This window comes from Flavobacterium alkalisoli, from assembly GCF_008000935.1.
Lineage (GTDB): Bacteria > Bacteroidota > Bacteroidia > Flavobacteriales > Flavobacteriaceae > Flavobacterium > Flavobacterium alkalisoli.
Genome location: NZ_CP042831.1, coordinates 2706622 through 2821964, shown reverse-complemented (window position 1 = coordinate 2821964; position 115343 = coordinate 2706622). Strand labels below are relative to the sequence as shown.

At 37.9% G+C, this 115343-nt stretch carries 113 protein-coding genes, 3 tRNA genes and 1 riboswitch (2 of these 117 only partly in view); of the genes, 77 read left to right on the top strand and 39 right to left on the bottom strand.

The window, feature by feature from the left end:
* The 5 genes in view from FUA48_RS12915 to FUA48_RS12895 are tightly spaced (at most 18 nt apart) and all read left to right on the top strand, a layout consistent with a single transcriptional unit that may run on beyond the window.
* Positions 1–656, top strand: the 3' portion of a protein-coding gene (locus FUA48_RS12915; RefSeq protein ID WP_147583910.1) for an FAD:protein FMN transferase. 331 nt of this gene lie to the left of the window's left edge; 656 of the gene's 987 nt are visible here — the last part of the coding sequence; its start codon lies off the left edge, out of view; it ends in the stop codon at positions 654–656.
* On the top strand, positions 653–862 hold the full coding sequence (locus FUA48_RS12910; RefSeq protein WP_147583909.1) for a DUF4266 domain-containing protein: 210 nt from the start codon (positions 653–655) through the stop codon (positions 860–862). Before FUA48_RS12915 ends, FUA48_RS12910 begins: the two co-directional genes overlap by 4 nt.
* A 3-nt stretch (positions 863–865) precedes the next feature.
* Positions 866–2182: a DUF3570 domain-containing protein gene (locus FUA48_RS12905; protein ID WP_147583908.1), complete on the top strand. Its 1317-nt coding sequence runs from the start codon at positions 866–868 to the stop codon at positions 2180–2182.
* Between the two features lie 3 nt (positions 2183–2185).
* Positions 2186–2848 carry a response regulator transcription factor gene (locus FUA48_RS12900; RefSeq protein ID WP_147583907.1) on the top strand — a complete coding sequence of 221 codons (663 nt, stop codon included), beginning with the start codon at positions 2186–2188 and terminating at the stop codon, positions 2846–2848.
* 18 nt (positions 2849–2866) lie between these two features.
* Positions 2867–4249: a sensor histidine kinase gene (locus FUA48_RS12895; protein WP_147583906.1), complete on the top strand. Its 1383-nt coding sequence runs from the start codon at positions 2867–2869 to the stop codon at positions 4247–4249.
* Between the two features lies 1 nt (position 4250).
* Here the strand turns inward: FUA48_RS12895 and FUA48_RS12890 are convergent, their stop codons facing one another.
* Positions 4251–5474, bottom strand: coding sequence for a hypothetical protein (locus FUA48_RS12890; RefSeq protein WP_147583905.1), 1224 nt, complete (start codon positions 5472–5474; stop codon positions 4251–4253).
* Positions 5475–5701: 227 nt separating this feature from the next.
* Here FUA48_RS12890 and FUA48_RS12885 point away from each other — a divergent pair, with 227 nt between their 5' ends.
* The 4 genes from FUA48_RS12885 (at position 5702) to FUA48_RS12870 (ending at position 8034) form a co-directional block, all read left to right on the top strand.
* Positions 5702–6253 (top strand): hypothetical protein, encoded by a 552-nt coding sequence (locus FUA48_RS12885; protein ID WP_147583904.1) that lies wholly within the window; start codon positions 5702–5704, stop codon positions 6251–6253.
* Positions 6254–6315: 62 nt separating this feature from the next.
* Positions 6316–7098, top strand: a complete 783-nt coding sequence (locus FUA48_RS12880; RefSeq protein ID WP_147583903.1) for a HipA family kinase — start codon at positions 6316–6318, stop codon at positions 7096–7098.
* Positions 7088–7471, top strand: a complete 384-nt coding sequence (locus FUA48_RS12875) for a DUF3037 domain-containing protein (protein WP_147583902.1) — start codon at positions 7088–7090, stop codon at positions 7469–7471. Before FUA48_RS12880 ends, FUA48_RS12875 begins: the two co-directional genes overlap by 11 nt.
* A 149-nt stretch (positions 7472–7620) precedes the next feature.
* The gene (locus tag FUA48_RS12870; protein WP_147583901.1) at positions 7621–8034 is read left to right on the top strand and encodes a VOC family protein; all 414 of its coding nucleotides are present in this window, start codon (positions 7621–7623) and stop codon (positions 8032–8034) included.
* A gap of 58 nt (positions 8035–8092) precedes the next feature.
* Here FUA48_RS12870 and FUA48_RS12865 read toward each other — a convergent pair whose 3' ends face one another.
* Positions 8093–8827 (bottom strand): hypothetical protein, encoded by a 735-nt coding sequence (locus FUA48_RS12865; RefSeq protein ID WP_240732456.1) that lies wholly within the window; start codon positions 8825–8827, stop codon positions 8093–8095.
* A gap of 176 nt (positions 8828–9003) precedes the next feature.
* Here FUA48_RS12865 and FUA48_RS12860 point away from each other — a divergent pair, with 176 nt between their 5' ends.
* From FUA48_RS12860 to FUA48_RS12840, 5 genes are all read left to right on the top strand, one after another.
* Complete coding sequence (locus tag FUA48_RS12860; protein ID WP_147583900.1) at positions 9004–9558, top strand: helix-turn-helix domain-containing protein; 555 nt, start codon at positions 9004–9006, stop codon at positions 9556–9558.
* A gap of 15 nt (positions 9559–9573) precedes the next feature.
* Complete coding sequence (locus FUA48_RS12855) at positions 9574–10020, top strand: response regulator (RefSeq protein ID WP_147583899.1); 447 nt, start codon at positions 9574–9576, stop codon at positions 10018–10020.
* A 149-nt stretch (positions 10021–10169) separates the two neighbouring features.
* Positions 10170–10601: a response regulator gene (locus FUA48_RS12850; protein ID WP_147583898.1), complete on the top strand. Its 432-nt coding sequence runs from the start codon at positions 10170–10172 to the stop codon at positions 10599–10601.
* Positions 10602–10616: 15 nt separating this feature from the next.
* A complete protein-coding gene (locus tag FUA48_RS12845; protein ID WP_147583897.1) occupies positions 10617–11204 on the top strand; it encodes a biliverdin-producing heme oxygenase in 588 nt (195 codons plus the stop codon).
* 22 nt (positions 11205–11226) lie between these two features.
* Positions 11227–13497, top strand: a complete 2271-nt coding sequence (locus FUA48_RS12840; RefSeq protein ID WP_147583896.1) for an ATP-binding protein — start codon at positions 11227–11229, stop codon at positions 13495–13497.
* Here FUA48_RS12840 and FUA48_RS12835 read toward each other — a convergent pair.
* Together FUA48_RS12835 and FUA48_RS18395 are read right to left on the bottom strand one after the other, a co-directional pair.
* Positions 13467–14807: a voltage-gated chloride channel family protein gene (locus FUA48_RS12835; RefSeq protein ID WP_205729409.1), complete on the bottom strand. Its 1341-nt coding sequence runs from the start codon at positions 14805–14807 to the stop codon at positions 13467–13469. The genes FUA48_RS12840 and FUA48_RS12835 overlap by 31 nt on opposite strands.
* Positions 14808–14848: 41 nt before the next feature.
* Positions 14849–14913: riboswitch (Fluoride riboswitch) on the bottom strand.
* 26 nt (positions 14914–14939) lie between these two features.
* Positions 14940–15098, bottom strand: coding sequence for a hypothetical protein (locus tag FUA48_RS18395; protein ID WP_168196984.1), 159 nt, complete (start codon positions 15096–15098; stop codon positions 14940–14942).
* A gap of 223 nt (positions 15099–15321) precedes the next feature.
* On the opposite strand from FUA48_RS18395, the gene fumC reads away from it, so the two are divergent.
* The 3 genes from fumC (at position 15322) to FUA48_RS12820 (ending at position 18359) form a co-directional block, all read left to right on the top strand.
* The gene (gene fumC, locus FUA48_RS12830; protein WP_147583895.1) at positions 15322–16719 is read left to right on the top strand and encodes a class II fumarate hydratase; all 1398 of its coding nucleotides are present in this window, start codon (positions 15322–15324) and stop codon (positions 16717–16719) included.
* A gap of 174 nt (positions 16720–16893) precedes the next feature.
* Positions 16894–17400, top strand: a complete 507-nt coding sequence (locus FUA48_RS12825) for a GNAT family N-acetyltransferase (protein WP_147583894.1) — start codon at positions 16894–16896, stop codon at positions 17398–17400.
* Entirely contained in the window at positions 17397–18359 is a 963-nt protein-coding gene (locus FUA48_RS12820) for an SRPBCC family protein (protein ID WP_147583893.1), read from the top strand. Before FUA48_RS12825 ends, FUA48_RS12820 begins: the two co-directional genes overlap by 4 nt.
* Here FUA48_RS12820 and FUA48_RS12815 read toward each other — a convergent pair whose 3' ends face one another.
* Complete coding sequence (locus FUA48_RS12815) at positions 18360–19055, bottom strand: DUF1003 domain-containing protein (protein WP_147583892.1); 696 nt, start codon at positions 19053–19055, stop codon at positions 18360–18362.
* A 1-nt stretch (position 19056) separates the two neighbouring features.
* Entirely contained in the window at positions 19057–20142 is a 1086-nt protein-coding gene (gene corA / locus FUA48_RS12810) for a magnesium/cobalt transporter CorA (protein WP_147583891.1), read from the bottom strand.
* A gap of 67 nt (positions 20143–20209) precedes the next feature.
* On the opposite strand from corA, the gene hutI reads away from it, so the two are divergent.
* Complete coding sequence (gene hutI / locus FUA48_RS12805; protein ID WP_147583890.1) at positions 20210–21445, top strand: imidazolonepropionase; 1236 nt, start codon at positions 20210–20212, stop codon at positions 21443–21445.
* A 64-nt stretch (positions 21446–21509) separates the two neighbouring features.
* On the opposite strand, the gene FUA48_RS12800 is transcribed toward hutI, so the two are convergent.
* Positions 21510–22385, bottom strand: coding sequence for a hypothetical protein (locus FUA48_RS12800; protein ID WP_147583889.1), 876 nt, complete (start codon positions 22383–22385; stop codon positions 21510–21512).
* A 106-nt stretch (positions 22386–22491) separates the two neighbouring features.
* On the opposite strand from FUA48_RS12800, the gene FUA48_RS12795 reads away from it, so the two are divergent.
* The 9 genes from FUA48_RS12795 to FUA48_RS12755 all read left to right on the top strand — a co-directional run bounded on the left by FUA48_RS12795 (position 22492) and on the right by FUA48_RS12755 (position 28808).
* Positions 22492–23526 carry a formimidoylglutamase gene (locus tag FUA48_RS12795; protein WP_147583888.1) on the top strand — a complete coding sequence of 345 codons (1035 nt, stop codon included), beginning with the start codon at positions 22492–22494 and terminating at the stop codon, positions 23524–23526.
* A 67-nt stretch (positions 23527–23593) separates the two neighbouring features.
* Complete coding sequence (locus FUA48_RS12790) at positions 23594–24880, top strand: DEAD/DEAH box helicase (RefSeq protein ID WP_147584999.1); 1287 nt, start codon at positions 23594–23596, stop codon at positions 24878–24880.
* Positions 24881–24926: 46 nt separating this feature from the next.
* Complete coding sequence (locus tag FUA48_RS12785) at positions 24927–25358, top strand: GNAT family N-acetyltransferase (RefSeq protein WP_147583887.1); 432 nt, start codon at positions 24927–24929, stop codon at positions 25356–25358.
* Positions 25359–25438: 80 nt separating this feature from the next.
* Positions 25439–25753 (top strand): hypothetical protein, encoded by a 315-nt coding sequence (locus FUA48_RS12780; RefSeq protein WP_147583886.1) that lies wholly within the window; start codon positions 25439–25441, stop codon positions 25751–25753.
* A gap of 3 nt (positions 25754–25756) precedes the next feature.
* On the top strand, positions 25757–26026 hold the full coding sequence (locus FUA48_RS12775; RefSeq protein ID WP_147583885.1) for a hypothetical protein: 270 nt from the start codon (positions 25757–25759) through the stop codon (positions 26024–26026).
* The gene (locus FUA48_RS12770) at positions 26023–26697 is read left to right on the top strand and encodes an ATP-binding cassette domain-containing protein (RefSeq protein WP_240732455.1); all 675 of its coding nucleotides are present in this window, start codon (positions 26023–26025) and stop codon (positions 26695–26697) included. Before FUA48_RS12775 ends, FUA48_RS12770 begins: the two co-directional genes overlap by 4 nt.
* A gap of 2 nt (positions 26698–26699) precedes the next feature.
* Positions 26700–27530: an endonuclease/exonuclease/phosphatase family protein gene (locus FUA48_RS12765; protein WP_147583884.1), complete on the top strand. Its 831-nt coding sequence runs from the start codon at positions 26700–26702 to the stop codon at positions 27528–27530.
* Between the two features lie 30 nt (positions 27531–27560).
* Positions 27561–28154, top strand: coding sequence for a hypothetical protein (locus tag FUA48_RS12760; RefSeq protein WP_147583883.1), 594 nt, complete (start codon positions 27561–27563; stop codon positions 28152–28154).
* A gap of 3 nt (positions 28155–28157) precedes the next feature.
* Complete coding sequence (locus FUA48_RS12755) at positions 28158–28808, top strand: hypothetical protein (protein WP_147583882.1); 651 nt, start codon at positions 28158–28160, stop codon at positions 28806–28808.
* Between the two features lie 29 nt (positions 28809–28837).
* On the opposite strand, the gene FUA48_RS12750 is transcribed toward FUA48_RS12755, so the two are convergent.
* The 10 genes from FUA48_RS12750 to FUA48_RS12705 form a co-directional block, all read right to left on the bottom strand.
* Positions 28838–29281: a protease complex subunit PrcB family protein gene (locus tag FUA48_RS12750; RefSeq protein WP_147583881.1), complete on the bottom strand. Its 444-nt coding sequence runs from the start codon at positions 29279–29281 to the stop codon at positions 28838–28840.
* A 4-nt stretch (positions 29282–29285) separates the two neighbouring features.
* Positions 29286–30416, bottom strand: a complete 1131-nt coding sequence (gene bshA, locus FUA48_RS12745) for an N-acetyl-alpha-D-glucosaminyl L-malate synthase BshA (protein ID WP_147583880.1) — start codon at positions 30414–30416, stop codon at positions 29286–29288.
* 92 nt (positions 30417–30508) lie between these two features.
* Complete coding sequence (locus FUA48_RS12740; protein WP_147583879.1) at positions 30509–30967, bottom strand: DUF1801 domain-containing protein; 459 nt, start codon at positions 30965–30967, stop codon at positions 30509–30511.
* 23 nt (positions 30968–30990) lie between these two features.
* Positions 30991–33894, bottom strand: coding sequence for a glycoside hydrolase family 3 N-terminal domain-containing protein (locus tag FUA48_RS12735; RefSeq protein ID WP_147583878.1), 2904 nt, complete (start codon positions 33892–33894; stop codon positions 30991–30993).
* A gap of 84 nt (positions 33895–33978) precedes the next feature.
* Positions 33979–34461 (bottom strand): ABC transporter ATPase, encoded by a 483-nt coding sequence (locus tag FUA48_RS12730; RefSeq protein WP_147583877.1) that lies wholly within the window; start codon positions 34459–34461, stop codon positions 33979–33981.
* 9 nt (positions 34462–34470) lie between these two features.
* Positions 34471–35265 (bottom strand): (Fe-S)-binding protein, encoded by a 795-nt coding sequence (locus FUA48_RS12725; RefSeq protein ID WP_147583876.1) that lies wholly within the window; start codon positions 35263–35265, stop codon positions 34471–34473.
* Positions 35266–35272: 7 nt separating this feature from the next.
* Positions 35273–35719 (bottom strand): LNS2 domain-containing protein, encoded by a 447-nt coding sequence (locus tag FUA48_RS12720; protein WP_147583875.1) that lies wholly within the window; start codon positions 35717–35719, stop codon positions 35273–35275.
* Positions 35719–37047, bottom strand: coding sequence for a (Fe-S)-binding protein (locus tag FUA48_RS12715; RefSeq protein ID WP_147583874.1), 1329 nt, complete (start codon positions 37045–37047; stop codon positions 35719–35721). The genes FUA48_RS12720 and FUA48_RS12715 overlap by 1 nt, the downstream gene beginning before the upstream one ends.
* 42 nt (positions 37048–37089) lie before the next feature.
* Positions 37090–38034 carry an MlaD family protein gene (locus tag FUA48_RS12710; protein WP_147583873.1) on the bottom strand — a complete coding sequence of 315 codons (945 nt, stop codon included), beginning with the start codon at positions 38032–38034 and terminating at the stop codon, positions 37090–37092.
* Positions 38035–38104: 70 nt separating this feature from the next.
* Positions 38105–39238, bottom strand: a complete 1134-nt coding sequence (locus FUA48_RS12705; RefSeq protein ID WP_147583872.1) for an N-acetylmuramoyl-L-alanine amidase family protein — start codon at positions 39236–39238, stop codon at positions 38105–38107.
* A 124-nt stretch (positions 39239–39362) separates the two neighbouring features.
* On the opposite strand from FUA48_RS12705, the gene FUA48_RS12700 reads away from it, so the two are divergent.
* The 4 genes from FUA48_RS12700 to FUA48_RS12685 all read left to right on the top strand — a co-directional run bounded on the left by FUA48_RS12700 (position 39363) and on the right by FUA48_RS12685 (position 44280).
* The gene (locus tag FUA48_RS12700) at positions 39363–42053 is read left to right on the top strand and encodes a putative LPS assembly protein LptD (protein WP_147584997.1); all 2691 of its coding nucleotides are present in this window, start codon (positions 39363–39365) and stop codon (positions 42051–42053) included.
* 5 nt (positions 42054–42058) lie between these two features.
* A complete protein-coding gene (locus tag FUA48_RS12695) occupies positions 42059–42967 on the top strand; it encodes a hypothetical protein (RefSeq protein ID WP_147583871.1) in 909 nt (302 codons plus the stop codon).
* Positions 42968–43277: 310 nt separating this feature from the next.
* Positions 43278–43889, top strand: a complete 612-nt coding sequence (locus tag FUA48_RS12690; RefSeq protein ID WP_147583870.1) for a hypothetical protein — start codon at positions 43278–43280, stop codon at positions 43887–43889.
* A gap of 10 nt (positions 43890–43899) precedes the next feature.
* A complete protein-coding gene (locus FUA48_RS12685) occupies positions 43900–44280 on the top strand; it encodes a RidA family protein (protein WP_129751402.1) in 381 nt (126 codons plus the stop codon).
* Here FUA48_RS12685 and FUA48_RS12680 read toward each other — a convergent pair.
* The 6 genes from FUA48_RS12680 to FUA48_RS18600 form a co-directional block, all read right to left on the bottom strand.
* Entirely contained in the window at positions 44261–44635 is a 375-nt protein-coding gene (locus FUA48_RS12680) for a methylglyoxal synthase (RefSeq protein ID WP_147583869.1), read from the bottom strand. The two genes, FUA48_RS12685 and FUA48_RS12680, sit on opposite strands and share 20 nt — an antisense overlap.
* A gap of 10 nt (positions 44636–44645) precedes the next feature.
* Entirely contained in the window at positions 44646–45497 is an 852-nt protein-coding gene (locus FUA48_RS12675) for an N-acetylglucosamine kinase (RefSeq protein ID WP_147583868.1), read from the bottom strand.
* A 147-nt stretch (positions 45498–45644) separates the two neighbouring features.
* Positions 45645–46646 carry a type I glyceraldehyde-3-phosphate dehydrogenase gene (gene gap, locus FUA48_RS12670; RefSeq protein WP_147583867.1) on the bottom strand — a complete coding sequence of 334 codons (1002 nt, stop codon included), beginning with the start codon at positions 46644–46646 and terminating at the stop codon, positions 45645–45647.
* Positions 46647–46693: 47 nt separating this feature from the next.
* The gene (pfkA, locus tag FUA48_RS12665) at positions 46694–47680 is read right to left on the bottom strand and encodes a 6-phosphofructokinase (RefSeq protein ID WP_147583866.1); all 987 of its coding nucleotides are present in this window, start codon (positions 47678–47680) and stop codon (positions 46694–46696) included.
* Between the two features lie 184 nt (positions 47681–47864).
* Positions 47865–48548, bottom strand: a complete 684-nt coding sequence (locus FUA48_RS18605; protein ID WP_147583865.1) for a translocation/assembly module TamB domain-containing protein — start codon at positions 48546–48548, stop codon at positions 47865–47867.
* Positions 48520–52281, bottom strand: coding sequence for a translocation/assembly module TamB domain-containing protein (locus tag FUA48_RS18600; protein WP_147583864.1), 3762 nt, complete (start codon positions 52279–52281; stop codon positions 48520–48522). Before FUA48_RS18600 ends, FUA48_RS18605 begins: the two co-directional genes overlap by 29 nt.
* A gap of 214 nt (positions 52282–52495) precedes the next feature.
* Between FUA48_RS18600 and tsaD the strand changes: the two genes are divergently transcribed.
* From tsaD to FUA48_RS12620, 7 genes are all read left to right on the top strand, one after another.
* The gene (gene tsaD / locus FUA48_RS12650; protein WP_147583863.1) at positions 52496–53518 is read left to right on the top strand and encodes a tRNA (adenosine(37)-N6)-threonylcarbamoyltransferase complex transferase subunit TsaD; all 1023 of its coding nucleotides are present in this window, start codon (positions 52496–52498) and stop codon (positions 53516–53518) included.
* Entirely contained in the window at positions 53518–54225 is a 708-nt protein-coding gene (locus FUA48_RS12645; RefSeq protein ID WP_147583862.1) for a 16S rRNA (uracil(1498)-N(3))-methyltransferase, read from the top strand. Before tsaD ends, FUA48_RS12645 begins: the two co-directional genes overlap by 1 nt.
* Positions 54226–54282: 57 nt before the next feature.
* A complete protein-coding gene (locus tag FUA48_RS12640) occupies positions 54283–54639 on the top strand; it encodes a DUF2200 domain-containing protein (protein WP_147583861.1) in 357 nt (118 codons plus the stop codon).
* Positions 54640–54798: 159 nt separating this feature from the next.
* A complete protein-coding gene (locus FUA48_RS12635; RefSeq protein ID WP_147583860.1) occupies positions 54799–55437 on the top strand; it encodes a DUF4159 domain-containing protein in 639 nt (212 codons plus the stop codon).
* Complete coding sequence (locus tag FUA48_RS12630) at positions 55437–55946, top strand: TrmH family RNA methyltransferase (protein ID WP_147583859.1); 510 nt, start codon at positions 55437–55439, stop codon at positions 55944–55946. Before FUA48_RS12635 ends, FUA48_RS12630 begins: the two co-directional genes overlap by 1 nt.
* A gap of 59 nt (positions 55947–56005) precedes the next feature.
* Entirely contained in the window at positions 56006–57097 is a 1092-nt protein-coding gene (locus FUA48_RS12625) for an AI-2E family transporter (protein WP_147583858.1), read from the top strand.
* Between the two features lies 1 nt (position 57098).
* Complete coding sequence (locus tag FUA48_RS12620) at positions 57099–58277, top strand: class I SAM-dependent methyltransferase (RefSeq protein WP_147583857.1); 1179 nt, start codon at positions 57099–57101, stop codon at positions 58275–58277.
* Here the strand turns inward: FUA48_RS12620 and FUA48_RS12615 are convergent, their stop codons facing one another.
* Complete coding sequence (locus tag FUA48_RS12615; RefSeq protein ID WP_240732454.1) at positions 58278–59726, bottom strand: PQQ-dependent sugar dehydrogenase; 1449 nt, start codon at positions 59724–59726, stop codon at positions 58278–58280.
* A 161-nt stretch (positions 59727–59887) separates the two neighbouring features.
* On the opposite strand from FUA48_RS12615, the gene FUA48_RS12610 reads away from it, so the two are divergent.
* The 4 genes from FUA48_RS12610 (at position 59888) to FUA48_RS12595 (ending at position 60882) form a co-directional block, all read left to right on the top strand.
* Positions 59888–60457, top strand: a complete 570-nt coding sequence (locus tag FUA48_RS12610; RefSeq protein ID WP_147583856.1) for a hypothetical protein — start codon at positions 59888–59890, stop codon at positions 60455–60457.
* Positions 60458–60614: 157 nt separating this feature from the next.
* Positions 60615–60698: transfer RNA gene (locus FUA48_RS12605), tRNA-Ser, on the top strand.
* A gap of 8 nt (positions 60699–60706) precedes the next feature.
* Positions 60707–60781: transfer RNA gene (locus FUA48_RS12600), tRNA-Pro, on the top strand.
* A 27-nt stretch (positions 60782–60808) separates the two neighbouring features.
* Positions 60809–60882, top strand: a tRNA-Arg gene (locus FUA48_RS12595).
* 54 nt (positions 60883–60936) lie between these two features.
* Here FUA48_RS12595 and FUA48_RS12590 read toward each other — a convergent pair.
* Together FUA48_RS12590 and FUA48_RS12585 are read right to left on the bottom strand one after the other, a co-directional pair.
* Positions 60937–61710 (bottom strand): phosphatase PAP2 family protein, encoded by a 774-nt coding sequence (locus FUA48_RS12590; protein ID WP_147583855.1) that lies wholly within the window; start codon positions 61708–61710, stop codon positions 60937–60939.
* Between the two features lie 81 nt (positions 61711–61791).
* Positions 61792–62565 carry a phosphatase PAP2 family protein gene (locus FUA48_RS12585; RefSeq protein WP_317130691.1) on the bottom strand — a complete coding sequence of 258 codons (774 nt, stop codon included), beginning with the start codon at positions 62563–62565 and terminating at the stop codon, positions 61792–61794.
* A 220-nt stretch (positions 62566–62785) separates the two neighbouring features.
* Here FUA48_RS12585 and FUA48_RS12580 point away from each other — a divergent pair, with 220 nt between their 5' ends.
* Positions 62786–63097, top strand: a complete 312-nt coding sequence (locus FUA48_RS12580) for a hypothetical protein (RefSeq protein ID WP_147583854.1) — start codon at positions 62786–62788, stop codon at positions 63095–63097.
* A gap of 104 nt (positions 63098–63201) precedes the next feature.
* Positions 63202–63675 (top strand): GNAT family N-acetyltransferase, encoded by a 474-nt coding sequence (locus tag FUA48_RS12575; RefSeq protein ID WP_147583853.1) that lies wholly within the window; start codon positions 63202–63204, stop codon positions 63673–63675.
* On the opposite strand, the gene FUA48_RS12570 is transcribed toward FUA48_RS12575, so the two are convergent.
* Positions 63670–64641 (bottom strand): hydrogen peroxide-inducible genes activator, encoded by a 972-nt coding sequence (locus tag FUA48_RS12570; protein WP_147583852.1) that lies wholly within the window; start codon positions 64639–64641, stop codon positions 63670–63672. The two genes, FUA48_RS12575 and FUA48_RS12570, sit on opposite strands and share 6 nt — an antisense overlap.
* Before the next feature lie 112 nt (positions 64642–64753).
* Here FUA48_RS12570 and FUA48_RS12565 point away from each other — a divergent pair, with 112 nt between their 5' ends.
* From FUA48_RS12565 to FUA48_RS12550, 4 genes are all read left to right on the top strand, one after another.
* Positions 64754–65779: an alpha/beta hydrolase gene (locus FUA48_RS12565; protein WP_147583851.1), complete on the top strand. Its 1026-nt coding sequence runs from the start codon at positions 64754–64756 to the stop codon at positions 65777–65779.
* Between the two features lie 38 nt (positions 65780–65817).
* The gene (locus tag FUA48_RS12560; protein WP_147583850.1) at positions 65818–66234 is read left to right on the top strand and encodes an OsmC family protein; all 417 of its coding nucleotides are present in this window, start codon (positions 65818–65820) and stop codon (positions 66232–66234) included.
* Between the two features lie 566 nt (positions 66235–66800).
* Positions 66801–67979: an acetyl-CoA C-acyltransferase gene (locus FUA48_RS12555; RefSeq protein WP_147583849.1), complete on the top strand. Its 1179-nt coding sequence runs from the start codon at positions 66801–66803 to the stop codon at positions 67977–67979.
* A gap of 164 nt (positions 67980–68143) precedes the next feature.
* Entirely contained in the window at positions 68144–68905 is a 762-nt protein-coding gene (locus FUA48_RS12550; RefSeq protein WP_147583848.1) for a C40 family peptidase, read from the top strand.
* A gap of 7 nt (positions 68906–68912) precedes the next feature.
* On the opposite strand, the gene FUA48_RS12545 is transcribed toward FUA48_RS12550, so the two are convergent.
* A complete protein-coding gene (locus FUA48_RS12545) occupies positions 68913–69134 on the bottom strand; it encodes a hypothetical protein (RefSeq protein ID WP_147583847.1) in 222 nt (73 codons plus the stop codon).
* 401 nt (positions 69135–69535) lie between these two features.
* Here FUA48_RS12545 and FUA48_RS12540 point away from each other — a divergent pair, with 401 nt between their 5' ends.
* From FUA48_RS12540 to FUA48_RS12530, 3 genes are read left to right on the top strand one after another with little or no spacing between them, the layout of a single operon-like run.
* Positions 69536–70168 carry a carboxypeptidase-like regulatory domain-containing protein gene (locus FUA48_RS12540; RefSeq protein WP_147583846.1) on the top strand — a complete coding sequence of 211 codons (633 nt, stop codon included), beginning with the start codon at positions 69536–69538 and terminating at the stop codon, positions 70166–70168.
* 6 nt (positions 70169–70174) lie between these two features.
* Positions 70175–70822: a hypothetical protein gene (locus FUA48_RS12535; RefSeq protein ID WP_147583845.1), complete on the top strand. Its 648-nt coding sequence runs from the start codon at positions 70175–70177 to the stop codon at positions 70820–70822.
* A gap of 56 nt (positions 70823–70878) precedes the next feature.
* A complete protein-coding gene (locus FUA48_RS12530) occupies positions 70879–72117 on the top strand; it encodes a glycoside hydrolase family 5 protein (protein WP_147583844.1) in 1239 nt (412 codons plus the stop codon).
* Positions 72118–72387: 270 nt separating this feature from the next.
* Here FUA48_RS12530 and dnaK read toward each other — a convergent pair whose 3' ends face one another.
* The gene (gene dnaK, locus FUA48_RS12525; RefSeq protein WP_129751372.1) at positions 72388–74292 is read right to left on the bottom strand and encodes a molecular chaperone DnaK; all 1905 of its coding nucleotides are present in this window, start codon (positions 74290–74292) and stop codon (positions 72388–72390) included.
* Positions 74293–74960: 668 nt separating this feature from the next.
* On the opposite strand from dnaK, the gene FUA48_RS12520 reads away from it, so the two are divergent.
* Both FUA48_RS12520 and FUA48_RS12515 read left to right on the top strand, forming a co-directional pair.
* Positions 74961–76793 carry a sensor histidine kinase gene (locus FUA48_RS12520; RefSeq protein WP_168196983.1) on the top strand — a complete coding sequence of 611 codons (1833 nt, stop codon included), beginning with the start codon at positions 74961–74963 and terminating at the stop codon, positions 76791–76793.
* A complete protein-coding gene (locus tag FUA48_RS12515) occupies positions 76786–77208 on the top strand; it encodes a response regulator (RefSeq protein ID WP_240732453.1) in 423 nt (140 codons plus the stop codon). The genes FUA48_RS12520 and FUA48_RS12515 overlap by 8 nt, the downstream gene beginning before the upstream one ends.
* Positions 77209–77281: 73 nt before the next feature.
* Here the strand turns inward: FUA48_RS12515 and FUA48_RS12510 are convergent, their stop codons facing one another.
* The 3 genes from FUA48_RS12510 to FUA48_RS12500 are packed head-to-tail and all read right to left on the bottom strand — an operon-like array spanning position 77282 to position 81288.
* Positions 77282–78283: an endo alpha-1,4 polygalactosaminidase gene (locus FUA48_RS12510; RefSeq protein WP_147583842.1), complete on the bottom strand. Its 1002-nt coding sequence runs from the start codon at positions 78281–78283 to the stop codon at positions 77282–77284.
* Positions 78284–78314: 31 nt separating this feature from the next.
* Positions 78315–78773 (bottom strand): hypothetical protein, encoded by a 459-nt coding sequence (locus tag FUA48_RS12505; protein ID WP_147583841.1) that lies wholly within the window; start codon positions 78771–78773, stop codon positions 78315–78317.
* A 10-nt stretch (positions 78774–78783) separates the two neighbouring features.
* The gene (locus FUA48_RS12500) at positions 78784–81288 is read right to left on the bottom strand and encodes a M14 family zinc carboxypeptidase (protein WP_147583840.1); all 2505 of its coding nucleotides are present in this window, start codon (positions 81286–81288) and stop codon (positions 78784–78786) included.
* 153 nt (positions 81289–81441) lie between these two features.
* Between FUA48_RS12500 and FUA48_RS12495 the strand changes: the two genes are divergently transcribed.
* From FUA48_RS12495 to pheT, 5 genes are all read left to right on the top strand, one after another.
* Positions 81442–81858 carry a hypothetical protein gene (locus FUA48_RS12495; protein WP_147583839.1) on the top strand — a complete coding sequence of 139 codons (417 nt, stop codon included), beginning with the start codon at positions 81442–81444 and terminating at the stop codon, positions 81856–81858.
* A gap of 57 nt (positions 81859–81915) precedes the next feature.
* Positions 81916–82296, top strand: coding sequence for a hypothetical protein (locus FUA48_RS12490; RefSeq protein WP_147583838.1), 381 nt, complete (start codon positions 81916–81918; stop codon positions 82294–82296).
* A gap of 46 nt (positions 82297–82342) precedes the next feature.
* Entirely contained in the window at positions 82343–83956 is a 1614-nt protein-coding gene (locus FUA48_RS12485; RefSeq protein ID WP_147583837.1) for a S8 family serine peptidase, read from the top strand.
* Positions 83957–84117: 161 nt separating this feature from the next.
* A complete protein-coding gene (locus FUA48_RS12480) occupies positions 84118–84309 on the top strand; it encodes a hypothetical protein (protein WP_147583836.1) in 192 nt (63 codons plus the stop codon).
* A gap of 206 nt (positions 84310–84515) precedes the next feature.
* On the top strand, positions 84516–86942 hold the full coding sequence (pheT, locus tag FUA48_RS12475) for a phenylalanine--tRNA ligase subunit beta (protein ID WP_147583835.1): 2427 nt from the start codon (positions 84516–84518) through the stop codon (positions 86940–86942).
* A 120-nt stretch (positions 86943–87062) separates the two neighbouring features.
* On the opposite strand, the gene FUA48_RS12470 is transcribed toward pheT, so the two are convergent.
* Positions 87063–88343 (bottom strand): tetratricopeptide repeat protein, encoded by a 1281-nt coding sequence (locus tag FUA48_RS12470; protein ID WP_147583834.1) that lies wholly within the window; start codon positions 88341–88343, stop codon positions 87063–87065.
* A gap of 19 nt (positions 88344–88362) precedes the next feature.
* Positions 88363–90888 (bottom strand): DNA gyrase subunit A, encoded by a 2526-nt coding sequence (gene gyrA, locus FUA48_RS12465; RefSeq protein ID WP_147583833.1) that lies wholly within the window; start codon positions 90886–90888, stop codon positions 88363–88365.
* A gap of 256 nt (positions 90889–91144) precedes the next feature.
* On the opposite strand from gyrA, the gene FUA48_RS12460 reads away from it, so the two are divergent.
* Positions 91145–93697, top strand: a complete 2553-nt coding sequence (locus FUA48_RS12460) for an ATP-dependent Clp protease ATP-binding subunit (protein ID WP_147583832.1) — start codon at positions 91145–91147, stop codon at positions 93695–93697.
* A 195-nt stretch (positions 93698–93892) separates the two neighbouring features.
* Here FUA48_RS12460 and FUA48_RS12455 read toward each other — a convergent pair whose 3' ends face one another.
* A complete protein-coding gene (locus FUA48_RS12455) occupies positions 93893–94300 on the bottom strand; it encodes a hypothetical protein (RefSeq protein ID WP_147583831.1) in 408 nt (135 codons plus the stop codon).
* Between the two features lie 274 nt (positions 94301–94574).
* Here FUA48_RS12455 and rimK point away from each other — a divergent pair, with 274 nt between their 5' ends.
* From rimK to FUA48_RS12415, 8 genes are all read left to right on the top strand, one after another.
* Complete coding sequence (gene rimK / locus FUA48_RS12450) at positions 94575–95939, top strand: 30S ribosomal protein S6--L-glutamate ligase (RefSeq protein ID WP_147583830.1); 1365 nt, start codon at positions 94575–94577, stop codon at positions 95937–95939.
* 11 nt (positions 95940–95950) lie between these two features.
* The gene (locus tag FUA48_RS12445; RefSeq protein WP_147583829.1) at positions 95951–96316 is read left to right on the top strand and encodes a DUF1304 domain-containing protein; all 366 of its coding nucleotides are present in this window, start codon (positions 95951–95953) and stop codon (positions 96314–96316) included.
* A gap of 2 nt (positions 96317–96318) precedes the next feature.
* Complete coding sequence (locus tag FUA48_RS12440) at positions 96319–96516, top strand: GldL-related protein (RefSeq protein WP_147583828.1); 198 nt, start codon at positions 96319–96321, stop codon at positions 96514–96516.
* A 2-nt stretch (positions 96517–96518) separates the two neighbouring features.
* Positions 96519–96938, top strand: a complete 420-nt coding sequence (locus FUA48_RS12435; RefSeq protein WP_147583827.1) for a hypothetical protein — start codon at positions 96519–96521, stop codon at positions 96936–96938.
* A 192-nt stretch (positions 96939–97130) separates the two neighbouring features.
* Positions 97131–97667, top strand: a complete 537-nt coding sequence (locus FUA48_RS12430) for a GNAT family N-acetyltransferase (RefSeq protein WP_147583826.1) — start codon at positions 97131–97133, stop codon at positions 97665–97667.
* 4 nt (positions 97668–97671) lie between these two features.
* Positions 97672–98079, top strand: a complete 408-nt coding sequence (locus FUA48_RS12425) for a DUF1801 domain-containing protein (protein ID WP_147583825.1) — start codon at positions 97672–97674, stop codon at positions 98077–98079.
* A gap of 7 nt (positions 98080–98086) precedes the next feature.
* The gene (locus FUA48_RS12420) at positions 98087–98482 is read left to right on the top strand and encodes a hypothetical protein (RefSeq protein WP_147583824.1); all 396 of its coding nucleotides are present in this window, start codon (positions 98087–98089) and stop codon (positions 98480–98482) included.
* Positions 98482–98835 (top strand): MmcQ/YjbR family DNA-binding protein, encoded by a 354-nt coding sequence (locus tag FUA48_RS12415; protein WP_147583823.1) that lies wholly within the window; start codon positions 98482–98484, stop codon positions 98833–98835. Before FUA48_RS12420 ends, FUA48_RS12415 begins: the two co-directional genes overlap by 1 nt.
* A gap of 79 nt (positions 98836–98914) precedes the next feature.
* On the opposite strand, the gene FUA48_RS12410 is transcribed toward FUA48_RS12415, so the two are convergent.
* Entirely contained in the window at positions 98915–104188 is a 5274-nt protein-coding gene (locus FUA48_RS12410; RefSeq protein ID WP_147583822.1) for a T9SS type A sorting domain-containing protein, read from the bottom strand.
* A 411-nt stretch (positions 104189–104599) separates the two neighbouring features.
* Between FUA48_RS12410 and FUA48_RS12405 the strand changes: the two genes are divergently transcribed.
* Complete coding sequence (locus tag FUA48_RS12405) at positions 104600–105463, top strand: carboxypeptidase-like regulatory domain-containing protein (RefSeq protein WP_147583821.1); 864 nt, start codon at positions 104600–104602, stop codon at positions 105461–105463.
* 37 nt (positions 105464–105500) lie between these two features.
* Here FUA48_RS12405 and hutH read toward each other — a convergent pair whose 3' ends face one another.
* The gene (gene hutH / locus FUA48_RS12400) at positions 105501–107009 is read right to left on the bottom strand and encodes a histidine ammonia-lyase (RefSeq protein WP_147583820.1); all 1509 of its coding nucleotides are present in this window, start codon (positions 107007–107009) and stop codon (positions 105501–105503) included.
* A 74-nt stretch (positions 107010–107083) separates the two neighbouring features.
* Positions 107084–108577, bottom strand: a complete 1494-nt coding sequence (locus tag FUA48_RS12395) for an NAD(P)H-hydrate dehydratase (RefSeq protein WP_147583819.1) — start codon at positions 108575–108577, stop codon at positions 107084–107086.
* 226 nt (positions 108578–108803) lie between these two features.
* Here FUA48_RS12395 and gcvT point away from each other — a divergent pair, with 226 nt between their 5' ends.
* From gcvT to FUA48_RS12355, 8 genes are all read left to right on the top strand, one after another.
* Entirely contained in the window at positions 108804–109886 is a 1083-nt protein-coding gene (gene gcvT, locus FUA48_RS12390) for a glycine cleavage system aminomethyltransferase GcvT (RefSeq protein ID WP_147583818.1), read from the top strand.
* 6 nt (positions 109887–109892) lie between these two features.
* Positions 109893–111935, top strand: coding sequence for a S41 family peptidase (locus FUA48_RS12385; RefSeq protein ID WP_147583817.1), 2043 nt, complete (start codon positions 109893–109895; stop codon positions 111933–111935).
* A gap of 91 nt (positions 111936–112026) precedes the next feature.
* Complete coding sequence (locus tag FUA48_RS12380; RefSeq protein WP_129751343.1) at positions 112027–112737, top strand: YebC/PmpR family DNA-binding transcriptional regulator; 711 nt, start codon at positions 112027–112029, stop codon at positions 112735–112737.
* Between the two features lie 80 nt (positions 112738–112817).
* Positions 112818–113246, top strand: coding sequence for a hypothetical protein (locus FUA48_RS12375; RefSeq protein WP_147583816.1), 429 nt, complete (start codon positions 112818–112820; stop codon positions 113244–113246).
* Between the two features lie 37 nt (positions 113247–113283).
* Positions 113284–113565, top strand: a complete 282-nt coding sequence (locus FUA48_RS12370) for a hypothetical protein (protein WP_147583815.1) — start codon at positions 113284–113286, stop codon at positions 113563–113565.
* Positions 113566–113592: 27 nt separating this feature from the next.
* Positions 113593–113958, top strand: a complete 366-nt coding sequence (locus FUA48_RS12365) for a hypothetical protein (protein WP_147583814.1) — start codon at positions 113593–113595, stop codon at positions 113956–113958.
* A 16-nt stretch (positions 113959–113974) separates the two neighbouring features.
* Entirely contained in the window at positions 113975–114184 is a 210-nt protein-coding gene (locus tag FUA48_RS12360) for a hypothetical protein (protein WP_147583813.1), read from the top strand.
* Positions 114150–114410: a hypothetical protein gene (locus tag FUA48_RS12355; RefSeq protein ID WP_147583812.1), complete on the top strand. Its 261-nt coding sequence runs from the start codon at positions 114150–114152 to the stop codon at positions 114408–114410. Before FUA48_RS12360 ends, FUA48_RS12355 begins: the two co-directional genes overlap by 35 nt.
* Positions 114411–114465: 55 nt before the next feature.
* Here the strand turns inward: FUA48_RS12355 and FUA48_RS12350 are convergent, their stop codons facing one another.
* A complete protein-coding gene (locus tag FUA48_RS12350) occupies positions 114466–114885 on the bottom strand; it encodes a hypothetical protein (RefSeq protein ID WP_147583811.1) in 420 nt (139 codons plus the stop codon).
* 338 nt (positions 114886–115223) lie between these two features.
* Here FUA48_RS12350 and FUA48_RS12345 point away from each other — a divergent pair, with 338 nt between their 5' ends.
* On the top strand, positions 115224–115343 hold the 5' portion of the coding sequence (locus tag FUA48_RS12345) for a Panacea domain-containing protein (RefSeq protein ID WP_147583810.1). It continues 351 nt past the right edge of the window; 120 of the gene's 471 nt are visible here — the first part of the coding sequence; the start codon lies at positions 115224–115226; the stop codon falls past the right edge of the window.

Here is a 115343-nt window from a genome sequence, read left to right as displayed (position 1 = left end):
CTTATGCATCTATGGACAAAATATGGAAGTTTGACGGAAGCATGAAAGAAATGCCTTCTCCCGAAGCGATCAAAAAGTCGGTAGAAAGAATTGGGTATCAAAAAATTATTTTGGATAAAGAGAATAACACTATTTATCTGAAGGAAAAAGGAATGAAGCTTGGGCTTGGCGGTATTGGCCAGGGATATATAGCCGATAAGATAAAGGAACTGCTTTATGCTAACGGATGTACCTCGGGCCTTGTAAATGTATCGGGCGATATAAACGCCTGGGGCAGGCAGCCAGACGGAAACAAATGGACAGTAGGTATTGTAAACCCAATGAACAAAAGCAAGGTATTTGCCATGTTTCCGCTGGAAGACAGTGCCATAGAAACATCGGGCAGTTATGAAAAATATGTCGTGTTTAACGGTAAGCGTTATTCACATATAATAGATCCGCGCACGGGTTATCCTGCAACGGGAATTGTAAGTGTTTCGGTATTTGCCAAAACAACTGAGATTGCCGATGCTCTTGCCACATCGGTTTTTGTTATGGGTGTAGACACAGGCCTTAACCTTATAAACCAGCTTAAGGGTATAGAATGTATTATAGTAGACGATCAGGGAAATATACATGCCTCTGATAATATAGATATAGAGAAATACAAACCATGAAAAAGATATTATTATTTGGATTTGCAATAGTTGCTTTGCAGTCCTGTAATTCGGTAAAGGAATACCAAAAGCAGTACATCAACGATCCGGAGATGAAACTTACTGCGCGCTCTACCGAACGTTTTGAAACAAACTATCAAGTATACAGAGAAGCAGCTGCCGGCGCTAACGGAGGTAAAACAGGAGGAGGCTGTGGCTGTAATTAATCTATGAAGACACTATACCTTACAGTACTTTTAATTTTTTTTTCACTGCTGGCAGTAGCTCAGGAGCAGGATAGTACCGCTACGTACAAAAAGCGCGTACTTGAAAGCACGGAAGTTGACTTCCTTATGAGCTACTACAAGCAGGATGGTATTCACTCTGCCGTTGCGGGTGGTAACGGAATGGAGGAACTTACCGATATTACCCCTACCATAGTAGTAGCAATGCCTTTAAACGATGATGATGTATTAACCATAGACGCAGGGCTTTCGGCCTATTCATCGGCATCTTCAGGAAACATTAACCCTTTCGACAGTAATACCCCAAGCCCGTGGCAGGCAAGTTCGGGAGCATCCGCTTCAGATATGCTAACTACGCTGGTAATGGGCTATTCTCATAGTTCTGACGACAGAAACAGCATTTGGAATGCCCACGTATCAGGTTCAACCGAGTATGACTATTCATCCATTGGTTTTGGAGGTGGCTACACTAAGCTGTTTAACAATAAAAATACCGAGGTTACCGTATCGGGTAATGCCTACCTTGATAAATGGAGGCCTATTTACCCTAAAGAGCTTCAGGATTATTACGATAACGGTTACGACCTTAACGGCGGTATATTTAACCGCTTTGGCATAACAGGAAATCAGGATTATAGTCCGGACAGGTTTGTTCCTCACAGCAAAAAGAACAGGAACTCCTATTCCCTATCCTTTAGCTTCTCTCAGGTAGCAACAAAAAAAATGCAGTTCTCCCTATTTGCCGATATCCTTTATCAGCAGGGATTACTGTCAACTCCTTACCAAAGGGTTTATTTTGCTGATGTTGCCGACTCCTTTATTAATGAGTTTCATTTGGCAGATGATATAGAAAGGCTACCGGATAATCGATTTAAGATACCTGTTGGTGCCCGACTAAACTATTATATAAACCAGTGGCTGGTGGTTCGCACCTACTATCGATATTATACAGATGACTGGGGATTATCATCCCACACGGCTAACATAGAGCTTCCGGTTAAACTTAACGACAGGTTTACCGTATACCCTATGTACAGATACTATACACAACAGGGGTCTAAGTATTTTGCCCCTTACAATACACATTTATCAACGGAAGTATACTATACCAGCGATTATGACCTTTCTACATTCAACGCACAACAATACGGTTTTGGCGTAAGCTATACCGATATATTTGCCGCAGCAAGAATATGGGGCTTTGGTATTAAAAACATCGACCTTCGCTATAACCATTACACGCGCAGCGACGGTTTAGACGCAAATATTGTATCTTTCGGTATCAAATTCGTACAGCAGTAAAACATGAAGATTCTTATAGCAGAAGATGAAAAGGGAATTACCGGATTCCTTAAGCAGGGACTTGAGGAAGAAGGCTATGATATAATAACAGCTGCAAACGGTAAGGAAGCCTATGATATGGCTTCTAAACAAAAACCCGACCTTATATTGCTAGACTGGATGATGCCCGGCTATACAGGTATAGAAGTATGCCGTGCCATAAGGGCCACCGATACCAGAACCCCTATTATATTCCTAACGGCAAAAGATACCGTACAGGAAACCATTGAAGGGCTAAAGGCAGGCGCTAACGATTATATTAAAAAACCCTTCAGTTTTCAGGAACTGGTAGAACGCATTAAAATACATTTCCGTTACAACGAAGGCAATAACGAACTAAGCATACGCAATACCCGTATTATACAAAACAAACATCAGGTTTGGCATAACAACGAAGAGGTTGCCCTAACCCAAAGGGAATACGACCTATTGGCCTATCTTATTAAGAACAAAGGCAATGTATGCAGCCGTCAGGATATTATTCAGGATGTGTGGGACATTCATTTTGAATATGATACCGGTGTAATAGATGTTTTTATAAATGCTATTCGTAAAAAGCTGAATCTTAAAAAAGAGGACGACTTTATAAAAACGGTACGCGGAATAGGCTATATTGCAGAAGATTAACCGCTAAATAACGGTAGGGTGAAAAACATTTCGTTTTCTTTTCGTAACAGGATTGCCATTTACTATATAGTAAGTACGGCACTGCTTGTTTTTGCCGTATTTGTGGTTATTTACTTTACCGTTCGCAAAAGCGTTTATAACGATGTGGAAAGGGATCTTAGCATTGAGGTTGCCGACCTGATGACCGAGATTGATATTTCTGCCGACGGTTTTGCCATACACGATGTACACGAGTGGAAGGAAAAGGAACACAACACACTCGACATCAATCCTATTTTTATTGAGTTTGTAGATCCAGAAGGTAACTCTACCGATAAATCGCCCAACCTAAAGGAATCCCACCTTGAAGCAAAGCACCTTTGTAAAAAGACTATTCATTATGATACCTGGCTGGAACACAAATCGGTAAGGCAGTTTGAGGTACCTATTACCTATCAAAACGAAATTGTAGGATACCTGTTGGTTGCTGCTCCGCTGGAAGATGCTGCCATGGTACTTAACAACCTTAGCAGGATACTTTGGTCTGCCTATCCCCTGGTGCTTATCGTATTGTTTTTAATAGCACGTTTTATTGCGGGACGCAGCATTAAGCCTGTAGCCTCTATAATGAGTACGTCAAACGATATTACAAAAGATAACCTTACCTCACGTATTCCGTTACCACCAAATAAGGACGAACTCTATGAACTTTCACAAACCATAAACGACCTGCTGGACCGCATACAAAGTGCCATAGAAAGGGAGAAACAGTTTACGGGCGATGCCTCGCACGAACTGCGCACTCCCCTGGCTGTTATTAAAGGTACACTGGAAGTGCTTATACGTAAGCCTCGTGATCGTGAGGAATATGAAGAAAAAATAAACTTTTGCATAAGCGAGGTAAACCGACTTAATCACCTGGTAGACCAGTTACTTTTACTGGCGCGTTTTGAAAACCAAAAACAATCTGTTAAGGTTGAGAACGTGTACCTAAACCCGGTACTGCTGGATACGCTTACCCGCTATTCGCTAACCATTAAGGACAAGAACATACAGGTAGTTACCCAGTTTGATAAGGACTATTATTATGAAACCGACGAATACCTGCTGTCTATAGTGGTAAACAACCTTATCTCTAACGCCATAAAGTATTCCCCCGATAACGGCAGGATAACTGTATCCCTTAGTGAAAACGACGGAACGGTTATTACCATTACCGATACCGGTATGGGTATACCGGCACAGGACCTGCAAAAGATCTTTAACCAGTTTTACCGTTCTAAAGCTACCGAACACAGTAACATAAAGGGTACAGGGCTGGGGCTTTCTATAGTAAAACGCCTTTGCCTGCTGTTAGGTATTGCCATAGATATTTACAGCAAAGAGGAAAAAGGTACTACGGTTAGGTTGTTTTTGAGGTAGTTTATTTTCTATAAACCAATGCCTCATATATAATATATCTTAAATACTCTTTTGAATCTATATCTTCCGTTAACAATTCAATCTTATTTAATAACTCTAATAATTCAGTTATTGTTTTTACCTGAGTAGTTAACTCACTTAAAATATTATTTTTACTACTCTTTAATTCTCCTGCCCTTGCTCTATTTATCTTATCACGAATTATATGTTTTATTTGGTCAGGTTTTTTTATTTCTCCAATCTTTTTTAAATCTTCAAAAAGTTCATTTTGTACTTCTTTATAATTTACTAACATCGCTAAATTTTCAAAAGCTGTCTGAGGAAGTTCATTATGTTTAATAGATAAAATTGTAGACTTTGTTCTCTGTGGTTTAATAAATAAACTAATATTCTTGTCTTCTTTTGAAACATAAGACAAAGAAATTACCGTAGAAAACCTCATAGCCTCTCTTTTTACTTCATCATTTGAAACCTCAATAATATTATTGATATAACCAACATTAGGCAATTCTTTTTCCTCTAAACTTTCAAAGTAAGTTCTCACATAAGACTCATTATATTCACATCTTTGAACGATAAATTTATTTTTTGATGATAGCATTTCTTTGTGCAGTGTTATTAAACCTATAAATACTGCTATATTATTATTATAATCATAATATCTTTTAGAAGTAATAGCTCTTAAAAAATAATTCCCTTCATTATCTAATAAAACTCTATATTTTTTTGCTTTATTATCACTACTTTCATAAATAGATTTTACTCTATTTAAGTTATATTGTACTAAATCATTGTGCCCATTATCCATAAGTTTATTTGCATATTTTTCCATACTAAATAAACCTGATAAAAAATCTGCTTGAGCAGAATAGATGGGTACAGCAGTAAATTCATCACTACTTGTTAATTGATTGATTTCTTCGTTTTCAATATTTTTAAAAGTAATTTTGAAACCATCTGTAGTATCAAACTCTAAATTATTATAAGTTGATTCTAAATCAAATTTTTCAAATTTAGCATTAACAATCCTCATTGTTTCTACTAATTTTTTAGCACCAGGAATTGATATAAAATCATCTTTTATTGTATCAATTTCTAGTAACTTGTAAAATTCGTCATATGATTTATGATTTAAAACCAGTTCCAATACCTCGGAAACTTTAACTCCTACATCCTGATCTGAAACATCGTCAAAAGTGAATGATTTTTTTCTAAATTTTTCCATCTATCTTTATTTTTGGGGTTATTAATCGGATAAACGTAGTAATCATTATTTTAAGAAAAAAGAGTATAATTACCTGTTTTTTAAAAACAGGTAATTATGCCTATATCAATCAGTTAAATAAAAATACAAGTACATATTTCTTCCCAATCTATAATAAACACCTTTCTTACAAGTAGTCCGAAAACCAAAACATTCTTTATATTTACGCCAAACCACGCTATATATAAATGAAATTTGAAATCCCTTTTAACCCTACACTTTACAAGGAAAAAACAATAAACGTATTTAACCACATTTGGTATACCAGAATAAGAAACACCCACCTGTTAATGGTACAGGCTATATTAATTACTATTATAGGGATATGGTTTCTGGCTTCGGGGCTTACGGTAGCTATGTCAGGATATCTTTTTATAGCAGTGGGCATACACTTGTTTATTAACTGCTCTAGTCATTACATAAACATAAGCCGAAACAGGAAAAAACAATATCGCTATATTGAGTCGGCAATCCAAAAAAACAAAAACACTATTGCCATAGTGGAGTTCAATAAAGAAGCCTTTCATTATGAGTCTGCCGGAATTTCCGTAATCCTTAATTGGGACAACTGTACAGGATTTAAGGTTATCAAAAAAAACTATGTACTTCTTTACTTTAATACGTCGTTTACTCCTGCTTACCTAATCTCAAAAGAAGAAGTAACACCACAGGGTTTTAATGATATAATTTCTTTCCTTGAAAACAAAAACTGGTATCCGGCGGCCATACCTACGCTGTAACCTGTAAAATTTCCCTATTTTTACGGCATAAAACTGCTGTGTAAAAGCTGTAATTAGTAACCATGAGCAAAACACCACATTTGCGTACTGTAAACGTAATGCGTTATGTAACCCCATTGCGTGAGGGCGGTTCGCTTCCTGCCATTGCAGAAGCCGACGACGATTTTAAATATGTACTTAAATTTCGCGGTGCCGGACACGGTACCAAAGCCCTTATTGCCGAACTTATAGGCGGTGAAATGGCACGCTTACTGGGCTTACCAGTACCCGAACTGGTTTTTGCCAACCTGGATGAAGCCTTTGGCCGTACCGAAGCCGACGAGGAAATTCAGGACCTGTTACAATTCAGTCAGGGGCTTAACCTTGCGCTGCATTTTCTTTCGGGAGCTATAAATTTCGATCCTGTTGTTACTACGGTAGACGAAAAAATGGCTTCGCAAATTGTGTGGCTGGATGCTTATATTACTAATGTAGACCGTACTTTCCGCAATACAAACATGCTTATATGGCATAAAGAGCTGTGGCTTATAGACCACGGTGCATCATTATATTTCCACCATTCGTTTAACGATCCCCAGGCTGCGGCGGTTACTCCGTTTGCACTTATTAAAGACCATGTGTTGCTGCCACAGGCTACAAAACTGGACGAAGTGAATGCCGAGTACAAAGCCCTGCTTAACGAAGAGAAAATACGCTCTATTACAGCACTTATCCCAGCCGAGTGGATGGACTGGCAGGATAACGACCTTGAGCCGGAACAGGTGCGCGAAGTGTATACGCAGTTTCTTTTAACGAGATTAGAAAACAGTGATATTTTTGTAAATCAGGCCAAAAATGCAAGATAAATACCTATATGAATATGCCGTAATTCGCGTAGTTCCCAGAGTGGAACGCGAAGAGTTCATCAATGCAGGGGTGATAGTGTTTTGCAAAAGGCAAAAATTTGTAAAAATGCTATTCACTGTAGCCGAACAAAAAATACTTATGCTTTCTCCTGAAGCAGATATAGAACAGATTAAACAAAACCTTGAATCGTTTGAAAAGATAGCCCGCGGCGCTAAAGACGGTGGCCCTATTGCCCTAATGGAACCCGATGAGCGTTTCAGGTGGTTAACGGCTGTGCGCAGTTCGGTTATACAAACATCAAGGCCACATCCCGGCTTTTGTTTAGATATGGAAAAACTAACCCAGCGCCTTTTTGAGGATTTGGTTCTTTAATTCCAGTAGCAAGTAGACTGATTACTGTATACTGAACACTTAATAATAAACATCGTCCTGATTTACCCCTTAGGTTGTCGTGTTTACACACCTTTGGTTTAACAATTCGTTTATAAATTTGTGATATACAAATCAAAAAACGAATAGTTATGACTAAAGTGAACCAAATTTTCGTGAATCTTCCGGTAAAGGACCTAAACAAATCCATTGAATTCTTTACCAAAATCGGCTTTACCTTTAACGCTCAGTTTACGAACGAAAATGCAACCTGTATGATAATTGGCGAAAATATTTTTGCTATGCTGCTTACAGAAAAGTATTTTAGTACCTTTATAACCAAAGAGATAGCCGACACCAAAAAAACAACGGAGCTTATTACATCACTTTTGGTAAACAGCCGTGAAGAGGTAGACGCCCTGTTACAAAAAGCTTTTGCTGCAGGCGGAAGGCAATACAAAGAACCTATTGATTACGATTGGATGTATAACCGTAACTTTGAAGATTTAGACGGGCATCAATGGGAAATATTCTATATGGATATGAGCGCTATGCCAACCGAATAACACATCTTATCTTTATTTACCAAGCCCGTTTTAGCCCCTTAAAACGGGTTTTGAATTTTTATACAACAACCCGTTGACTGTTATTGATAAGGTATATGTACTGAAACATGCAGTAGGCAGCCACCGCACCAAATAAGTGCCATAAAAAGTGAGTACCAAAACTCACCCAGCCCCAGCCGTCGGCAATACGAAAAGTAAGTGCAAGAATAAAAGCCATAAGTGCCAACCCTACCCATAGTCCGTTTTCAAACCTTGTCCTTATAAGATATCCCAGTACCGGGAAAAGCACCAGCGATGCCATTACCGCATAGTTTATGTTTATAAACAGATGGACATCACTTTGCGTCATTATACTCCTTAAATAAAACTGAAAAGCAACATACACTACTATCATACCTACGGCATAATACCATTTTGTAAGCCGGGCCAAAAAATAAACGCCCGCCGCTATACAAAGCAGCATAATAGGCAGCCAGTCCATCATAATAAAAAAGCTCCACTGGCGCAGACCATGATAAACCGTCCCTCCTATTCCGCCAATATAAAGCAGTATAACAGCCGTAAACAAAAAAGTATGCTGCTTTGCCCTTCCCCATAATTTAAATGTCCAAAAAAGGGCTAATAATAAGAATAGCAATGAGGTCGCTGCGTTTAGCGGCTCGGGAAACAAATTTTGCATGTTTGTTTCGGTATAAATAATTCCTCCGTCAGGTGGTATAGATTTAAAATAAAACATATTTTTATTATATTGCAATAAGGTGATTATGGTATGCCAATTTACACTTACAGCCATTTGTTAAGTTTTCTGTTACATTAAATTTAAACAAAAACTTTTAATTTGTTGATTTTTAATTTTTTATCAAACCTATATTAATTTGAATAGTCTATAGGGCAAGTATGAATATAAGAAAGCTTAAACGGATGTTAAGAAAATTTACTACTTTTACTTCGCTAAATAAGGGATAATTAATGGAGCTTTACATAAAATATAACATAGACCAGATGTGTAAAGTTCTGCTACAGGAGCAGTTAGATAAATTTGACATTGACTGCACAGTGACTGAGCCTGGATATGTCAAGTTTAAGGAAAACATACCTATGGAGAAATACAATCAGCTGATTGATTCTCTAAAACAATATGGTATAGAAATAGTAGACAATCAAAAAAGCATACTGGTACAAAAAATTAAGAATGCAATTATAGAAATGCTGTATTCTGATAAAGGTATGCAATCATTAAAAATATCATCTTACCTTTCTGAAAAACTGGATGAAAGTTATCGTACCTTATCTCAGGTATTTTCAGAAGTCACATTTATTTCAATAGAGAACTTTATTATCCTTCATAAAATAGAAAGGGTAAAACAGTTACTCATGACCGAAAGTCTTTCCCTTACCGAAATATCTTTTATGATGAATTACAGCAGTGTTGCTTATTTATCACAGCAGTTTAAAAACATTACAGGAGTGACCCCCACCACATTCCAGAAAATAATGAGACAAAAAAGAATATCTGAAAAATAATTTTTTAAGCCCTATATGCACCTTAGCCATTTACATATAATGCTGGCAGACGATGACGAAGATGATCGCCTGTTTTTTACAGAAGCCTTTGAGGAGGTTAAAATAAAATATTCTATAACGACCTTTAAGGATGGTGTAGAACTGATGAATCATCTTGTAAAAAAGGAAAATCCGCTTCCGGATATTATTTTCCTTGACCTTAACATGCCTCGTAAATCGGGGCTGGAATGTTTAAAGGAAATACGTGACAACGAAAGGCTTAAAAATATATCGGTTGCAATTTATTCTACTTCTTCGTCAGAGCAGGATGTGGAGCAGACATTTGTTCTTGGTGCTAACGTATACATTAAAAAACCTACCGACTTTACCGACCTTAAAAAGATACTTACTGATGTGGTTCATATCAACTGGCAGTATATTACAGATGGGTTAAATAAGGACAGTTTTATAATGAATTTGTAGCTTTTTAGCTGTTATAAAATTATACATACTTTGTTATAACATTTTTCCAAATCCCAGTGTTCAGCTAATATTAACAGCTTGTAAACACTTATTAGGAAACAAATTGGCTATATTTGTTATTCAACCCAATATTAAAACTATCAAGACCCATGAATAACGAATTAACAGTGTTTTACACCGATGATGACCAGGAAGATATAGACTTCTTCAGGGAGATTATCGATATAATAGACAGTAACGTTAAGGTGGTAACGCAGCGTAACGGCGAAGAATTGCTAAACGCGCTTAATAACCCGCCACCAACCCCTTACCTTGTATTTTTAGATATAAACATGCCGGGTATGAACGGATTGGAAACCCTTAAGAGAGTACGCGAGTCAGATCAGCATAAAAACCTTCCCGTGGTTATGTTCTCTACTTCCAGCGATGATATTACCATTCAGCAAAGTAAGGAACTTGGTGCTTCATTTTATGTGCCTAAATCGGGAGCGTTTGATAAGCTTAAAAAATCTATCGAACATACGCTTAAAATGAACTGGGAGAACAACTCCGATAGTAATGAATTTGTTTACTACTGCTAAGTACTGTTTTTAAATATGAGTAATGAGCTTACGGCAACCGAAACTTTTTTAGAAAGGCTAAGAGCCAAAACATCGGTAGCCCATACTAATCTGGAACAACTTCCTGTTTCAGTTTCGATTGTAAATCCTAATGTAACTAACAAGGAATATGTGCATTACCTAAACCTGATGCACGATGTAGTCAAGCAGGCCGAAGAAGAAATTTTTCCGGCCCTTACTGCTTTTGTTCCCGATGTAAATGAAAGAAACAAAACATCACTTTTAGAAAACGATCTTAAAGCATTAGGTTTTTACAAAACACAATTACATAAGCCTTTTGAAAATACTGCTTCAATGAGCCCCGCATTTGCCATGGGAGTATTGTATGTAATAGAGGGCTCTTCCCTGGGCGGAAGGGTAATCCTTAAAAACATACATACCTCACTAGGCCATACCGAAGAGCAGGGAGCTTCTTATTTTGCCGGATATGGTAACCAAACCGGCAGCAAGTGGAAGTCTTTCCTTAATGCCCTTACGGCTTATGAAGCACAAACTAATAATGAAAAAGAAATAATTGCAGGAGCAGAATATGCCTTTACCACTATAGGCAGGCATTTCTCATAAAATAACATAACAAAGCCCCGTTATGAACATAAAGGATATCGTAAACCGTGAAATAGTTAATCTTACTAACTGCGAACAGGAACCTATACACATACCCGGAAGTATACAGCCACATGGCTTTTTGCTTGCCGTAAATATTACCGACTTTAACGTTGAGTTTTGCAGCGGCAACAGCTATGAGTATATCGGTATAAAGCATCAGGATATCTTAGGAAAGACCATCGACTCGGTTTTTGGTAATGAAACCATTAACAACCTGAAAGATTATATAAGCAGAGACCTAATGCTTTCTGCCAGTCTTTTAAAACTGGAACTTAATAGTAAGAACTTCCTGTGTACGGTACACAAACGCGATAATCATTATATTATAGAGGCAGAACCTGCAAGCGTTAACGAAAAGGATATTAGTTTTGAATATAACCAGACAGCCCAGCTTTTGGGTTATATGCATGACACCCATACCTTAAAAGAACTTTGCCAGCTCGTTGCAGAAGGCACAAGAGATATAACAGGGTATGACCGCGTAATGATTTATCGTTTTGATAAAGATTATAATGGAGAAGTATATGCCGAAAGCGTAAGGGAAGATTTAGAACCTTTCTTAGGATTACACTACCCGCATACCGATATACCTAAACAGGCACGCGAACTTTATATGCAAAACCTTTTGCGTATAATAACCGATGTAGATTATACTCCGGTACCTATTTATACCATTGATAACGGCACAGAAAACAATCTTGACCTGAGCCTTTCCATTTTAAGGAGTACTTCTCCTATACATGTGCAATACCTGCATAATATGGGTGTTGGTGCAACATTAACCATTTCTTTAATACACCAAAAGAAACTGTGGGGACTTATTGCGTGCCATCATTATTCGCCTAAAAACCTGGCACCCGATTTAAGACTGGCAGCTCAGTTACAGGGACACTTTATCACTTCGCAGATAGATATAAGGCAAAAAAACGAAGAGTACGAGCTCTCGCTTAAAACAGCTTCAGCATTAGATAAGGTAAAGGATATTACCCTTACCAATGCCACATCTTTTAAAGAACTGGTTAACTCAAAACAGCTTTTAGAGCTATGTAATGCTTCGGGGGTATCTGTATTATTCAATAATTCTGTGTACAAAAGCGGTATTACACCTGATGACGAGGAAATAAAAAAGATTTCAAGCTGGTTGTCTACTTATACTCAAAACGGAAGTTTGCACACAGATAAACTTATTGATCTTTTACCAGAATACAAAAACGTATGTGAAAACACATCGGGTATTATATATCATTCCCTTGATATAGAAAACGACAACAGTATTATTTGGTACAGGCCGGAAACAGTAAAGGAAATAAACTGGGCAGGAGATCCTAATAAGTCTATTGAAAAAGATGAAAAAGGGCTTTCACCCAGAAAATCATTCGACCTTTGGAAAGAGGTCGTTAAGTGCCAGAGTTCTCCATGGGAGAAACCTGAAATAGATACTGCTGCCAATTATGCCTACAGGCTGCAACGACAGATAAACCTTCTTGTAATTACCAACGAGGAGCAAAAATACCGAAAGCTAAGCGAATTGCTTAAAGAAACAAATTCTGAGCTTGAAAATATTAACTGGATAAGTACACATGACCTTCAGGAACCTCTACGTAAAATACAGCTTGTATCTTCACGCATATTAAGTACCGAAAAGAACATTCCTGAAAAGGTGGAAGATGCCATAAAACGAATGAACAGTTCTGCAAACAGGATGCAGACACTGCTTGTTGATATTTTAAAATACACCCGCTTAAAGCACGAAGACAGTAATTTTGAGACTGTAGACCTTACAGAACTGATTAAAGAAGTTGTTATTGAACTTCACGAAACTATTGAGGAAAAAGAAGCAACCGTAAACATAGATGTATTACCTCAGGTACAGGGTGTTCCGTTTCTGCTAAAGCAACTGTTCTCTAACCTTATATCCAATTCAATTAAGTATTCCTCTCCCGACAGGAAACCTGTAGTACAGCTCTCTGCAGAAAAGGTTCCTGTTGCGTTTAATAGTACAAACCGAATGCTTTACAAACTGGTTTATGTTGCCGATAACGGAATTGGTTTTGAACAGGAATATGCCGAATCGATATTCAATATATTTACAAGGCTACATTCACCCCTTGACTATAAAGGCTCTGGTGTTGGACTGGCTTTATGTAAAAAGATTGTACAAAACCACAACGGATACATAACCGCATCGGGTAAATTAGGAGAGGGTGCAGTAATCAGTATTTATTTTCCTGCAGATAACGATGAGATATAAGAGTGTCTCTTGTCCTTTCTGGATTGGGTAATGCTTGCCAGGCTTTTTTCCTGTTCCCTGCCAAACAGTAAATGTTTAGAGCTTCCTATAATTTGTGAGGAATAAATACCCGTATGCCCTGAAAACAGGTAGGCTACAACACAGGCAATAGCTATAAACACACCGCTTTCGGCACCAAATAGTTCTATCCCCATAAGCGTACAGGCAATTGGCGTATTTGTAGCTCCCGAAAATACAGCCACAAAGCCCATACCTGCCAACAATGCCAATGGCAACGGTACAAAAAAAGCTAAAGCATTACCTAGCGTTGCCCCTATAAAGAATAGCGGAGTTACCTCTCCCCCTTTAAATCCGGCACCAAGGGTAAAGGATGTAAACAATATTTTAAGCAGGAAATCATAAGAGGTTAAATCCTGATTAAAAGCATCTACAATTACAGGAACACCAAGGCCTATATATTTAGTGGTACCAAGCAAGTAAACCGCTAAGGCGATAACTATACCTCCGGCAAAGGGCCTTAAAGGAGAATAACTGATTTTTGATTTAAAGAATTCACCCCAAAAATGAGTCATCTTGGAGAATAAGGTAGCCGTAAGCCCGAATGCTATACCAACTCCAACAGCAAACAACAGGTTAAGCGGTGTCATTTCCGGCACAAAAGGTATGTGGTATTGCGTATGCCCCACTCCCCATATATAGCAGGTATAATTAGCAACCACAGCAGTAAGGAAGCTTGGCAATATCGCCTCATAACGCATTCTTCCTAAAACCAGTACTTCAAGAGCAAACACCGCACCCGCAAGGGGCGTACCGAATACTGATGCAAAACCTCCGCTAATACCAATTATAATAAGCATTTTGCGGTCTCGCGGGCGCATCTTAAAGATTTTGGTAAACTGATCGGCAATCGCACCTCCCATTTGTACAGCAGTACCCTCACGCCCGGCAGATCCCCCAAAAAAGTGTGTGGCTATAGTGCCAAACAACACCAGGGGTGCCATACGAAAAGGAATAACCTGTTTAGGAGTATGCAGTTCCTCCAGCAGCATATTGTTGCCTTTTACAACACTACTGCCAAAATAATGATATAATAATCCGATTATGAGTCCGCCAAGAGGTAGAAAGGCAATTATCCAAATGTGGCTTTCACGCCAGTTTGTAGCCCACTCAAGCGAGACTAAAAAGAATGCAGAAGCAGAGCCACACAATATTCCGACAATTATCGAAATAAGTAGCCACTTTAGCAGATAAAAAAACTGTGGAATTTGTTCGATTGAAGCAATAAGACCTTTTAAAGACTGTCTGTTCATGTTTACCTTGATTATATAATACATCTACACGGCCATAGCCGATACTTGTAGACGTCATCAGCCCGATTAGAGGCGGTTCAAGGCAGACATCATTGCCTGTATACCAAAAAAGCTACCCTGGGCAGCTTTTATTTAGTTTTTTCTGTTGTTTCTTTTTTCTTTGATTAACTCAACGGTTGCACCGCCTACCCAGTAAAACACAAAGCTTACAAGGAACATCATTAACCAAAAACCTATTGTAATGATACAAAGGAAAAGTAAGAAACCTAAATATTGTTGAAATTCGAACATGATTGCGTGTTATGTTTATTCTAATTCAGGCCAAAGATAATCTTAAAATTTATTTTGAGCAACACATAAAACCAAAAAACACACAAAATAATTTTGTGAAATCGTTTTCAATACCTAGCGATATTGCTTATTTTTGGCTGGATTTTAAAAACACCTGCACAACATCAGCAGGTTACGTTTTTAAACCGTTAAACAATCAGAATACAATAAATAACACATCAAAATGGAATACAGAATAGAAAAAGACACCATGGGTGAAGTGAAAGTTCCTGCTGACAAGTATTGGGGCGCACAAACCGAACGTTCAAGAAACAACTTTAAGATAGGTACTCCGGGCTCTATGCCAAAAGAAGTAGTAGAAGGTTTTGCTTACCTTAAAAAAGCTGCTGCTTATGCTAACCACGATTTAGGAGTTCTTTCTGTTGAAAAACGTGATGCTATTGCTCAGGTTTGCGACGAAATACTTGCAGGTAAGCTGGACGACCAGTTCCCTCTTGTAATATGGCAAACAGGTTCTGGAACACAAAGTAACATGAACGTAAACGAGGTTGTAGCTAACAGGGCTCAGGTTCTTGCGGGAGGTAAAATAGGCGAAGGTGAGCCGGTACTAAAAGCTAACGACGATGTAAACAAATCTCAGTCTTCTAACGATACTTACCCTACAGGTATGCACATTGCTGCTTACAAAGCTGTGGTGGAAGTAACTATTCCGGGTGTGGAGAAACTTCGTGATACACTACAAAAGAAATCACAGGAGTTTATGAATGTTGTAAAAATAGGCCGTACACACTTAATGGATGCTACTCCCCTAACTTTAGGTCAGGAGCTTTCAGGTTATGTGGCACAGCTAAACTATGGTTTAAAAGCAGTTAAAAATACTTTAGCCCACCTTTCAGAGGTTGCCCTTGGCGGTACAGCTGTAGGTACAGGACTTAACACTCCTGAAGGATATGATGTAAAAGTAGCTGAGTACATCGCTAAATTTACAGGTCATCCGTTTGTAACTGCAGAAAACAAATTTGAGGCATTAGCTGCTCACGATGCAATTGTTGAAACTCACGGCGCTTTAAAACAACTTGCTGTTTCATTAAACAAAATAGCTAACGATATCCGTATGCTGGCTTCTGGTCCGCGTTCAGGTATTGGCGAAATATTAATTCCTGAAAATGAGCCGGGATCATCTATCATGCCCGGTAAAGTTAACCCAACACAGTGTGAGGCATTAACAATGGTTTGTGCTCAGGTTATGGGTAACGATGTGGCTATCACTGTAGGTGGTACTCAGGGTCACTACGAACTTAACGTTTTCAAACCTCTTATGGCTGCTAACTTCCTACAGTCGGCAAGATTAATTGGTGATGCGTGTGTATCTTTTGATGAGCACTGTGCACAGGGTATCGAGCCTAACCACAAACGTATTAAAGAACTTGTAGACAACTCTTTAATGCTTGTAACAGCTCTTAATACTAAAATTGGTTACTACAAAGCAGCAGAAATCGCTCAGACAGCACACAAAAACGGTACAACCCTTAAAGAAGAGGCAGTACGTTTAGGTTATGTTTCTCCGGAGGATTTTGATGCCTGGGTTAAACCGGAAGATATGGTAGGTTCTTTAAAATAAGACATACTCAACTTTATATAGTAAGCCCCGCAATAGCGGGGCTTTTTTTGTATACTCTCATTTTGTATGTCATTGCGAGCCTGCGAAGCAATCTTTTATTCTTAATTTATTAGATTGCCACGTCGTTCCTCCTCGCAACGACAAAACTGTAGGGTTAATTATTATATTTGTTATATGGAAACAACACTGCGCCCTGCCGTTATAAACGACCTTGAAGGTATACTGGCAATAGTAAACCACAACATACTATATTCTACCGCATTGTACGATTACAATGTAAAATCTATGGAGTACATGCAACAGTGGTTTACAGAGAAACAGGAAGCGGGTTGGCCTGTTATTGTTGCTGATATAAAAGGTAAGGTTGCAGGCTATGGCACTTACGGAACTTTCCGCACAAAGGACGGTTACAAATACACTGTAGAGCATTCTGTTTATGTAAATGAGGAATACCACGGCAAAGGCATAGGAAAAATGCTTTTGGCCGATTTAATTACACTAGCCACAAAACAGGGAATGCACAGTATGATTGCCGGTATTGATGCCGAAAATAAGGGAAGTATAGAATTCCATAAAAAATTTGGTTTCCGTGAGGCAGGCCTGTTAAAAGAAGTCGGTTTTAAGTTTAACCGCTGGCTGGATGTGGTGTTTATGGAACTTCACTTAAACCAAAACCCATGAAACAATTCTACAGACAAAAAACAATCATGCTTGCCATAGGTATTATACTTGGAATAGTATATGGCCTTACAGCGCGTTTTATATTTGAATCTTCCATCGCTACGGTTTCATTTCTGGTATTGATTCCTGTAGGACTTGGAGTCATCCCTATGCTGTTTTCTTATCAGGACCAGCTAAACAGTTACAAGTGGTTGCTCTTCATCCCATGGTTAAGCATTCTTGCTATATTAGGAGTATTATTACTCCTTCGGGTAGAAGATATCATGTGTGCTGTTATTCTTGCCATTCCTTTCTTTTGTGTGGTCACATTTGTTGCTTTTTTATTTATATTTATTAATGCCACAATAGCTAATAGAAAAAACAAAAGAAACAACCGTAATAAAGCTTTAGGGCTAATACTTCTGCCCTTTCTGTTTTATCCTTTAGAACAATCTATAGAGAGCCCCTCAAACAATTACATTATAGAGAGTGAGGTTATTATTAATGCTCCTGCAAATAAAATCTGGAATAACATAGTAGCTGTAGATACCATACAGGATTATGAATACAATCCCGGAGTTCTTAATCGTTTAGGTATACCAAGACCTATTAATGCTAGGGTAACAAAATATGGTTTAGGCGGAATAAGAACCGGTCATTTTGAAGACGGACTGCTTTTTACAGAAACCATTACAAAATATGACCTTAATAAAGAGATTGCTTTTTCCATAAACGTGAATACAGCTTCATGTGAGAACAAAATCTTTCAGAAGCACGTACTACAGGGAGATTATTTCCGCTTTGAGAATGCTGTATACAGGCTTACACCAATGCCAGATGGAAAAATAAAACTCTCACTGGCATCAGAATATAACCTTACCAGTAATGTAAACTTTTACGGTAAGTTTTGGGCTGACATAATGATAGAAGATTTTCAGGACAGGCTATTACAGGTTATAGCCAACAGATGTGAAGAATAACTATCGCTTTTCCAGCTTAGCCATTATATCGTTCATCATATCCATTTGTATCTTTTGTATCTCTATAAGTGATTGCTCCTGATGCAGAATCAGATGATCCATTTTTTCGTGCAACATGCGTATCTCCAACTCACTTTTAAGATTTACCATATAATCGTTTTTGGCTCGTTCACGATCTTTTTCCTCCTGCCTGTTTTGGCTCATCATAATTACCGGAGCCTGTAAAGCTGCAAGACATGATAAAATAAGGTTAAGTAATATAAACGGATATGGATCAAACCCTTTATTAGTAAGCCAGAATACATTAAGAGCTATCCATCCTAACAGAAATACCATAAAGGAAATGATAAAAGTCCAGCTTCCGCCAAAGGTTGCTACCTTATCAGCAACGCGCTGCCCAAGTGTAGACTGAGAATCTTCGTCATCAGGATTATCAGAAAGCAGGGTTTTATCCTTTAGCGCATTTAATACCTTTTCTTCCATTTCGTTCAGGGTTCCCATTTCTGCCGTAAGATAATTGGCAATATATTTTTCGCGGTAATGATTAAGCTCATCAAGAGAAAGGCTGCAACTATCGTTAAACTCCGGATGTTCTTTTTGTATCAGATCAAAAATAGGCTTTCTTACAGCTTTTGCCAATATTCTTTCACGCTGGGCATATTCCCTGCCCGAAACATCACTTACAAACTTTTGCATATTAAAACCACTTCTTACGTTTAAAATAGATTACCATAACAATCGCTAGTGTTACCATTACCCCTAAAGCATAATAGTAGCCGTTTTGATAATGAAGTTCAGGTATATTATCAAAATTCATCCCATATACACCAACTACAAATGTCATAGGCATAAATATAACAGAGAAAATGGTAAGCGTTTTCATAATCTCGTTCATACGCTGTCCCTGTGCCGAGTAATAGAAATTGGAAGCACTGTCCAGTGAGTTCATATCATACTCAATCTGATCCAGTAGTTCAAGGCTTTTTTGATGCAGGCGCGAAAAGAATGTATAACTTGTTTTATCAATAGTTTCATAGTCCTGCTCTTCCTCATCGTTTTTAATATTAAAAAGCGCCTCCCTTAACGGAGTTATGGAGCGTTTAAGGAAATTAAGGTTTTCCTTTGTCTTTTCAATATCGGCAATAAAATCAGCCCTATGGTCTGTTTTAGCCTGAAGGCTCAAACGTTCAATACGGTCCTCATACTTTTCAATATTGATAAAAAAGTTCTCCATTATGGCATCGAGCATAAGGTACAACAGGTAATCGTTTTTCTTTTTTCTTACTACACCTGTTCCGGTACGGATACGCTCCCTTATATGCGAAAAATAATCGCTTTTCTTCTCCTGAAAAGAGATAATCAGATTATCCTTTAATAAAAAGCTTATCTGCTCAGTACTGATGTTACCTTCCTCCTCTTCCGGTAATGCCGATTTTACGCTAAAGAATAGAACATCATTACCCAGTTCCTCTATACGTGTTCGCCTTGAGGTATTAAGTATATCGCCAATTATAAAGCTTTCTACATGCAGCATCTCCCCTATCTGCTTAATCAAGTCCACATCGTGAAGTCCGTGTATATTAAGCCATCTTATACTCTGGGAATCTGCATGATTATTACATTCTTTATGAATGATATCTAAGGGTACTTTTTGGTATTCCTTATATCCGTTTTCATCATAAACAAAAAGCTGCATTTCAACCGGTTCGTTATTATATACTCCCGTATACTCATAATAATTGGGCTGAACTTTGCGTACTTTTCGGTATTTGATTCTTTTCATATCGATTTGTTTCTATAAATATAGGAGTTTTTTAAAATCCATTCTATTTTTACAAAAAGTTTAATTCATGAAGATACTTATTAAGAATATTAAGGAATTGCTGCAGGTAAGAGAGGATGGAATTGAAAAAGTCTCAGGAAAAGACATGGCCGTGCTGCCTTCTTTAAAAAATGCTTTTCTTTTAATTGAAAACAACGTTATAGCTGATTATGGTTCTATGGAAAACTGCCCGGATGTTATTGGCGCAAATACTATAGATGCTACAGGCAAAACGGTTTTACCTGCCTGGTGCGACAGCCATACCCATATTGTATATGCCGGAAACCGCGAACAGGAATTTGTAGACCGCATTAACGGACTTAGCTATGAAGAAATAGCTTCCCGTGGCGGAGGTATACTTAACTCGGCAAAAAAGCTTAATGAAACTTCAGAAGAAGACCTTTACCTGCAATCCCGCAACCGCCTTGAAGAGGTTATGCAGCAGGGAACAGGAGCAGTAGAAATTAAATCGGGGTACGGTTTAACTGTAGACGGTGAACTTAAAATGCTTAGGGTTATAAAACGACTTAGGGAGGAATATCCTATTGCCATAAAGGCCACTTTTTTAGGCGCACATGCCTTCCCTACAGAATATAAGGAAAACCACAGTGCCTATATAGACCTTATAATAAACGAAATGCTACCTAAAATAGCTGAGGAGAAACTGGCCGATTATATTGATGCTTTTCTTGAAACGGGGTATTTCTCGGTAGAAGAAACCGAACGCATTATGGAAGCCGGTAAAAAATACGGACTTCAGGCTAAAATTCACGTTAACCAGTTTACCTCCATTAAAGGTATTGAAGCCTGTGTTAAATATGATGCACTAAGTGTAGACCATCTTGAAATTGTAACAGATGAGGATATTGAAGCATTAAAAGGCACTAAAACGATGCCTGTTGCTTTACCTACATGCTCATTTTTTATAAGCATTCCGTATACTCCTGCACGCAAAATGATGGAAGCCGGATTGCCCCTTGCCCTTGCTACCGACTTTAACCCTGGCACTACCCCATCAGGAAATATGAACCTTGTAGTGGCAACTGCCTGTATAAAAATGAAAATGACTCCGGAAGAAGCTATAAATGCAGCTACCATAAATGGTGCTTATGCTATGGACCTTTCTAAAACACACGGTAGTATTACAAAAGGAAAAATAGCTAACCTTATAATTACTAAACCACTTACCTCCTATTATCAATTGCCTTATGCTTTTGGCAGTAACCTTATTGATTCAGTTATTATAGAAGGACAAATGATTTAATCATTGTATATAAAAAGAAAAAGGAGCCAATTGGCTCCTTTTTTATTACAGATATTGTTTTCTGTTATTTCAAAGTAAATGTAGCATTAGCCACAAGTTGATCTTTATCAAAAAGATTTACGTGGTAAAGACCTTTTTCAAAGTTATCTCCTGAAAGGATCTCGCTTACTAAGATAGATTTGTTTTCATAGATAGCATTAGTGATAAAGCTGTAAGTAAGCGTATAGTCACCAAATGTTTCAGTTTGTTTTTCACCAAGAACATTGTTTTTACTGTCTATAATCTGTACATAGAACATTCTGTTACCTGTTTGAGCCACTTCGTTAGCTGCAATGGTAAAAGTTATTTTAAGTTTGTCTACACGTCTTGCTTTATCAGTAGCAACAAGTTTACCTGAACTTTTCTCTTTAAACGCCTCAGCTTTAAGGTTAACGATAGAAAGCTTAGAAGCTTTTTCTACAGTTTTGCTAAGTTTTTCGTTTTGAGAAACAAGAGTGTCATTGTATTTTCTTGTATCATCAAGAACTACAATAGTACTGTCACGCTCCATAGTAAGTGACTGGTTTTCTTCTGTCAGCCTTTTGTTCTCAGCAATAAGGTTATCCATTTCACGCTTCAATCTAAAATAATCGTTTTTGTATTTCTGTAAAGAAGCATTATCGCCTTTAGACTTTTTAAGCTGGGCAATTAAATCATCGATGTTTGCTTTCGCTGTCTCAATCTGCGCTTTAATGTCTGAATTCTCAGCCACGACATTTTCATATCTGGCTTTTTCAGCCTCAAGATCAGCAATAAGACCATCTTTTTCCGAAATGTACTGTTTCTCAGTAGCCTCATTATCTGTACTCATTTTGTACATGTACGCAAGGCTGCCTACTAGTAGTATGGATAGTACTACTATAATCGCTTTTAAACTAGAATTACTTTTTTGTTGTTCCATTATTTATTAAATTGTTTTTGCCAAATTTATACATATTTTAATTCTATGGTTGCTTTTTAACGAAATTTTATAGGAAAATAGTATTTTTGAATCGCATAATAATCGTATGGAAAATATAGTAAAGTTCACAGAAACAGACTTATCTAAATATACTTCGCACAGAAGCGGAGAAATAAAATTTGGTGAGAGAATACTTACCATCCCAAAAGAGGAGAAAACTTTTGAATACCTGAAATCGGCAGAGGCAGACTTTGTGCTTTTAGGTGTTCCTGAGGATCTTGGAGTAAGGGCAAATTTTGGAAGGCCCGGTGCAGATACAGCCTGGGAAACTGCCATAAAAGCAATAGTTAACCTTCAGCATAATAAGTTTTGCAAAGGTAACCGTTTGCTTATTTTAGGGCATATTGACGTTTCGGGTATCATGAAAGAAGCCGAAGCACTCGATGTAACCGTTAAGGAAGACAGAAAACAACTTTCGCTACTTGTAGAAAAAGTTGACAAGGAGGTGTCTCATATTGTAGCAAAAATTATTTCTGCAGGAAAAACACCTATTATAATAGGTGGCGGACATAACAATGCTTATGGTAATATTAAAGGTGCTGCACTGGCAAAAGGAAAACCTGTTAATGCCATTAACTTTGATGCCCATACCGATTTCCGTCAGCTTGAAGGACGACACAGCGGAAACGGATTCTCCTATGCAATGGAAGAAGGTTTCCTTAAAAAGTATTTTATTTTCGGGCTACACGAAAACTACGCCTCTAAAGGTGTAATGGAAAATATTAAAAAACTTAGCGAACGTATACGTTATAATACCTACGAGCAAATCGCCATAAGAAAGGAAAGAAGCTTTAGTGATGAAATGGCACATGCTTTAGGATATATAGAAGATGAGTATTTTGGTATAGAAATAGACCTTGACTCCCTGCCTAACGTAGCCAGCAGCGCCATGACACCAAGCGGTTTTAGTATTGAGAAAGTAAGGCAGTTTATTCATTACTTCGGGAAAAATAAAAATACTGCTTACCTGCACCTTTGTGAAGGAGCGCCGGCTCTGGACAACGACAAGAACAGCCATCTTACCGGTAAGCTTATAGCCTATCTTGTAACCGATTTTATTAAAGCAAAAGGCGGAGAATAACGCTAATTTATTTTAACGTACCTTTGCAACCTGCCTGGTTAACTAAACCGGGCATAATGTGTTTATGATGAAATTTGAAGATCTTAATTTACTTAAGAACATACAGCAGGCCCTTGCAGATGAAGGGTATGAAAATCCTACTCCAATACAGGAGCAGGCTATTCCGGTTATTCTGGAAGAGAACGACCTTGTGGGCTGCGCACAAACCGGTACAGGTAAAACTGCAGCATTTGCTATCCCTATGCTTAATATATTACACCGCATAGTAGGCTCGGCAAAAAAGAGAAAACTTATCAGGGCACTTGTTGTGACCCCTACCCGCGAACTTGCATTACAGGTTGGTGAAAGCTTCGATACTTACGGTAAATACACAAACATACGTCAGGTAACTATTTTTGGCGGGGTTAATCAGACTCCGCAAGTAGATCAGCTTAAAAAAGGGGTTGATATACTTATCGCTACTCCTGGAAGGCTTTTAGACCTTCACAAACAAGGATTTGTAGATTTAGACCATCTGCACTTTTTAGTACTTGACGAAGCCGACCAGATGCTGGACATGGGCTTTATTAATGATGTAAAGAAGATTATTAAGCTTACACCCGATAACAGGCAAACATTACTGTTCTCGGCTACTATGCCTTTGCCTATTCGCGAACTGGCAGATACTTTCTTAACGAACCCTAAGTATGTTTCGGTAACACCTATATCATCAACTGCCGAAAAGGTAAAACAGCAGCTGTATCTTGTAGACAAAGCCGATAAACGTAAGCTGTTGTATCATCTTATCCGTAATGAAAACCTTAAGAATGTACTGGTATTTACACGTACCAAACACGGCGCGGATAACGTAGTGAAAGCACTAAAGAAAAACGGTGTTGAAGCAGGCGCCATACATGGTGACAAGTCACAAAGTGCAAGACAGCGCATGCTGGATGCCTTTAAAAACAAAGAGATATCGGTACTGGTGGCTACAGATATTGCTGCAAGGGGTATTGATATAGAAAGTCTTCCTTATGTTGTAAACTTTGACCTGCCTAACATTCCTGAAACCTATGTACACCGTATTGGGCGTACAGGACGTGCGGGTAACTCAGGACTGGCAATATCTTTTTGCGGACGTGATGAGCTTCCTTACCTTAAGGATATAGAAAAGCTTATCCGTATGAAGCTTAAGGTTATGGAAGAACACCCTTATCCGTTTGCTGAACAGGATAAAGAAAACAAACCCGAAGGACAAAAACCTGATTTAAGGAATAAAAATAAGAATGCCCGAAGCGGCAAATCAAAGCCGGGAGGAAAATCTAACTCAAGAAAATCTGAGGCTTCAAAGAAAAAGAAAAAACGCTGGTATTAACCAGCGTTTTTTTTATTTACATTTGAGATACTAATCACCTGAAAATATGACCACAAGATTTGCCACACAAGAAGATGTCAGGGTTGTTTACGGGTTTATAAACGAGCTCGAAAACACAGTATTTGATTATGATACTTTTGAAAAGTATTACTTTGAAAATCTTGAAAACAAAAACAATATCTATCTGGTAGCTACAGATACCGTTAAAAATGTAATTGGCTTTTGCAGCTCTCATGGGCAAATACTGCTACACCATCAATGTATGGTTTTTGAGATTCAGGAATTGTTTATAGCTACCGACTATCGTGATAAAAAAGTAGGTCGTTTTCTTTTACAGGCACTGGAAGATATATTAAAACAACAGGGACACGAACTGCTTGAGGTAACCTCTAATAAAAGAAGAACAGAGGCACATCGTTTTTATATTAACAACGGTTTTGCCGAAAGCCATTTTAAATTTACCAAAAAGCTTGGCTAGTCTGTAATTTTAATTTTTTAACACGGGATAATTGCAGTAATATAGTAAATTTGACTACCAACTATAAAAAAATTACTGTTATGAAACCCACATACCATTATGCTACGGTATTAAAAGCTATTGAAGAATTAAGACAAAAAGGATTTACCGAAGATTTTAACCTGCATGAAAACTGTCTGATTTGCAGTACCGGTAAATTTGAAGCTGAGGATTTTGAAATTTCCCATATTTATTACTACGAAGGTGAGAGTAATCCTGATGATGAGGCTACTGTTTATGGTATAGAATCCAAAAGCGGTACAAAAGGGATTTTGGTAACCGGAGACGAACAGGATATAGACCCTATGTCTCAAAGAATAGTAGATAAACTTTTGGTAAGCCGCAAACGTGACTAACCTATGAGAGCTTACTGGAGTTTTTTTTTCAGGGTAAACCTGTTTAACGTTATTGCCAGTGCTATTGCATCGTTCAATATGTTTATATGGTTTCCTGTGTTGCTGTGCACTTTTGGCCTGGCAGTAGGCTTTTATGCCTTTCACTATTTTTATAAAAACGAACTCTATTTATACCATAACCTGGGGTTTAGCAAACTAAAACTGGGAGTAATGACATTTGCCATAAATGCTGCCATTGCCCTGCCCCTGCTTATTATCATATCATTATTTTGAAACAAAGCCTTTCTGCAACCGGAATAATAAAAACGTTTGGTAATAAAACGGTACTGGATAACGCTTATATGCGTTGTGAAACCGGAGAGATTACAGGTATCTTTGGGCATAATGGCTGTGGCAAGTCAACCCTGCTTAAAGTTATTTTCGGAACTCAAAAAGCCGAAAGTGTTTCTGTAAGTATTGATGGTAAGCACTTCTCCCCTAAAGAAATTATTGCCCAACAAAAAATAGCCTATTTACCTCAGGATTCTTTCCTTCCAAAGAACAAGACAGTTAAGAATGTTATTCCGATGGTTCTTGAAAAAGGAAGTCAACAGGATAAAGTTTTATACCTGCCCGAAATTCATAAACTTGCCGACAGGAAGGTAGGCGAACTTTCTATGGGACAGCTTCGTTATCTTGAGCTTTTATTAATAGCTCATTTGCCACACCCTTTCTTAATGCTAGATGAACCTTTTTCTATGGTGGAGCCTTTGTATAAAGAGAAAATAAAAGAGTTTCTACTAAAACTGAAAAAAGAGAAAGGCATATTAATAACCGATCATTATTATGCTGATGTGCTTGAGGTTAGCGATAAAAACAGGTTACTTAAAAACGGAAAAATAATACCTATTGATAATTCTCAGGAACTGGTAACGCACGGTTACCTGACAAGTGTAAATGTTTAACTATGAAAAAAATTGTTTTAATGGCGTTAGGGCTGTTTGCTTTTAATGCAAAAGCACAGGATGTAAAAGTAATGACCTACAACATCAGACTTGATGTGGCAAGCGATGGTGAAAACCGTTGGGATAACAGAAAAGAATTGCTTGCTAAACAGGTACAGTTTTATGAGCCCGATTTTATGGGGGTTCAGGAAGCGCTACCTAACCAGATGAAATATCTTGGCGAGGCATTAACAGACTATGACTATGTTGGTGTAGGTCGTGATGACGGAAAGGATAAAGGCGAATTTTCGGCAATCTTCTATAACAAGACAAAATACAAAATGTTGGAAAACCATACTTTCTGGCTGTCTGAAACTCCTAATGTACCCTCTAAAGGCTGGGATGCTGCCTATAACCGCGTGTGTACTTACGGACTTTTTGAAAACCATAAGACCAAACAGAAAATTTGGATATTCAACACGCACTTTGACCATGTAGGCAATTTGGCAAGACAAAACAGCGTTAAGCTTATAACCGATAAGATAAAAGAAGTAAATAAGGATGATTTTCCGTTTGTGGTAACAGGTGATTTTAACCTGGAAGAAAATACGGAAAGTATAAAAGCAATGTCGGCAGAACTGAACGACTCTAAAAAGACAGCTCAGTTTGTTTTTGGTCCCGATGGTACTTTTAACGCGTTTGAGTTCCATAAACCCGTAACAACAAGGATAGATTACATATTTACAGCCAAAAAGAAAATGAAAGTTTTAAAATATGCTGTTTTAAGCGACTCTAAAGACTGCAGGTACCCGTCAGACCATTTACCGGTTTATATAGAGCTAAAAGTAAAATAAAACATGAAAAAACTATTATTCATAGGATTTTTGCTTATAATTTCCTGTAAGGAAAGTACTGCTCCTGTGGATAATGATACATATACCATTACCAAAAATCATTGGATGTATGATTCAATTGGAAAATATGATACCATACAACATTCTAGTGAATTATACGGTAGGTGTAATTTTATTATAGACAGTACAAATAGAGCCTATTTCTATACTACTACTCCTATCTATAGCAGCGATTGTTTAGGCTTGGAATTAAATCCAGGAAAGACTCGGTTTATAAACTTGTTCCCGAATGATCTGATAAAGGTTGATGATAAAATAATGGATCATTTCATCGAGCTAAATATAGTTAACGATGATATGGATTATATCACTAAAAAATTCAACACTTTAGCTATAGCTACACCTACAGGCACATTTAATTCACCAATACTAACAAATATACTTACCAAAGTTTCCGTAAGCAAAAACAAACCTGTATGGATTGTTCGCCCGTTAACTCAGGAAGAAAGAATTGTACTCAAACATAAAACTGAAGACCGTACAGGTGCTATATACAATCCTTATTTAGTAGAATGGGACACAACCAAAATTTATTTTGAGAAGCCTTGGCCGATAATACCATAAAACATGAAAAAACTATTATTCATAGGAGTTTTGCTTATAATTTCCTGTAAGGAAAGTAATTCTCCTGTGGATAATGGTACAATGTATTACACTACAGAAGGTTTAAGGATTAAAAGAGAAAATGATTATAAACAGCAACTCAGAGAGTTTCGTGAGAAAGATTCAACCTATACTGAACCTGCATTAGTGCCATATTTTTATGATGACCAATTCTATTCGAATCATAATTTTATAATCGACTCCCTTAACCATATATACTATCATTACTGGCCTGAATCATATATATCCGTTATTTGTGCCACCGGATTGGCTGAAGGGCCTTTTCCTGCACCATATATACAGCTTCAACCTGAGAAAATAATTGATGTAACCGATAATATCGAAGCTTTCTTAAAATCCAGAGTTATGGACTCAATTAAAAATGAAGAGGAAACCTTTATTTTTATCGGTTCACAAAAAGATTCCTTTCAGTCTCCTGCAATAGATAAGCTATTCCTTAATTTCAATCCGGACTATAGAGACCGATTTATTCTTTGCCGCAGGACTACGGAAGAAGAAAATATAGCTTTAGAGTACAAAAAGAGTAATAAACCATATGACCCTGATAAAATTAAATGGGATTCAACCAGAACTGATATTAAATCCATAAAATAAAAAATCCCGATAAAATCGGGATTTTTTATTTATTCAAAAGTAACTTTATCTGTTTTTGTTATTGTTGCTATGCAATAGGGCTGCATAAGGGCCATTGTAACATTTTCACCAGCTTTAGGTTTGGTAGTTTTTACCTTCACAAAAGCGGTCTTGTTTTCAATCTTTACATTATCTATACCTATACTGTATCCTCCACTCGGTTTTTGCCCCATAAATAAGGCTACAACATTATTATTATCAAAATCAACGGTTGGTATACTTTCAATGTTTAGCTCCCTGTATAGTTCATCAAGTCGTTCCTGAGAGGTGATAACCTCATTAAAAGCAGTCTCATGCCCTCCATAACCGCTTTCGGTTAATATTTCGTAATTGTTTGCCATAGCTGATTTTCCAGGTTTACCGTCTTCACCCTTCTTATGAGTTACACAACTCACAAGTAAAAACAGTATTGATAATAATGCTAGTTTTTTCATAGTTCTATTTTTGTTTTAAGGCCTTACGGTATAGTTTCTCATATAAAGGTACAATATTTTGTATATCAAACTCCTGTGCCACTTTAAGAGCGTTGTTTTTAAATTGTAATAACACCTTGTCGTCTTCCAGAATAGAAATTGCTCTTTTAGCCATAGTTTCCACATCCCCTACATTAGCCAGGTAACCTGAGTAACCTTCTCTGTTAACCTCAGGAAGACCTCCTGTATTACTTGATATTACAGGCACACCGTTTGACATGGCTTCCAGTGCGGCTAGACCAAAACTTTCGGTCTCAGATGGTAAAAGGAATAAATCGGTAAAACAAAGTATCTCGTTAATCTCACTACTATTACCAAAGAAGATAACCTTATCGGCAAGGCCCAGTTGGTCACAAAGTTTTTCTGCAGGTTCTTTTTCAGGACCATCCCCTACAAGCATAAGCTTGGCAGGCATAACCTTTTGTATCTCATAAAAAATCTTAATCACATCCGGTATGCGCTTAACCTTACGGAAGTTACTGATGTGTGTAATGATCTTTTGAGTTTCAGTAGCCATCATAGAGCGATGGCATGGCGAGTTCTCCTCTATTTTCTTTTTATCTACTTCTATAAAGTTAGGTATAACTTCTATATCTCGTTTGATATCAAAAAGCTTATAGGTATCATCTTTTAAGGCCTGAGATACCGATGTTACCACATCACTATGGTTAATACTGAAACTTACGGCCGGTTTATAAAAAGGGTGATTACCCACAAGGGTAATATCTGTACCGTGAAGCGTGGTTACCATTGGGATTTTAATTCCCTGCTCCTTAAGCATTTTTTTTGCCATATAACCGGCGTAGGCATGCGGAATGGCATAATGTACATGAAGCAGTTCTATACCGTGCAGTTTAACCATATCTACCAGTTTACTGGAAAGGGCTAACTCATACGGTTGGTAATGAAATAAAGGATATTCCGGAACGTGTACTTCGTGGTAATGTAAATTTGGGTTTAATAAGGCGAGACGCACGGGTTGACTATACGTAATAAAGTGTATTTCGTGACCGCGGCGTGCCAGTTCCAACCCCAGTTCGGTAGCGACAACACCACTACCACCAAAGGTTGGATAACATACTATTGCGATTTTCATAAAAGACTAAATAAGTATAACGAAATTAAATAAAAAAAACGGGCTGCCCCGTTTTTATCCTGAAATTAACGTAATAATTACCTTATAAAAAATTATTTGGCTTTTAGGTTCGATTCATATAAATCAATCCATTGTTGCGGTGTCATTTTCGAAACCAACTCACCAATTAGTTCATACGGAATAGCTTCCGGCTTTTTAAAACGCACACAGCTCTTTCCCATGTCCAGTTTTGTTTTGCTGTGTTTAGGGTATTCGCCTACAAACCAGTCATGAAGCTCCTTATCGGCATAAACACCCATATGATACAGGGCAACAAAATTCTTTTGAGAAGCAATACTTAGAAAAGGCAACGGAGTTTTAGGATCACAATGATAACCCGCAGGATAAGTGCTGTGTGGTATTGACCAACCCAACATACCATATCCTATACCTTCCTGAAAGCCTTTCGGCAGATTACTGTTAATAGTATCACGCAGTTTTTCTATATAGGGCCTTCTCTCTTCCGGTATGGCTTCCATATAGTCTTCGGGAGTATTTACATGGTACTGCATAATTATGTTGATTTAGTAGTTTACTAATTTTGAATAATGGACTCCTGAATAACCTTTTGTATATCCTCCCTTATATTTTCTTTAGAGAGTTTATTTTCGGTAGCTTCAGGATATGTCCTGTTAGACAGGAATACATATACTACGCCCGTTGCAGGGTCTGCCCATGCCATGGTGCCTGTAAAGCCTGTATGTCCAAAACTCGATTTGGAAACACAGTCACAAGTTGGGCCCGGATTTTCAATCTGAGGTTTGTCTAAACCAAGCCCTCTCCTGTTTCCGTCTTCACAACCGTAGCAGGTATTAAAGGTATCAAAAGTTTGCTGAGTAAAAAACCTGTGTCCGCCATATTCTCCTCCGTTAAGGTACATCTGCATAATTTTGGCCACATCCATACTGTTAGAGAAAAGCCCTGCATGACCTGCTACACCATCTTCCATTGCCGCAGCCATATCATGCACATATCCCTGTATTACCTGATAACGGAAATAGTTATCTATCTCTGTAGGCGGAATGATACTCATATCCCATTTGCGTAACGGGTTGTAAGTAGTATGTGCAGCACCAAGCGGTTTGTAAAACTCTTCGTCACTTAAAACATCAAGTGGTTTGCCTTTTACCCTTTCAAGGTATTCCTTAAGAAGGATAAAGGTAAAGTCGCTGTAGCGGTACTGTTTTTTAGGCAACAGCTTGCTGTCTGCAATTCGTTTTACAATCGTATCAGGATAATCCTTTCTCAGATAAAGCATTTCTGCCACCTGAAGCGGAAACTCCGGTTCATAATGGTCTCTGTAATATTTTTCAGAAGGGTGCTGGGTACTGTCAAGCGTTGCTACATAAAACGGCATCCACGGCTGGAAACGCGCCTGATGCAATAGCATATCCTTAAGTATAATATCTTTCTTATCGGTATTTTTGAATTCGCTAAGCATGCTGCCTAACTTCGTATCCATTTTTAGCTTACCATGCTCATACATCTGCATAACATGTGGTAATGTGGATAATACTTTAGTAAGCGAAGCAACATCATAAATATCAGAATTAGTTACAGGCGTTTCCTTCTCATAAGTATGATAACCAAACGACTTTTGGTATACTACTTTACCGTTTCTTGCCACAAGCACCTGCATACCCGGTGTCATTTTACCATCTATGGCTTTTTGTGCCAGAAGGTCTATTTGTGTTAGCTTGGCAGCATCCATACCGGCATTGCCCGGTGTAGTAAATGCCAGCCTTCCTGTAGTTTCGGTTTCAATACCTGTATTTACCGTAAACGAATTGTTTATAGATACAGGCAGTTTTCCTTTAGAGCCTATTGCCCCAAAAATAACCTCTGCCGCAACTGTCGAGGCAATTGCATTGTTTTGGTAGGCCAATACAACACTTTTTATATTGGTAAAGTCCTTAATCTGCATAAGCGCATAAGGTTTAACAAAAGCAGCTAGTATAACAGGTTTTACTTTAGCAATAGCTGATATCCACTCCAGTTCGGCATCTGTAAAATTATGGTTCTTCCAGGCACCATCTGCCTTATGGAAACCGATAATAACCTTGGTAAAATCCTTAAGCTTTTCTTTGTATAACGGAAGTGTTTGTTCCTCCAATACTGTAACATCGGCATAAGACTGTAGCTTCTCTACAAAGTCAGTATTATCAGCATCACCCATTTTTATGTAGGCAATTTTCTCATTAACCAGACTACGGATAGGCAATACTGTATTGTCGTTCTTTATAACCGTAACCGCATTTTCATACAGCTTGTAATTAAGGTCGTCATAGATGTATTCGTTAAGATCTGAATACAGATGGGTAAGATCAATAGATTTGTATTTATTAAGCCCTGCCCTGTATTTATAAGCCAGTATCTTTTTTACCGAGTAAGCCAAACGCTCTTCGGTAAGTACGTTTTGTGCGTAAGCTTCTTTAAATTTTTCGATAGCCACAGGAACATTCTCTGCAAAAAGCAAAACATCGTTTCCTGCCAAAAATGCCTCAAGGTCTATCTCTCCCGGTTGCATATAGTTACTGGCACCTTTCATGTTTAGCGCATCAGTAAAAATAAGTCCGTCATACCCCATTTCTCCCTTAACAATATTGGTCACAACATTATAGGAAAGTGATGTAGGATAATTTTCGGTAGGTTCTATACTGGGCACGTTAAGGTGTGCCACCATTATACTGGCAAGCCCTTCATTAAATAGTCTTTTATACGGATAGAACTCTAAATCTTCCAGTCGTTGTGTAGTAAACGGAAGGTATGGTAATGAGTAATGCGAATCGGTAGCTGTGTCACCATGTCCAGGAAAATGTTTACCTGTAGCATACACACCCTGACTCTGTAGCCCTTTCATTAAAGCAAGTGCCCTTTCGGTTACGTTTACTTTATCTTCTCCAAAGGAGCGGTTACCGATAATAGGGTTTTTAGGGTTTACATTTACATCCAGAACAGGGGCAAAATTAAATTGTATGCCCATTCTTTTAGACTGCATGGCCATCTGCTCGCCCATAGTTTCTATAAGATGTAAATCTTGTATAGCTCCAAGCGTCATGTTCCAAGGGTAACGATAGGTAGAGTCTAAACGCATGCTAAGCCCCCACTCACCATCTATACCAATAAACATAGGCGTTTTTGCCACTGCCTGATAACGGTTTGTTAGCTTAGCCTGTCTTACAGGGCCTCCCTGAAAGAATATCAGCCCCCCTACTTTATAATCCCTTACAAGCTTATCTACTTCCTGTACATGCGCAGCATCTTTATTAGAGTATGCTGCTACCATAAACAGTTGCCCTACCCTTTCCTCAAAGCTTAATGAATTATAAATACTATCGGTCCATTTACGTTCGTCCGGAGTTTTATAATTATTAAAAGATGCCTGTTGTGCAAAGGCACACTGCACTAAAAGAAGAAAGAATATCGCGTATAACCTCATTAAATCTCTTGTTTTTTTAAATAATAAAATCATCACTATACAGGCGTAGAATGATGATCTTACATATTATTATTCAGCCTCTTTTTAAAAGAAGCGGCTATGCCAGCTCTCACCTGCAGGTACTTCCCAATAATCCTGCCATTCTCCTATTGTATTAACAAGATTATTAAAAACTACCGTATTTGCAGAAACGGCTTTTTCTTTTGCCATTTTCCTGAACTCAATAAGCGTTTTGTGTGCAATATGCTCACCATTCTTAAAGGTTACATTCATTTTATCAAGCAGGTCTACATTATATTTCTTTTCCAGCTCCTGAATAAAATGCACCGATGCATCTATAGAGCAGCCTGTAGCCGACTGGGTATCCTGGTTAACGGCCAGTATAATAAACCTGTTGTATTTAATCTGATAAGAAGCCTCAAGGCCTGTGCCGTGAGCTGCCCAGTTTCCAACAAAGTCTTTAAGGGCTTCATCTATTTCGGAAATCTCTTCATCAGAGAATTTCCTGTTTGACTGATAAATCCATACTCTGGATTCTTCAGGCAATGTATCAAAGGGAACGTACATAATTAATTTTTATAAATCCTTAGCGTTGGCAATAAGTTCTGCCACATCCATTACTTTAACGTCCGCTTCCCTGTTCTTAGCTTTAACACCGTCTGTTAGCATGGTATTACAAAACGGACAACCTGCCGCAATAATCTCCGGCTGTGTTTCAAGGGCATCTTCTGTCCTTTCAACGTTTACGTCCTTATTTCCCGCTTCCGGTTCTTTAAACATCTGCGCGCCTCCGGCACCACAGCAAAGTCCGTTTCTGCGGGAACGTTTCATTTCCACTAACTCGGCATCCAGCTTTTCAATCAGATCACGCGGAGCTTCATATACATAATTAGCCCTGCCCAGGTAGCACGGGTCATGAAAAGTAATTTTCTTACCCTTAAACTGGCCTCCCTCAATTGTTAACCTTCCGTCATCTAATAATGACTTAAGGAACTCTGTATGGTGAACCACTTCATATTTACCTCCTAAACCAGGATATTCATTCTTTATGGTATTAAAACAGTGCGGGCATGCAGTAACAATTTTCTTAACCTCATATCCGTTAAGAACCTCAATGTTCATCATTGCCTGCATTTGGAATAAAAACTCGTTACCGGCCCTTTTTGCGGGGTCTCCGGTACAGCTTTCTTCTGTACCTAATACTGCAAACGAAACATTTGCCTGATTAAGTATTTTTACAAATGCTTTTGTGATTTTCTTTGCTCTGTCGTCAAAACTGCCCGAACATCCTACCCAAAATAATACTTCAGGCTGTTTGCCCTGTGCCAGCATTTCGGCCATTGTAGGCACTGTTAAATTTTCCTGACTCATAATATCTTTATTCGTGTTTACCATCGTCAAAAACCTGGATGGTAACTTCTTTATCTATTAAATCTGTAAATTTTCCTCTGTAACGTGTAGCCTTAACAAGGTGGTTGTCTATCCAGTGATAGTTACCCCCTCTTGGTTTGCCCATAAGCATACCATGGTATTTAAAGCCATGCTTTTTAAGCCATTCTTCCGTTACGGCACGGTGCTCTTCTGTACGTGAAGTAAAGAAGAAGATAACATGCCCTTCATCAAACCATCTGTTAAGCGTAGCCAATGCATCAGGGTATACCTCTGCAGTAGCCATCCTTTCTGGTTCTTCGTTAGGGATGTCGTCACAAATAGTACCGTCTATGTCTATAAGGTAGTTTTTTATTCCCGGAGGAAGTACCGGACTCAAATGTTCACCATTTACAGTAAGTGGTAATAAATTTTTATCTATATCCTCTTTTTTCATTATGCTTCGTCTTTCCAGTTTAACCTATCCATCTGACTGTACTGCCACGGAGCACCGTTGTTCTCAACATTAGTCATCATATTGTTAAGCTCAGTAGGTGCGGCACTCTGCTCCATTACAAGATACCTTCTCATATCCATAATGATAGAAAGAGGGTCTATGTTTACAGGGCAGGCTTCCACACAGCCGTTACAGCTAGTACATGCCCATAGCTCTTCGGGAGTGATGTAGTCGTTAAGTAATGATTTACCATCATCTACAAACACACCTTTATTTGCATCTATGTTTTTACCCACTTCTTCAAGTCTGTCGCGGGTATCCATCATAATCTTTCTAGGGGAAAGTTTTTTACCTGTAAGGTTAGCAGGGCATGACGATGTACATCTTCCACATTCTGTACAGGTATAAGCATTCATTAACTGAACCCAGTTAAGATCCTGAACATCACTGGCACCAAACTTAGCAGGTACTTCTGCAGCATCAGCAGCCGGTGCAGCAAACGGATCGGCATTTGGATCCATCATCAGCTTAACCTCGTTTGTAACCGACTCAAGGTTATCAAACTGCCCTTTAGGCTTAAGGTTCGCATAATAAGTATTAGGAAATGCCAATAGTATGTGTAAATGTTTAGAGAAATACAGGTAATTCATAAATATAAGTATACCTATAATATGCATCCACCATGCAGCACGCTCTATAATCATTACCGTGCCTTCGTTCATACCGTTAAACAATGGTTCTATGAACTGAGATACAGGGAAAGATCCTGCTTTTACAAAATGCTCTGCACCTGCCATCTGTAAATGGTAGTCGGCAGCATTCATAGTAAGGAACAGTAACATTAATACTGTTTCAAAATAAAGGATAATATTAGCATCGCTCTTAGGCCATCCTTTAAGGTCGCCATGAGCAAAACGCCATAACCTTATAATATTTCTTCTTATATAGAAAATAGCAACCGAAACTATAACACCAAGCGCTAAAACCTCAAACGAACCTATAAGTACGTTATAGAAGCCTCCCATAAAAGAGAAAAGCCTGTGTGTACCAAAAATACCATCTATAATAATTTCTAAAAGTTCTATGTTGATAACAACAAAACCTACATATACTATAATGTGCAGTATACCAGCAACAGGCCTTCTTACCATTTTAGACTGACCTAAAGCTATCCTGGTCATATTAGCCCAACGTTCTTTAGGATTATCATTGCGGTCTATATCCCTGCCCAGTTTAATATTCCTTATCAGCTTTTTAATATTAAGCGCAAAATATCCAAAACCTGCGGCAAGTATAATTACAAAAAGTATATTGTCTATGTAGCTCATGTTATAGGAGGTGATTAGTTCCTTTTAAATACTATTACTTAGTTACTTTTTTTCTTCTACGTAAGGTGTTCCTTTTTTACCGAAAACCGAGAAATGTACATAACGTTTCGGGTTATTCTTAAAGTCGGCAAGCAGTTCTTTAAGTTCGTTAGAAGCATCTGTAAGGTTGTTATACATCGCTTCATCTTTCATTAGTTTACCAAGAGTTCCTTTGCCCTGTTGTACGTCTCCCAGTATCTGGTCTACGCTGGCAAGTGAGTTTTCAAGCTTTCTTACTGTCTCGGCAAGGTTAACCTTATTAAGTGAATCTGAAATCTGTGCAAAATTTCCTGATGCGGTTTCTAAATTGGTAAGTGTACCGTCTATCTTAGACTTGTTTGAAGCAAGTATACCGTTTAACGAATGAGAAGCCTGGTTAAACTGACTCATTGTTTCTTTCATATCTGCTATGGCCTGTCTCAGGTTTTGCTGAGTTTTCATATCCATAACATTATTAATACTTCTTAAAAGGCTGTCTGCACTTACAACAGTTGATTCCACTTTATTCTTTAATGGCGCCAGTTGTTGTGCAACCATATCTACAGTTCCCGGTTTAGAGCCTGCAGTAAGAACTTCTCCGTTTTCGGCAGCTACAGGATTTTTCATATCCGGTATAATTTCAATTTGTTTACCCCCAAGTAAATCCGGAGAATATAAAGTTGCCAAACTTGTTTTTGAAATAGGAAAATCGGTATCAACCTGCATTTCAACACGTAGCTTTCCGCTCTGCATATCAACAAAGCTTATCTCTGTAACCTGCCCTATTACAAGACCGTTTATAGTTACAGGAGCAGAATGTGAAAGGCCTTCCACATTATCATAAACTACGTAAAATGTTTTGTAAGAATTAAACAAATCCTTACCTCTTAAAAACATATAGCCCCATATAAATACTAAAATAGCACCTATAACCAAAATGGCTGTTTTAACTTCTCTTGTTACTTTCAAAATTGATTATTTTAATAAAAACAAATGTAGGACAAATAAATAATTTTATTGTGAATATTATTTTAAAGGTTTACTTACCCTTTAAAGCTTCATTTACAGAAATTTTCTTACCATTTTTAAATGCTACTACAAACGCATCCCTGTATCCCTTGGCCTTCGCCTCCGATAAAAGGTTTTGTGCCTCGTTATAATCAGACACTTCTCCGTAGTAATATTTAACAACCTTACCGTCTTTTTCTTTACTTATATTATTAAGTCCTTTAAAATTAGAAGGGGTTGTGGCAAGATCACTGCTTCCGGCAGCAATCTGTACTTTAAATACAGCTCCGTTTTTAGCTGTTTGTGCAACAGGAGCCTCTTTTTGAGTTTCCTTAGGAGTTTCAGTTTTTGGAGTGGTAGTTTCCGCAGGTTTTACATAGCCGCTTATAGAACTAAGTGGTGTAAAGTTTTCTTTTTTAAACTCTATAATACCTTTGGCAACTGCTTCGGCAAGTTCGCTTTTACCTTTTTCTGAGTTTAGGTACTCCCCTTCATTCTTATAAGAAAGGAAACCAAGTTCTATAAGTATACCCGGCATGGCTACACCATGTAGTACCCAAAAAGGCGCATCTTTAACACCTCTGTCGTTTCTTTTTAAATCTTTTGCAAGTCCGTGCTGAACTTTTACTGCCGCAGCAAAACTCTCCCCTCTGTATTCTTCCTGCATAAGCTGGAATTTTAGTAAGCTTTCCGGTTTGTTAGGATCAAAACCTGCATAACTGGTCTTATCGTCTTCCAGTTCCCACACGGCATTCTCCATTTTTGCAACCTCAAGGTTAGATGAATTTTTGGTTAAACCCATTATAAAGGTCTCAGCCCCGTGTGCAGTTTTCTTGGTTTCTGCATTACAGTGTATAGACACAAAAAGATTGGCATCTGCCTTGTTGGCAATTTTAGGCCTTTCTTTAAGCTCAATAAAAACGTCTGTCTTTCTTGTATATATTACCTGAATATCACTCTCCTTTTCAAGTATCTTACCTACTCTAAGGGTAACATCCAGCGCTATGTTCTTCTCTATAAAACCATTATACATAGCTCCGTAATCCTTACCGCCGTGCCCGGCATCAAGAACTACTTTGAATTTCCCGTTGTCCTGGCCAAACGATACCGTAAAAACCATTAAGAACAGTAATAACCCCAGCTTTTTTTTCGTATTCCCTTTCATTATCATCTTGTTATTGTTCAGCTTATGTTTATAATAAGATTTAGCAATTATTTTTGGCAAAATTATTGTATGTTTGACACTTCAAAAAATAAGCCATATTTTTACAAAAATAGCATTAAAACCGTTGCGCACAAACTTATTTCATATCGTTTTATCAGCAATTTTCCTAACAACGGGAATTTGTAAAATGTCAGCTCAGGAAACTCCAAAAAGCGGAGAATTCAGAAAGGCTGAAAATAAGGAAATTAGCGAACCGGAAATTCCGGATACTACAAAAATTGTTATTCCTGAACAGCCTAAAGCTTTAAAAAACGATACCAATAAAAAAAGAAGCGGTATTGATGCTCCCGTAAAAAGAACTGCCAAAGGCTATGAAAGCTATGATGTAAGAACCAATAAGGCTACCCTTTATGATGAGGCAGAGGTTTATTATAAGGATATCGAGCTAAAAGCGGGAATTATTGTATTTGACGAGACCAAAAACGAAGTTTTTGCAGGAAGAATTAAAGACTCTTTAGGCAATTACACCCAATACCCCTACTTTAAACAGGGAACTCAGGTCGTAGAAGCCGACTCTATTCACTTTAATTCCAAAACCCAAAAAGCAAGGGTATGGAATTCCAGAAGTAATCAGGGTGAATTTTGGGTTTATGGCGAAGTGAGTAAAAAAGAGAATGACTCGGTAATATTTATAAAGAACGCCAGATTTACCACTTCAAAAGATACAGAACATCCTGAATATTATTTCCAAACCAGAAAGATAAAATTTGTTCCGGGGAAGAAAGTTGTTGTAGGGCCTACCAATATGGTAATATCTGATGTACCAACACCTATCGGACTTCCGTTTGCCTTTTTCCCTATGACAGAAAAAGCAACGTCAGGTTTTATAATGCCTACTTTTGGTGATAATCAAAATCAGGGATATTTTCTTCAAAACGGAGGGTACTACTTTGCCCTTAGTGATTATTATGACCTCGCCGTTACCGGAGACTATTATACCAATGGTAGCTACGGTTTAAGGGCCGAATCGCAATATGCCAAGCGATACAAGTACAGGGGTAATGTAAACTTACGTTTTGAAAATATTATTCAAAGTGAACGTGGTTTTCCCGATTACACCAAATCAAGACAATATAACATTCAGTGGTCGCACAGTCAGGATGCAAAAGCAAGTCCTAACTCAAGGTTTTCTGCCAGTGTTAACTTAGGTAGTAGCCAGTACTTCAGGCAGTCGTTAAATACAATAAACGTAGGTTCGAGCCTTAACAACACCTTAAGTTCGTCTATCAGTTACTCAAAAACATTTCAAACCGTACCGCAGGTAAACTTCTCGCTAACGGCAAGGCACTCACAAAATACGAATACCGAGAGTATTACAATGAGCCTACCTACCCTGCAGGCCAGTGTTGACAGGATTTTCCCGTTTGCTAAAGAGGACGAGCCTAAAAAAGGTTTTATAAAAAACATAAACCTTCAATATAGCGTAAGAGGAGAAAACAGTTTCCAGACAACCGATTCGCTTTTCTTTAAGCCCGAAATGTTTAGGGATGCAAAAACAGGTTTACAACACTCAATACCGCTTAGTACAAACTTTAAGGTGTTTAAATACTTCAGTGTCTCTGCCAGTACAAACTATCAGGAAACATGGGTGTTTAACACTATCGAAAAGAAATACAACACTACTACAGGAGAAGTTGACACACGCGATCTAAAAGGATTTGACTCTTTTAGAACCTACAACTTTTCTTCAAGTATAGGTACTACCATTTACGGTACATTTAACTTTGGTGAGGATAAAAAATTCCAGGCACTTCGCCATGTAATGCGTCCTTCGGTATCATACAGTTATACCCCTGCTTTCGACCAGTATTATGATCAATACCAACTTGATGCCAGTGGAGAGAATTATGTAGACTATACCCGTTTTCAGGGTGGTTTATTTGGCGCTCCAAGCCAAAACTTTGCTAATAGTGTAGGTCTTGGTTTAAATAATACTTTTGAAGCTAAGATGCGTAATGATGACGAATCATCAGACGAACCTAAAAAAGTAATGCTTCTTAACAACCTGAACTTTACCACAAGCTACAATATTGCTGCCGATTCACTGGCATGGGCTCCGTTAAGGGTAACAGGGGGTACTACACTTTTCAAACAGAAGCTTAACCTTAACTTTGGTGCTACGCTAGACCCTTATGCAATTGATAACGGTGGCAGAAGGATTGATGTTTACAATATAGATAACGGCGGTAGCCTTTTCAGGCTTACAAGTGCTAACGTAACTATGGGTTACTCTATAAGCAGTACAGACGGACAGGCCGGAGCCGGTAAAAATAAAGATGAGCAAACTGCCAGAAACGGTGGCCGTGATGACGATTTGTTTGGTACAGGTGTAGATATGAGCGACCAACGCCAAAGTATGTTTAATGACGACGATGAGGAAAAGAGCGATAAAAGCGGCGGCACTTTCTATAACTCAACATTCCCTTGGAATTTCAGGCTGGCATGGTCTGTAACCTATAACAACAGTAACAGGCAAAGCGAAATTACCAATAACTCCCTAATGGTATCGGGTAACGTTGATATTACCCCTCGCTGGAAGGTTGGTATCTCTACCGGTTACGATTTTGTAAACAAAGGGGTTACTTTTACACAGTTACGTTTTGAACGCGACCTTTTAAGCTGGCGTATGGACTTTAACTGGGTACCTAACGGCTACAATAAGTATTGGGGCTTCTTTATCGGTATCAAATCTTCTATACTAAGCGATATCAAGTGGGATAAACGTCAGGTTCCGGACAGGAGAATAGGAAACTAATCACAATGGAAAAGGTTGTTTCCAAAAAAAGCTTTTTAAAATATTACGGGCACTTAAGCTACCTGCTTATTTTTTCGATAACGATATTCAGTTTCATTATAATTATCTATCTCGAAGATAAAAGCAAACAGCTTAATATTCATATAATGCCTGTTTTAGGTTTCTTATTTCTTTTTTTCTCTCTTTGGCTCGCGTTTAAATATGCGCAAACTGCCTATAAAATAAAGATTACAAGGCAAACCATAAGTTTTAACTCAAAAACATACCTTATCACAGATATAGAAAAGCTGAAACTTACAGGCACACAAGATTACCCAGTTTTTGGATATGGTAATAAGGAAGGCGCAGCTATTTATTTTAAAGATAATACAGTAAAGTATATCTATGATGATATGTACAGCAATACTGCTGAGCTTAAAAAATTCCTGCTTTCTGTAACTAATCCTAATAACATAGAGCCGGTAAAAAAGAAAATCATAAATACTAACTATAACATCGGTAGTGTTAGCTTTAAAAACTTTTTTATTTTTAGCGTTAGGGGTGGTTTCTTCAGCCTTTTATTAGTAATGCTTTTAATAGGTTTAATACAGCCTAACCCTATTTTTAATATTGTATCTTATATACTGTTTTCTGTGCTCGTAGTGGCATTACATATACCCTTGTTTTATTATTTTGAGATTAGTGATAATAGACTGATTGTAAAAAATCATATTTTATTTACTCGTAAAAGAACCTACTATTTAGATGAGATAAGTAAAATTTCATTTGAACATACTTATGGACTTCCGGATGCTTTACGAATTGTTACTAAAGATTATAAAAGCAAAAAATACTTTGCCGCAAGTTTATATGACAGCACGTGGGCTTCGCTTAAAGAGACTTTAAAGGAGCTAAACATCAATGTAGAAAATTAGAATGGAGAGAATGCGGTCTAACAGACATCCTTTAAAATTTTATTTTGTATTATTTATAGTAGTGGCTGTGATATTGCTGTTTGCTTCATTTCTATTAGACACATATTTAAAAAAGAAAAGAGGCAAACAATATTACTTTCCTTTTTTTAGCAATACTTGTTGTTTCTTTAGGTTTGCTTTTAGTGTATAAAATATTTATAAAACCTGCCCTACTGTAAAAATTACCGAATCTGATATCTATATAAATAAAGTTTCTTATAAACTGTCTTATATAAAAAGTATAAAATTTGCCGATAAGCACTTTCATCCTTTGTTTAGAGATTATTTAGAAGGAGCTAAAATTGTTTTTAAGAACAACAGAGCTGTCTGCATTTATGATGATTTTTATTCTAACGCAGCAGATTTAAAAGTTTTTTTAGATTACAAATTAAATAACAAAATCATATATACGGTTGAGGAAAAAAGCGGAGAAATAAACAATCAGGACTTAGCTTTTAACTCTTACAAAGAAAACCCTTTCTTTAGCCTTAGGAATATCCTCTATTTAATTATTGTAATACTGATTACAATTCTTATTCTCAATAAATCTTTAAGTTCAGCCTATTTTCTGTCATTTTCATGTTTAGCATTTTTTATGACAATGTTTATATATTTCAATTATTATTTTGAATTGAATGATGATTATATAATTATCAAAAATCATATTCTGTTTTGGAAAAAAACTGCTTACAGTACAAAAGATATCAGAGAGGTAGTATTAAGACGTGGAGGAAATCTAGGATCTCGAGGAGGAAAACCCAACCATATAAAAATAATTTTAGCGGATTACAAAGTCAAAAGTTATTATGCAGCTTCAATAAATGAGAAGACATGGCTTAAATTTGCCAAAGACATCAAAAAACTGAAAATTAAAATACGTTAATTCTTATATCATGAAAAAAATAATATTTACAGAAAAAGCACCTGCCCCAATCGGGCCATACAGCCAGGCAGTACTTAGCGGCAACACACTTTATACTTCAGGACAAATAGCTATCAATCCTGCAACAGGAGAGCTTGTATTAGACGATATTGAAACGGAAACCAAACAGGTAATGGAAAACATGAAAGCTGTTCTTGAAGCGGCTGAAATGACTTTTGGCGACGTTATCAAGTCTACCATCTTTATCAGCGATATGAATGATTTTGCCAAAATAAACGGAGTATATGCTGCCTATTTTGACGAAAAAACCGCTCCTGCAAGAGAAACGGTTCAGGTGGCATGTCTGCCAAAAAACGTTAACGTAGAAATTTCTATGGTTGCTGTAAAATAGCCTGCAAAAGCAGCTCTGCCGTGGCAGGGTTTGTAGCAAGCGGCACATTGTGCACATCACACACACGTATAAGCATATTTATGTCTGCCTCGTGAGCATGGCTCGCCAGCGGATCTTTAAAAAAGAAAACCATTTGTGTTTTCCCTTCGGCCACCCTGGCGGCAATCTGAGCGTCGCCGCCTAATGGGCCCGAAAGCATTTTGTTTACTTTAAATCCGGCTTTTTCTGCCTTACTGCCCGTAGTACCAGTTGCAATAAGCTGTATGTGCTCTTTAGCTAAAAGCTCCTTATTCTTATTTAAAAACTGTACCATTTCGGCTTTCATGCCATCGTGGGCAATAATAGCAATTTCCATATAAAGTATATTAGTTTAACTTGTGGTATTCTATTAAGCCATCTATAGGCCTTCTTAATACATTACCAAGTTTTAATCCGTTTTTAGATAAAACCTCTGCAAGTTCTGATTTCAGGTAAAAAGCAATAGAACCTACAAAATGCACAGGCACCTCGTGAGCATTATCATACTGCGTAATATAGCAATCTACAAAAGTTTGCATTGCATCAACAATAATTTCTTTTATGAAACTATCATCTTTATGTTGAATTAAAAACTTAGCAAACGTAGCCAGATATGCATTTGGGTTTGGCTCTTTGTAAAGGTTATGTTTAATTACATCCGGATCTAAATTGTATTCACTTTCAAATTGCTTAGCCAGATCCTGAGGCATTTTATTGAAATAATAAGCACGTACCAGTTCGCGACCAAAACGGTTACCACTGCAATCGTCCATAGCTATATAGCCCAGAGACTGTACTTTTTGCTGAAGCTCTTCACCGTCAAAATAACTGCAGTTTGAGCCTGTACCCAATATACAGATAATAGATTTATCTTTAGTAGGGTTTGTAGCATAAGCAGCTGCATAAGTATCTTCCTGTACAGAAACTACTTCGGCATTAGGAAAAAACTCTACAAATATATCTCTCATGAATTTCTTCATCCTGTCTGTACCGCAACCTGCACCATAAAAATAAAGATGGGAAACATCTTTACGGTTATTGTAAATATCAAAGCGGTCGTTAAGCCTTTCAATAGCTTCCTCCTTATTAATAACTTCGGGGCTTAGCCCTAAAGTTTGTGTGGTAAAAAGCCGGTTGCCATTATCATCAAGAGCAATCCAGTCGGCTTTTGTAGCACCGCTGTCTACTAATAATTTCATTTTAAATTAAGTACGTTTTGAGTTAAGTTTGAGTTTAGTGATATGTACTTAGAAGTACTTTGTGTTATAAAAGAGTTAAGTTTTTAGTTTACAAAAATAAAAAATCCCGTCTTTTTATCTAGAAAAGACGGGATAAGTTATTGAAAATTACAACGAAGCTACGTGAACCGCAAGGTCAATTAGTTTGCTTGAGTAACCATATTCGTTATCATACCATGATACAAGTTTAAAGAAAGTAGAGTTAAGACCAATACCGGCTTTAGCATCTACAATACTTGTTCTTGAATCACCTATAAAATCCTGAGATACAACGTCGTCTTCAGTAAAACCTAAAATACCTTTCATATTAGTTTCAGAAGCATTTTTAAGAACGCTCATTATCTCTTCGTAAGTTGTTTCTTTTTTAAGTTTTACCGTTAGGTCTACTACCGATACATCTGCTACCGGTACACGCATAGACATACCTGTAAGTTTACCGTTAAGTTCAGGAATTACTTTACCTACTGCTTTTGCAGCACCTGTACTTGCAGGAATAATGTTTAGTAAAGCAGCTCTACCACCACGGAAATCTTTTCTTGAAGGTCCGTCTACTGTAAGTTGGGTAGCTGTAGTAGCGTGAATAGTTGTCATTAAACCTTCTTCTATACCAAAGTTATCGTTAATTACCTTAGCAAGCGGAGCAAGACAGTTTGTTGTACAAGATGCGTTTGATACAATTTTATCTGCTGCAGTAAGCTTATCGTGGTTAACTCCCATTACAAACATTGGGGCATCGGCAGACGGTGCAGAAATAATTACTTTTTTAGCACCACCGTCTATGTGTAACTGCGCTTTTTCAAGCGTTGTAAAAATACCTGTACATTCTGCAACTACATCAACTCCTGCCTCGTCCCATTTTAGGGCTGTAGGATCTTTTTCTGCAGTTACTCTTATTAATTTATCGTTTACATAAAGTTGTCCGTCTTTAACTTCAACTGTTCCTTTAAAGTTTCCGTGAACTGAATCATACTTTAAAAGGTAAGCTAAATGATCTACATCAAGAAGGTCATTAATAGCTACAACTTCAACATTATCGCGGTTAATAGTTTCACGAAAGACGATGCGGCCGATCCTTCCGAAACCATTAATACCTAATTTTACTGTTGCCATTTTACTTAATTTGTTTTTTTGTTGTTTATAGATACACTTATTATTAATTATATCGAAACGATGTCCGATACTCTTATTAATTCTTTATCAACCTGAGATTTGCCTTTAACCGCGTTTTCAAGCGGTGTAAGCTCAACCTCATCTTTAATAAGGCCTACCATATAATTAGATTTGCCTTCTAGCAGCGTTTCTACTGCTTTTACGCCTAATCTACTGGCAAGTACCCTGTCAAAGCACGATGGCGAACCACCACGCTGCATGTGCCCAAGTATAGATACACGTACATCATACTCCGGCATGTTTTCCTCAACATAGTCTTTTAGCTCAAATGCATTTTTACCAATCTTATCACCTTCGGCAATAACAACTATGCTTGACGATTTCCCTGAAGCCTTACTCTTTCTTAGAGAATCTAAAAGCCTGTCAAGACCCATATCCTCTTCCGGAATAAGGATTTCCTCTGCACCTGCACCAATACCTGCATTAAGGGCAATATGCCCTGCATCACGACCCATAACCTCAATAAAGAAAAGTCTGTTGTGTGAACTCGCCGTATCCCTGATTTTATCAATCGCTTCTACAACGGTGTTAAGTGCAGTATCATACCCTAAAGTATGGCTTGTACCATAAATATCGTTATCAATGGTACCCGGTATACCTATTACAGGAAATTTATACTCTTCGTTAAATATAAGCCCTCCGGTAAAACTACCGTTACCCCCAATTATAACAAGGGCATCGATGTTGTTTTTTACAAGATTTTCGTGCGCTTTTTTACGCCCTTCCGGAGTCATGAATTCTTTAGATCTTGCCGATTTAAGAATGGTTCCTCCTTTATTAATAATGTTATTTACACTCCTGGCTCCCATCTCTTTAAAGTCCCCTTCAATCATCCCCTGATAACCTCGGTAAATACCGGTACATTCTATATTATGATATGCGCACGTTCTAACAACGGCTCTAATGGCGGCATTCATTCCGGGTGAATCTCCTCCCGATGTTAGCACGCCTATTTTTTTAATATTAGTAGACATTTTTTAGTATTTAATTGTAAAACTAATAATTTTATATCATTATTTTACTATAATATGCATTATATTATTAATTACGCAACATTTCAAACGTTTTCGTTAATAAGTTTTTCTTAGTTTTTGATTTGCGAAAAATAAAAAAGCGGATAATCTTTAAAAATCATCCGCTTTTTATGAATAATGAAATTTATGGTGTAGAATCTTGCATATCATAGGGGTCAGGTACCTTATCAGGCTCCTCATCCTCATTATTTGTTTTTTTCTTATTCTTATCCTCCATAAACTTTATGTATTCTTCAGAGAAGTCTGAATCAGGTATGTCATTAGTGCTGTTCTTATTTTTATCTTTTTCTGCTTTAGCAGAAAACACCTTGGTATAAAGTTCCCTTAAAGTATTGAATCCTACCGAATAAGTTAATCCTACACCCTGTGTATAACCTATACCCTCCCCAAGGAAGTTAATGTCGTTTTCCCTATTAAACACACGTGCCTTAAGGCTTCCATCATCATTTAAACGAAGCTGCATTTCCACATTACCCGCAATAACAGATTCATTAACTCCGCCTACAGGTACCCCAAGCTGTCCGTTTACAGTAATCCTGTCATTAATTTGGGTATTAAGTGTTAAACCTATACTTGAGTTAGTTTCAGCATAAGGATCCCTTACGCCATTAACATAGTTTAAACCTATATTAAGCTTACCATCATCATCAGAAAGCCAACTATTAACAACACTACTCGCCCTTTCAAAAAATGCACCATAAGTGTTTACACTCGTAGGGCTTATAAAGCTGCCTGTTGCCAGTAATCCCAATGCCTGATTCTTCCTGTTGTTAGGATCACTAAGCCTGTAATCTAAATCGGCCTTCATTACCGAACTTACGGTTGGGAAAGTTAATATTAAACTCCGGCTCAAAGCTCATTATATTACCTGTAAGCAATGTTACCACCTCAACCTGAATGTTCCTGTTAAACGCAGGGTTTTCTAACAGTACAGAAGGGTTTGCATACGTTTTATAAATAGCTTCTATGTTAATACGTGCCCTTGTAGGGTCACCGTCCCATACAATGGTACCACCTGGTTTAGCCGTAAACTTCTTATCTAAAAGACCTCCGTACTTAAAGTTATATACCCCTTTTGTTAATGAGAAATCCCCGTTCATATTAAACTTACCAAGGGTATTTATATTAAGCAATAATGTACCATACCCCTGTGCCGATAAACTATGACCGGTATCTTTATCTATAATAATATCAATCGTAGCATCTGGAGTAACATCAAAATCAAACTCCATTTCAATACCATTAAATGTTTTAGGCAAAATTCCTGTTGCCGCAAGATTTGCCTTCTCTTCCGGACTTATATAATGTATATAAGAATTGTTGCCCTCGGCAGTTGCCGCATTGCTTATAGGAATTTTAATTACAGTACCTTTTTTAGAGGTTGCATTAGCAGTAATCAGTAAGGCAGAAGTAGGACCACTTATGGCTGCCCTGCCGCCAATAAATGCTGTACCGTAAAACAGTGACTCATCGGTCTCTTCGGTATCAAGAACCAACATATTTTGAGACTCTATAGCTAAAGATAGCCTCCAGTCTTTAAAATAATGATGATCTATATGACCACTAAGCATACCGTTTGTTTTGTACTTAGTATCAGTAAGTACCATATCTCTAAAGATGAGCTTCTCTTCGGTTATATCAATAGTAGCATCCTGTTCAAAATCATAATCGGTATTTAGATAACCTACTTTTACTCCTCCATCCCTCACATATAGCCTACCATCAATTTTAGGGGCTCTGGCTGGACCTATAACCGTTGCCCTACCTGATGCCTGTCCTCGTATTTCAGGAAAGACCGATTTTAGGAATGTTTCCAACGGACTGAGTTCAAAGCCTGAGAATACGGCATCTAGATCCATATAGGTTTGCCTGTCTACTACCTGCAACGTACCAATGGTAAAGAAAGTCTCTTTGTAATCTTTAACAATAGAGGTGTTTACCTTAAAGTTTCTAAGATCTTCATCTCCCGAAACTTCCAGGCTAAGGTCTCCCAACCTGTGTTTATTTAAGGAAAGGCTATCTACAAATATATCGGCAGAAGGCTCATACACCTGTCTTTGCTGTTTAAGACTTACTTTTCCGTTAAGCCTTCCGCCAAAATCAAGACTGTCGAGACTTGGTGTAACCTTATGCAGGTCTACATCTTTAAAGCTAAGGTTTATATCCTTATAGGTAGAGTCTTTTAATACTCCATTTAGTTCAACACGCTGGTCTTTATGTGATAGTGCTATCTTATCTATAGTAAAATCGGTAAGCTTTTTATTAAATACAATCTTATTGTCTCGGGAATCGTCTTCATTAAGGAACCAAAGGTATTCCTTAAAGTTAACCTCTGATTTCTTTAACCCGACTACCGAACGATTTTGTTCATCTATAGTATGGTATAAGTTAAGGTTAAAAAAGTCCTGCTTCTTATTACCTCCCTTAAACTCTGTTCTTACATAAAGTGTATCGTTTTGGGTTACGTTGATAAGGTTAAAGTCAGAGACCTTATATTTCTTAACCCTCATACTGTCTACCTGAATATAGGCATTATAAAGAGGGTTTTTATTATCTACTTCAAGACTGATGTTATTAAACTCGTTTTTATAGGCTATGATATTAGGTGAATCAAAATCGAGCTTAAAGATTCCTTCATCGCCATTTATCCTACCGCGTATGTGAGTGTCCTTACTTATGGTAACATCCGGAAGGAATATACCTATAACCTTGTTATAAATATTAAAATTAAAGGTTACAAACTGACCCGGTTTAATCTTATTTGGCGAATAGTTCGCATATAAACTACCCAAAGCATTCTCTACCAAATCCGGAATTTCTTTCGTATAGAACTTACCTCTTATTCTTCCTTCTATAATATCAGGAGAGTTAATACTTACCGTTCTTACCCCCTGTTCATCAAATAAGGATTCTACCCTAAAATCTTCAAAATAGTAATCTCCCCTGCTGTTTTGGTAAGACAGCTGAGTAACATCTAGATTACCTGCAAGGTCATCTAAATCATTTCCTGTTGCCTTAAAGGTAAAGTCTCCTTTAAATATAGAAAGGGTATCATTCTTTATTATGTTAAGTACTGCAAGGTCGGCATAATCAACAATAGCATGGAAGTCATATTCCTTCTTCTTCTTACTCATGTCTACCAAACCGTTAAACGACATAAGCAGGTTAGGATCGTTGCTGTTTACAATCCCCTTAAAGTAAGGCCACTTCATACGGCCGTCTATATCTATCTTTTTGTAATTGTAACCGTTAAATACCATTTGGGCAATATCCCCTTTTACAATGGTATTAAGCGATTGCTTATTAAAGCCCCTACCCTCTACTTCAAGGTGAGCGGTTGTACTTTGCAGTCCGTTTTGGTTAAATAGCTTACCAAGATTAAGTTTATCAAGGTCTATAACACCGGTATACGAAGCAATATCAGGTTTATTAAAGTCTTTAATAGCAAGATTGGTTTGTGCCGCACCAAGTTCCGAAATCATACTAATGTTAGTAGTAAGATCGGTTCTGGTAAGTACCACATTACCGTTAAGGTTTACCATACCCAAATTTTCCAGTACCGGAGGTAAACTCTTACCCAGTATTCTTGGCATTATATCCCTAAGGTGAAGGTAGTTTGAAGTAATCCTGTCAAAATCACCATTCATGTAAAAGCCCGGACCTGTTTTATCAAAAAGGTTCCTGAAGTTTACATTACCTATAATTTCTGATTGTTGGGCATCAAGTAGCTTAAGGTCGTATAATACAAAGTTATTAAGCGGGCCTTTTAAGGTTGTAGACAAATAGAACTTTTGATTCTCACCAAACTCATCATAAAAATAATTTAGTTCGTTTGAAGACACATACGCCCTCTCTACTTTAAAATCAAATGCTACCTGATTAAGGAAATCCCTCATCTTTTCCCTAGTGTAGGTAAGTACAACGCTTCCCTTTAGGGCCGACTCTGCCGTTACCAGTTCCATCTGTTCTAACTTAATATTGGTTTTAGAATAAGAGAATTCACCTTTTAGGTTTTTAACCGTTAGCCCCCTGTGGTCTAAAAATGAAAGTTTCTTTATATCGGCACTAATATCGCTTCCCTTAATAAAAAAATCATTAAGGCTTCCGTTTAGTTTTTTAAAATCAAGTGCTTTAGGTGTCGTGGTATTTTCGTTTGTAAGCCTGAACCTTCCGTCTACAACCGTAATATTACTTGCCAGCATCCTGAATTTACCTGAACCCGGCTTACCGTTGTCAAAAGATTTTACAAAAACATCAAGGCTGGAACTGTCTTCCCCCTTGTAGGTTTTCATGTGTACGTTAAGGTTATCTGCCTTTATTTTACCAAACTCAAGTCGGCTGTCGGCAATATTTCTAAAGCTAAGCAGGTTGGTTTGCAGTCTTGTGGCATAAGCCAGTGTGTCGTTATGATGGTCTAAAATAAGTACCCCTTTAAGCTTTACACTACCAAAAACAGTAACCGCAACCTTATCTATAGTTATATGTGTACCAAACTCTTCGTTAAGTTTATTTGTTGCTATTTTACCTATTTGTGTTTGCACAAAAGGAAGTGATAGTGCAATGGCTAGCAGCAGCAAAAACAGGATAATTCCTATCAGAGTACGAATAAGTATTTTTTTAAATTTTTTGATACTGCTATTTGTTTTAATTTTGCGTTTGGAAGGGATTAGCAATTATCTCACAAAAGTAGGAAAATTTGTGTAGTGTTAAAATTGCTTTAACCCAATTTTGTAACTCAAAATCCGTGCCTAAATTATGCAGGAAAAACCCACATATATCCTTGCCATAGAAAGTTCGTGTGACGACACTGCTGCCGCTATATTAAAAAACAACAAAGTATTGTCTAATATTGTGGCCAGGCAGGCCGTTCATGAAGAGTATGGAGGTGTTGTACCGGAGCTTGCCTCAAGGGCGCATCAGCAAAACATTGTACCCGTTATAGACGTGGCTCTTAAAAAAGCCGGAGTTAACCGCGAGGAGCTTTGTGCCGTTGCATTTACACAGGGCCCGGGGTTAATGGGATCGTTACTTGTAGGCAGTTCATTTGCTAAGTCTATGGCTATGGCGCTAGATGTTCCGCTTATTGCAGTAAACCACATGCAGGCACACATACTGGCACATTTTATTGAAGAAGAAGGTTTTGATATGCCTGAGTTTCCGTTTCTGGCAATGACCATTAGCGGCGGGCATACCCAGATTGTAAAGGTAACCGACTATTTTACCATGGAGGTTATAGGCGAAACCACCGATGATGCTGTAGGTGAGGCTTTTGACAAAAGTGCCAAGATAATAGGACTGCCTTATCCCGGCGGGCCTCTAATTGATAAATATGCACAGGAAGGAAACCCTAAGGCTTTTCCTTTTACCAAACCTAAAGTACCGGGATTAAATTTTAGTTTTAGCGGACTAAAAACCCAGATACTTTATTTTATACAAAAGAAAACTGAGGAAAACCCCAACTTTGTTGCGGAAAACCTACACGATATATGTGCTTCCATCCAGTATACCATTATCAATATCCTTATGGATAAGATAAAACTTGCCGTGAAGGAAACCGGAATTAAACAGGTAGCTATTGGCGGTGGGGTTTCGGCAAACAGCGGTATTCGTAAAACACTTAAGGAAGCCGAAAAGAAATACGGATGGAAAACCTTTATTCCTAAATTTGAATATACTACCGACAATGCTGCTATGATAGGCATTGTGGGTTACCATAAGTTTTTAAAACACGAGTTTAACGATGCCTCTGTGGTATCTAAAGCAAGAATAGAACTATAATGCAGTTATTTTATAACCCACAGCTTAAAGCGGAAGAAAGCACCTTTACTTTTGATAAGGACGAGAGCCGCCACATAGTTAAAGTATTACGCAAAAAGGAAGGCGACACCATTAACATTACCAATGGAGAAGGGCTTTTGTTTATTTCGGAAATTACTTTTGCAAACGATAAGAAATGTGAGGTTAAGATAACCAAAAAGGAGTTTTTTGAACCTATGCCCTATTACCTGCACCTGGCAGTGGCGCCTACTAAAATGAACGACCGTTATGAATGGTTTTTAGAAAAAGCTACCGAAATAGGCATACATGAAATTACCCCTATTATTTGTGAACACAGCGAACGTACAAACGTTAAGACCGACAGGTTTGAAAAAATACTGCATAGTGCCATGAAGCAGTCGGTGCAGTTTTATATGCCAAAGCTTAACGAAGCGGTTTCACTTAACGATTTTATAGAAACTGCCGATAAGGACAGTAAACTGTTTATTGCTCACTGTGAGGAAACCGAAAAGAAACTGCTTAAAAACGAGGTTACGCCAAAAGAGAAAATTACCATACTTATAGGCCCTGAAGGCGATTTCTCCCCTAAGGAAATACAACTGGCACTTAGCCGTGGTTTTGTACCTGTATCGCTGGGTAACACCCGTCTGCGTACCGAAACCGCTGCTGTAGTAGCAGCACATAGTGTGGCTTTTGTAAACGAGTAACGATTTTCTAACAATTCATTTTTTGTACCTTAGCCTTAATCAAAATCAGCAATCAAAATGGAAGATAAAAACTACCAAAGGCTATTAAAAATGTCATTTGCAGGTGTATACCCTCACTACCTTACCAAAGTAGAGAAAAAGGGCCGCACCAAAGAAGAAGTAGACCATATTATCCACTGGCTTACAGGTTATGGTGCAAAAACATTACAGCAGCATCTTGACAACAAGACCAATTTTGAAGACTTTTTTACACAGGCTACCATTAACCCTAATGCCTCAAAAATTACCGGTGTTATTTGCGGTTACCGTGTAGAGGATATTGAAGTACCGCTAATGCAGCAGATACGTTACCTTGATAAACTGGTAGACGAACTGGCTAAAGGCAAAGCAATGGAAAAGATTTTAAGGGAGTAAAAAAATTATTATTAAGCAGAATTGATATTTCTCACTATATTTTATTTCGTTCGAAATGACAATAAGCCCAATTTACCTAAGGAGTCATAGCCTTGACTTTTTGGTTCTTTTGTGTCAAGACAAAAGAAGACTTAAATCAACTTTCCTTATATTTACATCATGAAAAAACTCCTTACACTACTATTGCTGGCACCTGCGCTTTTACTGGCACAGGATATTGCGGTATTAAAATATTCGGGTGGTGGCGACTGGTACGGTAACCCTACATCGGTGCCTAATCTTGCCAAATTCTGTAACCAGAACATAAGCACCAGGATAAATACCAAAATAGCAACAGTAGAACCGGGAAGCCCTGATTTATTCTCCTACCCTTTTATACACATGACGGGGCATGGTAACGTGGTGTTTAGCGATAATGATATTGCCAACCTGCGCAACTACCTTACTTCGGGAGGTTTTTTACATATAGACGACAACTACGGTATGGATCAGTACATACGTCGTGAAATAAAGCGTATTTTTCCTGATAAGGAACTGTTACCTGTACCATCTTCACACGAAATATTTAAAGGCCCGTTCAATTTTCCTAACGGACTGCCTAAAATACACGAACACGACAACAAGCAGCCACAGGCTTTCGGTATCTTTATAGAAGGCAGGCTGGTATTGCTGTACACTGTTGAAACCGACCTTGGCGACGGATGGGAAGACCCTGAAGTACACAACGACCCTAAGGAAGTAAGGGATAAAGCACTTAAAATGGGTGCCAATATTGTTAACTACGCATTTAATAATTAATGTCGCAGCAGCTTACCCACAACGAATCCATTTTTAATAAAAAGACTTTTCCTGTTACGCTGGTTTGCGATAATATCGTGTTTCAGCCTAACATAGGTTCTATTTTCCGTATAGCAGAGGCATTTGGCGTTAGCGAGATAATTTTTGTAGGCGAAGGTATTGCCCTTACCCCACGCAAAATAAACCGTACCTCACGCAGTACACACAACATGGTTAAGCACCTCGTGATAGAAAGCACACAGGATGCCGTTACCCTGCTTACCCAAAACGATTATCATATTGTAGCATTGGAAATTACCGATAAGAGCACTCCGCTAAAATCGGCTCAATTTACTACTGATAAGCCTATTGCACTTATAGCCGGCAGCGAAGTATCGGGCATAAGCCCTGAGTTTTTACAACTTGCCAATCAAACCGTACATATTGAAATGTTTGGCGATAACAGCAGCATGAATGTGGTTCAGGCTATAGGTATTGCCCTTTACGACATAACCTCAAAAATTGGTTAACATCCATTTAATATTGGGCTTTTTTTCATACATTCACGGTAACTAATCAATCATCAAACATGATAACATCAAAAACCATAGCAAACGGAATCGTTAGGGCTGTACTTATTTTGGCTGCCATATTTTTACTGCTACTGTTTTTATATAAAATCCAGGTACTGTTTATTTATCTTGCTATCGCCCTGGTAGTAGCACTTATTGCCTCGCCTATTATCCATTTTCTGGAAAATAAGCTCAAGTTTAAACACACGCTTGCGGTAATAACCACACTTGCATTATTACTCTTATTGCTTATAGGTTTTATATTATTGTTTGTTCCACTTATTATTACACAAAGCCACAACCTGTCGTTACTGGATACTGCCAAACTGCAGGAAGATTTAAACAGTGTTATAATGCATGTTAAAAGTTACTTTTCCGATTACAATATCGATACGGATAAACTAATGAAAGAAGCCGATATAACTTCAAGCATCAACTTTAAGTTTATTCCTAATTTTATTAATTCACTTGTAGGCATCCTTAGCGGATTTGGTGTAGGGCTGGCATCGGTACTGTTTATTTCGTTCTTCTTCCTTAAGGATACTGAGTTGTTCACCAAAAGTTTCAGGAAAATACTACCGGATGAGCACGAAGAAAAAATACTTCATTCCATTAAAAAAGTAAACCACCTGTTAAGCCGCTACTTTATCGGGCTTATAATACAAATGAGCATACTGTTTGTTATGTATCTTATAGTACTTCTTATTTTTGGTGTGGAAAACGCCTTTATCATTGCCTTTATAACGGCATTCTTAAATATCATTCCTTATGTAGGTCCGCTTATTGCTACCGTTTTGGTAATTGTACTTACCATGCTGGGGCATATTGGCCCGGAGCATCAGGGAGAAATGCTGTCTACAACCATCTATGTGGTAATAGGTTACAGTATCGCTCAGGCAATAGATAACAATGTGAGTACGCCGCTTATATTTTCAAACAGTGTAAACTCGCATCCGTTGGAAATATTTATAGTAATTTTGGCCAGTGGTTTTGTTTTCGGAATACTTGGAATGATTATAGCCGTTCCTGTGTACACAGCTATTAAAGTTGTTGCTAAAGAGTTTTTCCCGCAAAACCCGGTTGTAAAAATACTAACGAAAGACCTATAGTTTGCCGCATACAATTTTAAACCCGCAGGTACAGCAGTTTATTTGGGATAATACCGATGCCGATGTCACCAAACTGGCATTGCAGAAAAATCCGTTTCCCGATGTGGAATGGACCGATATATTAAACCAGATAGCTGCACGCCAAAAAGCAAAAGACAAACTGCCTACATGGTTTAAAACTCAAAATGTAATCTACCCTTCAAAAATATCGGTAGAGCAAACCTCATCAGAAATTACAGCAAAATACAAGGCCTCTTTGGTTTCGGGCGAAAGTCTTATAGATCTTACGGGAGGTTTTGGTGTAGACGACTTTTACTTTGCTAAAACCGTTAGCAAAGTGGCTCATTGCGAAATGAACGAACAGCTCTCCCAAATTGTTGCTAATAATATTAGCACTATGGGTATTGCCAATATAGAATGTCATACGGGAGACAGCCTTGATACACTTACCAGACTGGACAAGCAATGGGACTGGATTTACATAGACCCTTCCCGACGCAGTGATATAAAGGGTAAGGTATTTATGCTAAAGGACTGCCTGCCTAACGTACCGAAACTTTTAGATACTTATTTTAAATACAGTAATAACATCCTTATAAAAACGGCTCCGCTGCTCGATATTTCTGCCGGATTAAGCGAATTGCATTCTGTTAAGGATATATATATTGTAGCGCTCAATAATGAGGTAAAAGAGCTTTTATGGAATCTTGAAAAAGGCTTTGAAGGTTCACCTACATTACATGCCGTAAACCTAACCAAAGACGACGAACCGGAAGTATTTACCACTCCTATAGAGGATGAACCAGATACTGTGTATTCTTTACCCCTGCACTACCTTTATGAACCCAACAGTGCCGTAATGAAGTCTGGGGCATTTAATGCTGTGGGCAAACAGTTTGGCTTGTACAAGCTACACAAACATACACAGCTTTACACAAGCGACAGCCTGACCGATTTTCCGGGACGCAGGTTCATTATTCAGGAGATTGTACCCTACAGTAAGCCTGAGATGAAAAAACACGCTGAAGGAAAGAAAATGAACATTACTGTGCGTAACTTCCCTATATCTGTAGAGGAACTGCGCAAGAAATGGAAAATAAAGGACGGCGGAGACACCTATGCCTTTTTTACTACCGATAAAGATAATAACAAGCTAATGCTTATTTGCAGCAAAGCCTGATTAAGGAGTAAACTTCCTTAACCTGAATATGCTTCCTTTACGGTCTTCTACTGCTACATAGATGAAGCCATCAGGTCCTTGCCTTACATCACGTAAACGGCCTATGTTTTTAAGCAGCATTTCTTCCTTCACCACTTTGTTACCCTCAAGATAACACAGGTTTAAATACTGAAACCTAAGCGAGCCTACAAGCAGGTTTCCTTTCCATCCGTTGTAATGATCGCTGGTAACAAATGCCATTCCGCTTGGTGCTATAGACGGTATCCAGTAATGGATAGGATCTGTAAATCCGGGTCCTGTGGTTTTATCGGTTATTACTTCTCCGTTATAGTTTATTCCGTAGCTTACTTTTGGCCAACCGTAATTATCTCCCGATTTTATGATGTTTATCTCATCACCTCCTCGCGGACCATGCTCTGTTTCCCATAAATCGCCTGTAGCCGGATTAATTGCCAAACTCTGCGGATTACGGTTACCATAGCAGTAAACAGTGGTAGGTTTACCTTTATCATCCTTAAACGGATTATCGGCAGGAATCCTTCCGTCAGGATAAATACGGTGTATTTTACCCAACTGGTTATCGTCAAGGCTTTGCGGGTTTTGGTTCTCGTTACCCCTTTCCCCTACCGATATGTATAAATACCCTTTATCTAATACCAGCCTGCTACCATAGTGGTGACGAGTAGGCGCATACGGATTGGCCTCAAAAATTATCTTTTGGTCGGTAAGATTATTACCGTTAAGCTTTGCCCTCATTACCGTAGTAGTGGCCAGCGTTTTTCCGTTTACTTTCTTCCCTTTGGAATAGGAGAAATATATAATGCCGTTATTTTGATAATCAGCATCGGTAACCACATCAAGAAGCCCGCCCTGTCCTTCTGCCACAACATCGGGAACTCCGTTAACTTCTGTATTTTTCCTGTCCTTAACACGGTACATTTTACCGCCCCTGTCGGTTACTAACAGTTCTCCGCCAGGTAAAAAGGCAATACCCCAGGGAACGGCAATACCTGTAGCCACAGTATCCAGCTTTATTGTAAAGTTATCGCTTTCAAACAGATTTGTTTTGGGCTTATCGTCAAAGTTATAGCGGTCTACATTCTTAATTCCGTCTAATATATATTGTGCCAGTTCTTCGGTCTCCTTGTCACTAAAGGTTTCTGCAAAGGCAGGCATGCCATCATCCTTATAACCGTTTTTAATCCCGAAAACCAAATCTTTAAGTTCCCTGCCATGCTTCCACTGGCGGTCTACAAACATATCCATCTTTTCGCCGTGGCAACCTGCACAGTAATTATGATAATTTTGTGCAGCATCGGTCTGATAGCCTTTTTCGGCTGTAACAGGAGTGCTTTCGGTATAGTTTTCCTTCTTCTCATTTTTAATACACGAAAACATAACAAAAGAGGTTATGGCTATAGCGGGAAATAAAAAATTCTTATTGATCATGATGCGGATTTTACGGTTGTCAAATTACAAAAACCTGCTGTATCACACAACGATAAGCACAGCTGTAAGTATTAAATTAAACCTAAATTTTACAGGCAGGCATTGGCCTTTTTGTTTATATTTGGCACCACGCTGTTAATAATAAAAACATCACCTTATATATGAAAAAGAGCTTACTGCTATTGGTACTTTTACTGGGTTTAACCGCAAATGCACAAGAGGACGACTGTAATTATACCTACATAACTACCGAAACGGGAGAAATAAAATCAACACCCGAATACCTTATGTTTGAAAAGGTTTTTGGCGGTACCTCATCGTTTATATTCTTTTCCCTTAGCAACCACGACGGAATGCCCGTATTAAACTTTCAGCTACTGGCAAAGAGCAACGAATTCCCTAAAGTATACTGCCTTAATAATAAGTCGCGCATACACCTGCAGCTTTTAAACGGAAAGATTGTTACCCTTATATGCGTTAGTGAAGACCAATGTTCCGGATTGATTTATGACAATGTTGAAAAGAAAAACATACGAATGTTAAGCGGAAATTTCCTTTTCACAAAAGGATCTATTGAAGATTTAGACGAATCTCCCATATCTTTTATGAGGGTTAAGTACTCCGGAGAGACGGTAGATTACCCTTTAAGCAGTAACCTGAAATCGGAAACAATGGGGGAAAATTATACTCCCGACAGTTATTTTATCAAATATATGAAGTGTGTTAAGTAAAAAACTACATTTTTTTGCTTTTGCTATTATACTGACTGTTAAAGACTTTAAATAAATGTTTCAAAAAAATTAAAAAAACCTTTAAAAATAGTTGCAGAAAAGAGAATCATCATCTACATTTGCAACCGCAAAAAAGGCTTAAAGCCTTGAGCAAAGAGGAGAGGTGCCGGAGTGGTAACGGAGCAGATTGCTAATCTGTCGGCGGGTAACCGTCGCCAGGGTTCGAATCCCTGTCTCTCCGCTTCTTTTCGGGGTGTAGCGTAGCCCGGTCATCGCGCCTGGTTTGGGACCAGGAGGTCGCAGGTTCGAATCCTGCCACCCCGACGAAAAGAACTAACACAAACTTTTTCAGGTCGCGTAGCTCAGCTGGATAGAGCACCTGCCTTCTAAGCAGGCGGTCACAGGTTCGAATCCTGTCGCGATCACAAAAAGCCTTTGAGAAATCAAAGGCTTTTTTGTTTTTATATGCTTTAGTTTTTTTAAAACCTCACAACCATTCCGCCGCCAAACTGTTCTCCGTTATAAAAGGGCATTACCATAGCGGTAATCTGCTTTTCACCTTTTTTATCTTTAAATATCCTGTTCTTTAAGAACGGATATACCCAGTAGGCAATTTTGGTGCTTAGTATACCTATACCGGCTCCTGCCGCCACATCGGTTAGCCAATGCCTGTTGTTATAAATTCGCATAAGACCTGTACCTGTAGCAACCACATACCCCGAGATACCATACCAAATAGATTTATCCTTATACTCCTGTAATAAGAACTCAGCACCTGCAAAAGCGGTAGCTGTATGCCCCGAAGGGAACGAATTGTATGCCGTAATATCCGGGCGCTGTACGTCGGTCATAGCTTTAAGGCTACGTACAGTGGTAAACGTTATCAGTAAAGAAGTCGTAAGTATAATGGTCCTGTCCTTAAAATTATGCTCTCCTTCTACCCCAACAAGGTTTAGGGCATATACCGAAAGCATGGGTACAAAACGGGTAACATCGTCTATGGTACGTTCCTTATGTTCGTTTCTTAAAACCTCATCCCTCACATCGGCATTCAGCCTTTTGATATCATCGTTATTAAGTCCTATTACACCATACGCTATAAGCGTAGAAGGAATAATAACCTGCTTTAGTTTAAAATGGTATTTAGATGCCGAAAAATCATTCTTTACAATAGTATCTGTAGCGGTAGTGGCATCCTGCGCAGTAAGCACAAAAGGAAACAATGCCAAAAACAAAATAAGCTTCTTTATCATCTTACGGTTTAGGGATATCTGGATTACGTTTGCGAAAATAAATTAAAAAAGTAAATTCCTGTTAAACAAATCTTAACAAAACTAAAATCTTATCGTCATGGCAGCACCCAACTGCTCTCCGTTAAAAAAAGGCATTGCCATGGCGGTTACCTTTTTCTCTCCTTTGTTACCTTTAAAAACTTTTTCCTTTAAGAACGGATATACCCAGTAGGCAAACTTAGTACTCAGTATACCTATACCGGCCCCGGCAGCCACATCGGTTAACCAGTGCCTGTTGTTATACATCCTGAACATACCCGTACCCGTAGCTACTATATAACCTGAGATTCCGTACCAAACCGACTTATCCTTATACTCCTGCCATAAAAACTCAGCTCCGGCAAAAGCGGTAGCCGTATGCCCTGACGGAAACGAATTATACGAACTCCCATCGGGGCGTTGTACATGAGTAAGTGATTTAAGGCTCAGTACTGTACTGCTCATAACCAAATAAGAAGTAGCCATAATTATAGTACAGTCCTTTAGATCGTGCTCGCCTTTAACACCCGAAAGGTTTAAGGCAAATACTGATGCAGCGGGCGCATACTGCATAAAATCGTCTATGGTTATTTTTTGGTCAATATCCTCTACAACCTCAGTCCTTATGCTGTTATTAATTTTTTTAAATTGTCCGTTATCCTGTCCTATTACCCCATACCCTATTAATGCCACAGGAACTATAAGATAATGTGCTTTAAAATTGTAGGCTTTAGGGGAAACGGAATTAACAATAGTATCGGCTTCATTTTGGGCTTTCTGTGCTTTTAGTATTAGCGGGCACAACACTAAAAACAAAATCAATCTTCTAATCATCATTTCGGTTCATTACGATATTTAATTCCATAACGGACACAGAAATAATAAAATTGAACCTCCTTAATAATCTTAAGGAAATCTTAAAAATGTAGAACCTCTACACACTAACTAATCGCTTTCCCCACAAAAGTGTTTAAAAACAGCTGTTTTTACTAGCAAAACCGTAACGGCACAGTTATTTCATTATACAAAGTATATAACTTGAAAAATGAAAAAGACTATGAAAAATTTATTTTTATCTGCAGCATTAGTATTAGCTTTTGCAGCCAATGCTGTAACCGTTAACCAAATAAGAACATCAGAAAACACAACGGTAAACTATCAGGAAAAAGAATATAAAGTAATTGAACAGGGCGACATTGCACCGGCAGTACTTAAAAGCGCCGTAGATAAATATGCGGGATATGCTTTAGTAAATGCTTATGTGGCTCAGGATGGCAGCGATTACAAATTTGTGCTTACCAAAGACGGTAAAGACATTACTGCCTATTTTAAAAACTCAGGTGAATTTATTAAGGAAGAAACCGCATAGTATATATTTAACAAACAGATGCAGAAAGAGAGAAGGCTTAGTTCCTTCTCTTTTTTGTTTGTACTATCTACACTACCTTTGCAAAAGAATAGTACACTACAAAAATGATTACCGAAAATATTATAATTACCGATTATACCCCTCAATACAAACAAGCTTTTAAAGACCTTAATGAAGAATGGATATCAAAATACTTTGTAATGGAAGAAGCCGATTACAAATCGCTTGATAATCCTGAAAATTATATACTCGAAAAAGGAGGTTATATCGTTATGGTTTTATATAATAATGAACCTGTAGGCACCTGTGCTCTTATTAAGATGGATGATAACAAATATGACTTTGAACTGGCTAAGATGGCCGTATCTCCAAACATACAGGGAAAAGGCATTGGCAAAAGACTAATGCAGGCTGTAATTGAAAAAGCAAAAAGTAAAGGGGCAAAATGGCTTTATCTGGAAAGCAATACCATACTTACCCCTGCCATTACTTTATATGAGAAATCGGGGTTTGTTCGCGTAAAAAGAGCCTCAACACCCTACGAACGCTGTAATATTCAAATGGAGCTTGAATTATAAAAATCCTTTAACCGACTCTATAAAATAGGGAGAGTCATTCCACTGAATCTTTTTGTATTTAAAATCCTGTTTCATGCTTTCTGGCAGGCAGGCATAAATGGTTTCGCTAATTTTTTGCAGCAACAGCTTACGTGAAAAGGTTTCAGCCACCACAAGGCTTATTTCCCTAACCGGTTTAGGGTCTTTAAACTCCTTATACATTGGGTTCTCCTTTTCATTAATAACACTAAGCAACGGCAATATGGCAAAACCCAAATCGGCCTTAACAAGGTTCTTTAGCGTCTCAATCGAGCTTATATCATAAGTAAACCCATCGTGTTTGTCTGCACCCTGTGTAAGTCCGCATATATCCAACAGTTGTGCATTGTAGCAGTATTCATGCTCCAAAAGCAAAAGCTGAGGCTTATCCTGTGGCTGCAGTTCATAATACTCTGCACCTCTCATTTTATGTGCCTCATGCAGGTAAGCCACAAAGGGTTCGTAAAACACCGGATACTCCTTTAGTCCGTTAGCACCTGTTGGGGTTGCCATTAAGGCGATATCAATATCTCCAGTAAGCGCATTGTTAATCAATAATCCTGTGGGCAGTTCTTTTATGGTAAAGTGCATTTTAGGAGCCACCTCCTTCATCTTCTTTATAAACTGCGGTACCAAATAAGGCGAAAGAGTAGAAATAACACCTATAGTACATTCACCCTCTAACTGATTCTTCTCATAAATAACAAATTCACGGATACCCTCTACCTCTCTTAAGATCTTTTTGGCACGGCTTATTATTTCCTTTCCCGCTTTTGTGGGCTTTAAGGGCACTTTGGTACGGTCAAATATCTTTACCCCTATCTCTTCTTCCAGGTTTTTAAGCTGAATGGTAAGTCCGGGCTGGGTAACCATACATTCTTCTGCTGCCTTTACAAAGTTTCGGTGCTCGTCCAGTGCGGTTATATATTTAAGCTGCTGTATTGTCATGATTATAAAATATTTTTATAAAGGTAAAAAATTATTAATTTGATTTATAAATAATGTTGCAATAATTTTGACTCATCAAATCGAACGAATTATAAACTTAAATCTCAATACGATGAAAAAATTATTATCAACAGCAGTTTTGTTACTTGGAGTGACAGCCGCTAACAGTCAAACAGATATTTCCCTTGCAGGAAATTACAGTGTGGAAAAAGAAACAAGAGAATTTCTTAAAGCAGTACACGGTGGCAACGGCCCTCAAATTTATGAGCTATCTATTAATGATGCACGTAACGTATTAATCAATGCACAAACAGGAGATTATAAAAGACCTGATGCCGATGTAGAAGAAAGAACAATTACACAAGACGGAAAAACAGTATCAATACGAATTGTAAAACCTAAAGGAAGCAAAGAAAAACTACCTGTACTAATGTATTTTCACGGAGGCGGATGGATTTTAGGAAACTCCTTTACACACGACAGGCTAATAAAAGAACTCGCAGTAGGTGCCAATATAGCAGTAGTATTTGTAAACTATACTCCGGCACCTGAAGCCCAATTTCCGGTAGCCAATGAGGAAGCCTATGCAGCCACCAAATGGATTAAACAAAACGGAGCATCATTAGGGCTTAATACAACTAAACTGGCTGTAGGTGGCGACAGCGTGGGTGGTAATATGGCAATTGCAGTAACCCTAATGGCTAAAGAACGTAAAGGACCGCAAATAGATTTTCAGCTTCTCTTCTACCCTGTTACAAATGCTGAGTTTGATACAGCTTCTTACCAGCAGTTTTCTACAGGACATTTCTTAACTCTTAATGCAATGGTTTGGTTCTGGAATGTATACGCCCCAAACAAGGCAGACAGGAACCAGATTACAGCCTCTCCGCTTAGGGCAGATATAGAACAGCTAAAAGGATTACCCGAAGCCTTGGTAATCGTTGCCGAAAATGATGTTCTTAGGGACGAAGGCGAGGCTTATGCAAAAAAACTAAATGCAGCGGGTGTTAAAGTAACCTCTACAAGATATATAGGAACCATTCACGACTTTGTGATGCTTAACCCTATAACTAACACACCGGCACCAAGAGCAGCCATAAAACAGGCTATAGATGCTCTAAAAGAAAAACTTAACTAATTAAAAAGAATAAATAATAACAATTAAATATTAAGATCATGAAATTTACAAGAAAAGCAACAGCAAACTGGAAAGGTACAGGAATGGAAGGTACAGGTAAAGTATCAACTCAAAGTACAGTATTAAACGACACACAACTATCTTTTAAAACAAGATTTGCAGACGGTGTTGGTACTAACCCCGAAGAACTACTGGCAGCAGCACACTCAGGATGTTTTACCATGCAGTTAAGCTTCCTTTTAAACGAGGCAGGCTTTACGGCAGACAACCTTGATACCGAAGCTAAAGTAACATTTGAAGACGGTACCATTACAACAATCGTATTAGATCTTACAGGAAGCGTACCGGGTATTACTAATGAACAGTTTACAGAAATTGCACAAAAAGCAAAACAGATTTGTCCGATATCAAAAGCTATTAATGCAGATATAAGCTTAAATGTAGTACTTGCCTAAATAAAAAGACAGGATTAAAAACGAAAAATTCCCCTGGTAAGGAGGGGAATTTTAGCAATTTTTAATCCTGCATCTATTAATAAAAAACTACTTTCTAAATTCAAAAATTGAGAGTTAAAATAAAAATCCCTCCGGGGAGGAGGGATTTTCCCACCATAAACTCAAATTGAGCAGGTATTACCTGTTCGTTAGAATACACATGCAAATATCCCTTCTTTAAGCCATGTGTGAAATACCAATTAATACTGATTTTACCATGTGGAAAATACGTAACGAGTATTATAAAACACGTAAAAAACACTTATTATTGACTACTTTGTAATACAAAACCTACTTTTTTAAAATCATCCTTTAAATAATGATTCATAAACTGATTAAAAACGAAACACAATTCAGGTTAAAAAACATCCGAAAAAGCTACAGCAAGGCATTTATTGTATCAAATTCACAGATAGCAAAATCATTCCTAACAAATCATGTAAATTGTTAGTTATTTTTAAATACTTTGTTTTTTTTGGACTAAAAAATCATTAAATTCGCAACTTCAACAAACAAAAGACAATACAATGAGCAAAAAAGTAGTAATCGTTTCGGCAGTAAGAACTCCAATAGGAAGTTTTATGGGGGCTCTTTCTACCGTATCGGCTGCACACCTTGGCGGTGCTGCCATTAAAGGTGCTTTAGATAAAATAAACTTAGACCCTAAGCATGTAGACGAGGTATTAATGGGTAACGTAGTACAGGCAGGTGTTGGTCAGGCTCCGGCAAGACAGGCATCAAGATTTGCAGGTTTACCAGATAACGTTATTGCTACTACAGTAAATAAAGTATGTGCATCTGGTATGAAAGCTGTGATGCAGGGTGCTCAAAGCATTATGTGTGGCGATGCAGACGTAGTTGTAGCGGGTGGTATGGAAAACATGAGCCTTATACCTCACTATGTACACATGAGAAACGGTTATAAGTTTGGTCCTGCTACTATGGTAGACGGTTTACAAAAAGACGGTCTAACAGATGCTTATGACAATAATGCAATGGGTGTATGTGCAGACCTTTGTGCTACAGAATATAAAATTACAAGAGAAGAACAGGATGCTTTTGCTATTGAATCTTACACGCGCTCTGCAGCTGCATGGGATGCTGGTAAATTTGATAACGAAGTTGTTCCGGTTGCTGTACCTCAAAGAAGAGGTGAGCCTGTAATGGTTACTAAAGATGAGGAGTACACTAATGTAAAATTAGACAAGATTCCTTCTCTTAACGCTGTATTTACTAAAGACGGAACTGTAACTGCTGCAAATGCTTCTACTATTAATGATGGTGCTGCTGCACTTATATTAATGAGCGAAGAGAAAGCAAACGAACTTGGCCTTAAGCCTCTTGCTTACATCAAATCGTATGCAGATGCAGAACAGGAACCAAAATGGTTTACTACATCTCCGGCTAAAGCTTTACCAAAAGCATTAGATAAAGCGGGTATCACTAAAGATGATGTTGATTTCTTCGAATTTAATGAGGCTTTCTCTGTAGTGGGAATCGCTAACTCTAAAATATTAGGGCTTGATGCCTCTAAAGTAAACGTAAACGGTGGTGCAGTATCTCTTGGTCACCCTCTGGGATGTTCTGGAGCAAGAATTATTGTTACCCTGCTTAGCGTACTTGAGCAAAACAATGCAAAAACCGGAGCTGCCGCTATTTGTAATGGTGGTGGTGGTGCTTCTGCAATTGTTATTGAACGTGCATAATAATTGGTTATTTTTATAAGCTGTTATTAACTTTTGCGAAAACAGCTACACCATGTAACGCTGCTTCAGAATTAACCGCTATATTTGTGGTTATGCTTGGAGCAGCGTTTCTTTTTTAGTAAAAGCAACACAACCAATAATAAATCATAAATAAAAAGTTATAAATGTTTGGTATTTGTAATCTTGCTATTGTCCCTCTTCGTTTAGAAGCTAATGACAGAAGTGAAATGACATCTCAGGTTTTATTTGGTGAACATTTTAAAATTTTACAGCAAAAGGAAAAATGGTCGCACATAGAGCTGGCTTATGATGGCTACAAAGGGTGGATAGACAACAAACAGTACAAAACTATTACCGAGGCAGATTACGATAATCTTACCTCCTGCCCTGCTGTTTTAAATGCCGACCTGATAGAATACATTACCACACCAAACAATTTACTGGTTCCTATTCCTATAGGGACTTCTTTATCCTTTTTAGACTTTCCTGATATCAATACCGAAAATTTCTCGTTTGAAGGTTTAAAGACATCTGGCGTTAACCCAAAGGAAAACCTGCTGCGAACAGCCTTTATGTATCTTAATGCTCCTTACTTATGGGGAGGTAAAACACCTTTTGGCATAGACTGTTCGGGCTTTACACAAATGGTTTATAAACTTAACGGATACCACCTGCAACGTGATGCATCACAACAGGCAACTCAGGGAGAAGCCTTAAGTTTTATTGAGGAAAGTGAACCGGGCGACCTTGCCTTTTTTGATAATGAGGAAGGTAATATTATACATGTAGGTATCATTATGGAAGATAACTACATTATACACGGGCACGGCAAAGTACGTATAGACAGGCTGGATCACCTTGGTATTTATAATATTGATACCCGCAGGCATACACACAAGCTTAGGGTAATAAAAAAGATTATTTAAACAGGCTTTAAAGCCTGTTTTTATTTACATTAATCCTAAAGGATAAAAAAAGCTTTACCACATCTATAAACGTGAGGTCATTATCTAATATATCTAACGGTATAGCCTCCTTTATTTCTTCATAATTACTGTATCGTAATCCTACAATTTTAAAAGTTACTCTCCCTCTGTTATTCACGAAATGAATTACCTCATAAGATCTAGATTTTGCTTCTCCATCTGCTAACACTATACCTTTAAAATTTTTAAAGTATAACCTTTTGCCAAAAGGGCAAAGCAGAGAAAAACAAATAAGACGATCTGTCTTTACTATAATATATTTTATTTGCCTTATGATAAGTAGAAATATTACAATTAACATAAATAGTAAAAGACCTATAATACTATTTACTATAGGGTAAAATACAAACGCTTGTATACATTTAACGAACATAGCTGCAGTCAAAGCAAGATTTAATAACATAACAAACCCTACTGAAAAAGTCCCTTCGCTAAACTTACTCCTAACCGTAGTCATATAATTTTATTTATTGCCTGCAAAAATAAAGTAAATCAAGTAATAATTATAAACACTTATTTTACCTTGATATAAGCCAAGTAATTAAACGCTTTTTTATTTATATTTACTTTATGCACAAACCAATTCAAATAGCAATACCACAGCCATGCCATGAAAAATGGGATGAAATGACTCCTGCCGATAAAGGCAGGTTTTGTGCTGCCTGCCAGAAAAACGTAATTGACTTTACAAAAGCTTCCGACAGGGAAATTGCCGAGGCTTACAAATCCAAAAAGTATGAATGCGGCTTATTTTTAGACAGTCAACTAAACCGGAACCTTATAGTTCCTGCAAAGAAAAACAATTTTTGGAGTGCAACCGGTGCTGCAGTAATAAGTTTCTTTGCTATAGGAACAACAAAAAGTTACTCTCAGGAATTAACTCCCATAGAGCAACTTGAAAACAAAAATGATGCAGTAGAAACTTCTGATTCCGGTTCATTTACCATAAGCTGGAATGTTAAGGATTATTTTTATACACCTCTTAAGAATGTCAAAGTAAGTATAGAGAATACTGGTATAAAAACCAAAACCGATTCTGAAGGGAACTTCACTCTTACCGTAAAAAAAGGAGATATAATAAAATTAAAATATAAAGGAAAAAAGACTTTAAAGATTGAGGTTACCAGTGCAGAGAAAGAAAACATAATCCTAAAAACACCTAAACAAAGTAAAGTCCTTTTTACAAAGGGACGCTGGCTTTAATGTAATATGAGGAAACCAATCCAAATAACAATCCCGCAGCCGTGCCATGAAAAATGGGATGAAATGACTCCTGCCGATAAAGGTAAGTTTTGTACTGCATGTCAAAAAAATGTAATTGACTTTACAAAAACATCCGACAGGGAAATTGCCATTGCTATACGCAATAATAAAAACCTCTGCGGGCGCTTCTCTTCTTCTCAGTTGAATAGGGATTTGGTAGTCCCAAAAGAAAAAAGCACAGTTTGGACAGCAGTTGCAGCCGGAGTTTTAAGCTTTGTTACTTTAGGTTCTTACAAAGCTACAGCACAGGAAAAACAAAAGGTAGTTCAAACTGAGAATAAACCTGTAAAAGAAACAAATTCAACAGCTTCTAAACAAAGTACTACCATTAAAATTACTGTAAAAGACAGTACCGGTTTTTTACAAGAAGCCATTGTAACGAACGTAACTAAAAAAACACAAACATCTGAAAATAAAAATGGTGTTTATGAAATTGATGTTTCTCTTAACGATGAAATAAATATAGCATGTATGGGACATGCAATGAAGATTCTAATTATTACTGGCAAGAATGATCTTACTGTACTTCTTGAAGAATTACGACCTATAATAGCTGTTGGTATGGTTGAAGTAAAAACCAAACCAAAAGAGTAAACCCTTACATAAGTTATATTCTTTATCTTTAGGGCCTATTAATAATACGCATCTAAATGACTTTAAAGAAAACCTCTAACGTGCTGTTGGCATTTGCCTTATGCATGGCATTTACCTCACCCGCCACAGCACAAAAAAACAAAGTTGCAAAAACCAATGGCTCACAAATTATAGAGCCAAACGGAAATCCTATCACACTAAAAGGTACAAACCTGGGCAACTGGCTGGTTCCCGAAGGCTATATGTTTAAAACCGGTAAAGTAGCCGCACCCAGACAAATAGACCAGCTTCTGCATGAAATGATAGGTCCGGACAGCCTTACCGTTTTTTGGCACAAGTATCTTGACAATTACATTACTCAGGAGGATATTAAATACCTTAAGAGAACAGGCTGTAATCATATCCGCTTACCATTTCACTACAAAATGTTTACCGACGAAACCTATATGGGTACACAAAATGCCGGGTTTAAATATTTTGACCGTGTAATAGAATGGTGCAGGCAGGAAAACCTGTATGTACTTTTAGACATGCACTGCGCGCCGGGGGGACAAACCGGAGATAATATAGACGACAGTTACGGCTATCCGTGGTTGTTTTTCAGTAAATCGTCTCAGGACTTAATGAGCGAAGTGTGGATGAAGATTGCCAAAAAGTATAAAGGAGATCCTATAATTATTGGGTACGACGTGGTAAATGAGCCTTTTGCACACTACTTTGTCAAGGAGATACCCGATTACAACCACAGGCTGTTTACATTATACCAGCGAATGGTAAAAGACATCCGTTCGGTAGATAAAGACCACACCATATTCTTAAACGGATCGGTTTGGGCAGGTGACTTTGACGTATTTGAATCTATTATTGACGATAACATTGTTTATGAGTTCCACAAATACTGGTTTGATGTAGAGCAGGCAGCCATTCAAAAATATGTTGATTTCCGCGATAAGCACAATGTACCGATTTACATTGGTGAAACCGGAGAAAATACCGATGAATGGGTTATGGATTTCAGATTGCTGTTAGACCAAAACAATATCAACTGGTGTTTTTGGCCATATAAAAAAATGGACAATACTAAAGGTATAATGAACTTTACCATGCCCGAAGACTATGCGGTTATTGTACGCTACTCGCAAAGCGACCGCAGCTCTTACGAAAAGATACGTGAAAACATGCCGGACAGAGCTACTGCACAAAAAGCACTAAACCAGTTTCTTGAAAACTGCCTGTATAAAAACTGTTTCCAAAACAAAGGCTACATTGAAGGACTTGGACTTACCGTGGAGTAATTTATTCTAAATGATGAATTTTAAATTTTGAATTTAAGCATGAGTGAAGCTCAGGCATTAGACTCTGTAGCGTTAAGATAATTATGAATGAGAATGTTTTGTCATTTCGACCGGAATGAAATGGAATGGAGAAATCTCTTTAATTATTAATCTAATTCAGATTCTTTATTCAGCTTTCGTTTAAATCAAAAATAGAATATAACAAAAACGCCCCGCAGTTGCGGGGCGTTTTTTATCTTAATACTTTGTACTGAAATCTTAGTACTGTAATTATTTCACTTCTTCAAAATCTACGTCCTGTACGTTATCGCCTTCTGCCTGAGCATCACCCTGTGGCTGACCTTGGTCTGCACCACCCTGAGCTCCGCCTTCTGCCTGAGCTTTGTACATTTCCTCAGATGCATTTTTCCAAGCCTCGTTGATTTTATCAAGAGCCGGTTGGATAGTAGCTACATCTTTAGTTTCGTAAGCTTTTTTAAGTTCTTCAAGAGCCGATTGAATTGGCTGCTTGTTGCTGTCAGATAGTTTGTCACCAAACTCTGTAAGCTGTTTTTCAGTTTGGAAAATCATAGCATCAGCTTCGTTTAGCTTGTCTACTTTTTCTTTCGCTGCTTTATCGGCATCAGCATTAGCTTCTGCTTCCTGACGCATTCTTTCGATTTCTTCCTGAGTTAATCCTGAAGAAGCCTCGATACGGATATCGTGTGATTTACCAGTACCTTTATCTGTAGCAGATACTTTAATGATACCGTTAGCATCAATATCAAATGTTACTTCAATTTGAGGTACACCTCTTTGTGCAGGCGGAATACCGTCTAAGTGGAAACGACCGATAGTCTTATTATCCTGAGCCATTGGCCTTTCACCCTGTAACACGTGGATTTCTACAGATGGCTGATTATCTGCCGCTGTAGAGAATACCTGAGATTTTTTAGTTGGGATAGTTGTGTTAGCCTCAATTAATTTAGTCATAACACCACCCATAGTCTCGATACCTAATGAAAGCGGAGTAACGTCTAACAGAAGTACGTCTTTAACGTCACCTGTTAATACACCACCCTGGATAGCAGCACCAATTGCCACAACCTCGTCCGGGTTAACACCTTTAGAAGGTTTTTTACCAAAGAATTTCTCTACTTCTTCCTGTATTCTTGGGATACGTGTAGAACCACCCACAAGGATTACCTCATCAATATCTGATTTAGATAAACCTGCATCCTGTAAAGCTTTAGCAACAGGTTTCATAGAACGCTGTACTAAATCGTCAGCAAGTTGCTCAAACTTAGCTCTTGTAAGTGTTTTTACAAGGTGCTTAGGTCCGCTTGCAGTAGCAGTAACATATGGTAAGTTTATTTCAGTTTGTGTAGAAGAAGAAAGCTCGATCTTAGCTTTCTCTGCAGCCTCTTTTAAACGCTGTAATGCCATAGCATCTTTACGCAGGTCTACACCTTCTTCACTATTAAATTCGTTTGCTAACCAGTCTATAATTACCTGGTCGAAATCATCACCACCAAGGTGAGTATCACCGTTAGTAGAAAGTACTTCAAATACACCGTCACCTAACTCAAGGATAGAGATATCAAATGTACCACCACCAAGGTCATATACGGCAATCTTTTGGTCTTTACCACTTTTGTCAAGACCGTAAGCAAGAGCAGCCGCTGTAGGCTCGTTTATAATCCTTCTTACTTTAAGTCCTGCAATTTCACCAGCCTCTTTAGTAGCCTGACGCTGTGCATCGTTAAAGTAAGCCGGTACTGTAATAACCGCTTCAGTTACTGTTTGTCCAAGGTAATCCTCAGCAGTTTTCTTCATTTTCTGAAGTGTCATTGCAGAAAGCTCCTGCGGTGTGTAAAGGCGTCCGTCGATATCTACACGAGGAGTATCATTATCACCTTTCATCACTTTATAAGGAACGTTACCTGCTTCTTTTGAACTTTCAGAGAATTTATTACCCATAAAACGTTTTATGGATGATATTGTCTTAGTAGGGTTAGTAACAGCCTGACGTTTTGCAGGGTCACCCACCTTAATTTCGCCACCTTCTACAAATGCTATAACCGATGGCGTTGTTCTTTTTCCTTCAGCATTAGGAATAACTACAGGCTCGTTACCTTCCATTACGGCTACACACGAGTTGGTTGTTCCTAAGTCAATTCCGATTATTTTACTCATTTTAAAATAGTTTATTTTTTGAATTCGATTTCTAAATATTATTGATGCTTACAAATAGTCAATCTTTGTGCCAATAGCCAAAAGCATTAAAAAATGACAGAACCATATGACAAGATGACATTTTCTTTTTTATAACTTTTAGAAACCTTTAACGGATTGACGGAAATTATGAACTTCTGTCGGATACAATTTTGTTTTTAACGACATGATTTTTCAGATAAATTTGAAACAAACCAAAAATAGACTCATATATAAATTTCATAAACTACACAGTCCTAAAATCAATTTTAAGCAAATATTAATTAAATACGTAAAACATTAAAAAACAACACATTAAATGTGTAAATATTTTTTCTAAAATCTACACAAAAATTTAAACACCACAAAACCAGTTATCTACACAAAACTGCATTTTACAGTCTCAACTATTCACTTCATAGCTAAAAATCTATATTATAAATATTTCTGTATATTTTAGCATCCAAATCCTATCCAATACACGTATGTATTAATGTTACTCTGGTTTGACTATGCTAAGCAAAAAGATAAATCAAATTCGGTTTGTTACTATTGGAGGTCTTCTTGTTTTAATTCTTTCAATAGCAGTTTTAATAGGTTGGTTTTTTAATATAGAAGTATTAAAAAGCATACTTGACGGTTATATTTCAATGAAATTTAACACAGCACTTTCATTTTTAGCGCTGTCGTTTTGCCTGGTAGCGTCTGCTTCTACCAAAAGAATTTCAGCGACGATCCTGTTAATGGAAATGTTTGTTGCAATACATGCCCTTGCATCCTTGTGTCAGGGAATCCTGTCTATAGATTTGGGTATAGACCAAATGTTATTCCCTGATTTAGTGGGAATAGAAAAACAGGAAGCCTACCCGGGACGTATGTCTCCCATAACATCTGTATTGTTTTTGGTAATGGGAGCCTCTATGTTTAGTGCTGCCTTATTTCAAAAACTAAGGATTTACTGCCAGTATGCCTTTCACTTTGTAACGGTAATCTCCTCTATATGTATAATAGGCTATTTTTTTAGCGTACCCAGTCTATATAAATTCAGCTTTTTAACACCGATAGCCATACATACAGCTATAAGCTTTTGTATTTTGTCTATGAGTGCCAGTATGCTTTATCCTGAGATTGGGTTTACAAGAATATTTACAGTAAAAGAAACAGGAAATATAATTGCAAAGCGTCTTTTTTTACAGCTGTTTGCACTAATAATAATAGTAACATACCTGAGACTGCAATTTTTTGAACATAGCAATTTTAGTATGGATTCAGGGTCAATTATGGGATTAAAACCAAGTCTTGCCCTTACCTCAATCGGCTTTATTCTTATATGCTTTGGTTTTATTTACAAAGCTGCAAATGCCATAAATACATCGGAGCGAAAACAAAAAATGGCAGAACAGCATTTTAGAAGTGTGATCGAGTCGGCACCAAATGCATTTATAATATCAAACCCTGAAGGAGACATTACCCTGATTAACGAGCAGGCTGAAAAGCTTTTTGGCTATACAAAAGAAGAACTTGTAGGAAAGTCTATAGATATCCTCGTACCTAAAGCATCAAGGAGTCATCACCCTGTAAATAGGGGGGATTATCATGAAGCCCCAAGAGCAAGATACTTTGGAGCGGGAAGAGATCTACATGCAGTAAAAAAGGACGGTAGCGAGTTTCCTGTAGAAATAGGCCTTAATCCGTTATACACAAATACCGGTAACGTAATACTTGCCTCTGTAATAGATATTACCGAACGTAAACGAAACGAAACTATTATTAAAGACCAGCTTCAGGAACTTCAGATAAGGAATAAAGAACTGGAACAGTTTAATTACATAGCCTCACACGATTTGCAGGAGCCTATAAGAACTGTAAGCAATTTTATTCAGGTTATTGAAGAAGATTACGGTCAGGAGTTAAACGATGAACTAAAAAGCTATCTGAATACAATAAATGATGCTACCGGAAGAATGTCTCTTTTGGTGAAATCACTACTGGATTTTACAAGACTGGGCAAAGACAGAGAGCTTACATATGTAGATTGTAATGACATACTAAAAAATGTTATTGCCGATTTAAACAGACTCATAAAGGAATCTGATGCTGAGATAACATATGGTGTAATGCCTCAAATATATGCTTATAAAGTAGAGTTGAGACTGGTTTTTCAAAACCTAATTAATAATGCCATTAAATTCAGGAAAAAGAATATACCATGTGAGGTAAAGATACACTGCCACGAAGAAAAGGATTATTATGAGTTTTGGGTAACCGATAACGGAATAGGAATTAACCCAAGATATTTTGACCGTATTTTCCAGATTTTTAAAAGTCTGCATAAAGAAGATGAGTATGAGGGACATGGTATAGGACTGGCACATTGTTATAAAGTTGTGGGGCTTCACAAGGGTAAAATATGGGTAGAATCAGAATTAGGAACAGGAAGTACATTTAAGTTTACAATTTCAAAATTTATACAAAATGGATAAAGATGTGATGATAAGGCAGGTAAATTGCATAATGCTGGTTGACGACAATAAGGTCGACAACTTTTTTCATGAAAGAGTAATAAGGAAAAACAATGCTGCAAAGCATGTTGTTGTAAAGGAATCTGCCGAAGAAGCCCTTGAATACCTAAAGAGAAAAGAAGAAAACGGAGATAAACACCCTGATCTTATTTTTCTTGATATCAATATGCCGGGCATGAACGGATGGGAATTTTTAGAAGAATACGGTAAACTGGATAAAAACCTTCATTGCAGAATGATTGTGGTAATGCTTACCACATCAGAAAATCCGGATGATATGGATAAAGCAAAATCACTTGGCGTACTGTCTGCCTTTAAGACCAAACCGCTAACCATAATGATGCTTGACGAAATTCTGGAAAATTACTTTGATTAATTGTTCGCCAAAACATATACATCCTGCATTCTTTAACCAATAAAGAAAAACGCCCCAAAAGGGGCGTTTTATATTATTCTTCAAAATACTCAAAGGCATCTATAATATCAAGGTATACCCCATTAAAGCCTGCCTGTAGTATGGTATCAAGATATGATCCCTGTCCTGAATAGATGATAGATTTCCATTCATCATTCCAGTACTGCACCTTATAATTACCTCCCCAGTCAGGATTTTCGGCTGCTACCCATTCCGGCGGATTTGTACTCCACTCCTGCTGCCAGTAATAACGATAATCTTCTGCCTCACCTATAGACATATAACATATTACCATGCGGCTACCACCATTGGCTTTATTCTTTAACTGAGCTACTTCGGCTGCTGTAAAAGCCTGTCCGTTTAAAAACAAATCCATGATAATTACATCATAATCGGTTTGTGCCACGGCAGTAATAAACTCCTGTTTAGTATTATAATTCTCAGGATTTATAAGGTATAAAAAGTTTTTGGCCTGCGATAGCTGAGTTATGTTTGCATTATTATAGTTATAAGGAGATTGACCCGGTATAACATTCAGTTCCCTGATAGGGGCTGCAAAAGAAATATAGTCGCTATCCTCGTTTTGAAGATAGGAATCTTCTACATGAGACGCTGAGGTACAATAATCGGTAACCAATATCTTTTTACCAAACTCCTTAGACCTGTCTAAGAAATTCTTCAGGTATTCGGTTACATCGGCAGGTGTAGCTTCATCATCGTTATCATAACCATATAGCAGGTCTTCCTGTCCGTGCCCGTCTATAGCATTTAGATAAGGTAAGTTTAGCGAGCCAAACGGATCTCCGTCGTTAGTAAGCAGTTCAATACCGTTTTGGGGAATAATCGCAAAGCCCGGACTTATTCCTTTAGCCTTTTGACTAATGCTAATTACAAGCTGGCGCATTTCCTGCCTGTAATCTATAACTGTTTCCCCGGGATTCTCACCGTTGTTATTGTTTGCGGTCCCGTTGTCGTCAATATCTGTATGACATGACACGATAAGTAATGCTGCCAATGGCAGTAGTAATCTTTTCATTGTTGATTAATGGCGGGGGTGGGTTAAATTATTATGCTACGTTTTTTTCTTTGTTTCTTCCTAATAGAATTCCCATTACTATAACAGCAGCTTCAAGCGCCATAAAAATATAATATCCTGCCTTAACGGTAATATCATATCCTCCGGATTTAATATAGATAATTCCGCCTGCAAGCAATACAAAAAGGGTTATCGCCGAAAACAATACCTGTTTGCGCTGTTTAAAAAGAGAACCTACAAACTGGAAAACGCCAAGTGCAAGTATAATAGTACTTATTACGATAACTAATTTCATGGTATCACTCATTGCTACCTTAGAAAATCGCGGAAGCCCTTCCACAACAATATCCAGCAAATTAAAGTTTCCCCATATAAACCAGTCGTTTGTTGTTACGGCTGTAGGCCTGTAACTAAAAAAAGGAGACGTTAATGTAATCATAGAAAGTAATCCCAGTACATAAAAGGATCTCTCAAAAAGTCTTTTTTTCATAAAAATTTATTTAATCAACTAAAAATACAGCATTGCTGAAAAGCAGATTACCGTTTTCCCAAAATCCTCTGAACAATGGGTTATCTATCATATAAATTACCTGCCCGCTGCCTTTTTGTTCTACAGCAAAGGTAACAGTGTTTTCCAGTTTTTTTCTAAGGTTTTGCCCAATAAAACCAAAGCTTATATAATCCTTTGGCACATAGGCCACATTCCAGGCATCCTTAAGTAACTGGTAATGGGTATCACTGGTTTTAAGACTGAAATACTTATCTCCAAGTCCGTAAGAAAGTGGGTGTGACTTATCTATTACATTTTCTACCACTGCTCCCGGCACCGACTCAGATATTGAACGTCTTTCGGCATTTTTATAATCCATAAAACGGGCTCTTAAAGCCTCTTCCTCCTTACGGTCAATTTCGTCCTGTTTATCCTGTTCCGAAGCAAAACGGGTAAGGTTATACCCTGCCCTGTCTTCAAAAATACCCAGTGCGTTGCCTATTGCAATTACCTTGCCCCCGTCCTTAATAAAATTATCCAAATCACTTTTTTGATCTTCGGTAAAATCATACCAGCCATCAACCAGTACTATGGTTGTAAAATCACTAAAGTTTACCCTGCTAATATTTTTAACATCCACTATACTTACAGGATATTCTATCATCTGATCGAAGTAAAACCATGCCTGCCCAAAATCGGTAGCACTTACACTCTCTCCCGAAAGCAGTAAAACTCTCGGAGCGCTAAGTAACGGATAGTATTCCCCCCCTAAGTCGCCGCCTTCTAAAGAGAAACCACTTTCCAAAACCTCATAATCCGGTTTGTTTTCAAGCAGCATATCCATAGTGTTTTTAAAATCGTAAAGGCTTTGGTTATCTCCTTTAAGTACAATTAAATCACCAGGTTTAATTCTTACCCCTCTAAAGAAAGAAGCTTTTCTGGCAGAACGCACCTTTATCCCGCTTTTAAGCAGACAGGACAGCGTTCTTGCCGACGCTCTTCCATTCCACGGAATGTAATAAGCATAAGCCCTTTCAAAATCAAGTTTGCCCTTATAGTTAATCTCTTTCTTAGTATCTATTTTAGGACTGTTTTTAAGCGCATAACTCTCCACTCCATAAGCATAAGGCAATGCCCATGCAGTTATATCATACGAAAGGCTGTCGGTAAGTTTAGGTGCAGGTTCAAACAATACCTGTGTAAGTATGCTTTTAGGCTGCTTGGCACTAATTATTAAATCGTTAGGCTCTACGGTAAAATCTTTATCGCCGTTTTCCATATAGCTGTAACCGTTTAGCTTTTTAGACTCTTTGGCATAAGCAAACTGAATCTTGTTTCGTTCCAGCAACTCGGCAAGCTGTTGGGTCTTACCGTTGTTTTTTATAATGTAGGTTTTATATTTCCCTTTATTGCCTTCCTTACCGTCTTTGTAATACTGGCGGAAATTTTTAACCAGCTTATCCTTTTGCCAGGAAGCCGTTTCAACTGCTGTAAGCACGGCTTCGGTATGGTGGTCTATCCTGTCCTGTAGCGTTAGTATATTACCGTTGCTCATTACCACTGCCCTGCCGGCACCTATACCACCCTGCTCATAGGTCATACCCACGGCACCATTAAAGCTTGGATAGGTATCCCCATAGCTCGGGTAAAATAAATCGAAACGCTCTCTTGTATAGTAGTTCCATCCTTTAAGGTCAAATCGTTTTGAAGTCATTTCGCCTATTGCAACGTGAAAATCTTTTTGTGCCTGAGTGATGTACTCGTGCATTGGCTCTGCTGCGGGAGGAAAAAAATAAGGTTCGTTATACCCCATTTCATGCACATCTACATGTACCATTGGCATCCACTCGTTAAAAAGCCTTATACGCTGTTGCGATTCAGCCTGCGTTTGCCATGCCCAGTCACGGTTAAGATCGTACGCATAATGGTTTTGCCTGCCACCCGGCCACGGTTCCATGTGTTCCCTATCGGTAAGCCCCGGATGAAGCTGTTGCCCGGTAACATCCCTAAGCCAGTTCCCGTAACGAGAGTACCCGTCAGGGTTTAAGCATGGGTCTAATATCACGATGGTATTTTCCAGCCACTCTTTGGTGTTCTTATTATTTGGGTTAATAAGTTCAAAGGCCACATTCATAGAGCTTTCGGCAGCACCGGGCTCATTACCGTGTACATTAAAACTAAGCCATACTATAGCTTTATCAGTAACGGTTGTGGTTGGCTTTTTATCTAAAAGTCCAATTTGATACAGATGGTTTTGCCTTATGTTTTCAAGATCTTTCAGGTTTTGCGGAGTTGAAATGTAATATACATTAAGGCTTCGCTCCTGATAGGTATAACCGTAAGGCTTTTTAAGTATGTAATCTGAATTTTGGGTTAAATGAGTAAAGTAATTTTCCAACTGATGGTAATAGCTTACCTGGCTCCCGTAACTTGGTATAAATTCTCCCGGGCTTTTCAGCTGTGCCTGTAAGGTTAGTGTAAAAAGGAACAACAGGCTAAAAAATAGTTTTTTCATATAAAAGGGGTTCAAACTTCAAATTTATGTAATTTAATTTCAAAAGAGATTCTAAATTAAACAACCTTAGCTAATATTATACAGGCTACTCAAGTTATTTATCAAAAAGTATTAAATTGCATATACAGAAACAACAACCAAACTATTACCAACATGAAAAACACCTTCCGTAAAACTGTATTACTACTTACAGTTTGTGCTATTGCACAGTTTGCCCACTCTCAAACAACATTAACTCAAAAATTAGAAAACAAAGAGTTTAGTAACCTGTTAGGCTCAATAGACAGTTACACCAGTTATCCCGTTAAATTGGGGTCACTATCTACCATTATTAATTATAACGAATCAGGAAGTGCAAATATGCCGGAAACCGATGAGGCTTCTCAAAACCTTATCATTACGGTTTGTGCTGACGGAGCACCTACAGATTGTAATTCCTTTATTTTTAAAGACAAATACAATCTTAAAGTTACCAGAGTTACAGAAGATGATAAACTATATCACGTATATGTAGAGTATGGCCCGGCAAAGAAACGCACTAAAGAAGAATTGTTAATAGCAAAACCATAATATGAATAAGCCTTCCTGAATCGGAGGGCTTTTTTTATTAAATAAACACCATTCACTATGAAAACAATCGCCGTTTATATTTTCATTAGCCTGTTTTGTTGTCTGCCAAAAAGTAATCAGTGTAACCTGATAACCGATATTATTAAGCATAAGGAGGTTCAGCATTTTTTACATCCGGAAGCAAAAGGGCGTGATACTCTTTATATTCAGAAAACAGAAATTTGCAGGGAGTACAATCAAAAGATAAACGGTATACATGTTATTGCAGTAAACAGAAAAGAATGGCAAACCAAACCTAACAGGCTTGAGTTAAGCCTGGTTAAGGAAAACGGACAACTTACGAGAATCAATATGCACTATCCTCCGAAAGGTGCAGTATTTATCGCTTATCTTGACGAACTTGGAAATTTGGAAAACATAAATGCTTTTGAGAAATAACACTAAAATTAATTTAATATTTTTACGAAAATAATTAAACACACCTATGAAAAAACTATTACTTTCATGCGCTTTCTTATTATATTTTACAATTAATGCGCAGACCCCAAAAACTAATCGTATTACCATTAAGCTTAAAAGCAGTGTAGAAAATATTAACTTAAACAATAATTCTACAGGTATTGTACAAATAGACAGCATAGCAAAAAATTATAATGCGACCGGGATTACAAAATTAAGATCGGGTAAAAAATCTAAATCCCAACTCTTTGTAATTTCATTCCCCAACGACACTAATATTGAAAATTTGGTAAAGGCTTACGGTCAGCTTCAAACAGTTGAATATGCAGAGCCTGACTATATAGGCCAAGGTGGTGGTAAAAAGTTTAACATGACACCTAACGACCAATTCTATTTTAGGCAATGGGGCTTACATAACGATGGTAGCTTTAACCTGTCGCCTTCGATATCAGGAGCTGATATAGATATGGAGGCAGCCTGGGATATTGAACAGGGAAGCAGCGAAATAATTGTTGCGGTAATGGACAGTGGGCTAAATTTAGAACATCCTGAATTTGAGGGACGACTTTGGTCTAACGAAGCTGAGACAGTCAATTTTGAGGATAATATTGATAATGACAATAATGGCTATATAAACGATTTTTTTGGTTGGGATTTTGTTTCGAATGTACCTTTTCCTTTTGACGATCATGGCCACGGCACAAATGTAACAGGCATTATAGCTGCAAACGGTAATAATTTATCAGGATATTCCGGGGTAGACCTTAACTGTAAGATAATGACGCTGAAAGGGCTTAATGCTAATAACAACGGAAATTATTCATGGTGGTATGATGCTATTATTTATGCTGCAGATAACGGAGCAAGGGTTATTAATCTTTCTGTTGGCGGTAATCAGTATTCACAGGTACTTGAAGAAGCTGTTCAATATGCACTTAATAATAATGTGGTGGTTGTAGCCTGCATGATGAATTTTAACACCTCAATACCTTTTTATCCTGCCAATTTTGAAGGGGTTATTGCTGTTGGATCAACAAATCCTAATGACAGCAGAACACAACCTTTCTTTTGGGATTCAAATAGCGGCAGTAATTATGGGGATCATATATCTGTAGTTGCTCCGGGTAATTTTATTTATGGCCTTTCGCATACTTCAAATACAGAATACGGGATATATTGGGGAGGCACATCTCAGGCAACACCATATGTATCCGGGTTAGCTGCATTGCTTTTGGCTCAGGACCCAGGCAGAACACCAGCCCAAATTAAGTCTATAATAGAAAATACCGCCGAAGATCAGGTAGGAAGCACATTGGAAGACATACCCGGGTTTGATATTTATTACGGACATGGCAGAATTAATGCTTTCCAGGCTTTATCATACAGTTTAGATAATCCTGAGTTTAACAAAAATAAAAACACTCTAATAGTATACCCTAATCCTTCTAAAGGGAGCTTTAATATTCAGACTGAAAGTTATCCGTGCACAGCAAAAGTTTATAACACATTAGGACAAAAGATACTTGAGCAGGAAATTACAACTATAAATACAACTATAAACATTACCAGTCCGGGAACTTATATAGTCTCTGTAAAAAGTAAAGATGGTAGTACTGCCAAAAAAATAATCATAGAGTAACTACTTTATAATTACTTTTTAATTATCAAGATAATTATTGTTAAAAATTTGATACTAAGCATATAACATTTAAAAAATAAACATACATTTGCTTAACCCCAAATGCCGACACTGTTAATTTTCTGGCTAAAAAGAATTAAAACAACAGTAAACGCAACATTATGAAACGCACCTTACAGCAATTTGCTGCCCCTATTTCAGCAATGCTATTGTTGATGGTAGTTACTGCCTGCAGTAATATTACCCACAACAAAACTGATGATGGTAATCAGGAGAATTTCAAACAGGAAAAAAAACTGTCTGAAGCACCTGATATGAACAATGAGCTAATGCCGGCTAAACCTAAAGTATAGCGGTGTATTTTCATGCAATCGACCCAATAAATTTTTCATACAATCAAAGCCTGCTAAAATAAGCAGGCTTTGATTTTTTAAGAAATATAAATTTTAAGAAAATTTTAGTGTGATTATTTTCACTTTTTTAATGCTAAACAAGGGTTTATATTCCACTGTTTTCAATCACAATTATTATCTTTGCATGCTTTAAAACAAAAAATGCAATGCGTATATCCTACAATTGGTTAAAACAATTCATTAAATTAGACTGGAACTCAGAAGAAACAGCCGACCTGCTTACAGACCTTGGCCTTGAAGTAGAAGGAGTTGATAAGTTTGAGTCGCTTAAAGGCGGACTTGAAGGTGTAGTGGTAGGCCATGTGCTTTCATGCATACAACACCCTAATGCCGATAAGCTTAAAGTTACAACGGTAGACCTTGGTGACGGTAATCCTCCCGTACAGATTGTTTGCGGAGCACCTAACGTAGCAGCCGGACAAAAAGTTCCTGTGGCAACCATAGGTACTACCCTGTATGATGCCGAAGGAAACGGTTTCCAGATCAAGAAAGGAAAAATACGCGGAGAAGAAAGCCACGGTATGATTTGTGCCGAAGATGAACTTGGTCTTGGCCAGGGCCACGAAGGTATCCTGATATTAGGCGAAGATCTAAAACCGGGCACTCCGGCTTCTAAAATTTTTAATATTGAAACCGATGAGGTTTTTGAAATAGGGCTTACGCCAAACCGTGCCGACGCCATGAGTCACTGGGGCGTTGCCCGCGACCTTCGTGCAGGCATGACTCAGCGCAATGTAAACACAGAGCTTATTACACCTTCTGTAAGCAATTTCAGGATTGATAAGCGTACACTTAAAATCGACGTAAAAGTTGATGACAATAAACTGGCACCACGCTACTGTGGTGTAACCATATCCGGAATTACGGTACAACCTTCTCCTGCATGGTTACAAAACAGGCTTATGGCAATAGGTATTACACCTAAAAACAATGTGGTAGACGTTACTAATTACGTTTTGCATGAGCTAGGGCAGCCGTTACACGCTTTTGATGCCACTAAAATAAGAGGTAACAAAATTGTTGTAAAAACTGCCGAAGCAGGAACTAAATTTATTACACTGGATGATGTTGAGCGCACATTACATGAGGACGACCTAATGATTTGTGACGAAAACGGACCTATGTGTATTGCAGGTGTACTGGGAGGTAAAAAATCAGGAGTTAGTGAAAATACCTCTTCTATATTCTTAGAGAGTGCTTACTTTAACCCTGTATCAATAAGAAAAACAGCTAAACGCCACGGTATAAGCACCGATGCTTCTTTCCGTTTTGAAAGAGGCATAGATCCTACCATAACAGAATATGCTCTTAAAAGGGCTGCCCTGCTTATACAGGAAACAGGTGGTGGCGAAATAACATCTGATGTTATAGACATTTACCCTAAAAAGATTGAAGACCACCAGGTTTTCGTAAACTTTAAAAATGTTGAAAGGGTAATTGGTCAGGAAATAAGCAAAGAAACCATCAAAAAAATACTGGTTTCACTTGATATAAAAATCAACAGCATGTCTGATGTTGGTGTTGGTCTTGTAATACCTTCATACAGAGTAGACGTTGAAAGAGAAATAGATGTTATAGAAGAGATTTTAAGGGTTTACGGATACAACAATGTAAACTTCTCTCAAAAGCTTAACGCTTCTATGTCTAACTCGGCACGTACAGAAGATTATAAGCTGCAAAACATTACAGCAAACCAACTGGTAGCTGTAGGCTTTAACGAAATGATGGCTAACTCGCTTACAACACCTGAATATGTTAAGCTTAGCGAAAACCTTAAGGAAGAGTTCAATGTGCTTATGCTTAATCCGCTAAGCAGTGACCTTTCTGCAATGAGGCAGTCATTACTTTTCAGCGCACTTGAAGCAGTATCATTCAACATAAACAGAAAGAGAAGCGATCTTAAATTATTTGAGTTTGGTAAATCGTACCATAAGCTTCCTTCAGGGTATGATGAGAACAAACACCTAACCTTAACCGTTACCGGAGACCGTACTGCAGAAAGCTGGACACAGCAACAAAAACCTTCAGACTTCTTTATGTTTAAAGGTTATGTAGACATGGTTTTATCGAGACTTGGGATAAACAAAGCTCAGACACAACCTGTTACAAATGACGTGTTCTCAGAAGGCTTAGCTTATACTTTAGGAAATGAAGTTTTAGTAGAGATGGGAAGCGTTAAAAAACTGGTTTTAAAGCATTTTGATATAAAACAAGAAGTATTCTTTGCCGACTTTAACTGGGCTGCAATTATCAAGGTAGTATCTGCTAAAATCAAGTTTACAGAAATATCCAAGTTCCCGGAAGTTAGAAGAGACCTTGCCCTGCTTGTTGACAGCGATGTAACCTTTAAGGACATTTATGCCATAGCAAGACAAACAGAAAAATCTTTACTAAAAGACATTAACCTGTTTGACGTATATGAAGGCAAAAACCTTCCGGAAGGTAAAAAGTCGTATGCTGTAAGCTTTACTATTCAGGACAGCACCAAGACCCTTAAAGACGACCAGATCGATAAGTTAATGACAAAAATAAGACAGAACCTGGAAACACAAACAGGTGCCCAGTTACGATAACAGTCTTAAGCAATAAATATAAAGCCTCCTTTTCGGAGGCTTTATTATTAGCTTATGGTATAAAAAAAATCCCCTCGTAAAACACGAGGGGATTTTTATTTCAAAGCTCTTTTAAGCTATTTATTTCTTTTTAAGGGCATTTGCCTCATCCATCATATCAAGACCTGTATAAAGGCTGGCTAAAAGCGCTTTAAACTGTTCTTTGTTCTCAGGATTAGTTTCCATATCATAAGCTTTCTTTACATAAGACAAAGACTCCTTATAGATAGCATCCCTTTTTTCTTTAAGCAGGTCGTAACGAGCCATATCTTTTTTAGAAGTACCAAGGCCGTTCATCTCACTAACAATAGCATCTTCACCATCAAGAAGCAATACACCTATGTTATAATAAGCAGCTGCATATTTAGGATCTATTTCAATAGCTTTTTGGTAGTACTGTTTAGCCTCTTCTTTCTGGCCTGCCTGAGCAGAAGTCACACCAAGATTAAAGTAAAGGTTAGGATCTTTAGAACCTAAGTTTAAGATATCCTTTATTACTCTTTGGTAGTTCTCCATATCACCAGATTCAAAATAGATTTGAGACTCTGCAGAAAGAAGGCCTATATCATTCGGGTTTTGCTTTTTAGCTTTTGCAATAGCCTGCATAGCTTTATCCTTATCCCCTTTCTGGATATAAAGAAGCGCTATGTTTTTAATGATATCACCTCTTACAGAAGGATCTTTATGAACACCCGGGTTTGTATAACTAGCCGTTTGAATGTAAAGATCTCTTGTTTTTTTATCATTAAAGTATTGCACTTCACCTTCAGGGCTTGTAGCAGTATAGCTTAATCTTTTATTAGTGAAACCTAAACGGTCAAGCTCTTCAAAATATTTAAGAGATGCATCATAGTCTTTAGCATTAATTGCATAAGCTGCAGCGTTGTAAAGATTAATAGTATCCTTTTTATTAAGCTCATAAGCCATTTCATATAAAGGTACAGCTGCTTTGTAGTTTTGGTTAGCACCTAGCTCTTTAGCAATAGCTAACATACCTTTACTTACTTCCGGATAGATTTCCTCAGTAATCTCTTTTGTATATTCACGCTTAGTGGTTTTCTCAAGCTCAAGCACTTTGTTAAAATCAGCAATCGCAGCTTTAATTCCGTTCTGGTCCATTTTTGCGATAGCCATTACTAAGTCATAATTACCTTTGTAATAGTAAAAGTCTGCTTTTTGCTTATCATCAGCATTAGCCATTAGAGGTTCTGCCTGATCAATAAGCTGCTTTAATTTCTGCAGGTCTTCTGCAGTAGGCTGCTCCTTATTTACAATTTTTTTCATTTGCTTAAGCTCATCCTTTTGAGCATAAGCGCCTATAGAAATTAATAAAGATGCAGCAATTGCATATTTAGCTTTCATTGTATTCGGTTTTTAAAGTTTATTCCTGGTTTTGATTTTCGTTTGCAGTTGTGTCATCGGTTGTTTCTGCCGATACATCTTCTGCATCAATAACATCTTCGCCTTCCTCCTCACGCATAACTTTTGCAACGGCAGCGATAGAGTCATTTCCTTTAATATTAATAAGTCGTACACCTTGTGTAGCACGCCCCATAACCCTTAGGTCTGAAACCTGCATTCTTATCGTTAAGCCCGACTTGTTGATAATCATAAGGTCATCAGCATCGGTTACGTTATTAATCGCAACAAGCTTACCGGTCTTATCTGTAATATTAAGGGTTTTAACACCTTTACCACCACGGTTTGTTATCCTGTAATCTTCAAGGCTTGAACGCTTACCGTATCCTTTTTCAGACACAACAAGAATCTCACTGTTCATATCATTTACAGAAATCATGCCGATTACCTCATCGTTGTCATCCTGAAGCGTTATACCACGAACTCCTGATGCACTACGACCCATCGGACGTGTTTTACCTTCTTCAAAACGAACAAGTTTACCAGATTTAACTGCAAGGAGCACCTGGCTTTCGCCTGTAGTTAATTTTGCTTCTAATAGTTCGTCGTCTTCACGAATGGTAATTGCATTAATACCGTTTAATCTCGGACGTGAGTACTGCTCCAGTAATGTCTTTTTAACCACACCTTTTTTAGTAGCCATAATTACATAGTGGTTATTGATGTACTCTTCGTTCTTAAGGTCAAGTGTGCAGATAAATGCTTTAACCTTGTCATCGTTCTCAATATTGATAAGGTTTTGTATAGCACGCCCTTTACTTGTTTTATTACCTTCAGGAATTTCATAAACCCTCATCCAGAAACATTTTCCTTTTTGGGTAAAGAACAGCATGTACTGGTGGTTAGTAGCAACAAACAGGTGCTCCAGGAAGTCCTGATCACGTGTTGCCGAACCTTTTTGCCCTACTCCTCCCCTGTTTTGGGTTTTGTATTCTGATAGTGGTGTACGTTTAATGTAACCTGCATGAGAAATGGTAATAACCACATTCTCATCGGCAATAAGGTCTTCTATACTTACATCGCCACCAGAGTATTCTATTTGAGAACGGCGCTCATCGCCATATTTATCTCTAATTTCAACCAGCTCCTCTTTAATAAGCTGCATTCTTAGCTCTTTGCTTTCTAATAAGGCTTTCAATTCAGCAATTAACTTCATGATATCCTCATATTCTGCTCTCAGTTTATCCTGCTCCAGTCCTGTAAGCTGCCTTAAACGCATCTCTACAATCGCCTTAGCCTGAATTTCGCTAAGATTAAACCTTTCCATTAATTTAGCACGAGCCTCTTCTCCGTCTTTAGATCCACGGATAAGTGCGATTACCTCATCAATATTATCAGAAGCAATAATAAGACCTTCTAATATGTGTGCACGCTCTTCAGCTTTGCGAAGTTCATATTGAGTTCTCCTTACTACCACATCGTGGCGGTGCTCCACAAAGTAATGAATAAGCTCCTTAAGGTTTAATGTATGAGGTCTTCCGTTAACAAGCGCAATGTTGTTTACACTGAAAGAAGACTGTAATTGTGTATACTTATATAGAGTGTTTAGCACCACATTTGGCACAGCCTCTCTTTTAAGGATATATACAATACGCATACCTTTCCTGTCCGACTCGTCACGGATGTTGGAAATACCCTCAATTTTCTTTTCGTTAACAAGATCGGCAGTCTTTTTAATCATCTCTGCCTTATTAACCTGATAAGGAATCTCTGTAACAACAATACACTCCTTACCGTCTATTTCTTCAAAGTTTGCCTTAGCTCTCATTACAACCCTTCCACGGCCTGTTTTAAAAGCTTCACGCACGCCCTCATAACCGTAAATAACACCTCCCGTAGGGAAATCAGGTGCTTTTACATAGTTCATAAGTTCGTCTATCTCAATATCATTATTGTCTATATACGCCAGGGTACCATCTATCACCTCTGTAAGGTTGTGCGGAGGCATATTTGTAGCCATACCTACTGCAATACCCGATGCACCGTTAACAAGTAAGTTAGGTACACGTGTAGGCATTACGGTTGGTTCCTGTAATGTATCGTCAAAGTTTAACTGAAAGTCTACTGTCTCTTTGTCAAGGTCAGCCATAATATCTTCCGATATTTTTCTCATCCTTGCCTCGGTATAACGCATCGCTGCCGGACTGTCACCGTCTATTGACCCGAAGTTACCCTGCCCGTCTACTAAAAGATATCTTAAACTCCAGTCCTGGGCCATACGCACCATGGCGTCGTAAACAGATGTATCTCCGTGAGGGTGGTATTTACCAAGAACCTCACCTACAATCCTTGCCGATTTTTTATAAGCTCTATTTGAAAGTACCCCAAGTTCATACATTCCGTAAAGTACTCTTCGATGTACGGGTTTCAAGCCATCTCTAACATCCGGAAGCGCCCTCGATACAATTACCGACATTGAATAGTCAATGTATGCCGATTTCATTTGGTCTTCGATGTTAATAGGAATTAACTTTTCTCCTTCAGACATAAATAGTTAAATTAAAAATTATTTTTATTTCAAAACGTGCCAATATACGCATTTTTGACGGGACTCTCCAGTTAAAAATCAATTAATTTCCACCATTTATTAACATTATTAACTCGGTAAACGGTTAATAAACTAATGTTATATTATTTCCTTTTCTGCCATTTTTTTTGTCAATTAGCATGACAGACCGTTACTAGGTACGGTTTTTGTAAAATCTTATTTAAATAGTTAAATTTACAGTATCAATTACATTATTATGGATGATAATTTTTCACCAAGGGTCAAAGACGTAATTACTTACAGTAAAGAGGAAGCTTTACGCCTGGGCCACGACTTTATTGGTACAGAACATTTGATGTTGGGGATTTTGAGGGACGGAAACGGCAAAGCAATTTCTATACTTAATAATATATCTGTTGATTTAGATCATTTAAGAAGAAAAGTAGAAATATTAAGCCCTGCCAACCCAAACGCAGAGCGCGGGAACGACAAGAAAAACCTGCACTTAACGCGCCAGGCAGAACGTGCCCTTAGAACAACATTTCTGGAAGCCAAGGTTTTCCAAAGTACCTCTATAAGTACGGCACACTTACTGTTGTGTATTTTACGCAACGAAAACGACCCTACTACAAAGTTGCTTAATAAGCTAAAAATCGATTACGAAACAGTTAAAGAACAATTTATCAACATGACATCAAGCGAAGAAGATTATATGGAAAACCAGCCAAGGGCTGAGTCTTACAACGATGATGCAGGACAGGATGACAGTATGCGCGAAAGCACCTTTAATAACCCTAACCCACAGGGTGGCAAAGCCAACAAAAAATCTAAAACCCCGGTATTAGACAACTTTGGCCGTGACCTTACCGAGCTTGCCGAAGAAGGCAAACTTGACCCTGTTGTTGGACGTGAAAAAGAGATTGAACGTGTGTCGCAAATACTTAGCCGCAGAAAGAAAAACAATCCACTGCTAATTGGTGAACCCGGTGTGGGTAAATCGGCCATTGCAGAAGGTTTGGCCCTGCGCATCATACAGAAAAAAGTATCACGCATACTTTTCAACAAACGTGTGGTAACATTAGATCTTGCCAGCTTAGTGGCAGGTACTAAATACCGCGGCCAGTTTGAAGAGCGTATGAAAGCCGTGATGAACGAACTGGAAAAGAATGACGACATCATTCTGTTTATCGACGAGATACACACCATTGTAGGTGCAGGTGGCGCTACAGGTTCGCTGGATGCCAGCAACATGTTTAAGCCTGCCCTTGCAAGAGGCGAAATACAATGCATCGGTGCTACTACCCTTGATGAGTACAGGCAATACATTGAAAAAGACGGAGCGCTAGAAAGACGTTTCCAGAAAGTAATGGTAGAGCCTACATCGGTAGAAGAAACAATTACCATACTTAACAACATTAAAGGTAAGTATGAAGAGCACCACAATGTTAACTATACACCAGAGGCTATTGAGGCTTGTGTTAAGCTAACTAACCGCTATATGAGCGAGCGTTTCCTTCCGGACAAGGCTATTGATGCGCTTGACGAGGCCGGTTCAAGGGTACACATTACCAATATAGATGTACCTAAACAGATACTGGATCTTGAAAGACAGCTGGAAGAAGTACGTGAGCTTAAAAACTCGGTAGTTAAGAAACAGAAATATGAAGAGGCCGCTAAGCTTCGTGACGATGAAAAACGCATTGAAAAAGACCTTGCCATCGCTCAGGAGCAGTGGGAAGAAGACGCTAAAAACAATCGCGTTACCGTTACAGAAGACAATGTGGCAGATGTTGTATCTATGATGACAGGTATTCCCGTAAACCGTATTGCGCAAACCGAGAGCAACAAACTGGCTCACCTGCCTGAACTGATCAGAAGCAAAGTTATAGGTCAGGATGATGCTGTTGCCAAGATTGCAAAATCGATACAACGTAACCGTGCCGGACTTAAAGACCCTAACAAACCGATAGGTTCGTTTATATTCCTTGGGCAAACAGGTGTTGGTAAAACACAGCTGGCTAAGGTACTGGCTAAAGAACTGTTTGACTCTGAAGATGCGCTTGTACGTATCGACATGAGTGAGTACATGGAAAAATTTGCCATATCAAGACTTGTAGGTGCGCCTCCGGGATATGTGGGTTATGAAGAAGGCGGACAGCTTACTGAAAAAGTACGCAGAAAACCTTACTGTGTAGTACTTCTTGATGAGATTGAAAAAGCTCACCCGGATGTATTCAATATGCTTTTACAGGTACTGGATGATGGTTACCTTACAGACAGCCTTGGCAGGAAAATAGACTTTAGGAACACTATTATAATAATGACATCTAACGTTGGTGCAAGACAAATTAAAGACTTCGGCCAGGGTGTTGGTTTTGGTACTGCTGCTAAAAAAGCACAGGCAGACGAGCATACAAAAGGTGTTATTGAAAGTGCCCTTAAAAAGACGTTTGCTCCTGAGTTTATCAACAGGATAGATGATATTATCGTGTTTAACCCACTTGAAAAAGAGGACATCGATAAGATCATAGAAATCGAGCTTGCTAAACTTTACGCAAGGATTAAAGATCTTGGATATAACATCACGCTGAGTGAAAAAGCTAAAAACTTTATCGCTGATAAAGGATTTGATAAGCAGTATGGTGCCAGGCCACTTAAAAGGGCTATCCAGAAATATGTTGAAGATACCCTTGCAGAAGAGATTATCACTTCTAAAATAGGTGCCGGAGACGAAATCTTTATGGATCTTGACAGTAATGAACAGGAACTTGAAGTAACTATTAAAAAAGCGGAGAATCCGGCTAGTTAATGGTTTAGAATATATATTTAGAAAATCCCCGACACATTGCCGGGGATTTTTTGTTTTTAGTCTTTGTCATTTCGATATGCAGTGAAACGGAATGAGAAATCTCTTTTATGTGTTTTTACAATTATAAAAATCCTTATGTTAAGTAACGAAAAAACAAATTACTTTGTCCCAGTAATACTTTTTCATTTAAGATACCTACTCCCATAAATCTATAGAAAATCCAATATCGTTTTCAGCGAGAAATTTTGTAAAATCTAACGGAAAGGTTAAAGCCGGATACTTCTTATACATAACGAGTTCACAGTCTAAGTGGAGGTTAAAATTATACCTCTTTCTAATTAACTGTACATTGTTAATTTTCTCTTTCCATAAACTTATATATTCTATACTTGCGTATTCAATATCAAGATCTATAAATTCCTGTGCAGCAAAATTTATAACAGTTTCAATGTTAGGCTGAGTACGTATTTTTCCATTAGTTAATTGCCTATAGTCACCCATTCTGCGAAAATCTGAATAAAAGGGTAATATATCTGTAAAATCTTCCTCTGTGATACGCTTTGTTTCTTCTGAATCTGAATACAACGCTAACCTGAAAATCATTTTTTGTCTAATCATAATAACACATACCGAAAATCGGCATTTTTAAAAAAATTTTTCAAAAATAAATAATCCTGCTTTCTATACCAAAAAAGGTTTCACGCATTATAATGACCTTTCACTAATCCAGCTAACTGAGTATTATATACCTCTGCCACACTAAAAACCTCATAGTCAAATTGTGAGGATAGTAATATTAAATTTTAAATAAAAATACGGTAACCACTTTACTTATCTAAAAAAAGTAGTACTTTAGAAGTATATAATACAAGTAAAAATGCTCGACAAAGTTATCGTAGGAAGTGAAGAATGGTGCGCATTCCCTAACCTGGGAATACCTGCTATTAAGGCCCGTGTAGACTCCGGCGCCAAGACTTCTGCCCTTCATGCCATTAACATCCACCCGTTTATAAAAGATGGCGACAACTGGGTTAGGTTTGATATTAACCCAATACAAAACAACACCAAAACCGTTATACACTGCGAGGCTCCGCTGGTAGATAAACGTATTGTAAAAAGCTCGAGCGGATACCGCGAAAAACGCTATGTTATAAAGGCCAATATACAGGTGGGCGACTCTAACTGGGAGGTTGAAGTAACACTTACCAACCGTGACTCTATGGGTTTCCGTATGCTGTTAGGGCGCGAAGCCATGAGCGGACGCATATTGGTAGATCCTGAGCAAAAATATCTTTTAGGACAGCCTACAACCGAAAAATTAAAGGAATACTATAATAAAAATGAAGAGCCTAAAAAAGGCCTTCGCATAGGCTTATTAGCCAGTAACCCTGAACTTTACAGTAACAGGCGTATTATGGAGGCCGGTGAAATGCGCGGACACGAGATGCATTTCCTTAACCTTAAGTACTGCTACATGAAACTGGATGCCGAAACTCCCGAAATTCATTACAGGGGTGGCAGGGTTTTAAACGATTTTGATGCGGTTATACCGCGTATACGACCTAGTATGACGTTTTACGGCTGTGCGCTTACACGTCATTTTGAAGCACTTAAGGTATATTGCCTTAACTCGGCTGCAGCCATAAGTCAGTCAAGGGATAAGCTGTATTCATTACAATTACTTTTAAACAGTGGTGTTGACATACCTACAACAGGTTTTGCCAACTCCCCTCTTGATACTAACGACCTTATTAAAATGGTAGGCGGTTCTCCGCTTATCGTAAAGTTACTGGAAGGCACACAAGGTAAAGGCGTTGTACTGGCCGAAACCAAAAAGGCTGCTGAGAGTGTTATAAATGCCTTTAAAAGCCTTAATGCTAACATTTTGGTACAGGAATTCATTAAAGAAGCAAACGGTAAGGATATACGCTGTTTTGTGATCGACGGAAAAGTGGTTGCGGCTATTCAGCGTGAAGCACTTCCGGGTGAGTTCAGGGCAAATATCCACTTGGGGGGTACCGCCTCGATTATCAAGGCTACTGCAGAAGAGAAAAAAATAGCCATTAAAGCTACTAAGGCTATGGGACTTAAGGTAGCGGGTGTAGATATTATCCGTTCATCTAAAGGGCCGTTACTGCTTGAGGTTAACTCCTCTCCCGGCCTTGAAGGTATAGAAGGCGCTACTAATAAAGATATTGCCGGAGAAATGATTAGGGCAATAGAAAAGAATTTTAAAATTTAAAACATACAGCTATGGCAATAATTTCTTCATCAATAATAGTTATAGTGGCAATGCTGCACCTTTACATTTTTTGGTTAGAAAGCTTTGCCTGGACAACACGCGGCAGGAAAGTTTTTAAAAAGTTTCCTGCCGAACTTTTTGAAAAAACCAAATCCATGGCAGCAAACCAGGGTTTGTATAATGGCTTTTTGGCCGCCGGACTGCTTTGGTCGCTTTTTATAGAGAATGAAGAGTGGCGCGTTAATGTGGCTATGTTCTTTCTTGGCTGTGTGGCAATTGCCGGACTGTATGGTGCAACCACCGTACAAAAAAGCATTTTCTACATACAGGCATTACCCGCAATTGTAGGATTAATATGTCTTTATTTTAATATTTAATTATGAAGTACTGGATAATAATTGTTGTATTTTTATTAGGATATTCAATCACAATAGTTGGAGCAATGCTTAGGGTGATGCACTGGCCGTGGGGGTCTGAAATGATTGTTTCAGGATCTCTTGCAGAAGCACTGGCAGTATTGCTACTTGCTATTAAAGTAATTATCAACAGAAAGTCAAATTCATTCTTAAATAGTTAACTATGAAAATTAAAACAGCAATATTATCTATGGGTCTGTTTTTACTGCTAAGCGGATTTAACAAACAGAATGACTGCCTGAAATTCAGGAACGGGACATTTAAAATAATTGATCCTGCTACTAAAAAAGTGTGCATTATAACCCGTAAAGACGACATACAAACCGAAAGAATGGAAGATTCTAACGAAACGTATGACTTTAAAATAACATGGGTAGACGATTGTACCTATACAGTTAAGCCTACAGCCACCACTATAGAAAGAAACAGGGATGTACTTAAAGTGGGGCTTATGACAGTTACCATTGTTAAGACAACAGACAGCTCTTATACCCAAAAAATAGAAGTTGAAAAAATTCCTGATTTTAAAAGGTTTGACAATGTGTATGTAGTTAAGAAAAAGGAAAAGAAAACAATGGATTAATATTATTTCTGAGATATGATAAAACAAAATATACCCAGAATCCTTTGTGGACTTAGCTTCATTATATTCCAACTTGGAATATAAAATATTTTATACCCTTTACACCAAATATCGAAAGGATCAATAAGTTAATCTGAAAGAAAAAAATCCATAACTTGGGGTAGTTTAAGAATAATGTAATCACCACCCAATATGGAAATCCTTGAAACGCAGAGACTACGTCTCAGAAAGCTTACTCCGCTGGTCATGGAGCAGGTTTTCACTACTATGGACGATAATTCCATTATCGATTTTTTAGGCCTTGCGGATTTTGAATCACTTGAAAAAGAAAAGGAAAAATACCAAAAGGGACTGCAAACCTATAACCGAAGCTTTATAAATTTTCAGCTAATTAATAAGGAAAACGGAAAGGTTATAGGCGGATGCGGCTTTCACACCTGGTATCCTTTTCACGACAGGGCCGAACTGGGCTATGGACTTTTTTATGACAATTACAAGCAAAAGGGTCTTATGAGTGAAGCCGTAAAGGCAGTATTGGATTATGGCTTTGAGAAAATGAACCTGCATCGTGTTGAGGCATTAACAGCAACTTATAACACAGCATCACTTAAAATTTTAAAGAATTTTAATTTTAAATTAGAAGGTACACTACGCGAACATTATAATGTTGACGGTAAAATGGAAGACTCCGTTATGTACTCTCTATTAAAACACGAACATAAAAAATAAAACCATGTCTAAACCATCACCAACCGAACAGGTAACCAGTCATATAACTAAAATGGAAACCGAAACTGCACAAACCATGCAGGCCATTCGTGAGGCTATACTGGAAACCGATAACGAGATAGGCGAACATATAAAATGGAACTCCCCTGCCTTTTACTACACTGGTGAAATGAAGGAATTTGACGCAAAAGAATACAAAAGGGATCTTGTGGTATATAATTTGAGGAAAAACGGTGATGTAATGCTTGTTTTCCCCACCGGTGCCACTATTAATGACACTACAGGAATACTGGAAGGAAATTATACAGATGGCCGCCGTATGGTTACCATTAAAAATAAAGCTGATCTGGAGGTTAAAAAACAAGCGCTGCAAACTGTTATAAAACAATGGCTAAGCCTTATTGATAAATAATTTTATTATGAAAAAACACACCTTATTCACTATTATATTTTTAGCTATATCTGCTATAGTATTTGCGCAAAATAAAGCTATTGAAAAAGTATGGCAATTGGATAATATTTATGCCGATGTGCATATGTTTTCAGCTCTTGATCATCTAATAAGCGGCGAAGAGATTTTTGAACTTAAAGCTAACGGGGATGTTGTTATCGTAAATAATTTTACATACTGCGGGACCACTACTAAAAAAGATGCTACAGCTAAAGAGACAAAAACTCAGGTAATTGGTAAATGGAACTGGATAAACAGTACAACAATAGAAATGGAAACCTTAGTTAGAGGCCTGCCTGTAAAAAAGAAATACAAAGTTTCTAAAGTAAATAATGATGAACTTATATTAATTGATTTGCATTAATGACAATAGAAGAACTTCAAAATATTTGTGCGACATTACCCGGTGTAACCTATGATATTAAATGGGAAGACCACCTTTGCTTTAATGTAGGAGAAAAGATGTTTCTTATCACCTCACCAGACAGCGTTCCTCACAACGCATCATTTAAGGTATCTGCTGATGATTTTGAGGAGCTTACCCAACGTGAAGGCATTATCCCTGCCCCATACCTTGCCCGCTACAAATGGGTACAGGCAGACGACATTAACCGCTTCACTAAAAAAGAATGGGAAAAATATCTTCCTGCTGCATATCAGCTGGTATTTGATAAGCTTCCTGCCAAAGTAAAAAAGGAGATTACCGCTTCTAAATAAAACAACTACAAAATACAAAACGTCTATAAACAAAAATCCCCACGCTTTCACGTGGGGATTTTTTATTTGTAAGAGTTTATTATCTTCTCTTTACTATCCTCTTAGAAACAGTACCCTGTTCTGTAGCAATGGTAAGTATATACTCGGCTGCTTCAAGCGCCTCAATATCTACCCTTGTAAGTTCAGATGTAATTACCTGTTGTTTAACCAGCCTTCCGTTAAGGTCGTAAATAGCTAAATGCATACCCTCTGTATAAGTATTTTCAGGAAGTTTGATAAACACTTCTGTAGTAGCAGGATTAGGATATACTTCCGGTTTTATAACTGTAAAGTCTTCTATCCCTAATACTGAAGAAACTACAACCGTAACTTCGGCCGTATCGCAACTTGTTGTTACATCGGTATTACAAATCTCATAAACTACCACATAAGTACCCGGAGTTGCCCCTACCGGCACTATTAAATTACCATCGGCATCAATAGATACACCTGTAAGTCCGCCATCATTAACAATACTTACAGTAACGTCTGCTCCGCTTACAGAACCTCCGTTAAATGTATCGTTATCAAATATGTTTCCGGCTATACCTCCGTTTCCTGTGTAAACAGGATTGTTCGTAAAGTCGTCATCGGTTGCCCAAATATTATTGGTTACAGTCAGTAAAGCAGGCTGGGTTGTTTGAGTACAGCCTATTACTCCGTTAATTATAACCCTATATGTGCGTCCGTTATGGCTTAAAGGAATATGTACCAAAACAAGTGTATTGGTTTGCGCTCCCATGTAAGTTGGGTTTACACCTCCGTTAACCACATTATTCCATGTAACACCACCGTCTACGCTTTCCTGCCATTGGTAAGTAAGCGCATTGGCAACTGTAGCCACAAAGTGAGCATTACCGTCGTTAACAGCAAGTTCATCAGCTGGTTGAGCTGTTATAGATGCAGCCGGAAGTCCCTGAATGTTTACTACACTGTTTTCTGTACATCCGTGAGCATCGGTTACAAAAACAGTATAACTACCTGCTGCCAGGTTAGAAATTGTTGTAGTGGTAGCACCTGTAGACCATAAGTAAGTATATGGTGCAGTACCTCCGTAAGCCGTAACGCTTGCCGTACCGTTATTAGAGCTTACACAGGTTGGGTTTACCTGACCCGCAGCAATAAATAATGGTGAAGGCTGAGTTATAGTTGCATTTCTTACCAGTTGGCATCCGTTAGCATCGGTAATGGTTACACTGTAACTACCTGCCGAAAGCCCTGCTATTGTTTGAGCCGTAGAACCTGTATTCCAAACATAAGTATACGGAGCCGTACCACCATTTACGTTAATAGTAGCAGCACCGTTACCGCCTCCATTACAAGCCACATTAGTTTGTGCTATGTAACCCGTTAATACTTGTGGCTGGGTTATAATAACTGTAGATGCAGATGTACATCCGTGAGCATCGGTAACCGTAGCTGTATAAGCTCCTGGGGTAAGGTTTGATATGGTTGAAGTAGTTTCACCATTACTCCATAAATAAGTATACGGGGTTACACCACCCGCAGCAACTACCGTAGCCGATCCGTTTGCCGCATTATAACATGTTATATTCACACCACTTGAAGTAGTTGTAAGTAATGTAGGCTCTGTAATTGTATAATCCTGAGTTATAGTACATCCGTTAGTGTCGGTTACAACCACGCTGTAATCGCCTGCAGCAAGTGCAGTAGCCGTAGCAGTTGTTTGTCCGTTACTCCATGCATAAGTATATGGAGCAACACCACCCGAAACCGTAATTGTAGCAGTACCTGTAGCGTTACCGTTACACAGTACATCGGCCTGTGTAGCAGCACCCGTTAACAGGGCTGGTTCGTTTATTGTAAAGTCATAATTAAATATACAACCGTTAGCATCGGTTACCTCAACAGAGTAAGGACCGGCTGCCAGCCCTGTTGCAGTAGCTGTAGTCTGTCCGTCACTCCATAAATAAGTATACGGATCAACACCGCCTGTTACTGCTATGGTAGCCTCACCATTGGATTCTCCGTTACAAAGAACATCCGACTGTGTTGTATTAGGTGTAGCAGTAATTGCGTCAGGCTCCCCAAAACCAAACTCCTGATTAAAAGTACAACCGTTATCATCAGTTATGGTTACGTAATATATACCTGCCACAAGCCCTGTTGCGGTAGCTGTAGTTTGTCCGTCACTCCATAAATAAGTATACGGGCCAACACCACCTGATACTGTTACAGTAGCCTCACCCGTCGCAGCACCATTACATAATATATCTACCTGATCTACCAATACATTCATTTCAGTAGGTTCGTTTATGGTAAAGTTTTGTACTAAGGTACATCCGTTATCATCGGTAACGGTTACATAGTAATCTCCCGAAGGAATATCTGAAATAGCATCTGTAGTTTCACCGTTACTCCATTCGTATGTATAAGGGCTAACACCTCCTGATACCACTACTGAAGCAGTACCTGTTGAAGCACCATAACATAAAGCATCGGTTTGTGAAGCCGCAATTGCTAATGCAGCAGGTTCGTTAATTGTAAAGTCATAGTTAAACACACAGCCATTATCATCGGTTACTTCTACCGAATAAAGTCCTGCCGCAAGTCCTGTTGCAGTAGCTGTTGTTTGACCATCATTCCATAAGTAAGAATACGGAGCCATACCGCCTGTAACTACTATAGTAGCTTCACCGGTTGCATCACCATTACAAAGTACATCTACCTGGTTGGTATTTGGTGTTGCCGTAATAGCATCCGGCTCATCAATAGTAAAGTCTTCGTTATAAGTACATCCGTTATCATCGGTTACTATAACACTGTAATCTCCTGCCACAAGTCCTGTTGCAGTAGCTGTAGTTTGTCCGTCACTCCATAAATAAGTATAAGGAGCAACACCTCCTGTTACTGTTAGTGCAGCCTCACCTGTTGCTGCACCATTACATAGTACATTAACCTGAGTTGACGAAACATTAAGTGCAGTAGGTTCATTTATAGTAAAGTCCTGAGTTGCCGAACATCCGTTAGCATCCGTTACAGTAACAGTATAGTTACCCGCTGCCAGTCCGGTTGCGGTAGCTGTAGTCTGTCCGTTACTCCATAAATAAGTATACGGAGCTAAACCTCCGGTAACACCTACAGTAGCTTCACCTGTTGATTGTCCGTTACAAAGTACATCAACCTGAGATCCTATTGAAAGAGCTGGCGGAGCCGGAAGATTTACCGTTACGTCACCTTCTGTAAAGCAGCTTCCGTTAGTTATGGTCCATCTTAAAACATAGGTTGCGCCAGGTGTACCCGTAAAAGTAGTTACCGCATCGGTATCAAGAGTAAAGGCACCGCCTGTACCTGTAATCACGCTCCACATACCTGTACCAAGTACAGGAACATTACCTGTTACAGTAACTATATTACATGTATTATTGCTATAATCTACAGCAGCTGTTGCCTGTGATACTACACAAAGATTGGCAGCGTCTGATATAACATTCGCACAAATAAAATCAGATTGTGTAATTACAACCCTATAATGATATCCGTCCATTAATGCTGTAACACCTGTTATGGTAAGGGCATTAGTAGTAGCATTACTGTATACACCACCATCTGTAATATCTGCCCAAGTAGTACCATTATCAGTACTTTCCTGCCATTGGTAGTTTGTAGTTCCTGATCCTCCTGAAACAGCAACGCTAAATGTAGCATTAGCAGCTATTATACCTGTTTGCTCTGTAGGTTGAGTATCTATTGTACTTTCAGAACCTACCGAAACAACATTATTATTTGTACCTGCATAAGAAGCACCTATGACCGTACCGTCAGGATTTACGGCAACAGTACCAACTCCAAAATACATATCCCCATCGTTACCGTCGGCATCTGCAAGGCCGTATGCTTCATTAGCATCACTACAACCATCGCCATCGCTATCTAAGTCCATATAATCAAGGAAACCATCATTATCTGTATCTCCGCAATCGGCAAAGCTTTGCGATCCGTCTTCTACACTAAAGTTTCCTATAGAAGGTGCTGTTGAGTTTGTAATATAATCTCCTATACCTGTATAAGAAGATAAAATAGGTACATTACCCGTTGTTGACGTAACATTAATAGCAGTTCCTGCTGCTATTCCACTAACCTCAGCATACGAAATATTAGGATGACTTGGATAAGGCGTCCATCCCGTTACAGGGTTTCCGTTATAAAGTACAAGGGACGTACTCGCAGTAGGTACTATCAATGCAAGTACATTTGAAATAGTCATAGAAGTTGGGATAGAGAAATTAAAGCTTTTTACCGCTTTGCTTTCGTCTAGCACTAACTGCCATGCAGGATCTGTATTATTAGGGCTTAACTGCCATACAGTTGCACTATTACTGGTTTCTACCACATTAAGTGCGCTAGCCGAAACATTAAATGAATAAACATCTCCTGCGTTTGCCAATGTTGTTACCACACTGCCATTTAGTGTAACTGTAGTATTATTGGCGTCAGCCATTACATATGTGGTATTACTGGCACTGTTAGAAATATAAAATTTTGTACCTAATAAATTTGTAGGCAACAACATCTCATCTATATTATCGCAATAATCTATACCCGAATTAGCACATTTAACACCTACAATAACCCCTACATTATATGTAGACTCTACAGTCCATCCGGTCATATCTGTTGCTCCGGCTGTTTGCAGATAGGTTTGTCCTGCATTAAGGGTAATATTTTTTTGTATAGCGCCAGTCTTATCTTTAACTAATACATTATTATTATCTGTAGCACTGTAAATAATTGCATATTGATTGTTATCTGCATTTAAACCCGAAGTATAAGAGAATAATCTGTAATTATTTCCCCATATTTTTTCTGGCAACACTACCCATGAATCACTTACAAAATCTCCTGTTAATTCATGTATAATAGTTACAGGCAAATCTGCAGTTAACAAAAGGCTTTTCCCGGATTCTACCGTATTATTAGCTACATCCGGTATCTGCCCGCCCGTAACATTAATAACCAAAGTTTGTGAAGCCGGGATAGTGTAATTAGACCCAAGAAACGAAATATTAGTTCCGGTTTCACCCGAGATAACTATATTCCATGTTTCATTAGGAGAATAATAGTTTGGTGGAGCAAACAAATTAAAAGTTGTTTCTGCTAACGTTAAATTACATTCATCAGTATCAAGGATACCGTCGTTATCATCATCAAGGTCAATACTGTTAATTACACCGTCACAGTCAAAATCCTGCGAGGGGTCTGTACCCTGATTGGCACATTGAGAAAAGGCGGCCTGATATGCAAATACTGCAAAAAAGGTTAACGCCAGGTTTAGTAATTTTTTTGAAATCATAAATAGGGGTTTGAAGTAAAAGATTGGTTCATGCTGAATATTCGCTTAATAAATATTCAAATCTGTTTTTGGTTTGTAAGTAATTATATTTTCATAAGCAATTTTTATTTAGTTTTAAACAGCTAATATATAGTATTTTATGATTTTATTTTAAGATTTAATTAACTTTGCTTTATAAAGGCTTTTTTTACATTTTATTTATTTTTCCTACAAAAAAAAGTCCCTTTTTAAGTTGTTTTTTGAATTTTTAACAATGATTTATCCAAAAACTAACTATTGAAAATTCTTAAGGATAAATCACTCATTACCCGTTTTTTATAAAAAAACCTGCAACTACAAAGTTCCATTGGTTAACCTCAAAAAAAAATACCCATAAATGGGTATTTTTATTCTACATTGCAATAAAAAAATATGAACGGTAAACTTTTACTTTTTCTCACAGCACTATTCTCGATAAGTGCTTTTGGACAAACGAAAACTATATTAGATAAAGAATCCAAAGAACCTGTGCCCTATGTAAACATATCGGTATCTGATGAAAAAATAGAGTTTAACGCCGATGAAAACGGAGGGTTTAGATTACCTAAAAGTGATCCGTCTAAAACAGTTCGCTTTAGTGCTGTAGGTTATGATGCAGCCTCATTAAAAGCATCTGAAATGCAGGATACTATTTATCTTGAATCAAAGCCTATAGCACTTAATGAAGTAGTAATTGGATCAAGAAAAAAAGAAAACTCATTAACTATAAAAACTAAAAAAGCTAAAAAGACATGGAGTGGCTCCGGCGGCGGAATGAATGGCTCACTACTTCACGCACGATATATACCGTTCAACCCGGAATATAATACTACCCCTTATCTTGATAAAGTAAGATTAAAAGTTGATGCCCAAAAGAAATATACTTTCAATATAAGGCTATGTTCTGTAAAACCTGACGGAAGTCCCGGCGATTATCTTTATGGAGAAAATATTTTAGTAACCGTTGACAAAAAGCAGAAATATGCTGAAGTTGATTTCTCTAAAATTCCAATTAAAATTCCGGAAGAGGGCTTATTTATTGTAGTTGAATACCTTACAATAAAAGAGAATAGGCTTTCTCTAACAGGTGACAACGATTCATATCCTGCACATATGTATGGCTACGGCCCTCCTATTCTTTGTGAAGCAACAGAAACCATGGAAGGATGGTCTTATAAAAACGGTACCTGGATGCCAAATCCTAAAACAGCAAACGGTTATGCCAAAATGTTCATGGAAATAACACTTACCGATTAATTAAACAAAAAAGCCTCCTTATCCGGAGGCTTTTTTATTATTCAAATACTGTTTCGTCTATTTGCAGGTTGTTTAAGAAAGCTATCGTGTTCTCGATATCGTAGTGCAGTATCCTGTCGTTCTCCACAAGAGGAACTTCTTCCCTGTAAGATTTTAGGAACATTTCTATAAACTCACTCGATTTAAGCGGCCTTCTAAACGCTATAGCCTGAGAAGCGTTCATAAGCTCTATGGCAAGTATGCGCTCCAGGTTCTCAATAATCCTTAATGCTTTTGTAGCTGCATTAGCTCCCATACTCACGTGGTCTTCCTGTCCGTTGCTCGATACTATACTATCGGCACTTGCAGGAGTACAAAGCTGTTTGTTCTGGCTCACGATACTTGCAGCAGTATACTGCGGAATCATAAAACCTGAATTAAGCCCGGGGTTAGATACTAGGAACGGAGGTAATCCGCGAAGGCCGGAGATAAGTTGATACGTCCTTCTTTCAGAAATACTTCCCAGTTCGGCAAGCGCTATACCTAAAAAGTCAAGCGTTAGTGCCAACGGCTGCCCGTGGAAGTTACCTCCCGAAATGATCTGATCGCTTTCAATAAATATATTAGGGTTATCGGTAACCGAGTTGATTTCGGTTCTGAAAACTTTCTTTACATAGTCTATGGTATCCTTAGTAGCACCATGTACCTGTGGGATACAACGGAAAGAATACGGATCCTGTACGTGCTTTTTAGCCTGTGCTATAATCTCACTATCCTCAAGAAGTTCATTGTAACGCCTAGCAGTAACGATTTGCCCCTTATGAGGGCGTATCATGTGAATAAGCTCATTAAAAGGTTCTATCCTTCCGTCAAAACCTTCTAAAGATATAGCCCCAATTACGTCGGCTAAATAAGAATATTTAACTGACTTAAGTAATACATATATACCATACGAACTCATAAACTGAGTACCGTTTAGTAATGCCAATCCTTCTTTAGATTTTAAAACGATAGGCTTCCACCCCATTTTGTCAAGCACTTTTTGTGCCGGCTGACGGAAACCATCCATATAAACCTCTCCTTCTCCAAGAAGCGGCAGGGATAAATGTGCTAACGGAGCCAAGTCGCCCGAAGCACCTAACGAACCCTGATTGTAAACTACAGGTAAAATATCGTTATTATAAAAATCTACCAACCTTTCTACTGTTTCAAGCTGCACACCAGAGTGTCCGTAGCTTAAAGACTGTATTTTTAAAAGAAGCATAATTTTTACAATCTCACCAGGCACTTCCTCCCCTGTTCCGCAGGCATGCGATTTTACAAGGTTTTCCTGTAACTGCGATAAGTTTTCGTTAGAGATCTTTACATTATAAAGCGAACCGAAGCCGGTATTAATACCATAAATTGGGTCGCTGTGCGATTTCATTTTCTCATCAAGGTAAGTACGGCATTTTTCTATATTAGCCCTGGCTTCTTCGCTAAGTTCCAGTTTTTTACCCTGAGTTATAATTTCATTTACGACTTCAATAGAAAGCAGGTCACTGCTTATATAATGTATTGTTTCCATTTATCAGTTTGATTGAAGCCCCAAAATTCACTAAACCTTAGATAAAAAACAAGATTTTTGTCAACTTTTCAATATTAAGGATGATCTGCTTCGATTTTATGATAGGCTTTTCCTATATAATCCAGTATCATCGAAGCTGTAAAAGCCTGCATTCCTGTTTCGGGAACGGCAATATCGGCAGTGAGTCCGTGAAGGTATACACCAAACACTGCTGCATCTACTGCATCATATCCCTGAGCCAGCATTCCGGTAATGATACCCGTAAGCACATCGCCGCTTCCGCCTGTTGCCAGTGCCGCATTACCAGAGGCATTTATATATACATAATCTTTATACACAACCTGAGTACGGGCATCCTTAGCTACCAGCACCACATTGTGCTTTTTACTAAAGGCTATCATCTTTTCAATCTTATCAAAACCGTCGCTCCAGCTTCCCATAAGCCTTTCCAGTTCTTTAGGGTGCGGGGTAAGTATTGCATCTTCTGGCAATAGCCCTAACCACTCCTTATTATAGGAAAGTATATTTAATCCGTCGGCATCTATAACTAACTGGTGTTTGTATCTATTTAAAAAATCATGAAAAGCCTTTTGGGTTTCGGGATGCTGCCCTAAGCCGGGGCCAATACCTATAGCTTTGGGTTCAAAGTCAAAATTGATATGGGTAATATGCTCCTCTCCGTCGGTAATAGCCATCGCTTCGGGAAAAACCGACTGTATTATGGTATACCCGCATTTAGGCAGGTAAGCTGTTACCAGTCCGCACCCCGAGATTAATGCTGCCTTGGCAGAAAGGCATACCGCCCCTATCTTTCCATAACTCCCACCTATCAATAATGCATGCCCCTGCTTACCCTTATGTGTAAATACATCTACAGGACGATAGCGTTTGTGTGCTGCCAGATGATCGGTTAGGTAAAAGTTGGTTTCCACACTGTGTATAAAATCTTTATCCAGACCTATATCCAGTATTTCAACATGCTTAATGTATTTATAATTATCTGCCAGATAAAATGACAGCTTGGGCTGCTGAAAAGTAAGTACAGCGTCGCTTTTTACGGCAAATTCGGTTTTTCTGTCCATAAATACGCCCGATGGCACATCTATAGAAACCACGTAGGCATTACTGTGGTTTATCTTTTCTATCATCTCCTTCACCATACCTTGGGGCTCACGGCTAAGGCCAATACCAAAAATAGCATCTACAACTACCAGTTTACCATCGCCATAAGTATCTATTTGCTTATTGTTGTATTTTATACCTTCCTTATTAATACGTTTTAGGTTAGCGGTAAAATCGGGAGTGGGTTTTCCGGCATCTTCCAGTATATCAAGTACCACCCTGTATTTAGATTCATACAGCAGTCGCGCCACTACAAGTCCGTCACCACCGTTATTACCCTGCCCGCATATAACATGAAACAGTGTCTCCTTATCAGGAAAGTTGCGCTTTAGCCAAAGGAATACTTCGTTACCTGCCCTTTCCATAAGTTCGTAGTAGGTAATTCCCTGCTTTTCTACAGTAACCCTGTCGGCTTCCCTGTTTGCTGCAACGTCAAAAATTTTCATGATTTATGGTGTTGTTTGTACTACTTTTACTAAGTAAATTTATAATAATGCTTTTACATAGAAGGTGGAGGCAACAAATATTTAACGTGTATTATAACTCCCGCTACATAATCTTTTAAGAACGAAGCTAAAATTTGTGAAATAATTTGTATTTCCTGAAAATCAATCGCTATTAGTGCGTTTTTTTCAATAAATTAGCGGCGTTGAAACTATATTAATATTCTAGATGAAAAATACTGCGCTAACGCACATACACGAAGGCCTTGGGGCTAAAATGGTACCATTTGCAGGTTACAATATGCCTGTACAATATGAAGGGGTAAATGCAGAACACGAAACCGTAAGAAACGGTGTTGGTGTTTTTGATGTATCTCACATGGGTGAATTCTTTATTACCGGGCCAAAAGCACTTGACCTAATTCAAAAAGTTACAACAAACGATGCCTCTACCCTAACTGTAGGACGTGCTCAGTACTCATGCCTTCCTAACGAGAACGGTGGTATTGTAGACGACCTTATTGTATACAAAATGGGTGAGGAAAAATATCTTTTAGTGGTAAACGCATCAAACATTGAGAAAGACTGGAACTGGATTTCTTCTAAAAACGATATGGGTGCTACTATGGTTAATGCTTCTGATGAGTATTCATTACTTGCTATCCAGGGGCCTAAAGCTGCCGAAGCGATGCAGTCTTTAACTTCTGTAAACCTTTCTGAAATAAAATATTATCACTTCGAAGTAGCCGATTTTGCTGGTGTTAGCGATGTAATTGTTTCTGCAACAGGATATACAGGTAGCGGAGGATTTGAAATTTACGTAAAAAATTCCGATATTGAACAAGTTTGGAACAGGGTGTTTGAGGCAGGAGCTGCTTATGGCATTAAGCCAATTGGTCTTGCTGCTCGCGACACTTTAAGGCTTGAAATGGGCTTTTGCCTATACGGTAACGATATTAACGATACCACTTCGCCAATTGAGGCAGGCCTTGGATGGATCACTAAGTTCACTAAAGATTTCACTAACAGCGAAGCTATCAAAAAGCAAAAAGAAGAAGGTGTTAGCAGAAAACTTGTTGGTTTTGAGTTAACCGAAAGAGGTATACCAAGACACGACTATGAAATTGTAGACAAAGACGGTAATGTAATAGGTATAGTTACATCGGGTACTATGGCGCCTTCATTAGGTAAAGGTATCGGGTTAGGCTATGTGCCAACTGCCTATGCTGCTCCGGACAGCGAGATATACATCAGGATAAGGAAGAACGACATTGCTGCTAAAGTAGTGAAGCTTCCTTTCTACAAAAAGTAGAGGCCTATGAAAAACATATACGCAATAGCCTGTTTTCTTCCATTACTGGTGGGAGCACAAAACCATGAGCAGGCCTGCGGTGTGTTTTACAATATAAACGAGCTTTTAAAAAGCGAACACTTTAAACCTAAGCCGACAGACGATAGCCTGTCGGCTTATGTGTTTAATAGGGTAATGCGTGACCTGGATGATAACCGTATCCTGTTCCTTAAGGAGGACAGGGATTTGCTTGCCAAACACGAGTACAACATTGACGAGTATATTACTGAGGGGAACTGTGCCTTTTTTACCGATTTTGTAGTTACCTATAAAAAAGCACTGGAACGGAACATAGATATTATAAACGAAATAAATCATGAGGATTTAGACCTGAATAGTACCGATTCTATCTATTACTCCAAAAATTATTTTCCGTACCGTACCGAAAAGGAACAGCTTAAAAAGCTTATCCGAAAGAAAATCACTTATGATGTACTGGAAGATATTGCCAAACTCAGTAAGGATAAAGATTCCCTTAAAGCACAAATACGCAGCCTGCAGGTTGCCGCAAAGGCTAAAATTATTGATGCCTACCTGTGTCGTGCCGAAGGGCTGCTAAATCCGGAAGAAGGGCTTGATAAGGTTATATACCATAAGTTTTATGCTGCTTTTTGCAGTTACTTCGATCCGCATACCAATTACTTTAATTACAACGACAAGGCGGCTTTCCTATCTACTGTGTCAGATGAAAATTATTCGCTGGGCATTTATGTCAGCCAAAACGAGAATGAGGAAATAATAGTACAGGAAGTTGTTCCCGGCGGTCCGGCGTATAAAACCCAGAAAATAGATAAGGGCGACCAGATACTTAAACTGGCTTCCGAAAATAGGGAATATGCCGTTACCTGTGCCTCAATAGAAACAATTACCAACATTGTATTTAGCGATGCCTACAAAACCGTACAACTTACCCTGCGCAAAAACGACGGAACAGTTTACAGCGTAGATCTTGAAAAAAAAGTAATGCGTACTGAAGATAATGCCGTATACAGCTTTGTTATAGGTGATACCCTGCCTATGGGTTATATAAAGATACCTAGTTTTTATACCGCTATAGACGATAAAAACTATCACGGTAGTGCCGATGATGTGGCAAAAGAGGTTTTAAAGCTTAGGGGAGAAAACATAAACGGACTTATAATAGACCTTCAGTTTAACGGTGGCGGCTCTATGGATGAGGTTACCAAACTGGCAGGTATGTTTATAGACTTTGGACCCGTTTGCATAGTAACCGATAAGAATAAGACCAGCAAGGTTATTAAAGACTACATGCGCGGCACCATATATGACGGACCTCTTGTAATACTCGTAAACGGGTTTTCGGCCTCGGCAAGCGAATTCTTTACAGGTGTAATGCAGGATTACGGGCGCGCCATTATAGCAGGCAATACCACTATGGGTAAAGCCACCATGCAAACCATTTACCAACTTCAGGAAAAAGACCCTACCGATTTTGTAAAAGTAACCATAGACAAGTTTTACCGTATTACTGGTAAAAGCAGTCAGTATATAGGTATTGAGCCTGATATAGAACTCCCCTCCTATCTGGATGAATTTTTGCCGCGTGAAAAAACTGAAGCCAACGCACTACCCAACGACAGTATAAAATTCAGGGTTAGATTCCATAAAGAGAACAGGCGCTTTTTTAAACAGGCAGTAACACTAAGTGAAGAAAGGGTAATAAACGATACAGATTTTAATGATATTCTCTCAGTAAACCAAAAGATAAACAAACTGTACAAGGACGATAAAGATCCCGTTGCCCTTAATTTTGACGGAGTGTTTAACGATGTACACACTATGGACAGCATTTGGAAAAGCATAAGTGTTTTTGAAGATAAAGTTCAAAACCCTCATGTGGCAACACCACGCGATACCTATCAGCGCATTATGTATGACGATTTTTTAAGCAATACAAACGAACACCGGGTTAAGCTCGTAAAAAACAATTTATACATTAAAGAGGCTGTAAACATACTTACCGACCTTTATAATTTAGAAAACAGGTAACTATATCCCCTGATTTTTGTAAAACTGTTCCATTTAGATTTTGGAAAAACACCGAATAAGTTTATTTTTGTTCCTCCAAATAAAATAATATATGGGAAGAGCGTTTGAATTTAGAAAAGCCAGAAAAATGAAACGTTGGTCGGCAATGGCCAAAACGTTTACAAGAATTGGAAAAGATATAGTAATTGCCGTTAAGGAAGGTGGCCCTAACCCGGAAACCAATGCACGTTTAAGAGCAGTTATACAAAATGCCAAAGCGGCAAACATGCCTAAAGACAATGTTGAAAGGGCAATTAAAAAAGCAAGTGATAAAGATACCGCTAACTTTAAAGAGGTATTATTTGAAGGCTATGCACCACATGGTATCGCTATCCTTATAGAAACAGCTACCGATAACAATAACCGTACAGTAGCTAACATACGCAGTTACTTTAATAAATGTAACGGTACTATGGGTACTCAGGGTTCGGTTGAGTTTATGTTCGACCACACCTGTAACTTCCGTATTCCGGCAGAAGGTCAGGATGTAGAAGAGCTTGAGCTTGAGATGATCGACTTTGGCGTTGAGGAAATTTTTGCCGATGAAGACGGTATCATGATGTATGCTCCTTTTGAAAGTTTTGGCGCTATACAAAAAGAACTTGAAAGCCGTGGCCTTGAAATCCTTTCATCTGGGTTTGACAGGATTCCTCAGGTAACAAAAGAACTTACCGAAGAACAACAGGCAGACGTTGAAAAGCTTCTTGAAAAAATTGAGGAAGACGACGACGTAATGAACGTGTATCATACAATGCAGGAATAATAATTATCCTGTTTTCATAATATAAAAAGCTGCTCTTTGGGTAGCTTTTTTTGTATATTTCATCCTGAAAAATCAACCACATGATGTATTATTTGTTTTTCCTGTTAACAACCGTAATTGGTTCAAAACAGGAATGCCTGAAAAAAAATTCTGAACCCGACTCCTATTATCTAAAGGGCGAATATATCATTCAGGGTATTGAACTGGGTAACGAGGATCTTTATGTGGAACTGATTAATGCAACAGAAACAGAATTTACTCTTAAAGTGTATTTAATAGAAAATTCTAACGATACCCTAACGCTTAGCGGTATAAGCAGTCATATTTTGAAACCCTATAAGGAGGAAATGAAATTTAAACGGGAAAAGCTTCTGGGTAATACAAATGACAATGGTTATATAACATTAAATAAAAACCTGAAAGCCGATTATATTTCTATCGAACTTCCGGGCTTTGCACCACATATTATAAGATATAAGGATTTTATAGATTGTTTAAACGCTGATTAAACAATCTTTAATTACTATTGTTTTACAACATAAAAACATGAAACAATTTAAAAAAATTATATACATAGCGAGTATTGCCACCCTGTTCTATTTTGGAGTGATGTTTATTTTAAACTTAACCAATAGCACAAATACTATGGCTTACACATTCTTACTGGAGCTGTTCACTATACCTTCACTCCTTATTATTTTGGTAGCCTTGGTATACTGGGTATTTAATATAATTAAGAATAGAAATTTTACAGGTCTAAAAGCAATAGCTTTGGTAAACCTGGCTTCTTTTTTAGTTATAGTACTGTTTTACAGGTTTTTTAATTGATAAAATCAGGTCATTACAATGTCGGTTATGTCAGAAATTACCAACCTCACACAACGAATACATAAAGCAATTGATCGAGGTGAAATTACTGATATGTATATTGATTTTGAAACATTTGTAGTCAATACAATTGAAGCTATAGATACTCAGGACCCCTCCCCTGCTTTTGATTTTTTTAATGATCTGGCTAACCTTAAAAACGACACCATAGATAATATGCTGGATGCATGCCTGTTTGAAAATCTATATTATGAGTTAGGAGATAACGAAACGAAATTTAAAGACAAACTTAACAAACGCTCTTTAAAGTTATATCTATTGGCAGTATACATAAGAAACAACCCTTCAACACCTGAAGAAATAATACTGCATCAAAAAAGTTTAGGATTATAATTTTAAATTAATAAAAATGGGCAGAAATATACAGCAAGAACTTGACCACAGCTATATACTCGGTTGTACCAAATATAAGGATGAATATATATTTTTCCTGATGCCTGTAATATATTGGGTTCTTAATGTGGCCTCATACGACCCCGGTACCATTGATAATACAGAGTATGTATTTAGGGATAATGTTTTAAATGTACCCAGCGGACAGGAAGAGGCTTTTTTTTAAAGCAATAGATGAATTTAAGCTTGATCCGGATAGTGTAAATCTTAAAAAATATGATCCAGATATTCTTTTACAGTTTTACATTGATTTTGATTCAAAACTATATATAAGCTATTTTGATGACATTATTCTTGAAGAATATGTTCCTGATAATACCTGGACAGGAAAATTTGATAATGCGCTGAAATATCTTCCACAAGAGCAAATTAAAAGAATATTTCCAGATTAATACTATAGTTACTAACAGCTAGCGCGAATATACAATCTCACTAATTGTTGTATAATCAGTTTAACTGATCACTCTCACAAAATGTATTAATATCATAAGGCAGAGAATTAAAAAACTTTAAATAGATATAAATTAACTCTTCATTTCTAAATCCGTAGACATCTATTTTTTTCTGATTGTTTACATAAATTTCAGTGTGCTTGCCATCGTGTGCAAATTTCCCTGTCACCAAATCCGTTCCTTCAATACTATCAAGCTTTTGATTAATAGCATTTAAATCTTCAGCAAATTTGATTTTAAATACAGTATCAATATCAATCCTATCAAAATCCTTAAAATCAGATTTATAAAAATCCTTAGTCCTCCCTCTGATTAGTTTACCTTCACCAGATTTGTTATACAATAATAAATCGACACAAGTTCCCGGTCCTCTTGATAAAATTTTGAGGTCGTAGTTACCATTCTCCTCATCCATACACGAGACTAAACTGATTACACAAACTATATAAAATAGCTTAACAAGGACATTCTTTTTATAATTATACTCCATATTGTACAAATATTATTACTCAATAACTTCATATTCCCCAGCCAGCGTGAGCGGGATGCTTGCAACAGCATTAAGGAATATATAAATGCCCTTATAGACATTAAAATTTAGGTAACTATATACAATATTGCACTAAATGAAATTATGGAAAATATAATGATTGAGCCGTCTTTTATAGACGGTTTTTTATTTTAGTAATGCGACTAAAATCTTTATGGATTTATTTATTAAGTTTGTTAAATAAATCAAAAGTAGAAAGTATTATGCCATATTCACCAACATCTGTAGCAAATTATTTCATCGATAAGTACGGCAAAAATGGTCAACTTACTCCGATGAAATTACTAAAGTTGACTTATATAGCATATGGATGGTTTTTAGCG

Coding starts and splice junctions, on each gene's coding strand:
- FUA48_RS12825 (WP_147583894.1), top strand. CDS start 16,894: ATGGAAACAACACTGCGCCCTGCCGTTATAAACGACCTTGAAGGTATA.
- FUA48_RS12795 (WP_147583888.1), top strand. CDS start 22,492: ATGGAAAATATAGTAAAGTTCACAGAAACAGACTTATCTAAATATACT.
- FUA48_RS12420 (WP_147583824.1), top strand. CDS start 98,087: ATGAAAAAACACACCTTATTCACTATTATATTTTTAGCTATATCTGCT.
- FUA48_RS12755 (WP_147583882.1), top strand. CDS start 28,158: ATGAAAAAACTATTATTCATAGGAGTTTTGCTTATAATTTCCTGTAAG.
- FUA48_RS12765 (WP_147583884.1), top strand. CDS start 26,700: ATGAAAAAAATTGTTTTAATGGCGTTAGGGCTGTTTGCTTTTAATGCA.
- FUA48_RS12455 (WP_147583831.1), bottom strand. CDS start 94,300: ATGATTTTCAGGTTAGCGTTGTATTCAGATTCAGAAGAAACAAAGCGT.
- FUA48_RS12735 (WP_147583878.1), bottom strand. CDS start 33,894: ATGAGGTTATACGCGATATTCTTTCTTCTTTTAGTGCAGTGTGCCTTT.
- FUA48_RS12740 (WP_147583879.1), bottom strand. CDS start 30,967: ATGCAGTACCATGTAAATACTCCCGAAGACTATATGGAAGCCATACCG.
- FUA48_RS12695 (WP_147583871.1), top strand. CDS start 42,059: ATGGAAAAGGTTGTTTCCAAAAAAAGCTTTTTAAAATATTACGGGCAC.
- FUA48_RS12585 (WP_317130691.1), bottom strand. CDS start 62,565: ATGATGATTAGAAGATTGATTTTGTTTTTAGTGTTGTGCCCGCTAATA.
- FUA48_RS12425 (WP_147583825.1), top strand. CDS start 97,672: ATGTCTAAACCATCACCAACCGAACAGGTAACCAGTCATATAACTAAA.
- gyrA (WP_147583833.1), bottom strand. CDS start 90,888: ATGTCTGAAGGAGAAAAGTTAATTCCTATTAACATCGAAGACCAAATG.
- FUA48_RS12555 (WP_147583849.1), top strand. CDS start 66,801: ATGAGCAAAAAAGTAGTAATCGTTTCGGCAGTAAGAACTCCAATAGGA.
- FUA48_RS18605 (WP_147583865.1), bottom strand. CDS start 48,548: ATGAAGGCCGATTTAGATTACAGGCTTAGTGATCCTAACAACAGGAAG.
- FUA48_RS12715 (WP_147583874.1), bottom strand. CDS start 37,047: ATGAGCTACATAGACAATATACTTTTTGTAATTATACTTGCCGCAGGT.
- FUA48_RS12640 (WP_147583861.1), top strand. CDS start 54,283: ATGGAAGATAAAAACTACCAAAGGCTATTAAAAATGTCATTTGCAGGT.
- FUA48_RS12480 (WP_147583836.1), top strand. CDS start 84,118: ATGAAACGCACCTTACAGCAATTTGCTGCCCCTATTTCAGCAATGCTA.
- FUA48_RS12910 (WP_147583909.1), top strand. CDS start 653: ATGAAAAAGATATTATTATTTGGATTTGCAATAGTTGCTTTGCAGTCC.
- FUA48_RS12360 (WP_147583813.1), top strand. CDS start 113,975: ATGGGCAGAAATATACAGCAAGAACTTGACCACAGCTATATACTCGGT.
- FUA48_RS12350 (WP_147583811.1), bottom strand. CDS start 114,885: ATGGATGAGGAGAATGGTAACTACGACCTCAAAATTTTATCAAGAGGA.
- FUA48_RS12415 (WP_147583823.1), top strand. CDS start 98,482: ATGACAATAGAAGAACTTCAAAATATTTGTGCGACATTACCCGGTGTA.
- FUA48_RS12775 (WP_147583885.1), top strand. CDS start 25,757: ATGAGAGCTTACTGGAGTTTTTTTTTCAGGGTAAACCTGTTTAACGTT.
- FUA48_RS12435 (WP_147583827.1), top strand. CDS start 96,519: ATGAAAATTAAAACAGCAATATTATCTATGGGTCTGTTTTTACTGCTA.
- FUA48_RS12470 (WP_147583834.1), bottom strand. CDS start 88,343: ATGAAAGCTAAATATGCAATTGCTGCATCTTTATTAATTTCTATAGGC.
- FUA48_RS12720 (WP_147583875.1), bottom strand. CDS start 35,719: ATGAAAAAAGAGGATATAGATAAAAATTTATTACCACTTACTGTAAAT.
- FUA48_RS12540 (WP_147583846.1), top strand. CDS start 69,536: ATGCACAAACCAATTCAAATAGCAATACCACAGCCATGCCATGAAAAA.
- rimK (WP_147583830.1), top strand. CDS start 94,575: ATGCTCGACAAAGTTATCGTAGGAAGTGAAGAATGGTGCGCATTCCCT.
- FUA48_RS12370 (WP_147583815.1), top strand. CDS start 113,284: ATGAAACAATTTAAAAAAATTATATACATAGCGAGTATTGCCACCCTG.
- FUA48_RS12845 (WP_147583897.1), top strand. CDS start 10,617: ATGAGTAATGAGCTTACGGCAACCGAAACTTTTTTAGAAAGGCTAAGA.
- FUA48_RS12875 (WP_147583902.1), top strand. CDS start 7,088: ATGCAAGATAAATACCTATATGAATATGCCGTAATTCGCGTAGTTCCC.
- FUA48_RS12550 (WP_147583848.1), top strand. CDS start 68,144: ATGTTTGGTATTTGTAATCTTGCTATTGTCCCTCTTCGTTTAGAAGCT.
- FUA48_RS12645 (WP_147583862.1), top strand. CDS start 53,518: ATGCAGTTATTTTATAACCCACAGCTTAAAGCGGAAGAAAGCACCTTT.
- FUA48_RS12495 (WP_147583839.1), top strand. CDS start 81,442: ATGAAAAACACCTTCCGTAAAACTGTATTACTACTTACAGTTTGTGCT.
- FUA48_RS12570 (WP_147583852.1), bottom strand. CDS start 64,641: ATGACAATACAGCAGCTTAAATATATAACCGCACTGGACGAGCACCGA.
- FUA48_RS12625 (WP_147583858.1), top strand. CDS start 56,006: ATGATAACATCAAAAACCATAGCAAACGGAATCGTTAGGGCTGTACTT.
- FUA48_RS12860 (WP_147583900.1), top strand. CDS start 9,004: ATGGAGCTTTACATAAAATATAACATAGACCAGATGTGTAAAGTTCTG.
- FUA48_RS12500 (WP_147583840.1), bottom strand. CDS start 81,288: ATGAAAAAACTATTTTTTAGCCTGTTGTTCCTTTTTACACTAACCTTA.
- FUA48_RS12355 (WP_147583812.1), top strand. CDS start 114,150: ATGTACCCAGCGGACAGGAAGAGGCTTTTTTTTAAAGCAATAGATGAA.
- gcvT (WP_147583818.1), top strand. CDS start 108,804: ATGAAAAATACTGCGCTAACGCACATACACGAAGGCCTTGGGGCTAAA.
- FUA48_RS12405 (WP_147583821.1), top strand. CDS start 104,600: ATGAACGGTAAACTTTTACTTTTTCTCACAGCACTATTCTCGATAAGT.
- fumC (WP_147583895.1), top strand. CDS start 15,322: ATGGAATACAGAATAGAAAAAGACACCATGGGTGAAGTGAAAGTTCCT.
- tsaD (WP_147583863.1), top strand. CDS start 52,496: ATGCAGGAAAAACCCACATATATCCTTGCCATAGAAAGTTCGTGTGAC.
- FUA48_RS12820 (WP_147583893.1), top strand. CDS start 17,397: ATGAAACAATTCTACAGACAAAAAACAATCATGCTTGCCATAGGTATT.
- FUA48_RS12785 (WP_147583887.1), top strand. CDS start 24,927: ATGACCACAAGATTTGCCACACAAGAAGATGTCAGGGTTGTTTACGGG.
- FUA48_RS12365 (WP_147583814.1), top strand. CDS start 113,593: ATGTCAGAAATTACCAACCTCACACAACGAATACATAAAGCAATTGAT.
- FUA48_RS12535 (WP_147583845.1), top strand. CDS start 70,175: ATGAGGAAACCAATCCAAATAACAATCCCGCAGCCGTGCCATGAAAAA.
- FUA48_RS12590 (WP_147583855.1), bottom strand. CDS start 61,710: ATGATAAAGAAGCTTATTTTGTTTTTGGCATTGTTTCCTTTTGTGCTT.
- FUA48_RS12430 (WP_147583826.1), top strand. CDS start 97,131: ATGGAAATCCTTGAAACGCAGAGACTACGTCTCAGAAAGCTTACTCCG.
- FUA48_RS12490 (WP_147583838.1), top strand. CDS start 81,916: ATGAAAACAATCGCCGTTTATATTTTCATTAGCCTGTTTTGTTGTCTG.
- pfkA (WP_147583866.1), bottom strand. CDS start 47,680: ATGTCTACTAATATTAAAAAAATAGGCGTGCTAACATCGGGAGGAGAT.
- FUA48_RS12750 (WP_147583881.1), bottom strand. CDS start 29,281: ATGAAAAAACTAGCATTATTATCAATACTGTTTTTACTTGTGAGTTGT.
- dnaK (WP_129751372.1), bottom strand. CDS start 74,292: ATGAGTAAAATAATCGGAATTGACTTAGGAACAACCAACTCGTGTGTA.
- FUA48_RS12780 (WP_147583886.1), top strand. CDS start 25,439: ATGAAACCCACATACCATTATGCTACGGTATTAAAAGCTATTGAAGAA.
- FUA48_RS12615 (WP_240732454.1), bottom strand. CDS start 59,726: ATGATCAATAAGAATTTTTTATTTCCCGCTATAGCCATAACCTCTTTT.
- FUA48_RS12885 (WP_147583904.1), top strand. CDS start 5,702: ATGAAATTTGAAATCCCTTTTAACCCTACACTTTACAAGGAAAAAACA.
- hutH (WP_147583820.1), bottom strand. CDS start 107,009: ATGGAAACAATACATTATATAAGCAGTGACCTGCTTTCTATTGAAGTC.
- FUA48_RS12375 (WP_147583816.1), top strand. CDS start 112,818: ATGATGTATTATTTGTTTTTCCTGTTAACAACCGTAATTGGTTCAAAA.
- FUA48_RS12675 (WP_147583868.1), bottom strand. CDS start 45,497: ATGAAATTATTAGTAGACAGCGGTGCTACAAAAGCCGACTGGATTGCT.
- FUA48_RS12880 (WP_147583903.1), top strand. CDS start 6,316: ATGAGCAAAACACCACATTTGCGTACTGTAAACGTAATGCGTTATGTA.
- corA (WP_147583891.1), bottom strand. CDS start 20,142: ATGAAAAGAATCAAATACCGAAAAGTACGCAAAGTTCAGCCCAATTAT.
- FUA48_RS12890 (WP_147583905.1), bottom strand. CDS start 5,474: ATGGAAAAATTTAGAAAAAAATCATTCACTTTTGACGATGTTTCAGAT.
- FUA48_RS12440 (WP_147583828.1), top strand. CDS start 96,319: ATGAAGTACTGGATAATAATTGTTGTATTTTTATTAGGATATTCAATC.
- FUA48_RS12395 (WP_147583819.1), bottom strand. CDS start 108,577: ATGAAAATTTTTGACGTTGCAGCAAACAGGGAAGCCGACAGGGTTACT.
- FUA48_RS12580 (WP_147583854.1), top strand. CDS start 62,786: ATGAAAAATTTATTTTTATCTGCAGCATTAGTATTAGCTTTTGCAGCC.
- FUA48_RS12410 (WP_147583822.1), bottom strand. CDS start 104,188: ATGATTTCAAAAAAATTACTAAACCTGGCGTTAACCTTTTTTGCAGTA.
- FUA48_RS12520 (WP_168196983.1), top strand. CDS start 74,961: ATGAAATTTAACACAGCACTTTCATTTTTAGCGCTGTCGTTTTGCCTG.
- bshA (WP_147583880.1), bottom strand. CDS start 30,416: ATGAAAATCGCAATAGTATGTTATCCAACCTTTGGTGGTAGTGGTGTT.
- FUA48_RS12850 (WP_147583898.1), top strand. CDS start 10,170: ATGAATAACGAATTAACAGTGTTTTACACCGATGATGACCAGGAAGAT.
- FUA48_RS12575 (WP_147583853.1), top strand. CDS start 63,202: ATGATTACCGAAAATATTATAATTACCGATTATACCCCTCAATACAAA.
- FUA48_RS12840 (WP_147583896.1), top strand. CDS start 11,227: ATGAACATAAAGGATATCGTAAACCGTGAAATAGTTAATCTTACTAAC.
- FUA48_RS12515 (WP_240732453.1), top strand. CDS start 76,786: ATGGATAAAGATGTGATGATAAGGCAGGTAAATTGCATAATGCTGGTT.
- FUA48_RS12560 (WP_147583850.1), top strand. CDS start 65,818: ATGAAATTTACAAGAAAAGCAACAGCAAACTGGAAAGGTACAGGAATG.
- gap (WP_147583867.1), bottom strand. CDS start 46,646: ATGGCAACAGTAAAATTAGGTATTAATGGTTTCGGAAGGATCGGCCGC.
- FUA48_RS12385 (WP_147583817.1), top strand. CDS start 109,893: ATGAAAAACATATACGCAATAGCCTGTTTTCTTCCATTACTGGTGGGA.
- FUA48_RS12905 (WP_147583908.1), top strand. CDS start 866: ATGAAGACACTATACCTTACAGTACTTTTAATTTTTTTTTCACTGCTG.
- FUA48_RS12445 (WP_147583829.1), top strand. CDS start 95,951: ATGGCAATAATTTCTTCATCAATAATAGTTATAGTGGCAATGCTGCAC.
- FUA48_RS12380 (WP_129751343.1), top strand. CDS start 112,027: ATGGGAAGAGCGTTTGAATTTAGAAAAGCCAGAAAAATGAAACGTTGG.
- FUA48_RS12790 (WP_147584999.1), top strand. CDS start 23,594: ATGAAATTTGAAGATCTTAATTTACTTAAGAACATACAGCAGGCCCTT.
- FUA48_RS12530 (WP_147583844.1), top strand. CDS start 70,879: ATGACTTTAAAGAAAACCTCTAACGTGCTGTTGGCATTTGCCTTATGC.
- FUA48_RS12800 (WP_147583889.1), bottom strand. CDS start 22,385: ATGGAACAACAAAAAAGTAATTCTAGTTTAAAAGCGATTATAGTAGTA.
- FUA48_RS12725 (WP_147583876.1), bottom strand. CDS start 35,265: ATGAGTCAGGAAAATTTAACAGTGCCTACAATGGCCGAAATGCTGGCA.
- FUA48_RS12510 (WP_147583842.1), bottom strand. CDS start 78,283: ATGAAAAGATTACTACTGCCATTGGCAGCATTACTTATCGTGTCATGT.
- FUA48_RS12565 (WP_147583851.1), top strand. CDS start 64,754: ATGAAAAAATTATTATCAACAGCAGTTTTGTTACTTGGAGTGACAGCC.
- FUA48_RS12835 (WP_205729409.1), bottom strand. CDS start 14,807: ATGAACAGACAGTCTTTAAAAGGTCTTATTGCTTCAATCGAACAAATT.
- pheT (WP_147583835.1), top strand. CDS start 84,516: ATGCGTATATCCTACAATTGGTTAAAACAATTCATTAAATTAGACTGG.
- FUA48_RS12505 (WP_147583841.1), bottom strand. CDS start 78,773: ATGAAAAAAAGACTTTTTGAGAGATCCTTTTATGTACTGGGATTACTT.
- hutI (WP_147583890.1), top strand. CDS start 20,210: ATGAAGATACTTATTAAGAATATTAAGGAATTGCTGCAGGTAAGAGAG.
- FUA48_RS12855 (WP_147583899.1), top strand. CDS start 9,574: ATGCACCTTAGCCATTTACATATAATGCTGGCAGACGATGACGAAGAT.
- FUA48_RS12705 (WP_147583872.1), bottom strand. CDS start 39,238: ATGAAAGGGAATACGAAAAAAAAGCTGGGGTTATTACTGTTCTTAATG.
- FUA48_RS12680 (WP_147583869.1), bottom strand. CDS start 44,635: ATGGAAATTGCTATTATTGCCCACGATGGCATGAAAGCCGAAATGGTA.
- FUA48_RS12635 (WP_147583860.1), top strand. CDS start 54,799: ATGAAAAAACTCCTTACACTACTATTGCTGGCACCTGCGCTTTTACTG.
- FUA48_RS18395 (WP_168196984.1), bottom strand. CDS start 15,098: ATGTTCGAATTTCAACAATATTTAGGTTTCTTACTTTTCCTTTGTATC.
- FUA48_RS12870 (WP_147583901.1), top strand. CDS start 7,621: ATGACTAAAGTGAACCAAATTTTCGTGAATCTTCCGGTAAAGGACCTA.
- FUA48_RS12815 (WP_147583892.1), bottom strand. CDS start 19,055: ATGCAAAAGTTTGTAAGTGATGTTTCGGGCAGGGAATATGCCCAGCGT.
- FUA48_RS12730 (WP_147583877.1), bottom strand. CDS start 34,461: ATGTACGTTCCCTTTGATACATTGCCTGAAGAATCCAGAGTATGGATT.
- FUA48_RS12610 (WP_147583856.1), top strand. CDS start 59,888: ATGAAAAAGAGCTTACTGCTATTGGTACTTTTACTGGGTTTAACCGCA.
- FUA48_RS12685 (WP_129751402.1), top strand. CDS start 43,900: ATGAAAAAAATAATATTTACAGAAAAAGCACCTGCCCCAATCGGGCCA.
- FUA48_RS12485 (WP_147583837.1), top strand. CDS start 82,343: ATGAAAAAACTATTACTTTCATGCGCTTTCTTATTATATTTTACAATT.
- FUA48_RS12900 (WP_147583907.1), top strand. CDS start 2,186: ATGAAGATTCTTATAGCAGAAGATGAAAAGGGAATTACCGGATTCCTT.
- FUA48_RS12865 (WP_240732456.1), bottom strand. CDS start 8,827: ATGGCTGTAAGTGTAAATTGGCATACCATAATCACCTTATTGCAATAT.
- FUA48_RS12460 (WP_147583832.1), top strand. CDS start 91,145: ATGGATGATAATTTTTCACCAAGGGTCAAAGACGTAATTACTTACAGT.
- FUA48_RS12630 (WP_147583859.1), top strand. CDS start 55,437: ATGTCGCAGCAGCTTACCCACAACGAATCCATTTTTAATAAAAAGACT.